Origin of the sequence: Lysobacter daejeonensis GH1-9 (genome assembly GCF_000768355.1) — a bacterium.
Classification (GTDB): Bacteria; Pseudomonadota; Gammaproteobacteria; order Xanthomonadales; family Xanthomonadaceae; genus Aerolutibacter; species Aerolutibacter daejeonensis.
The window spans coordinates 1-114593 of record NZ_AVPU01000006.1 but is presented as its reverse complement, the minus strand read 5'-3'; the positions used below and the strand labels follow the sequence as shown (position 1 = coordinate 114593).

General features: G+C 67.7%; 97 protein-coding genes, 1 tRNA gene, 1 pseudogene and 4 riboswitches. Of the genes and pseudogenes, 53 read left to right on the top strand and 46 right to left on the bottom strand.

Going from position 1 to position 114593, the window contains the following annotated elements; all coding sequences use genetic code 11:
• Positions 1-109: 109 nt before the first annotated feature.
• Positions 110-1576, bottom strand: coding sequence for an amidohydrolase family protein (locus N800_RS05385; RefSeq protein ID WP_052107944.1), 1467 nt, complete (start codon positions 1574-1576; stop codon positions 110-112).
• Between the two features lie 204 nt (positions 1577-1780).
• On the opposite strand from N800_RS05385, the gene N800_RS05380 reads away from it, so the two are divergent.
• The 3 genes from N800_RS05380 (at position 1781) to N800_RS15230 (ending at position 4753) form a co-directional block, all read left to right on the top strand.
• Entirely contained in the window at positions 1781-2635 is an 855-nt protein-coding gene (locus N800_RS05380; RefSeq protein ID WP_198032474.1) for a LysR family transcriptional regulator, read from the top strand.
• 83 nt (positions 2636-2718) lie between these two features.
• Positions 2719-3090 (top strand): BlaI/MecI/CopY family transcriptional regulator, encoded by a 372-nt coding sequence (locus N800_RS05375; RefSeq protein ID WP_036135611.1) that lies wholly within the window; start codon positions 2719-2721, stop codon positions 3088-3090.
• A complete protein-coding gene (locus tag N800_RS15230) occupies positions 3077-4753 on the top strand; it encodes a M56 family metallopeptidase (RefSeq protein ID WP_052107943.1) in 1677 nt (558 codons plus the stop codon). The genes N800_RS05375 and N800_RS15230 overlap by 14 nt, the downstream gene beginning before the upstream one ends.
• Before the next feature lie 74 nt (positions 4754-4827).
• Here N800_RS15230 and N800_RS05365 read toward each other — a convergent pair whose 3' ends face one another.
• The 3 genes from N800_RS05365 to N800_RS05355 are packed head-to-tail and all read right to left on the bottom strand — an operon-like array spanning position 4828 to position 6454.
• Positions 4828-5706 (bottom strand): MBL fold metallo-hydrolase, encoded by an 879-nt coding sequence (locus N800_RS05365; protein WP_036135609.1) that lies wholly within the window; start codon positions 5704-5706, stop codon positions 4828-4830.
• Complete coding sequence (locus tag N800_RS05360; RefSeq protein WP_036135748.1) at positions 5706-6059, bottom strand: ArsR/SmtB family transcription factor; 354 nt, start codon at positions 6057-6059, stop codon at positions 5706-5708. The genes N800_RS05365 and N800_RS05360 overlap by 1 nt, the downstream gene beginning before the upstream one ends.
• A gap of 8 nt (positions 6060-6067) precedes the next feature.
• On the bottom strand, positions 6068-6454 hold the full coding sequence (locus N800_RS05355) for a rhodanese-like domain-containing protein (protein WP_036135606.1): 387 nt from the start codon (positions 6452-6454) through the stop codon (positions 6068-6070).
• A gap of 124 nt (positions 6455-6578) precedes the next feature.
• Between N800_RS05355 and N800_RS05350 the strand changes: the two genes are divergently transcribed.
• The 7 genes from N800_RS05350 to N800_RS05320 all read left to right on the top strand — a co-directional run bounded on the left by N800_RS05350 (position 6579) and on the right by N800_RS05320 (position 14123).
• Positions 6579-7862: an NAD(P)/FAD-dependent oxidoreductase gene (locus N800_RS05350; protein WP_036135603.1), complete on the top strand. Its 1284-nt coding sequence runs from the start codon at positions 6579-6581 to the stop codon at positions 7860-7862.
• 49 nt (positions 7863-7911) lie between these two features.
• Positions 7912-8124, top strand: coding sequence for a YgaP family membrane protein (locus tag N800_RS05345; protein ID WP_036135601.1), 213 nt, complete (start codon positions 7912-7914; stop codon positions 8122-8124).
• Positions 8125-8193: 69 nt separating this feature from the next.
• Entirely contained in the window at positions 8194-9276 is a 1083-nt protein-coding gene (locus N800_RS05340) for an efflux RND transporter periplasmic adaptor subunit (RefSeq protein ID WP_036135599.1), read from the top strand.
• Complete coding sequence (locus tag N800_RS05335; protein ID WP_036135597.1) at positions 9269-12520, top strand: efflux RND transporter permease subunit; 3252 nt, start codon at positions 9269-9271, stop codon at positions 12518-12520. Before N800_RS05340 ends, N800_RS05335 begins: the two co-directional genes overlap by 8 nt.
• The gene (locus N800_RS05330) at positions 12517-12996 is read left to right on the top strand and encodes an OsmC family protein (RefSeq protein WP_036135595.1); all 480 of its coding nucleotides are present in this window, start codon (positions 12517-12519) and stop codon (positions 12994-12996) included. Before N800_RS05335 ends, N800_RS05330 begins: the two co-directional genes overlap by 4 nt.
• Positions 12993-13439: a thioredoxin TrxC gene (gene trxC, locus N800_RS05325; RefSeq protein ID WP_036135593.1), complete on the top strand. Its 447-nt coding sequence runs from the start codon at positions 12993-12995 to the stop codon at positions 13437-13439. The genes N800_RS05330 and trxC overlap by 4 nt, the downstream gene beginning before the upstream one ends.
• An 87-nt stretch (positions 13440-13526) precedes the next feature.
• Positions 13527-14123: a protein tyrosine phosphatase family protein gene (locus N800_RS05320; RefSeq protein WP_084087234.1), complete on the top strand. Its 597-nt coding sequence runs from the start codon at positions 13527-13529 to the stop codon at positions 14121-14123.
• A gap of 7 nt (positions 14124-14130) precedes the next feature.
• On the opposite strand, the gene N800_RS05315 is transcribed toward N800_RS05320, so the two are convergent.
• Together N800_RS05315 and N800_RS05310 are read right to left on the bottom strand one after the other, a co-directional pair.
• Positions 14131-14979 carry a S1/P1 nuclease gene (locus tag N800_RS05315; protein WP_198032473.1) on the bottom strand — a complete coding sequence of 283 codons (849 nt, stop codon included), beginning with the start codon at positions 14977-14979 and terminating at the stop codon, positions 14131-14133.
• A gap of 41 nt (positions 14980-15020) precedes the next feature.
• A complete protein-coding gene (locus tag N800_RS05310) occupies positions 15021-15641 on the bottom strand; it encodes an OmpW/AlkL family protein (RefSeq protein ID WP_036135591.1) in 621 nt (206 codons plus the stop codon).
• 225 nt (positions 15642-15866) lie between these two features.
• Here N800_RS05310 and gap point away from each other — a divergent pair, with 225 nt between their 5' ends.
• Both gap and N800_RS05300 read left to right on the top strand, forming a co-directional pair.
• Positions 15867-16871, top strand: coding sequence for a type I glyceraldehyde-3-phosphate dehydrogenase (gap, locus tag N800_RS05305; RefSeq protein WP_036135589.1), 1005 nt, complete (start codon positions 15867-15869; stop codon positions 16869-16871).
• 165 nt (positions 16872-17036) lie between these two features.
• Positions 17037-17462, top strand: a complete 426-nt coding sequence (locus N800_RS05300; protein WP_036135587.1) for a group III truncated hemoglobin — start codon at positions 17037-17039, stop codon at positions 17460-17462.
• Positions 17463-17905: 443 nt separating this feature from the next.
• On the opposite strand, the gene N800_RS05295 is transcribed toward N800_RS05300, so the two are convergent.
• Complete coding sequence (locus tag N800_RS05295) at positions 17906-18928, bottom strand: ribonucleotide-diphosphate reductase subunit beta (protein WP_036135742.1); 1023 nt, start codon at positions 18926-18928, stop codon at positions 17906-17908.
• A gap of 186 nt (positions 18929-19114) precedes the next feature.
• Positions 19115-21505 carry a ribonucleoside-diphosphate reductase subunit alpha gene (locus N800_RS05290; RefSeq protein WP_084087252.1) on the bottom strand — a complete coding sequence of 797 codons (2391 nt, stop codon included), beginning with the start codon at positions 21503-21505 and terminating at the stop codon, positions 19115-19117.
• 575 nt (positions 21506-22080) lie between these two features.
• A riboswitch (cobalamin riboswitch) is annotated at positions 22081-22279 on the bottom strand.
• 152 nt (positions 22280-22431) lie between these two features.
• Here N800_RS05290 and N800_RS05285 point away from each other — a divergent pair.
• Positions 22432-23604: a phosphoglycerate kinase gene (locus tag N800_RS05285; protein WP_036135585.1), complete on the top strand. Its 1173-nt coding sequence runs from the start codon at positions 22432-22434 to the stop codon at positions 23602-23604.
• Between the two features lie 91 nt (positions 23605-23695).
• Positions 23696-24346: an HAD-IIIA family hydrolase gene (locus tag N800_RS05280; protein WP_036135583.1), complete on the top strand. Its 651-nt coding sequence runs from the start codon at positions 23696-23698 to the stop codon at positions 24344-24346.
• 7 nt (positions 24347-24353) lie between these two features.
• Here the strand turns inward: N800_RS05280 and N800_RS05275 are convergent, their stop codons facing one another.
• Positions 24354-24944 (bottom strand): GNAT family N-acetyltransferase, encoded by a 591-nt coding sequence (locus N800_RS05275; protein ID WP_052107941.1) that lies wholly within the window; start codon positions 24942-24944, stop codon positions 24354-24356.
• Between the two features lie 68 nt (positions 24945-25012).
• Here N800_RS05275 and pyk point away from each other — a divergent pair, with 68 nt between their 5' ends.
• The 3 genes from pyk (at position 25013) to N800_RS05260 (ending at position 28496) form a co-directional block, all read left to right on the top strand.
• Positions 25013-26473 carry a pyruvate kinase gene (gene pyk, locus N800_RS05270; protein WP_036135581.1) on the top strand — a complete coding sequence of 487 codons (1461 nt, stop codon included), beginning with the start codon at positions 25013-25015 and terminating at the stop codon, positions 26471-26473.
• A gap of 177 nt (positions 26474-26650) precedes the next feature.
• Positions 26651-27298 carry a hypothetical protein gene (locus N800_RS15225; RefSeq protein ID WP_198032472.1) on the top strand — a complete coding sequence of 216 codons (648 nt, stop codon included), beginning with the start codon at positions 26651-26653 and terminating at the stop codon, positions 27296-27298.
• Between the two features lie 190 nt (positions 27299-27488).
• On the top strand, positions 27489-28496 hold the full coding sequence (locus N800_RS05260; protein WP_036135579.1) for a class I fructose-bisphosphate aldolase: 1008 nt from the start codon (positions 27489-27491) through the stop codon (positions 28494-28496).
• Between the two features lie 67 nt (positions 28497-28563).
• Here the strand turns inward: N800_RS05260 and cysK are convergent, their stop codons facing one another.
• Positions 28564-29520, bottom strand: coding sequence for a cysteine synthase A (cysK, locus tag N800_RS05255; protein ID WP_036135577.1), 957 nt, complete (start codon positions 29518-29520; stop codon positions 28564-28566).
• 249 nt (positions 29521-29769) lie between these two features.
• On the opposite strand from cysK, the gene N800_RS05250 reads away from it, so the two are divergent.
• From N800_RS05250 to N800_RS05235, 4 genes are all read left to right on the top strand, one after another.
• Positions 29770-30936 (top strand): efflux RND transporter periplasmic adaptor subunit, encoded by a 1167-nt coding sequence (locus N800_RS05250; RefSeq protein WP_052107939.1) that lies wholly within the window; start codon positions 29770-29772, stop codon positions 30934-30936.
• 6 nt (positions 30937-30942) lie between these two features.
• On the top strand, positions 30943-34068 hold the full coding sequence (locus N800_RS05245) for an efflux RND transporter permease subunit (protein ID WP_036135575.1): 3126 nt from the start codon (positions 30943-30945) through the stop codon (positions 34066-34068).
• Between the two features lie 276 nt (positions 34069-34344).
• Positions 34345-35853, top strand: a complete 1509-nt coding sequence (locus tag N800_RS05240) for an alanine/glycine:cation symporter family protein (protein ID WP_036135573.1) — start codon at positions 34345-34347, stop codon at positions 35851-35853.
• 13 nt (positions 35854-35866) lie between these two features.
• Positions 35867-36922: a TrmH family RNA methyltransferase gene (locus tag N800_RS05235; protein ID WP_084087230.1), complete on the top strand. Its 1056-nt coding sequence runs from the start codon at positions 35867-35869 to the stop codon at positions 36920-36922.
• A 98-nt stretch (positions 36923-37020) separates the two neighbouring features.
• Here N800_RS05235 and N800_RS05230 read toward each other — a convergent pair whose 3' ends face one another.
• The 4 genes from N800_RS05230 to N800_RS05215 all read right to left on the bottom strand — a co-directional run bounded on the left by N800_RS05230 (position 37021) and on the right by N800_RS05215 (position 40106).
• Entirely contained in the window at positions 37021-38439 is a 1419-nt protein-coding gene (locus tag N800_RS05230) for a M28 family peptidase (protein ID WP_036135570.1), read from the bottom strand.
• A 107-nt stretch (positions 38440-38546) separates the two neighbouring features.
• Complete coding sequence (mscL, locus tag N800_RS05225) at positions 38547-38954, bottom strand: large-conductance mechanosensitive channel protein MscL (RefSeq protein WP_036135568.1); 408 nt, start codon at positions 38952-38954, stop codon at positions 38547-38549.
• A gap of 45 nt (positions 38955-38999) precedes the next feature.
• On the bottom strand, positions 39000-39731 hold the full coding sequence (locus N800_RS05220) for a fumarylacetoacetate hydrolase family protein (protein ID WP_036135566.1): 732 nt from the start codon (positions 39729-39731) through the stop codon (positions 39000-39002).
• Between the two features lie 81 nt (positions 39732-39812).
• Positions 39813-40106 carry a hypothetical protein gene (locus tag N800_RS05215; RefSeq protein ID WP_036135564.1) on the bottom strand — a complete coding sequence of 98 codons (294 nt, stop codon included), beginning with the start codon at positions 40104-40106 and terminating at the stop codon, positions 39813-39815.
• A 73-nt stretch (positions 40107-40179) separates the two neighbouring features.
• Here N800_RS05215 and N800_RS05210 point away from each other — a divergent pair, with 73 nt between their 5' ends.
• The gene (locus N800_RS05210) at positions 40180-40533 is read left to right on the top strand and encodes a Rieske (2Fe-2S) protein (protein WP_036135562.1); all 354 of its coding nucleotides are present in this window, start codon (positions 40180-40182) and stop codon (positions 40531-40533) included.
• Positions 40534-40545: 12 nt separating this feature from the next.
• On the opposite strand, the gene N800_RS05205 is transcribed toward N800_RS05210, so the two are convergent.
• From N800_RS05205 to thiS, 4 genes are all read right to left on the bottom strand, one after another.
• Positions 40546-42387, bottom strand: coding sequence for an SLC13 family permease (locus N800_RS05205; protein ID WP_036135560.1), 1842 nt, complete (start codon positions 42385-42387; stop codon positions 40546-40548).
• Positions 42388-42410: 23 nt separating this feature from the next.
• A complete protein-coding gene (gene trmB / locus N800_RS05200) occupies positions 42411-43154 on the bottom strand; it encodes a tRNA (guanosine(46)-N7)-methyltransferase TrmB (protein ID WP_036135558.1) in 744 nt (247 codons plus the stop codon).
• Positions 43155-43182: 28 nt separating this feature from the next.
• Entirely contained in the window at positions 43183-43989 is an 807-nt protein-coding gene (locus N800_RS05195) for a thiazole synthase (protein WP_036135556.1), read from the bottom strand.
• 183 nt (positions 43990-44172) lie between these two features.
• Positions 44173-44261: riboswitch (cyclic di-GMP riboswitch) on the top strand.
• Positions 44262-44340: 79 nt separating this feature from the next.
• Positions 44341-44541 carry a sulfur carrier protein ThiS gene (gene thiS / locus N800_RS05190; protein WP_036135554.1) on the bottom strand — a complete coding sequence of 67 codons (201 nt, stop codon included), beginning with the start codon at positions 44539-44541 and terminating at the stop codon, positions 44341-44343.
• A gap of 229 nt (positions 44542-44770) precedes the next feature.
• On the opposite strand from thiS, the gene N800_RS05185 reads away from it, so the two are divergent.
• The 6 genes and pseudogenes from N800_RS05185 to N800_RS05160 all read left to right on the top strand — a co-directional run bounded on the left by N800_RS05185 (position 44771) and on the right by N800_RS05160 (position 50718).
• Complete coding sequence (locus tag N800_RS05185) at positions 44771-46567, top strand: autotransporter domain-containing protein (protein ID WP_198032475.1); 1797 nt, start codon at positions 44771-44773, stop codon at positions 46565-46567.
• A 73-nt stretch (positions 46568-46640) separates the two neighbouring features.
• Positions 46641-46714: transfer RNA gene (locus N800_RS05180), tRNA-Gly, on the top strand.
• A 161-nt stretch (positions 46715-46875) separates the two neighbouring features.
• Positions 46876-47352 (top strand): ATP-dependent zinc protease family protein, encoded by a 477-nt coding sequence (locus N800_RS05175; RefSeq protein WP_036135728.1) that lies wholly within the window; start codon positions 46876-46878, stop codon positions 47350-47352.
• A pseudogene (gene rimK, locus N800_RS05170) lies at positions 47349-48218 on the top strand (30S ribosomal protein S6--L-glutamate ligase); the annotation flags it as partial. The gene N800_RS05175 and the pseudogene rimK, both read left to right, overlap by 4 nt.
• 498 nt (positions 48219-48716) lie before the next feature.
• Positions 48717-49400 carry a response regulator transcription factor gene (locus N800_RS05165; RefSeq protein ID WP_036135723.1) on the top strand — a complete coding sequence of 228 codons (684 nt, stop codon included), beginning with the start codon at positions 48717-48719 and terminating at the stop codon, positions 49398-49400.
• On the top strand, positions 49387-50718 hold the full coding sequence (locus tag N800_RS05160) for a sensor histidine kinase (protein WP_036135550.1): 1332 nt from the start codon (positions 49387-49389) through the stop codon (positions 50716-50718). The genes N800_RS05165 and N800_RS05160 overlap by 14 nt, the downstream gene beginning before the upstream one ends.
• 111 nt (positions 50719-50829) lie before the next feature.
• On the opposite strand, the gene N800_RS05155 is transcribed toward N800_RS05160, so the two are convergent.
• From N800_RS05155 to metF, 5 genes are all read right to left on the bottom strand, one after another.
• Positions 50830-51750 carry a branched-chain amino acid transaminase gene (locus N800_RS05155; protein ID WP_036135548.1) on the bottom strand — a complete coding sequence of 307 codons (921 nt, stop codon included), beginning with the start codon at positions 51748-51750 and terminating at the stop codon, positions 50830-50832.
• Between the two features lie 150 nt (positions 51751-51900).
• Entirely contained in the window at positions 51901-53172 is a 1272-nt protein-coding gene (locus N800_RS05150; RefSeq protein ID WP_036135546.1) for a M12 family metallo-peptidase, read from the bottom strand.
• Between the two features lie 103 nt (positions 53173-53275).
• Positions 53276-53839 (bottom strand): DUF4124 domain-containing protein, encoded by a 564-nt coding sequence (locus N800_RS05145; RefSeq protein WP_052107938.1) that lies wholly within the window; start codon positions 53837-53839, stop codon positions 53276-53278.
• A gap of 120 nt (positions 53840-53959) precedes the next feature.
• Positions 53960-54601: a hypothetical protein gene (locus N800_RS05140; RefSeq protein WP_036135545.1), complete on the bottom strand. Its 642-nt coding sequence runs from the start codon at positions 54599-54601 to the stop codon at positions 53960-53962.
• 93 nt (positions 54602-54694) lie between these two features.
• Positions 54695-55528, bottom strand: a complete 834-nt coding sequence (metF, locus tag N800_RS05135) for a methylenetetrahydrofolate reductase [NAD(P)H] (RefSeq protein WP_036135543.1) — start codon at positions 55526-55528, stop codon at positions 54695-54697.
• Positions 55529-55693: 165 nt separating this feature from the next.
• Here metF and N800_RS05130 point away from each other — a divergent pair, with 165 nt between their 5' ends.
• Complete coding sequence (locus N800_RS05130; RefSeq protein WP_036135541.1) at positions 55694-56089, top strand: DUF3224 domain-containing protein; 396 nt, start codon at positions 55694-55696, stop codon at positions 56087-56089.
• 112 nt (positions 56090-56201) lie between these two features.
• On the opposite strand, the gene ahcY is transcribed toward N800_RS05130, so the two are convergent.
• Positions 56202-57644 carry an adenosylhomocysteinase gene (gene ahcY, locus N800_RS05125; RefSeq protein ID WP_036135540.1) on the bottom strand — a complete coding sequence of 481 codons (1443 nt, stop codon included), beginning with the start codon at positions 57642-57644 and terminating at the stop codon, positions 56202-56204.
• A 79-nt stretch (positions 57645-57723) separates the two neighbouring features.
• Positions 57724-57819, bottom strand: a riboswitch (S-adenosyl-L-homocysteine riboswitch).
• A gap of 153 nt (positions 57820-57972) precedes the next feature.
• Here ahcY and N800_RS05120 point away from each other — a divergent pair.
• On the top strand, positions 57973-60498 hold the full coding sequence (locus N800_RS05120) for a S9 family peptidase (protein WP_052107937.1): 2526 nt from the start codon (positions 57973-57975) through the stop codon (positions 60496-60498).
• 166 nt (positions 60499-60664) lie between these two features.
• On the opposite strand, the gene metK is transcribed toward N800_RS05120, so the two are convergent.
• Positions 60665-61900 carry a methionine adenosyltransferase gene (gene metK / locus N800_RS05115; RefSeq protein ID WP_036135538.1) on the bottom strand — a complete coding sequence of 412 codons (1236 nt, stop codon included), beginning with the start codon at positions 61898-61900 and terminating at the stop codon, positions 60665-60667.
• 227 nt (positions 61901-62127) lie between these two features.
• Here metK and olsF point away from each other — a divergent pair, with 227 nt between their 5' ends.
• The gene (olsF, locus tag N800_RS05110) at positions 62128-63915 is read left to right on the top strand and encodes a bifunctional ornithine lipid synthase OlsF (protein WP_084087226.1); all 1788 of its coding nucleotides are present in this window, start codon (positions 62128-62130) and stop codon (positions 63913-63915) included.
• Positions 63912-64733, top strand: a complete 822-nt coding sequence (locus N800_RS05105; RefSeq protein ID WP_036135536.1) for a UDP-2,3-diacylglucosamine diphosphatase — start codon at positions 63912-63914, stop codon at positions 64731-64733. The genes olsF and N800_RS05105 overlap by 4 nt, the downstream gene beginning before the upstream one ends.
• 7 nt (positions 64734-64740) lie before the next feature.
• Here N800_RS05105 and N800_RS15220 read toward each other — a convergent pair whose 3' ends face one another.
• From N800_RS15220 to N800_RS05065, 8 genes are all read right to left on the bottom strand, one after another.
• On the bottom strand, positions 64741-68991 hold the full coding sequence (locus N800_RS15220) for a WD40 repeat domain-containing serine/threonine protein kinase (protein WP_052107936.1): 4251 nt from the start codon (positions 68989-68991) through the stop codon (positions 64741-64743).
• Between the two features lie 6 nt (positions 68992-68997).
• A complete protein-coding gene (locus N800_RS05095) occupies positions 68998-69699 on the bottom strand; it encodes an RNA polymerase sigma factor (protein ID WP_052107935.1) in 702 nt (233 codons plus the stop codon).
• A gap of 95 nt (positions 69700-69794) precedes the next feature.
• Entirely contained in the window at positions 69795-70448 is a 654-nt protein-coding gene (locus N800_RS16060; RefSeq protein ID WP_036135534.1) for a YkvA family protein, read from the bottom strand.
• A gap of 126 nt (positions 70449-70574) precedes the next feature.
• Positions 70575-71588 (bottom strand): tRNA dihydrouridine synthase DusB, encoded by a 1014-nt coding sequence (gene dusB, locus N800_RS05085; protein ID WP_036135533.1) that lies wholly within the window; start codon positions 71586-71588, stop codon positions 70575-70577.
• Positions 71589-71620: 32 nt separating this feature from the next.
• Positions 71621-72598 (bottom strand): ribokinase, encoded by a 978-nt coding sequence (locus tag N800_RS05080; protein WP_036135531.1) that lies wholly within the window; start codon positions 72596-72598, stop codon positions 71621-71623.
• 4 nt (positions 72599-72602) lie between these two features.
• On the bottom strand, positions 72603-73898 hold the full coding sequence (locus N800_RS05075) for a NupC/NupG family nucleoside CNT transporter (protein ID WP_036135529.1): 1296 nt from the start codon (positions 73896-73898) through the stop codon (positions 72603-72605).
• A 93-nt stretch (positions 73899-73991) separates the two neighbouring features.
• Positions 73992-75128, bottom strand: a complete 1137-nt coding sequence (locus tag N800_RS15215) for a GGDEF domain-containing protein (protein ID WP_052107934.1) — start codon at positions 75126-75128, stop codon at positions 73992-73994.
• Positions 75129-75186: 58 nt separating this feature from the next.
• Positions 75187-75753, bottom strand: coding sequence for a TMEM165/GDT1 family protein (locus N800_RS05065; RefSeq protein ID WP_036135527.1), 567 nt, complete (start codon positions 75751-75753; stop codon positions 75187-75189).
• 282 nt (positions 75754-76035) lie between these two features.
• Here N800_RS05065 and N800_RS05060 point away from each other — a divergent pair, with 282 nt between their 5' ends.
• From N800_RS05060 to N800_RS05030, 7 genes are all read left to right on the top strand, one after another.
• A complete protein-coding gene (locus tag N800_RS05060) occupies positions 76036-77004 on the top strand; it encodes a potassium channel beta subunit family protein (RefSeq protein WP_036135526.1) in 969 nt (322 codons plus the stop codon).
• An 88-nt stretch (positions 77005-77092) separates the two neighbouring features.
• Positions 77093-77302 carry a hemin uptake protein HemP gene (locus N800_RS16580; protein ID WP_036135524.1) on the top strand — a complete coding sequence of 70 codons (210 nt, stop codon included), beginning with the start codon at positions 77093-77095 and terminating at the stop codon, positions 77300-77302.
• 104 nt (positions 77303-77406) lie between these two features.
• Entirely contained in the window at positions 77407-78339 is a 933-nt protein-coding gene (locus N800_RS05050; protein ID WP_036135523.1) for an SPFH domain-containing protein, read from the top strand.
• Positions 78340-78342: 3 nt separating this feature from the next.
• Positions 78343-78783, top strand: coding sequence for an NfeD family protein (locus N800_RS05045; protein ID WP_036135521.1), 441 nt, complete (start codon positions 78343-78345; stop codon positions 78781-78783).
• A 141-nt stretch (positions 78784-78924) separates the two neighbouring features.
• The gene (gene gcvT / locus N800_RS05040; protein WP_036135520.1) at positions 78925-80046 is read left to right on the top strand and encodes a glycine cleavage system aminomethyltransferase GcvT; all 1122 of its coding nucleotides are present in this window, start codon (positions 78925-78927) and stop codon (positions 80044-80046) included.
• Between the two features lie 142 nt (positions 80047-80188).
• Positions 80189-80584 (top strand): glycine cleavage system protein GcvH, encoded by a 396-nt coding sequence (gcvH, locus tag N800_RS05035; protein ID WP_036135518.1) that lies wholly within the window; start codon positions 80189-80191, stop codon positions 80582-80584.
• 820 nt (positions 80585-81404) lie between these two features.
• Positions 81405-81857 (top strand): hypothetical protein, encoded by a 453-nt coding sequence (locus N800_RS05030; protein ID WP_036135516.1) that lies wholly within the window; start codon positions 81405-81407, stop codon positions 81855-81857.
• Between the two features lie 102 nt (positions 81858-81959).
• Here N800_RS05030 and N800_RS05025 read toward each other — a convergent pair whose 3' ends face one another.
• Positions 81960-83357, bottom strand: coding sequence for a serine hydrolase domain-containing protein (locus N800_RS05025; RefSeq protein WP_036135515.1), 1398 nt, complete (start codon positions 83355-83357; stop codon positions 81960-81962).
• A gap of 86 nt (positions 83358-83443) precedes the next feature.
• Between N800_RS05025 and N800_RS05020 the strand changes: the two genes are divergently transcribed.
• Positions 83444-84025 carry a LemA family protein gene (locus N800_RS05020; RefSeq protein ID WP_232227545.1) on the top strand — a complete coding sequence of 194 codons (582 nt, stop codon included), beginning with the start codon at positions 83444-83446 and terminating at the stop codon, positions 84023-84025.
• 6 nt (positions 84026-84031) lie between these two features.
• Positions 84032-85945, top strand: a complete 1914-nt coding sequence (locus tag N800_RS05015) for a M48 family metallopeptidase (RefSeq protein ID WP_036135512.1) — start codon at positions 84032-84034, stop codon at positions 85943-85945.
• Positions 85946-85979: 34 nt separating this feature from the next.
• Here the strand turns inward: N800_RS05015 and N800_RS05010 are convergent, their stop codons facing one another.
• Positions 85980-87572, bottom strand: a complete 1593-nt coding sequence (locus tag N800_RS05010) for a GMC family oxidoreductase (RefSeq protein WP_036135510.1) — start codon at positions 87570-87572, stop codon at positions 85980-85982.
• A gap of 130 nt (positions 87573-87702) precedes the next feature.
• On the opposite strand from N800_RS05010, the gene N800_RS05005 reads away from it, so the two are divergent.
• Entirely contained in the window at positions 87703-89040 is a 1338-nt protein-coding gene (locus tag N800_RS05005) for an NTP/NDP exchange transporter (protein WP_052107933.1), read from the top strand.
• A gap of 8 nt (positions 89041-89048) precedes the next feature.
• On the opposite strand, the gene N800_RS05000 is transcribed toward N800_RS05005, so the two are convergent.
• Positions 89049-89540 carry a hotdog fold domain-containing protein gene (locus N800_RS05000; RefSeq protein WP_036135508.1) on the bottom strand — a complete coding sequence of 164 codons (492 nt, stop codon included), beginning with the start codon at positions 89538-89540 and terminating at the stop codon, positions 89049-89051.
• Between the two features lie 15 nt (positions 89541-89555).
• On the opposite strand from N800_RS05000, the gene N800_RS15575 reads away from it, so the two are divergent.
• Positions 89556-90245: a DUF922 domain-containing protein gene (locus N800_RS15575; RefSeq protein ID WP_084087222.1), complete on the top strand. Its 690-nt coding sequence runs from the start codon at positions 89556-89558 to the stop codon at positions 90243-90245.
• A 45-nt stretch (positions 90246-90290) separates the two neighbouring features.
• On the opposite strand, the gene N800_RS04990 is transcribed toward N800_RS15575, so the two are convergent.
• On the bottom strand, positions 90291-92759 hold the full coding sequence (locus N800_RS04990; protein WP_036135505.1) for an acyl-CoA dehydrogenase: 2469 nt from the start codon (positions 92757-92759) through the stop codon (positions 90291-90293).
• A 245-nt stretch (positions 92760-93004) separates the two neighbouring features.
• Between N800_RS04990 and N800_RS04985 the strand changes: the two genes are divergently transcribed.
• From N800_RS04985 to N800_RS04965, 5 genes are all read left to right on the top strand, one after another.
• On the top strand, positions 93005-93595 hold the full coding sequence (locus tag N800_RS04985) for a TetR/AcrR family transcriptional regulator (protein WP_036135503.1): 591 nt from the start codon (positions 93005-93007) through the stop codon (positions 93593-93595).
• Positions 93596-93639: 44 nt separating this feature from the next.
• The gene (locus tag N800_RS04980; RefSeq protein WP_052107956.1) at positions 93640-95445 is read left to right on the top strand and encodes a phosphoenolpyruvate carboxykinase (GTP); all 1806 of its coding nucleotides are present in this window, start codon (positions 93640-93642) and stop codon (positions 95443-95445) included.
• Between the two features lie 3 nt (positions 95446-95448).
• Positions 95449-96036 (top strand): 2OG-Fe(II) oxygenase, encoded by a 588-nt coding sequence (locus tag N800_RS04975; RefSeq protein WP_052107932.1) that lies wholly within the window; start codon positions 95449-95451, stop codon positions 96034-96036.
• Between the two features lie 89 nt (positions 96037-96125).
• Positions 96126-97091, top strand: a complete 966-nt coding sequence (locus N800_RS04970) for a hypothetical protein (protein WP_156962877.1) — start codon at positions 96126-96128, stop codon at positions 97089-97091.
• Positions 97081-98643: a tetratricopeptide repeat-containing sulfotransferase family protein gene (locus N800_RS04965; protein ID WP_052107931.1), complete on the top strand. Its 1563-nt coding sequence runs from the start codon at positions 97081-97083 to the stop codon at positions 98641-98643. Before N800_RS04970 ends, N800_RS04965 begins: the two co-directional genes overlap by 11 nt.
• A 17-nt stretch (positions 98644-98660) precedes the next feature.
• On the opposite strand, the gene N800_RS15210 is transcribed toward N800_RS04965, so the two are convergent.
• From N800_RS15210 to hslO, 4 genes are all read right to left on the bottom strand, one after another.
• Positions 98661-99320: a TIGR02466 family protein gene (locus tag N800_RS15210; RefSeq protein ID WP_052107930.1), complete on the bottom strand. Its 660-nt coding sequence runs from the start codon at positions 99318-99320 to the stop codon at positions 98661-98663.
• 82 nt (positions 99321-99402) lie between these two features.
• Positions 99403-102423, bottom strand: coding sequence for a TonB-dependent receptor plug domain-containing protein (locus N800_RS04955; protein WP_036135499.1), 3021 nt, complete (start codon positions 102421-102423; stop codon positions 99403-99405).
• A 245-nt stretch (positions 102424-102668) separates the two neighbouring features.
• Positions 102669-103508 carry an XOO1806 family protein gene (locus N800_RS04950; protein WP_036135697.1) on the bottom strand — a complete coding sequence of 280 codons (840 nt, stop codon included), beginning with the start codon at positions 103506-103508 and terminating at the stop codon, positions 102669-102671.
• 160 nt (positions 103509-103668) lie between these two features.
• Complete coding sequence (gene hslO / locus N800_RS04945) at positions 103669-104607, bottom strand: Hsp33 family molecular chaperone HslO (RefSeq protein WP_036135498.1); 939 nt, start codon at positions 104605-104607, stop codon at positions 103669-103671.
• A gap of 105 nt (positions 104608-104712) precedes the next feature.
• Between hslO and mtgA the strand changes: the two genes are divergently transcribed.
• The 3 genes from mtgA (at position 104713) to N800_RS04930 (ending at position 106956) form a co-directional block, all read left to right on the top strand.
• Positions 104713-105453: a monofunctional biosynthetic peptidoglycan transglycosylase gene (gene mtgA, locus N800_RS04940; protein WP_036135497.1), complete on the top strand. Its 741-nt coding sequence runs from the start codon at positions 104713-104715 to the stop codon at positions 105451-105453.
• 89 nt (positions 105454-105542) lie between these two features.
• A complete protein-coding gene (locus N800_RS04935) occupies positions 105543-106568 on the top strand; it encodes a glycosyltransferase family 2 protein (RefSeq protein ID WP_036135496.1) in 1026 nt (341 codons plus the stop codon).
• Positions 106528-106956 carry a CBS domain-containing protein gene (locus N800_RS04930; protein WP_036135495.1) on the top strand — a complete coding sequence of 143 codons (429 nt, stop codon included), beginning with the start codon at positions 106528-106530 and terminating at the stop codon, positions 106954-106956. Before N800_RS04935 ends, N800_RS04930 begins: the two co-directional genes overlap by 41 nt.
• A gap of 14 nt (positions 106957-106970) precedes the next feature.
• Here N800_RS04930 and N800_RS04925 read toward each other — a convergent pair whose 3' ends face one another.
• The 5 genes from N800_RS04925 to N800_RS04905 all read right to left on the bottom strand — a co-directional run bounded on the left by N800_RS04925 (position 106971) and on the right by N800_RS04905 (position 112020).
• Entirely contained in the window at positions 106971-107339 is a 369-nt protein-coding gene (locus N800_RS04925) for a hypothetical protein (RefSeq protein WP_036135494.1), read from the bottom strand.
• 77 nt (positions 107340-107416) lie between these two features.
• Positions 107417-108118 carry a PAQR family membrane homeostasis protein TrhA gene (gene trhA / locus N800_RS04920; protein WP_084087220.1) on the bottom strand — a complete coding sequence of 234 codons (702 nt, stop codon included), beginning with the start codon at positions 108116-108118 and terminating at the stop codon, positions 107417-107419.
• A 132-nt stretch (positions 108119-108250) separates the two neighbouring features.
• Positions 108251-109855 carry a peptide chain release factor 3 gene (locus N800_RS04915; RefSeq protein ID WP_036135493.1) on the bottom strand — a complete coding sequence of 535 codons (1605 nt, stop codon included), beginning with the start codon at positions 109853-109855 and terminating at the stop codon, positions 108251-108253.
• Between the two features lie 114 nt (positions 109856-109969).
• Entirely contained in the window at positions 109970-110908 is a 939-nt protein-coding gene (locus N800_RS04910) for a peptidoglycan DD-metalloendopeptidase family protein (protein WP_084087218.1), read from the bottom strand.
• Positions 110909-110910: 2 nt separating this feature from the next.
• Positions 110911-112020, bottom strand: coding sequence for an NHL repeat-containing protein (locus N800_RS04905; protein ID WP_036135492.1), 1110 nt, complete (start codon positions 112018-112020; stop codon positions 110911-110913).
• A gap of 117 nt (positions 112021-112137) precedes the next feature.
• A riboswitch (SAM riboswitch) is annotated at positions 112138-112253 on the top strand.
• Positions 112254-112331: 78 nt separating this feature from the next.
• Between N800_RS04905 and metX the strand changes: the two genes are divergently transcribed.
• Both metX and N800_RS04895 read left to right on the top strand, forming a co-directional pair.
• Positions 112332-113366 (top strand): homoserine O-succinyltransferase MetX, encoded by a 1035-nt coding sequence (metX, locus tag N800_RS04900; protein WP_052107929.1) that lies wholly within the window; start codon positions 112332-112334, stop codon positions 113364-113366.
• On the top strand, positions 113363-114553 hold the full coding sequence (locus N800_RS04895) for an O-succinylhomoserine (thiol)-lyase (protein ID WP_036135491.1): 1191 nt from the start codon (positions 113363-113365) through the stop codon (positions 114551-114553). Before metX ends, N800_RS04895 begins: the two co-directional genes overlap by 4 nt.
• Positions 114554-114593 lie beyond the last annotated feature (40 nt).

Below are 114593 nucleotides of genomic sequence, written 5' to 3'. Positions count from 1 at the left end.
TGCCGGCTCAGGGCAGCCCAGTGTCGAAAGGCACGGTGACCAACGTCGCCGCGGCCGGCGACGCGGGGTGTGGCCGCGTGCGGGTGGCAGGGTACCGTGACCGGGCCGCTCAGTGCGGCGGCGCGGCGACATCGCGTTGCCGTGACACGGCGATGCGCGCCTGTTCAAGCATCGCGTCCAGCGCCGCGCGCTCGTACACGCGGCCCTCCAGCACCACGGCGCGGATGCGACGGGTGGCGGCAATGTCCTGCAGCGGGTTGGCGTCCAGCAGCACGAGGTTGGCGCGCTTGCCTGCCGCAACGCTGCCGTTCTCCGCGTCCTGCTTGAGGAAGCGCGCGCCGTTGACCGTGGCCGCCTGCAGCGCCTGCAATGGCGTCAGCCCGTGGTGCACGAACAGCGCCAGCTCATCGTGCAGGCCGATGCCCGGGTAGTTGAACGAGTTGAGGAAGCCGGCGTCGGTCCCGGCCAACACGGTCACGCCGGCCTGCTGCAGCAGTGGCAGGATGGCGGCACTGCGTTCGTAGCGGGCGTGGCGCCGGGCGATGGCCGCGGCGTCGTCCTTGCCGGCGCGCTCCACGCGCCATGCATAGGTAGCCTGCAGGCCGGGGCCGATGTACTGCAGGTAGGAGTCGCGCTTGTGGTCGTCCCGATCGAGGTAGGCGACCACGCGGCTGCCGTTGAGGGTGGGAGTGACGGCGGTGCCATGGGCCGCGAGCCTGCGGTAGGCGGGCAGGGCGCCAGCCGGGTCGAAGCTCGCCTGCACCGTATCCCAGGCCTGGGCGGCGGTCAGTGCACCGCTGGCCACCTTGGCCGACAGCCCGGCTTCGTCGGGTGCGCCGGCTTTCCACGCGTAGGCGATGTGTTCGATGGACCCGAGCCCGGCCGCGCTGGCCTCCAGTACCGGCACCACCATGGGGATGTGTGCGGAGGTCGTCATCCCGCGCGCCTTCGCCTTCGCCAGTGCGTGCATGAACAGCGGCGGGCTGAGCGCGTTGTCGGTGATTTTGACGAAGTCCACGTTCCACGCCTGCAGCCGGTCGAGCGCGGCATCGATTCCCGCGTCGTCCGCCACTTCCTGGTCACCGGGCCAGATCGAGCCGATGCCTTCGATCTTCGGCCCCGAGGTGAAGATGCGCGGACCAAGGCGGGTGCCCGCCGCCACGTCGTCGCGCCACTGGAACACGCTGGCGCTGAGGTCGCCAGCGGCGTCGCGCACCGCGGTAATGCCGTGCGCCACGTACAGGGGCAGCAGGTTGGCGTTCTCCTCGATCAGCGCGTCGCCGCCGCCGAAGTGCACGTGCATGTCCCACAGGCCGGGAATCACGTAGCGGTCATTGCCGTCCACGGTGGTGGCGGCGCGGTAGCCGGGGCGCGTGCGGTGCGCCTCGATGGCGAGGATGCGGCCGTCGCGGACGGCGATGTCGCGGTCGGGCAGCAGCCGGCCGTCGACCACGTCCACCACCGTGACGTCACGCAGCAGCAGGTCGACGCGCTCGCGGGCCTGGGCGTTCGGGGCCGCGACGCCGAGGGCCAGCAACGCGGTGAACGGCAAGGCGCGGGGGCGGGAGCGGGGCAAGGGGGCGGCGGCTCGGAGGATGCGGTGGGTGGCGGGTGGCGTGGACACGTGGAGGCCTGTGGGGTGCATCGGGCTTAGTGCGCGTCGGCGGTGAGGGTGGTGAGCAACATGATCCAGGCTCCGGGACGCATCGGAGCCCGACCATAGGCGTTGCCACCGAGATGGGGAAATTAAATAATCACATCGTCGCCAGTGGAGTTTGTGATGGCCATGTACGAGCCGGGGTTGCTGCGCGCCTTTGTCGCGGTGGTGGAACACGGCAGCTTCACCCGCGCGGCGCAGGTGCTGCACCTCACCCAGTCCACCGTCAGCCAGCAGGTGCGCCGGTTGGAGGAGGACGTGGGCCAGCCCCTGCTGGAGCGCGAGGGGGGCGTGCGGCCCACGGCGGCGGGCGAGCGCCTGCTCGGTTATGCGCGGCGGTTGCTGGCCCTGGGCGCCGAGGCGCGTGCCGCCATGGCCGGCGAGGCCCCGCAGAAAATCCTCCGCCTGGGCCTACCCGAAGACCTGGCCGGCGCGCTGCTGACCCCGGTGCTGGCAGCGTTTGCCCGCGCCCAGGGCGATGGGCTGCGACTGGAGGTGAGCAGCGGACTGAGTGCCGAGCTGCTGGCCGGCTACCGGCGCGGCGAATTCGACGTGGTGCTGGCCAAGCAGCGGCAGGGCGACGGCGCGTTCAGCTGGCCGGAACGCGTGGTTTGGGTGGACAGCCGCGCGCACCCCTGTTGGGGTCGCGATCCGCTGCCATTGGCGGTGTTTCCCGAGGGCGGCCTGTACCGCGAGGAGATGTTCGAGGCACTGGACGCGCGCCACCTGCGCTGGCGCATCGCCTACAGCAGCCGCAGCCTGGCCAGCCTGCGGGCCGCCGTGGCGGAAGGGTTGGGCGTCAGCCTGTTGCCGGAGCGGGCGGTGCGCGCCGGCCACCGCGTGCTAGGGCGCGCGGAGGGCCTGCCGACGGGGCACCCGATGCGGCTGGTGCTGCACCATCGGGGCGAGGCCTCGGCCAGCACTCGCGCACTGGTGGCGCGGCTGGTGCGGCGTTGCGAGGCCTTGGTGCAGGGGTGACGCACACGGCCGCGGGGCGGGCTTGACATCGTCGTTTACGCGCGTAATCTCAATTCCGATTACACATGTAAACGGAGTGCGGTGTGCAGATCAGCGAAGCCGAATCGGTTGTCATGGATGTGCTCTGGCAGCGCCACCCGCTGGCCGCTGACGAGGTGGTCGCCGCGTTGGGCGACGCCCAGCAGTGGCAGGAGGCCACGATCAAGACCCTGCTCAATCGCCTGCTGAACAAGGGCGCGATCACCGCCGCGAAGGACGGTCGCCGCTACCTGTATGCGCCGGTGCTGCGTCGCGAGGACTGGGTGCTGGACGAGAGCGAGAGCCTGCTCGACCGCCTCTTCGGTGGACGGGTCGCGCCGCTGGTCGCGCACTTCAGCCAGCACCGCAAGCTGAGCCGCAAGGACATCGCGGAACTGCGCCAACTCCTGGAGGAGATCGACGATGGCAAGCGCTGAACTTTTGGGCACGCTGGTCGAGGCCACGCTGGCCGTGAGCGCGGCGGTGGTGTTGGTGTTGCTGCTGCGCCGACGGCTGCGTGATTCGTTCGGCACGCGGGTCGCCTATGCCGTGTGGTGGCTAGTGCCGGCGGCGCTGGCCGCGGTGTTGTTGCCGGCAGCGGTGCAGCCGGTGGCGCCGATGGTGTTCACCCCCGTTGCCGCCATGGCCGCGGCGGCCGCTGCACCGGTGGCCGTAGCTGGACCGATGGACACCTCGCCGTGGTGGCTGGCGGCGTGGGGTCTGGGTGCAACGCTGGTACTGGTGTGGATGGCTCGGCTGCAGCGTCGCTTCCACCGCGCGATGGGGCCGGTGCACGTGCGCCCGGACGGGCTGCACGAAGCAACGGCCGTGGTGGGCCTTCCGGCGGCAATGGGCCTGGTTCGGCCGCGGGTGGTGGTGCCCGCCGACTTCGAGCAGCGCTACGACGCCGGCGAGCGCGAACTGATGCAGGCCCACGAACGCCTGCACATCCGCGCCGGTGACCTGCACAGCAACGCGCTCGCGTCGGCATTGCGCTGCGCGTTCTGGTTCAACCCGCTGGTCCACGTGGCGTGGTTCACCTTCCGCCACGACCAGGAGCTGGCCTGCGACCAGCGCGTGATCGCCCGTTATCCGCATGCCCGCCGTCGCTACGGCGAGGCGATGTTCAAGATCCAACTGGCCGCGCAACCGCTGCCGCTGGCCTGCCATTGGGGCTTCGGCCACCCGCTCAAGGAGAGAATCGCCATGCTGACCCGACCCGTTCCCTCGCGCACCCGCCGCTTGGGTGGCGCGCTGCTGATGACCGCGCTGGCGCTGGGCGTGGGCTTTGCCGCCTGGTCGGCGCAGCCGGCCCGTACCGCCGAGACACCCCTGGCCACCTCGACGCGCCCGCTGCCAAAGGGCCACTTGATGGCCAGGATCGAAGCGACCGGGGCACCGGGACGCGAGGAGTCCTTCGTCATCGCCAACCCCGCGGGGCAGCCATTTGCCATCTCGTTGGGCGAGGGCGCGGACGCCTTCCACATGGACGCCTCGATGAAGCCGGTCGGCGGTGACCGCATCCAGCTGGACGGCGTGGTGACCCAGGGCGGCAAAGTGGTCGGCAAGCCCAAGCTGGTGGTCACCGACGGCACACCGGCAGTCATCCAGATCGGCGAGGAGTTCGGTGGTGCGTTCAAGGGGCTGAAGCTGGCGATGACGCTCACCGCGCACGGCGAACTGCCGGTGCCCCCGGCACCGCCCGCGCCGCCGTTGCCGCCGTTGCCGTCGGTCGGGTCCGTTGCGCCACCTGCGCCGCCGGCGTTGGCCGACGCCCCTGGGCTACCGGCGCCGCCTGCACCGCCCGCGCCACCGGCGCCCACCTCGCAACTCGCGCCGGTGCCCCCGGTACCGCCCGCTCCGCCCGAGCGCGTCGTGGCCAAGCGGGTGATCGTCCGCGATGTCGACCAAACCACAACCGCTCCTCACGCACAGCGACAGTCCCGCGTCCGCATAGAAGGCGCCGAGGCCACCTTTGAAGGTGACTGGGAGCCGGCACAGGCCGACGGCACCCGCGTGTGCAATGGGACCGTGCAGGCGGACAACCTCGGCCGTCATTTCACCTGCGTAGCCGATCCGAAAGCGCCAGCAACCCCGTGAAGGCCGGCAGGCGCAGGTCAGCGTCGCAATGACGCCTCTGCCGAGCGAACTGAAGTAAACCGTTGAGCAGCGGGCTACAGGCCCTCGGCCGGCGCCTCGATGCGCAACGGCGTGCTCAGATGACGCCTGCCGTGGGCATCTTCCTGCGGCAGGCGTCCACCGCGGATGTTCACCTGCAGGGACGGGTACAGCAGGTTGGGGGCGGGCAGCCCCGCATCGCGCGCGTGGCGCGCCTCGGCGAACGCCTCCAGCGACGTGTCGCCGTCGAGCATGCGGTTGTCGCGCTTCTGCTCGCCCACGCTGACGCTGGCGCGGCGCTCGCGTCCGGCCGGCGGGTAGTCGTGGCACAGCCACAGCGTGGTTTCGTCGGGCATCGCGTAGAAGCGCTGGACCGACGCGTACAGCTGTTCCACGCTGCCGCCCGGGAAGTCGCACCGCGCGGTGCCTATGTCCGGGGCGAAGATGGTGTCGCCAATGAACACATTGCCGTCGATGCGGTAGCTGAGGCTGTCGGCGGTGTGGCCCGGCGTGGCCAATACTTCGATGCGCAGCGCGCCCGCCTCGATCACGTCGCCATCGTGCAACAGCGCATCGAACGCGTCGTGCAGTGCCGGGTCATCGCTGGCCAGCTGGAACATGTCGGCGAAATGCGCCTGCACCGAGCGGATCCCGTGGCCGATTGCCACCGGTGCACCAGTGTGTGCGCGCACGAACGCGGCCGACGTCAGGTGGTCGGCGTGCGCGTGGGTCTCGAGGATGCGGTGCACGGTCAGCCCGCGCTCGACCGCATAGGCCAGGAGGTGTCGCGCGCTTTCGGTGCTGACGCGACCGGAACGTGCGTCGTAATCCAGCACCGGGTCGATGACGACCGCATCGATGCCGCGATGCACGACATAGCTCCACGTGCCGGTGGCGTCATGGAAGAACGGTTCGATGTGCAACGCCTCGTTCATCACGTTCCCTCGCACAGCGGGCGATCGCCCGCGCAATAGATGCCATGCAGCGTATCGATGATGCGCTGGGCCGGGCCTTCGACCAGTGAATAGTAGATCGTCTGCGCCTCGCGACGCGTCTGCACCAGTCCGTCCTCGCGCAGCACCGCGAGGTGTTGCGACAGTGCGGACTGGCTGAGCGCCAACCGTGCGTTGAGTTCGCCCACCGAGCGCTCGCCCTCCACCAGCAGGCACAGCAGCATCAGCCGGTTCTCGTTGCCCAGCGCCTTGAGCAGCCGCGCGGCGTCGGACGCATGTACGCGCATCGACTCGGGGTCGATCGGCGGAGGAGGGGGCTTTCGGGAGACGGCCATGGTGCGAATCAGCGTTGGGTCACGGGCAGGCCGGCGCTCGCCCATTCGGTGATGCCGCCGGCAATGGAGCGCACGTCGGTGAAGCCCATGCGCTGCAGGTTCAGGGCGGCCAGTGCGGAACGGCCGCCCGTGCGGCAGTACACCACGATCGGCTGCGTCTTGTGCGACAGCGCGGGGTCGCTGACGTTGGCGACGGCGGGATGCGCGTCGACCTGGAACTCAAGCACGCCACGCGGAATGTTGATGGCGCTGGCGATGTGGCCGGTCTCGAACTCGGCGGGCTCGCGAACGTCGATCAGTACGCAGGCCAACGGGTCGGCCGCGTACTGGGACGGGCTGATTTCGCGGATCTGGCGTCGGGCATCGGCAACAAGGTCGGCGGCGGTCAGGGTCATGGTGGCTCTCCGGCGGGGTGGGGTAGAGGGAATATATCAGTTGACACTAATATAAGGAAGATCTAATGTAGTGATCGTGAACCGTCGCGCCGCGACGGAAGCGAACTCCTGACGGAGGCAAGTCATGGCCAGGATCGTGGTTTTGGGCGCAGGGCTCGGCGGCATGGCCGCGGGCTATGAGCTGCGGGAAACGCTGGGCCATGGGCACGCGATCAGCGTGGTTGGGCTGGGTGATCGGTTCAGTTTCACACCCTCCAACCCGTGGCTGGCCGTGGGCTGGCGTACGCCCGAGGCCATCACGCTGCCGGCAGCCGAATACCTGGCGCGCAAGGACATCGCCTTCCATGCTTCCGGCGCACAGCGCATCGATGCCGATGCGCGCCAGGTACATACCGGTGCGGGCGAAGTCCTCGACTACGACTACCTGCTCATCTGCACCGGGCCCAAGCTGGCCTTCGATGAAGTGCCCGGTACCGGGCCGGACGCGGGGCACACCCAGTCGGTGTGCACCACACCACATGCGCAGCATGCGTGGGAGGCTTACCAGGCCTTCGTGCAGAACCCGGGCCCGATCGTCATCGGTGCCGTGCAGGGGGCCAGTTGCTTCGGCCCGGCGTACGAGTTCGCGATGATCCTGGACGCGGACCTGCGCAAGCGGAAGATTCGCGACAAGGTGCCGATGACCTTCGTCACCAGCGAGCCGTACATCGGCCACATGGGCCTGGGTGGCGTGGGCGACTCCAAGGGCTTGATGGAATCCGAGATGCGCCAGCGCCACATCCGCTGGATCACCAACGCCAAGGTGCAGGAAGTGCGCCCGGGTGAAGTGGTGGCTGTCGAGCATGACGAGCAGGGCCAGCCGCTCAAGGAACACGTGCTGCCGTTCAAGTACTCGATGCTGCTGCCGGCCTTCAAGGGCGTGGATGCGGTGGCAGCGGTGGAGGGGCTGTGCAACCCGCGCGGTTTCGTCATCGTCGACAAGCACCAGCGCAGCCCGAAATTCCCGCAGATCTTCGCGGCAGGCGTGTGCGTGGCCATCCCGCCCGTCGAGCCCACGCCGATTGCCACCGGTGCGCCAAAAACCGGCTTCATGATCGAGTCGATGGTCACCACCATCGTGCGCAACATCCAGGCCGAGTTGCAGGGCAAGCCCGCGACCTACGAGGGCACATGGAACGCCGTGTGCCTCGCCGACATGGGCGACACCGGCGCGGCCTTCGTCGCGTTGCCGCAGATCCCACCGCGCAACGTGACGTGGACCCGTATCGGCAAATGGGTGCACGTGGCCAAGGTCGCTTTCGAAAAATACTTCCTGTTCAAGATGCGCAACGGCACCTCCGAGCCGGTCTACGAGAAGTACCTGTTGGGCCTGCTCGGCATCGAGCGTCTCAAGCACAACGGCAAGTGAGTCCGCCCCGTTTCCCTGTCATAAACCCACCGATCCAGGAGAACTTCAAATGACCCTCGACCGCGCCATCATGGCTTTTGCCGGCGTCATGATCCTCGTCAGCATCGTGTTGACCAAGTTCGTGCACCCGAATTTCTGGTGGTTCACCGCTTTCATCGGCGCCAACCTGTTCCAGTCGGCCTTTACCGGCTTTTGCCCGGCCGGCATGGTGATGAAGAAGCTTGGCATTGGCCGCAACGCCACCGGCAGTTGCTGCAACTGACCGCTCCCCGCGTGCCCCGCCGTTCCGCAAGAAGCGGGCGGCCTTTTTCCCCACGGACTTTGGATTGCGATGAAGCGCCTGCGTACCTCCCTGATTGCCTCCGCACTGCTGGCCCTTGCGGCATGCGGCCATGAGCCTGCAGCACCCAAACTGCCGGCCCTGCCCGAGTTGCAGACCCTGACCGTGGGCGCCGGTGCCGACACCACCGGGCGCAGCTGGGACGGCGTGGTTGAAGCCGTGCAACAGGCGGATCTGACGGCGCAGACGGCTGGTCGCGTGACCGTGGTGAACGTGGACGTCAATGATCGCGTGGCCAAGGGCGACGTATTGCTGCGGCTCACCGCCGTGGAACAACAGGCTGGCGTCAACACCGCGCGCGCGCAGTTGCGCGCCGCCGACGCCGCCGCATCGGAGGCGGAGGCGAACTACCGCCGCTATGCTGCATTGGCCGGCGGACAGTACGTCTCCCGCGCACAGATCGACCAGGCGCGCGCCGCGCGCGACAGCGCCGTCGCCGCGCGCGACGCGGCACGTGCGCAGGTCGCGCAGGCGGGCCAGCAGACCGAGTACACGGTGGTGCGCGCGCCGTTTGCCGGCTTGGTCAGTGCGCGCCGCGTGGAGCCGGGTGAAAGCGTGGCACCCGGACAACCGTTGATGGCGGTGTACGCACCGGGGGCGCTGCGCATCGAAGTCCAGGTGCCGCAATCCGAAGCCGACGCCATCCGCGTCGCCAACCGCGCACGCGTGGCCTTGGCGGATGGGCGTACGGTGGATGCGGCGGAAGTCGTGGTGTTCCCGGCCGCTGATCCGTCCACGCACAGCGTCGGCGTGCGGGTCACGCTGCCGGTCATGGCCAAGGCCCCGGCGCCGGGTGTTACCGCCAAGGTGCTGTTCCCCATCTCTGGCGTGTCGCCTGCTGCGGCTGTCAGCGTTCCTGTCGGTGCGTTGGTCCAGCGCGGAGAAGTGAGTGGCGTCTATGTCATTGCCGGTAATCGCATCGGGCTGCGACAGGTGCGGTTGGGCCAGCGCAGCGACGAGCGTGTCGAAGTCCTGGCCGGATTGAAGGCTGGCGATGTCGTGGCCGCCGATCCGGTGGCCGCGGTGCAGGCGCTGGCGGCGCAACGCAAGGCCGTGGAGGCCGGCAATGACTGAGCCGCGCCAGCGCTTCGGGCTATCCGGCCGGTTGGCCGCGGCGTTCCAAGCCAACCCGCTGACCCCGATCCTCGCGATCATGGGGCTGTTGCTGGGCCTCGTGGCCGTGCTCATCACCCCGCGCGAGGAAGAACCGCAGATCGACGTGACCATGGCCAACGTGTTCGTGCCGTTCGCCGGCGCGAGTGCGCGCGACGTCGAGCAACTCGTGAGCACGCCGTTGGAACAGAAGCTCTCGGAGATCGAGGGCGTCAAGCACGTGTATTCGATCAGCCGACCGGGCATGGCGGTGCTGACCGTGGAATACACGGTGGGCGTGGAGCGCCAGCCGGCCATCGTGCGCCTGTACAACCAGGTCTATTCCAACCAGGACTGGCTGCCGCCCGGCATGGGCGTGGGCCAACCGTTGATCAAGCCCAAGGGCATCGACGACGTGCCGGTGATGGCACTGACGCTGTGGACTGACGACGCGCAGCGTGGCGCCACCGAACTGGCCGAAGTCGCGCATTCGCTGGAAACCGAACTCAAGCGTATTCCGGGCAGCCGTGACGTCTACACCATCGGCGCGCCCGACCGCGTGGTGGCGGTGACGCTGGACCCGACCAGGCTCGCCAGCTATGGCCTCACCGTGGCCGACCTCGGCCAGGCCCTGCGCGCGGCCAACGCGGTCCAACAAGTCGGTGAGCGCGTGGGCGGCGGTGCCGCCGTGCCGGTCACGGCCGGCACCTTCCTCGCCAGTGGCGACGAAGTGCGTGATCTGGTCATTGGCCTGTCCGGCGGGCAACCGCTGCGCCTGTCCGACGTCGCCGACATCCGCGCCGGTGGTGATATCGCCAGCCGCTACGCATGGCACGGTGCCCCTGCCGGCAAGGCCGGGCCTGCGCACGGCATCGCGCCCGCCGTGACCATTGCCGTTGCCAAGAAGCCGGGCAGTAATGCCGCTGACATCACCACCGCCGCCACGCGGCGCGTGGAGCAGCTAAAGGGTGAACTGATCCCCGATGGTGTCAACGTCACCGTCACCCGCGACTACGGCCAGACCGCCACCGACAAGGCGCAGAAGCTGATCCAGAAGCTGGTGTTCGCCACCGGCTCGGTGGTGTTGCTGGTGCTGTTCGCGCTGGGCTGGCGCGAGGCCATCGTGGTCGGCAGCGCGGTGGTGCTGACCCTGGCACTGACCCTGTTCGCCTCGTGGGCGATGGGGTTCACCCTCAACCGCGTGTCGCTGTTCGCGCTGATCTTCTCCATCGGCATCCTGGTCGACGACGCCATCGTGGTGGTGGAGAACATCCACCGGCACATGACCCAGGGCGGAAAGACCCTGCGCGAGGCGATTCCGCCGGCGGTGGACGAAGTGGGCGGGCCCACCATCCTCGCCACCTTCACCGTCATCGCCGCGCTGATGCCGATGGCGTTCGTGTCGGGGCTGATGGGGCCGTACATGCGCCCGATTCCGATCAACGCGTCGGTGGGCATGCTGCTGTCGCTGGCGATCGCGCTGATCGTCACGCCGTGGCTGTCGCTGAAGCTTCTCGGCCGCCACATGCCCGGCCATGGCGACGGCGGCCACGAGCCCGAGAGCCACGACACCTGGCTGCACCGCGTGTTCGGCAAAGTCATGCGTCCGTTCCTGGACCCGAAGACCGGTGGCCGCCGGCGCCTGGCGCTGTTCGGTGGCATGGTCGCGCTGGTGGTGCTGGCCGCGTCGCTGGCGGTGTTCCAGCTGGTGGTGCTGAAGATGCTGCCGTTCGACAACAAGTCCGAACTGCAGGTGGTGGTGGATCTGCCCGAAGGCCGCACGCTGGAAGACACCAATGCGCTGCTGACCGATCTGGCCGCCGTGGTCGATACCGTGCCCGAAGTGCTGGACTACCAGGGCTACGCCGGCACCGCCGCACCGATCAACTTCAACGGCTTGGTGCGCCAATACTTCCTGCGCAGCGGTAGCAATGTCGGTGACTTGCAGGTCAACCTGGTGGACAAGCATGCGCGCGACCGCCAGAGCCACGCCATCGCCCGCGACCTGCGGCCGAAGCTTGCCGAGATCGGTCGTCGCCACGGCGCCTCGGTGAAGGTGGTGGAAGTGCCACCTGGCCCGCCGGTGCTGTCGCCACTGGTGGCCGAGATCTACGGCCCCGACTACGCCACCAGTCGCAAGCTGGCCAAGGGTCTTGAGCAGCGGTTCCTCAAGACCGAAGGCATCGTTGACGTCGACACCAGCGTGGAGGCCGATGCGCCGCGTGAAGTGATGGTCGTCGACCGCGTCCGCGCCGCCCGCCTGGGCGTGCCGCAATCCGCGATCAGCGATGCGCTCGCCGCCGCAGTGGCCGGCCTTGATGCCACCTACGTGCACGATGGCACCTCCAAGTACCCGCGTCCGGTGCGCCTGCGACTGCCGCCGGGCGAGCAGGCCAGCGCCGAGCGCCTGCTCGCGGTGAAGGTGCGCGGTGGCCAGGGGCAACTGGTGCCGTTGTCCGAACTGGTAACCGTGCGCAAGGCGACGTGGGATGGCGCGATCCACCACAAGGACCTGCTGCCCGTGGTGTACGTGATGGGCGATGAGGCCGGCGCGCTGGACAGCCCGCTGTACGGCATGTTCGACCTCGTCGGCCAGGTGTCGGACAACGCCATTGGTGGGCAGACGGTCGCGCAGACCTTCATCGCCCAGCCGGAAGACACCAGCGGCTTTGCCATCAAGTGGGATGGCGAATGGCAGATCACCTACGAAACGTTCCGCGACATGGGCATCGCCTACGCCGCCGGCATGGTACTGATCTACCTGCTGGTGGTGGCCCAGTTCCGCAGCTACGTGGTGCCGCTGGTGATCATGGCGCCGATCCCGCTGACCGTGATTGGCGTGATGCCTGGCCACGCGTTGCTGGGCGCGCAGTTCACCGCCACCAGCATGATCGGCATGATCGCGCTCGCCGGCATCATCGTGCGCAACTCGATCCTGCTGGTGGACTTCATCAACCAGGAAACCGCGCGCGGCGTGCCCCTGGCCGAGGCGGTGGTGGATGCCTGCGCGGTGCGCGCCAAGCCGATCGTGCTCACCGGCGTGGCGGCGATGATGGGTGCGTTCTTCATCCTCGATGACCCTATTTTCAACGGTCTGGCGGTATCGTTGATCTTTGGCATCCTCGTCAGCACCGTGTTGACGCTGGTTGTGATCCCATTGCTGTATTACGCGCTGCTGTCGGGCCGCGACCGTCCGGCGGATGCCCCCAAGGAGACCCGTACATGAGCGCCGAGAAAGCCATCCGCCTGACCCTGGAACAGGACCGCGACTATGCCTTCCGCATCCAGTTCGAAGAGACGTCGTTGGAGCCGTTGCTGGCCGATGAGGCCTCGCCGCTGGGCGGCGACCGCGGCCCCACGCCATCCCAGCTGCTATTGGCAAGCATCGCCAACTGCCTGTGCGCCAGCCTGCTGTTCGCGCTGCGCAAGTACAAGAACCAGGCGGGCACGTTGCGCGCGGAGATCAGCGCCACGCCGTCGCGCAACGCCGATGGCCGCCTGCGCATTCCCAAGGCCTTCGTGACCTTGCAACTGCCCGAGGGCAACGAGGACTACCAGCACCTGGAGCGCATCCTCGACCAGTTCGAGAACTTCTGCACCGTCACCCAGAGCGTGCGCCACGGCATTGAGGTGGAGGTGACGGTGAAGGACGCGCACGGTCGCACGCTGCTGGGCGACAAGAGTTTCGAGGCCGGCTCGTGAGCGAGGCGCTGCACATCGCCTGCCCGCATTGCCACGCGCTCAACCGCGTGCCGCCGGAGCGCCTGGGCGAAGCGCCTGCCTGCGGGCGATGCCACCGAGCGCTGTTCGACGCCCACCCGGTGGAGCTGGGCGTGGACCATTTCGCCATCCACTACACCCGCAGTGACCTGCCGCTGCTGGTGGACTTCTGGGCGCCGTGGTGCGGCCCGTGCCAGGTGATGGCCCCGCACTTCGCGCAGGCGGCGGCCCTGCTGGAGCCGCGCGTGCGGCTGGCCAAGGTCAACACCCAGAACGAGCCGACGCTGGGCCAGCAGTTCGGCATACGCAGCATTCCGACCCTCGCCCTGTTTCACCACGGGCGGGAGCTGGCGCGGCAGGCGGGCGCGATGGCGACGGCCGACATCGTGCGCTGGACGCAGCAGCATCTGGTGGCGCGGGCGTAGAATCGTGCCATCACCGGACGCCGTGGCTTGGCAGAGTGCGCCGGCGCCGTCCGATCACCAAGCGCAACACCCGCAGGAGGCTGCGCCATGAATCACCGTAACGATATCCGCCTCGTCGCAGCGGGGTTGTTGGCCGCTACATTGGCCGTGGCCTGTGCCTCGGCGCCGGAAGCAACTTCATCGGCGTCGACGACCCCGACCAGCGTGGTCGAGCGCCAGGCCGTTGCCGGCCCGGACATCGCCGGCCTGCGCCAGCCGCGTCCGGGCCTTTACACCGGCGGCCAACCCGCCGCCGAAACGTGGGCCGCCATGGCCGCCGCCGGCGTGGGCACCGTGATCAACCTGCGCCCGGATGCGGAACTCGCCGGCCGCGACGAAGCCGCCGAAGTGCGTGCCGCCGGCATGGCCTACCACCAGATTCCGGTCGCGGGCGCCGATGGCATCACCGCCGAGAACGCCGACCGCCTGTGGGCACTGCTCAAGGATGCGAAGGGCCCGGTGGTGGTGCATTGCGCCTCGGGCAACCGCGTGGGTGGGCTGCTGTCCGTCGCGCTGGTGCGCCATGGTGCGCTGCAGCCCGAAGCGGCGCTGGCCCTCGGCCGTGAGGCCGGCATGGTCAGCACCGAGGCCAAGGCCAAGGCCGTGCTTTCGTCCGACGAAGGACGTTGCGTCTCGGACTGCTGAGTCGCGCTCAGGGCGCCAAGGTGGCGTTGAGCAGCAGCGCGAGCTGGGTACCGGCGCGGCGCAGCTGTTCCTCCGCCACCGGACGCCAGGTGGCGGCATAGCCTTCGGGCAGTTTCGTCGAGGCCGGGTACACGCCTGGTTGGGTGGCGATGGCGCACGATTGCCGCGCCCAGCCCGCGCTGTCCGGCGGCAACACGTACACGGGCATCGGCACCGCCAAGGGCAGTGCACGCAGGTGCTGCAGGTAGGCCGCTTCTTCCAGCCCGGCGCTGGACAGCAGTTTGCTGTCCCAGAGCGAGTGCAGGTTGGTGCCACGGCCATCGATGCTGACCTGCACGGTGTTGCCGCCCTTGTCGTGGGCGTAGCCGGCGTGCAGCGGCTGGTGGATGTCGCCGACGAAATGGACCACGAACTTCAACGCCTGCGCGCGCTCGGCGCGGCTGCGCGTGCGGTCGCCCAATGCCGAAACCTGGGCTGCGATCGCCTCCACCACGCAGTTGCCGCCCTTGCAGTCGCGCGCCACGTCGTAGGTGCACTGCTCCTCGCCGAGGTTGACGTAATGCCATGTGCTGCTGCGCCGGCCCAGATCGGGATCGTGTCCCCGCAGCTCATCGGCCCAGGTGGCAACGCCCGGCAGGGTGGGGTCGCTTTCGCCTTCCAGCAGGCGGGTGACTTCGGTACGGGCAGCGGGGCTCAGTTCGTCGGCCGCGAGCGCGGCGACCAGGCGGTGTCCCATCGCACCCCAGGCCAGCGCCGGAGCGGGTAGGGCGGTCAGGCTGGCGAGGGTCAGTGCGGCAAGCGTCAGGGTGCCGGGAGCAGAAAGAATACGGGCCATGTCCGGAAGGGTATCGGACATGGCCCGCAATGGCAGCCCTGACCTTGGTCAGGGCCGGTGCATCAGAACGAGAACACGTAGGCGGCGCCGTACACCAGCGGGTCGATGTTGACCGTGCCCAGGTCCTGTCCGTCCACGCTCACGTCGGTGTCGATGTCGATCCAGCGCGCGTCGATGCGGATCGCACCGTTCTCGCCGACCTTGAAATCAACGCCGGCATGCGCGGCCAAGCCCCAGGAAGCGCTCAGCTCCAGGTCCGCGCCTTCCAGCGCGCCCGAGGTGTCTTCGCTGAAGAACTTGGTGTAGTTCACGCCTGCGCCCACGAACGGCTTCACCTTGCCCTGGCCGAAGTGGTACTGCAGCGACACGGTCGGCGGCAGGTGCTTGGCCTCGCCCACGGTGCCGAGACCGTCGATGGCGATGTCGTGCTTGAACGGCAGCGAGGCCAGCACCTCGATGCCAAGGTTGTCGGCGATGAAGTACTCGCCGGTGATGGTCGGGCGGACATTGCTTTCGACTTCGACCGGCAGCGCGCCACCGGCGAGGGAGCCGTTGTCGGACTTCGGATTGACCTGATGGACGCCGACGCCGAGGGTCCAGGTGCCGGCGGACTGGGCCAGGGCCGGGGTGGCGGCGCCGCCGAGGACGAGGGCGAGGGCAAGGGCGGATGTGCGGAACTTCATGTGCAAACCTCTGTGGGAGATGACGTTGGAAATCGGTTGCCGTCATTGTCCGCAGCGGTCCAAACGCGCGCTTGATCATCGTCAAGTGCTTGTTTGACGTGGATCAAGCCGGCGCCGAGGCAAGGCTGCTACGCGCGCCAAGGCGCTCCCGGCCGCGGGGCAGGGGCCGCCGGGATGGGGTAAAATGGCGGTTTCTCAAGCTCGCCCCACTCAGGAGCCCCGGTAATGGCGATCAAGGTTGGTATCAACGGTTTCGGCCGCATTGGCCGTAACGTGCTGCGCTCGGCCGTGCAGAATTTCGGCAACGACATCGAGATCGTGGCCATCAACGACCTGCTGGAGCCGGACTACCTGGCCTACATGCTGAAGTACGACTCGGTGCATGGCCGCTTTGACGGCGACGTGTCGGTCGAGGGCAACACGCTGATCGTAAACGGCAAGAAGATCCGCCTGACCCAGGAGCGCGACCCGGCCAACCTGAAGTGGGACGAGGTCGGCGCCGACGTGGTCATCGAGTCCACCGGCCTGTTCCTGGACAAGACCACCGCGCAGAAGCACCTGGATGCGGGCGCGAAGAAGGTCGTGCTGTCGGCGCCGTCGAAGGACGACACGCCGATGTTCGTGTACGGCGTGAACCACGCCAAGTACAACGGCGAGGCCATCATCTCCAACGCTTCGTGCACCACCAACTGCCTGGCCCCGGTCGCCAAGGTGCTGAACGACAAGTGGGGCATCAAGCGCGGCCTGATGACCACCGTGCACGCCGCCACCGCCACGCAGAAGACCGTGGACGGCCCGTCCAACAAGGACTGGCGCGGCGGCCGCGGCATCCTCGAGAACATCATCCCGTCGTCCACCGGTGCCGCCAAGGCCGTGGGCGTGGTGATCCCGGAGCTCAACAAGAAGCTCACCGGCATGTCGTTCCGCGTGCCGACCTCGGACGTTTCGGTCGTTGACCTGACCGTCGAGCTGGAGAACCCGGCCACCTACGCCGAGATCTGCGCCGAGATGAAGGCCCAGTCGGAAGGCGCGCTGAAGGGCATCCTGGGCTACACCGAGGACAAGGTGGTCGCCACCGACTTCCGTGGCGACACCCGCACCTCGATCTTCGACGCCGAAGCCGGTATCGCCCTGGACGGCACCTTCGTCAAGCTGGTGAGCTGGTACGACAACGAGTGGGGTTACTCCAACAAGTGCCTGGAGATGGTCAAGGTCGTCGCCGGCAAGTAAGCCGCAACGCCCGCTGACCGTGGTACCCCGGAAGCCCCGCGCATGCGGGGCTTCTTCGTAGAATGGACATGGCGGTGCCGGTGGCCTGTGCCGCATGTCTGCGGACATTGGTCCGCACCGCGGCGCATTGCGCCGGATGCTCCGCCTTTGCAGGACCACTCCACGATGACATCCGACACCCAAGACACCGTCGCGCTGGACGAGGCACGGATCGCGCAACTCGTGGACCGCTTCTACGCCAAGGTGCGTGCACACCCCGAATTGGGGCCGGTGTTCAATGCCGCCGTGCACGACTGGGACGACCACCAGCGCACGCTGACCTCGTTCTGGGCGTCGGTGGCGCTCAAGCACGGCACGTATCGCGGTAATCCCATGGCGAAGCACCACGGCCACCCGATCCGTCATGAGCATTTCGACCAGTGGCTGGCGCTGTGGCGCGAGACCACGGCCGAGGTGCTGTCGCCCGAGGATGCGACGCAGTTCAACCACTACGCTGAGCGCATCGGCCAGAGCCTGCGTTACGGGCTGGGGCTCAACGGCGGGGTGGGTGCGCGTTCGCTGGGTTTGCCGGTGGTCGGCTCCGGGCGCTGAGTCGGCATCGTGCCGCGGGCCCATGCTGGCCCGCCGTTGCGGTGTGACGCGATGCCAGCACGCTGGAATGGGGCAGCGGCATCCTTGCCGCCCTCCCGCCGGCGTCCCGCCGGTTCCCCGCCTTCCTGGCCCTGCGACGCCGGGCTCCTTCCGGCGCGGGCGAGCCTCCTGCCGCCCTGGACCCCCACGGCCGTGTGGGGGCGTCCTGCCGGACCGCCGCATCCTGCGGTGTCCGACGACGGCGTTTCCGCCGTGCTGCGCCAGCCTCCCCGAAGTAACCAGGCCGGCGCGGATTCCTCGGATCCCGAGGGGGCGTGCCGCCCGGGGTCCTGCATACCGATACAACGCGACGGGCTGCCCCTCCCCCTACCTTCTGTCCCTCCCGTGCAAGCCAATCCCGGGGCCCGTCGGCCTTGGCGGAGCGCGGCGCCGGCGGGGCGGGTTCAGAACGCGGCGTCGAACGCCACTTCGCCCTCCACCCCCACCTGGTAGGCCGAGACCCGGCGCTCGAAGAAGTTGGTCACCTCCTGCACGTCCTGCAGGTCCATGAACGCGAACGGGTTGCTGGCACCGAAGTGCCGGGGCAGGCCCAACTGCGCCAGGCGCTGGTCGGCGCAGTACTGCAGGTACTGGCGCATGTCGCGCGGAGACAGGCCGGCCACGCCGCCGGACAGCACGTCCTCGGCGAACTGCATCTCGCACTCCACCGCCTCTTCCAGCATGCGCACCACCTGGCGTTGCAGGTCCTCGTCGAACAGCCCCGGCTCCTCGGTGCGTGCGGTGCGGATCACCTCGAACGCGAAGGCCATGTGGCAGCTCTCGTCGCGGAACACCCAGTTGGTGCCCGAGGCCAGCCCGTGCAGCAGCCCGCGCGAACGCAGGTAGTACACGTAGGCAAAGGCGGCGAAGAAGAACAGGCCTTCGATGCAGCAGGCGAAGCAGATCAGGTTGAGCAGGAACTGGCGGCGCTGCTCGCGGGTCCCGATGCGCTTGAGATCCTGCACCGAATCCATCCACTTGAAGCAGAACTCGGCCTTGGCGCGGATCGACGGGATGTTCTCCACCGCGGCAAAGGCTTTGGCGCGCGCCACCGGGTCGGGCAGGTAGGTGTCGAGCAGGGTGAGGTAGAACTGCACGTGCAGTGCCTCCTCGTACAGCTGCCGCGACAGGTACATGCGCGCCTCGGGCGCGTTGATGTGCTGGTACAGGTTCAGCACCAGGTTGTTGGCGACGATGCTGTCGCCGGTGGCGAAGAACGCCACCAGCCGTTCGATCAGGTGGCGCTCGGCCGGGCCCAGCTTGTGCTTGAGGTCGTTGACGTCGAGCGAGAAGTCGACTTCCTCCACGGTCCAGGTGTTGCGGATCGCGTCGCGGTACATCTCGTAGAACTGCGGGTAGCGCATCGGACGCAGGGTAAGGTCGAAGCCGGGGTCGAGCAGGCGCGGAGCGGCGGGTTGGGCGGACATGGGCGTTCCTTGGCGTTCGGTGTGCGGACCAGGGGCAGTGCGGGCCGCGATCGCTTGCGTCCATGCGGCCACGCGTCCGTGCGCGGCAACGATCGCGGCCTGCACTGCCCCCGGCCCCGGGGTGCGCCCGGCGCCATCGAGGCCGCCAGGCGGACGGCGGCGCCGAAGGCGCCACCACGTGGTGGGCTACTGGCAGGCCTCGCAGGCCTCCGGGTTCTCCAGCGAGCAGGCGATGGCCTCGGTCGGCGTGTACTCCGGCTTGGGTGCGCTGGCGGGGGCGCTGCTGACCGTGGTCTTGGCAATCCGCGTGGCCGGGCGTGAGCGCAGGTAGTAGGTGGTCTTCAGCCCCTGCTTCCACGCGTACATGTACATGGACGACAACTGGCCGATGTTCGGGCTCTCGATGAACAGGTTCAGCGACTGGCTCTGGTCGATGAACGCACCGCGCTCGGCGGCCATGTCGATCAACGAACGCATCGGCAGCTCCCACGCGGTGCGGTACACAGCACGCAGCGGGGCGGGAATGGCCTCCACGCCCTGGATCGAGCCTTCGGCCAGCTTGATCGCGTCGCGCAGCTCGGGCGTCCACAGACCCAGCGTCTTCAGCTCCTGCACCAGGTAGCGGTTGACCACCAAGAAGTCGCCCGACAGCGTCTCGCGCTTGAACAGGTTGGACACCTGCGGCTCGATGCACTCGTAGCAGCCGGCGATGGAAGCGATCGTGGCGGTGGGCGCGATGGCAATCAGCAGCGAGTTGCGCAGGCCGTGCTCGCGGATGCGCTCACGCAATGCATCCCAGCGTGCGGGCTCCGAAGGTGCCACGCCCCAGGCATCGAACTGCAGTTCGCCCTGTGCGGCGCGGGTGTCGGCAAAGCCCGGATGCCGGCCCAGCTCCAGCGCCAGCTCGTTGGAGGCCGACAGTGCGTGGAAGTAGATGGCCTCGGCGATCCGCCGCGACAACGCGCGCGCCGGTTCGGAGTCGAACGGCAGCCGCAGCTTGAAGAACACGTCCTGCTGGCCCATCACCCCCAGGCCCACCGGACGCCACTTCAGGTTGGCGTTGCGCGCGGTGTCGATGGGGTAGAAGTTGAGGTCGATGACCCGATCGAGCTGGCGCACGGCCAGGCGCACGGTCTCGGCCAGCTTGTCGAAGTCGAACGTGCCGGACAGGCGTTGGCCGGACGCGGCATCCACCGGGCCCTCCGTGTCGTCATCGGCGAACAGCGTCACGTGGTGCGACAGGTTGATCGAGCCGAGGTTGCACACCGCGGTCTCGTCCTGCGAGGTGATCTCCAGGATCTCGGTGCACAGGTTGGACAGATGCACGACATTGCCTTCGCGCAGGGTCTGGTTGCAGGCGCGGTTGGACTTGTCCTTGAAGTTCATCCAGCCATTGCCGGTCTGCGCCAGCGTGCGCATCATCCGTGCGTACAGCTCGCGCGCCTGCACCTGCTTCGTGGCCAGGCCCGCGGTCTCGGCGGCGCGGTAGGCGCGGTCGAACGCCTCGCCCCACAAGTCGGTCAGCTGCGGCACCTTGTGCGGGTCGAACAGCGACCAGGCGCCATCGGCCTCGACCCGGCGCATGAACTCGTCCGGGATCCAGTTGGCCAGGTTGAGATTGTGCGTGCGCCGCGCCTCGTCGCCGGTGTTATCGCGCAACTCCAGGAACTCCTCGACGTCGGCGTGCCACGGCTCCAGGTACACGCAGGCCGCGCCCTTGCGCTTGCCGCCCTGGTTGACCGCCGCGACCGAGGCATCCAGGGTCTTCAGCCACGGCACGATGCCGTTGCTCAGGCCGTTGGTGCTGCGGATCAGCGAGCCGCGCGAGCGGATGCGGGTGTAGCTCAGGCCGATGCCGCCGCTGAACTTGCTCAGCTTGGCCACGTCCATGTAGCGCTTGTAGATGGACTCCAGCGAGTCCTCCGGCGAGTCGAGCAGGAAGCAGCTGGAGAGCTGCTCGTGCGTGGTGCCGGCGTTGAACAGCGTGGGCGAGCTGGGGATGTAATCCAGCTGCGCCATGCGCCGGTACAGCGCCAGCGCGTCGCCCACGTCGCCGCTGAGCGCGCAGGCGATGCGCAGGAAGAACTGCTGCGGCGTCTCGAGCACCGTGCGCGCGGTGGGGTGGCGCAGCAGGTAGCGGTCGTACAGCGTGCGCAGGCCAAAGTAGTCGAAGCGCTGGTTCAGCGCCGGGTCGATGGCGTCGTTGAGCTTGCGCGCATGCGCCTGCACGAAGCCGAGCAGGCGATCGTTGATCAGGCCCAGCTCATGCCCGCGCTGGATCGACTGCGAGAACGCGTGGATTTCCAGACCCGCGACTTCCTTTTCGATCACTTGCGCTAGCAGGCGCGCGGCCAGACGGCCGTACTCGGGCTCCTCGGCGGTGAGCAGGGCGGCGGTGCGGATCGACAATTCGTCCAGCTCGCGGGTGGTGGCGCCGTCATACAGCCCGCTGATGGTGCGGGTGGCCACGCGCATCGGATCAACCGCGTACAGGCCGTCGCAGTTGCGGGTCACCGCACGCACGATCTTGTTGAGGTCCACCGGCTCGCGGCCGCCGCTGCGCTTGGTCACCGCCATGCTGAAGGCGGTGGTGGGCGGGGTCAGGGCGAAGTCTTTGCCGGGAATGTCGTCCTTTCCACGGTGTGGCACGCCGGCGACGACAATCGCACCGGCTTCGTGCCTGGCGATTTCATCGATGGAGTAGGACGCGGTCGGCTCGTTGACGTTGGTCGCCTCGTTGGCCGCTCCGTGGCCGTGGTCATTCTCCGCGCCGTCGGTCTGGTCGGCGGTGCGGGTGTCATTGGACGTGGATGCAGTCATGGCGTGGCTCCGGTGCATGGGCGCACGGTGCCGTCCTCTCCCTCGGAGGGCGGCGCACGGAGGTGCGGACGGCCATCGACGAGCACCGCGATGCGGCGCCGACAGCGCGACCACGCCCCCGCGGGCGCGGAATCCACAGGCTGCAACGGAGGTGTCGCGTGGATCGAGACTGGGCTCGTCCAAGGGCGCGCGCCGTGCCGGGAGGCAACGGGCAGGGCCAACACCGTGCACCGCGCCATGGGCGGCGACGCACGGCGGCCGCAGCGGCAAGCCGCGCGGCGCGACACCGACCGCCCTCCCCCGAGGACTCCCTGGCCGGTCACCGCGCGGTGTGCTTCGCGCGGCTGTCGGCAGGTCTTCGGGCTCGGGACACGACGCCGTGCGTCTCCTACTGGCGGTCGCTTCCCAGGCCTTCGCCCAGTGCCATGACCGCGGTCGTTTCCCATACCGCTGCGGGGCAGCGCCGGCATCTCACCGGCTTCCCTTTTCAGCCGACCCGCGAAGGTCGGCACCGACGCCCACAACATATCCTGTTTCTGGGTGGCGTCAACACCAAATGTTGGGCTTTTGCCGCAACGGCCCGCCACGCAAGGATTTGCCGCGAAGGCGCGGGGGCGGGACAATGGGCGGCTTCGCGCCGCCTTTCGCGCTGCGCCCCCCATCCCTGCCCACCGGAATCGCCCATGTCCATCGTCCGCATGACCGACCTCGACCTCGCCGGCAAGCGAGTGCTGATCCGCGAAGACCTCAACGTGCCGATCGAGGACGGCCGTATCACCTCCGAGCAGCGCATCACCGCATCGCTGCCGACGATGAAGCTGGCGCTGGAGAAGGGCGCGGCCGTGATGGTCACCTCGCACCTGGGCCGTCCGAAGGAGGGCGTGTGGTCCGAGGCCGATTCGCTGGCGCCGGTGGCCAAGCGCCTGTCCGAACTGCTGGGCATCGACGTGCCGCTGGTCAAGGACTGGGTCGACGGCGTGGACGTGCAGCCCGGCCAGCTGGTGCTGCTGGAGAACTGCCGCATGAACGTCGGCGAGGGCAAGGATGACGAAGCCCTGTCGAAGAAGTACGCGGCGCTGTGCGACGTATACGTCATGGACGCCTTCGGCACGGCGCATCGCGCGCAGGCGTCCACCCACGGCGCGATCCGTTTCGCCAAGGTCGCCGCTGGCGGCCCGCTGTTGATGGCGGAGCTGGATGCGCTGGCCAAGGCGCTGGAGCATCCGGCGCGCCCGCTGCTGGCGATCGTTGCCGGCAGCAAGGTCAGCACCAAGCTGGAACTGCTGTCGTCGCTGGTGGGCAAGGTCGACCAGCTGATCGTCGGTGGCGGCATCGCCAACACCTTCATCGCCGCGATGGGCCACTCGGTCGGCAAGTCGCTGGTCGAGATGGACCTGATCGATACGGCCAAGCAGATCATGGCCGATGCCAAGGCGCGTGGTGCCGACATCCCGGTGCCGACGGACGTGGTGGTGGCCCCGGCCTTCGCCGCCGACGCACCGGCCACGGTCAAGGCCGTCGACGCCGTCGGTGCCGACGACATGATCCTCGACATCGGTCCGGACACGGCCGCTGCCTACGCCGCGCTGATCGCCAAGGCGGGCACCGTGGTGTGGAACGGCCCGGTCGGTGTGTTCGAGTTCGACGCGTTCGGCAAGGGCACCGAAGCTCTGGCGCGCGCGATCGCGGCGTCGAACGCGTTCTCCATCGCCGGTGGCGGCGACACGCTGGCGGCCGTGGACAAGTACGGCATCGAGCAGGACGTGTCCTACATCTCCACCGGCGGCGGTGCGTTCCTGGAATTCCTGGAAGGCAAGGAGCTGCCGGCGGTTACTGCGCTCAAGGCGCGCGGCTGATCCGGGGCGGCGCCAGGCCGGCGTCGATCCCCAACCAAGCGGCGGGCCGGTGCGAACCGGCCCGTTGCGTTTCCAACCCTGCAGGTTCCCGATGCCTCACTCCAAGCCCACGCTGTTCTTCGACATGGACGGCACGCTGATCGACTCTGCCGTCGGGATCACCCGATGCGTCGCGCACGCGCTGTTGCGCATGGGCCTGAAGGTTCCGCCGGATGCGGAGCTGCGACGCTGGATCGGACCTTCGTTGCGCACCAGCTTTGCGCCCTTGCTGCATGACGCGGCGCGGGTGGAGCAGGCGGTGGAGCACTACCGCGATCGGTTCGAGACCCACGGCTGGGCCGAGCACGAGTTGTACGACGGCATCGATGCGGCCGTGCGCACGCTGCACGCCGCGGGTCATCGACTGGCTGTCGTCACCGCGAAGAACGAGCCGCATGCGCGCAAGATCGCGGCGCACCTGCCGTTCGGCCACCTGTTCGAAGATGTCATCGGCGCAACGCCCGACGGCAGTCGCAGCCACAAGCCAGAACTGATCGAAGAGGCGTTGCGCCGGCTGGCGTTGCCCCCGGAGCGTTGCGTGATGATCGGTGACCGCCACATGGACATCGAGGGCGCGCGCCACCATGGCATGCGCAACATCGGCGTGCTGTGGGGGTTTGGTGGCGAGGTGGAGTTGCGCGCGGCGGGTGCGGTGCAACTGGCGTCATTGCCCGCGCAGTTGCCCGAGCTGCTGGCGGCCTAGTCGCGGCTCATCGCGGCGCGGCGAGCCAGTCCCGCGCCAGCAGGCCATACATCGCCGAATCCTGCAGGTCGCCGCCGACGCACCAGCGCTCGCGCAGCAGACCCTCCCGCGCGAAGCCCAGTCGCTCGACCAATCGGCACGATGCGGCGTTGCGCGGATCGATGTCGGCCTCGACCCGCCGCAGCCCCAGCGGGCCGAACGCATGCTCCAGCACCTTGCCCAGCGCGCCGCGCGCATGGCCGCGTCCCCACTGCGAGGAGTGCAGGGCATAGCCGATTTCGGCACGGCCCTGTTCGACGTTGATGGCGAACAGGGTGACGCCGCCGATGAGGCGGTCGCTGTCCGCGTCGGCCATCGCCCAGCACAGTAGTCGAGACGGATCGTGGCCGGCCAGCGCGCCCGTGAACCGCTCCCGTGCCTGGTCGACGTGCGTCCACGCTGGGAAGCTCCAGTAGCGCATCACCTGCGGGTCGGAATACAGCGCGAAGAAATCCTGGAGGTCGTTCTCGCGGTGCGGACGCAGGCGTACGGAGCCGGCGTCGAGCACGGGCAATGCGGGCGGATTGCACTGCGATTCCGGTTGGGTTGCGTCAGGCATACGTATTCAATCCAGTCGGTAGCGGGGCTGTGCTAGCGTGAGTCCATTCAGGAAAGTCTGACACGCCCATGACGCTTCGCCGCACCAAGATCCTCGCCACCCTCGGCCCGGCCACCGACGCGCCGGGCGTTCTCGACGCGCTCCTCGCTGCCGGCGTGGACTGCGTCCGCCTCAATTTCTCGCACGGTGATCCGGCTGGCCAGGTCGCCCGCGCGCATGCGCTGCGCGAGGCCGCCGGCCGCGCCGGGCGCGAGGTCGGCATCCTGGCGGACCTGCCGGGCCCGAAGATCCGCATCGAACGCTTCGCCGAAGGCAAGGTGCAGCTCAAGGCCGGTGATCGCTTCGACCTGGTGGCGCGCGCCGATGCGCCGGCTGGCAGTACGCAGGAAGTGGGCGTCAGTTACCTCGGCCTGCCGGGCGATGTGAAGCCCGGCGACGTGCTGCTGCTGGACGACGGCATGATGCAGTTGCGCGTGGATGCGGTGGAGGGCGACCGCATCGTCAACACGGTGCTCAATGACGGCGCGTTGTCGGACCGCAAGGGCCTGAACAAGCAGGGCGGTGGCCTGTCGCTGGGCGCGCTGACCGAGCGCGACCGCGAACTGATCGCGGTGGCCGCCGAACTGGGCGCTGACTTCATCGCGGTGTCGTTCTGCCGCACCGCCGAGGACATGCACGAGGCGCGCCGCGTGGCGCGTGCGGCCGGTAGCAATGCCGCGCTGGTATCCAAGATCGAGCGCGCCGAGGCGATCGAGAACCTCGCCGAGATCGTCGAGGCCAGTGACGTGGTGATGGTCGCGCGCGGCGACTTGGGCGTGGAGATCGGTGACGCCGAGCTGCCCGGCCTGCAGAAGAAGATCATCCGTGAGGCCCTGGAGCGCAACCGCGTGGTGATCACCGCCACGCAGATGCTGCAGTCGATGGTCGACAGCCCGATCCCGACCCGCGCCGAAGTGCTGGACGTGGCCAATGCGGTCATCGATGGCACCGACGCGGTGATGCTGTCGCAGGAGTCGGCGGCCGGTCGCTACCCGGTCAAGGCGGTGGAGGCGATGGCCCGCATCTGCCTGGGTGCCGAGCGCCAGTTCAACCACGACACCGACTTCGAGGAAGCCCCGCGTGGGCTGGAGCGCGCCGACCACGCCATCGCCATGGCGGCGATGTTCCTGTCAGAGCACATCGGCGTGCGCGCCATCGTGGCGATGACCGAATCCGGCGGCACCGCGCGCTTCCTGTCGCGGTTCCGCGCGCCGTCGCCGGTGTTCGCGCTGTCGCGCCACGCCGACGCGCGCCGGCGCATGGCCCTGATGCGCGACGTGACCCCGATCGCGTTCGACAGTCGCGGCATGGCCTCGCGCGACGCGGCCCGCGGTGCCATCCGCCAGTTGTTCGATGCCGGCCACCTGGTGCCGGACGACCGGGTCATCTTCACCAGCGGCGACACCATGGAGCAGCACGGCGCGACCAACACCCTGCGCCTGCTGCAGGTGGGCGCCGACGGCTGCGCGCAGGGTCTGGGCGAGCTGTAAACACCGTTCGTCGGCCGCCGGCCACGCCGGTGGCCGATCGGCACCAACCCGGCCGTTGGCGTGGGCATGTCCCGGAGTGGGGAGAGTGCCGTGGCCCGTGCAGCAGCCGTGGGTGCGTCAGAAGGGGCTGGCGGGTGCCAGCGTGCCGGCCAGAAGGCGTGGCGAGGATTGGCTGATTTGGCCGGAATTGCGGCGCTACTGCTGTCCGGTTGCACCACCGTTGGCATGCACACGCGGGAACGGGCCGCGGTGGACTACGGCGCCCCGGTCACGATGCGGGTTTGCATCCTGAAAGCGCCCAGGGTCTCCGACGACCGCGTCGACGAGCTGATCGGGGCGGTCAACCGCGAGTTCGTGCCCTACGGCATCCGCGTGACCGTGCCGTGGGTGCGGCCTTGGGTGCGGCCGGCGCAATCGTTCAAGCACATGTTCGACGACGTGATGCGCCGGGACCTGGAGCCGCCGTGCGACCGCCTCGTGGTCTTCGCCGACCGCAACGCCGGCGACGCCCTGCGCGGCATGCTGATGCCCGAGATCCTCGGGGCAGTGGATGACACCACCCACACCCGCGGCCTGGTCATCGCCAACCGGGCCACGCTCAACCAGCTGCTGCAGTCGCCCGAGGGCACGGCCGTCCACGAGTTCTACCACCTGCTGGGCTGCCCGCACGCGATGTCGCTGTCCAAGTGCTACATACGGATCGCCCTGGTGAAGCGTCAGTTTGCCCGCGACCCGCAGTTCTTCCCCGGGGTGCGGGCCGACGGGCGGCTGTTGGTCACCCGCGATGCGGCCAATTCGATGCTGCGGCGCGCGCTGGATCGCTGAGCCGCGCCGACGGGCAGTCAGCCCAGCCCCGTAGCGGAACGGGCCGGGAAACCCGACAACCAGAGCCGGCGCGACCCGGGAAGGCGAACTTTTCGCTTTTTTCCCAACGACTTGCGCGGGGCGGGCAGGCACGCCCGTGCCGGGCCGGGCTATAATCCCGATTCTTTCCCAGCCGCTTCTTCAGGATCCCATGAGCATCGAACAGCTTGCAGAAACCGCCCTGGCCATGGTCGCCCCGGGCAAGGGCATCATCGCCATCGACGAGTCCAACGCCACCTGCAAGAAGCGCTTCGACGGCGTGGGCATCGAGTGCACCGAGGAGACGCGCCGCGCTTACCGCGAGCTGCTGCTGACCACGCCGAAGCTGGGTGAGCACATCTCGGGCGCGATCCTGTTCGACGAAACCATCCGCCAGTCGACCAAGGACGGCGTGCCGTTCACCAAGGTCATGATGGACAACGGCATCATCCCGGGCATCAAGGTCGACAAGGGCACCTTCCCGCTGGCCGGCTTCCCGGGCGAAGTGGTGACCGAGGGCCTGGACGGCCTGCGCGCCCGCCTGGAGGAGTACTACAAGCTCGGCGCCCGCTTCGCCAAGTGGCGCGCGGTGATCAACATCAGCGACGAGACCCCGTCGGGCACCTGCATCGACGCCAACACCCATGCGCTGGCCCGCTACGCCGCGCTCTGCCAGGAGCAGGGCCTGGTGCCGATGGTCGAGCCGGAAGTGATCATGGACGGCAGCCACGACCTCGACACCTGCTACGACGTCACCGAAGTGACCCTGCGCTCGCTGTTCGCCTCGCTGCACGAGCACAACGTGATGCTCGAGGGCACCATCCTGAAGGCCTCGATGGTCATCTCGGGCACCACCTGCGCCGAGCAGGCTGGCGTCGAGGAAGTGGCCGCCGCCACCCTGCACTGCCTGAAGGCCACCGTGCCGGCCACCCTGCCGGGCGTGGTGTTCCTGTCGGGTGGCCAGTCCGACACCGCCGCCACCGCGCACCTCAACGCGATGAACCAGATGGGCCCGAAGCCGTGGCCGCTGTCGTTCTCGTACGGCCGCGCCATGCAGCAGGCCGCGCTCAAGCTGTGGGCGCAGGACATGGTCGGCAACTACGCCGCCGCGCAGCAGACCGTGTACGAGCGTGCCCGCGACAACGGCCTGGCCGCGCTGGGCGAGTGGAAGGCCGCGTAAGCGACCTCGCCACCGTGGCTCGATGAAGAACGCCGGTCTTGCGACCGGCGTTCTTTTTTTCAGGGGATCACGGCAGGCTCGCCAGCCACTCGTCGTCCGAGCCCTCGTTCACGCCTTCGAACAGGAAGGTGCTGAGGTAGCGCTCGCCGGTGTCGGGCAGCATCGCCAGGACCGCGGCGCCGGGTTCGGCGGTGCGGGCCACCTCCAGCGCCGCGGCCATGGTCGCGCCTGCAGAGATGCCGACGAACAGGCCTTCTTCCATGGCCAGGCGCCGTGCGGTGTCGCGGGCCAGCACGTCGTCGATCGGCAGGATCGCATCGGCCACGTTGCGGTTGAGCACCTCGGGCACGAAGTCCGGCGTCCAGCCCTGGATCTTGTGCGGCTGCCATTCCTTGCCCGACAGCAACGCTGCGCCGGCCGGCTCGCAGGTAGTGATGCGCACTTCCGGCCGCGCGGCCTTCAGCACCTCGCCCACGCCGGTCAGGGTGCCGCCGGTGCCCCAGCCGGTGACGAAGTGATCCAGCCGGCGCCCGGCGAAGTCGCGCAGGATCTCCGCCGCCGTGGTCTGGCGGTGGTACGCCGGATTGGCCGGGTTGGTGAATTGGCGGGCGAGGAACCAGCCGTGTTCATCGGCAAGCGCCTCGGCGCGCCGGACCATGCCGCTGCCGCGCTCCGCGGCCGGGGTCAGGATCACCTTGGCCCCATAAGCGCGCATCAGCTTGCGGCGCTCGATCGAGAACGTCTCGGTCATCACCGCCACGAACTTGTAGCCCCGCGCCGCGCAGACCATGGCCAACGCCACGCCAGTGTTGCCGGAGGTAGCTTCGACCACGGTGTCGCCCGGCTTCAGCAGGCCCTTGGCCTCGGCATCGAGGATGATCGCGATGGCCAGGCGGTCCTTGACCGAGCCACCGGGGTTGAACGACTCAACCTTGGCGTAGAGGTCGATGCCCTGAGGGCCGATGCGATGCAGGCGCACGACCGGAGTCCGGCCGATGGTGTCGAGGATGCTGTCGTGGATCATGGGGACCTCGGTACGAAAGGGAAGCCGGCGCCGCTGGACCGGTGTTCTGGAATACGTGGCAAGGGGCGCCAAGGGGCCTTGCACGCGGTTTCGGCCAGCCTACGCCCGCCACCGTTCAGTGCCCGTCACAGGGCGCGTCCCGCACCTGCCCGAATCTGGCGGGAGCGCCCACGGTCAACCTTTGGCCTACGCAGGCGTTTACGCCGTGCCACTAGAATCGGGGTCCCCTGCCCGAAACCGGCCCGCCGAATGCGTATTCGCTCCCTGTCCCGTGCCGCCTGCGTCCTCGCGCTGGGCCTGACCCTCAGTGCCTGTGGCGGTGACAAGAAGGGGGCGGGCAAGGGCGGCGGTGACCGACCGACCACCGTCACCACCACGGTGTTGCAGCCCCGCGCGTGGAGCGACACCGTACAGGCACTGGGGACGGTGAAGGCGCACGAATCGGTGACCGTCACCGCCAAGGTCAGCGAGACCGTGGAGGCGGTGCACTTCGACAGTGGTGACGTGGTGCCCAAGGGCGCCGCGCTGGTGACGCTGAGCGGGCGCCAGCAGCAGGCCGCGTTGAGCGAAGCACAGGCCAACGCCAACGAAGCGCAGCGTCTGTTCAAGCGCCAGGAGGAACTCGCAGCGCAGCAGTTGATCGCACGCGCCTCGCTCGACAGCCAGCGCGCCACCCGCGATGCGGCCAATGCCCGCGTCGCGCAGATCCGCGCCAACCTCGGCGACCGCGTCATCCGCGCGCCATTCTCCGGTGTGCTGGGCCTGCGCCAGGTGAGTCCGGGTGCTCTGGTCACGCCGGGCACGGTCATCACCACCCTGGACGACACCTCGCGCGTATTCGTCGACTTCCCGGTGCCGGAGGCGGTGCTGGGCCAGGTCGCGCCGGGCCAGCGCGTCAGCGGCACCAGCGTGGCGTGGCCGGGCCGCACCTTCGACGGCACCGTGGCCACGGTCGATTCGCGGCTGGACGAAGCCACCCGCGCCGTCATCGTACGCGGTGACTTTCCCAACACAGACCGCGCATTGCGCCCGGGCATGCTGCTGCAGGTGACCCTGAGCCGCCCCGAACGCCAAGCGCTGCTGCTGCCGGAAATCGCGGTGGTGCAGGTGGGCAACGCCAGTTACGTGTTCCGCGTGGGCGCCGATGGCACCGCCCAGCGCGCGGACGTGAAGGTGGGTGTGCGCCGTGATGGCCTGGCCGAGATTCTCGACGGACTCATGCCCGGCGACCGCGTGGTCGTGGACGGTACCGGCAAGCTGCGCCCGGGCGCGAAAATCGTGGAGGCCGAGGCCGCTCCGGGTGAAGGCGGCGTGACGCCCAAAACACAGCCCGCGGCCGAAGGTGCAAAGGCACCGGCCCCACGGGCGGATGCCGGCGCGAAGTCGTCATCTCCGCCCGCCGGTTCCAAGGGCTGACCGCCAATGCTGCTCTCCGACATCTCCATCCGCCGCCCCGTCTTCGCGACGGTGATGAGTCTGCTGCTGATCGTGCTGGGCGTGATGGCGTTCTCGCGCCTGACCCTGCGCGAACTGCCCGCCATCGACCCGCCGGTGGTATCGGTGTCGGTCAGCTACCCCGGTGCCTCGGCCGCGGTGGTCGAAACCCGCATCACCCAGGTGCTGGAGGATGCGCTGGCCGGCACGGAAGGCATCGAGACCATCGAGTCGCGCAGCGTCAACGGCCGCTCCGGCATCACCATCGAATTCAGCCTGGAGCGCGAGATCGAAGCCGCGGCCAACGACGTGCGCGACGCAGTCAGCCGCGTCGTCGACCGCCTGCCCGAGGAGGCCGACGCGCCGGAGATCGAGAAGGTCGAAAGCGATGCCGAGACCATCATGTGGCTCAACATGAACTCGGAAAAGATGGACACCATGGAGCTCAGCGACTACGCCGAGCGCTATGTGGTGGACCGCCTTTCCAGCATCGACGGTGTCGCGCAGGTGCGCCTGGGCGGTGGCCAGCGCTACGCGATGCGCGTCTGGCTGGACCGCGACGCGCTGGCCGCGCGCGGCATCACCGTTGGCGACGTGGAAAGCGCCCTGCGTGCCGAGAACGTGGAACTGCCCGCCGGCCGCATCGAGTCGGCCAACCGTGACTTCACCCTGCGCGTGGCCCGGGGCTACGAGCGCGCCGAGGAATTCGCGCAGATGCCGCTGCGCAAGGGCAACGACGGCTACGTCGTGCGCCTGGGCGACGTGGCGAAGGTGGAGCTGGCTTCGGCCGAGCGCCGCGCCTACTTCCGCAGCAACGGTGCGCCCAACGTTGGTCTGGGCATCATCAAGACATCCACGTCCAACGCGCTGGACGTGGCCAAGGCGGTGCGCGCCGAAGCCGAACGCATCCAGCCGAGCCTGCCGCAGGGCACCAAGATCTTCGTCGCCTTCGACAGCACGGTGTTCATCGAGGCCTCGGTGGAGCGCGTGTACCACACGCTGTTCGAAGCCATCGCGCTGGTGTTGATCGTGATCTGGCTGTTCCTCGGCAGCGTGCGTGCGGCGCTGATCCCGGCGGTGACGGTGCCGGTGTGCCTGGTGGCGGCGTTCATCCCGCTGTACCTGTTCGGTTTCTCCATCAACCTGCTGACACTGCTCGCGCTGGTGCTGTGCATCGGTCTGGTCGTGGACGATGCCATCGTGGTGCTGGAGAACATCCAGCGCCGCGCCGACCTCGGCGAGCCCCGGCTGGTGGCGTCCGCGCGTGGCACGCGGCAGGTGGCGTTCGCGGTGATCGCGACCACGGCGGTGCTGGTGGCGGTGTTCCTGCCGGTGGGCTTTATGGAAGGCAACACCGGCCGCCTGTTCCGTGAGTTGTCGGTGGCGCTGGCCGGTGCGGTGGCGATCTCGGCCTTCGTGGCGCTGACGCTGACGCCGATGATGTCGTCCAAACTGGTGCGGCCGCATAAAGAAGAAAAATCGCTCGCGCTCAACCGCTGGGTCAACGCGCGGCTGGACGCGGTTGGCGTGAGCTATCGACGCTTCCTCGACCGCAGCGTCGAGCGTCCGTGGTTCTTCGGCGGGTTGATGCTCGCCGCGCTGGCGGTCAGTGCGCTGCTGTTCAAGCTGGTGCCGTCGGAACTGGCACCGCCGGAGGACCGGGGCGCGTTCTTCGTCTCCGTGGTCGGCCCTGAAGGCGCCGGCTTTGACTACACCGTGGACCAGGTCCAGCAGGTGGAGACGGTGCTGGCCGCACACACCGGCGACGATCAGCCGATCCAGCGTGCGAATACACGGGTGCCGGGCGGCTTCGGCGCCAGCGAGGAAATGCACACCGGCCAGGTGATCGTGTTCCTGCAGGACTGGGACAAGCGCGACGTCAGCACCAACGACGTGGTCGACAGCCTGCGCGGCGAGTTGGGCAAGCTGCCCGGCGTGCGCGCCAACCCGTCGGTACGCACCGGCCTGGTGCGCAGCCGTGGCCAACCGGTGCAGATCGTGCTGGGCGGCCCGGACTATGCCGAGCTGGCGCAGTGGCGCGACCGCCTGCTGGCGCGCATGGAGCGGAACCCGGGCCTGTTCTCGGTCGACTCCGATTACAAGGAAACGCGTCCGCAGATGCGCGTCGACATCGACCGTCAGCGTGCCGCCGACCTGGGCGTCAGCGTGACCGCCATCGGCAGCGCGCTGGAGTCGATGATGGGCAGCCGCCGCGTCACCACGTTCGTGCAGGACGGCGAGGAGTATGACGTGGTGGTGCAGGCCGGCAAGGAAGGCCGCGCTTCGCCGGCCGACCTGGCCGCAATCCAGGTGCGTGCGCGCGATGGCAGCCTGGTGCCGTTGTCGAACCTGGTCACGCTGCGCGAACTGGCCGAGCCGGGCAGCCTGAACCGCTTCAACCGCCTGCGCGCCATCACCATCAGCGCGGGCCTGTCGCCGGGCTACCGCATGGGCGACGCGATCGAGTGGCTGCAAGGCGTGGTTCGCGAGGAACTGCCCGAGCACGCGCAGATCGACTGGAAGGGCGAGTCGCGCGAGTACCAGCAGGCCGGTGGCGCGGTGCTGCTGACCTTCGCGTTGGCGCTGCTGATCGTGTTCCTGGTGCTGGCGGCGCAGTTCGAGAGCTTCATCCACCCGCTGGTGATCATGCTGACCGTGCCGCTGGGCGTGCTGGGCGCGTTGCTGGGCCTGTGGCTTACCGGCGGCACGCTCAACCTGTTCAGCCAGATCGGCATCGTGATGCTGGTGGGCCTGGCGGCCAAGAACGGCATCCTCATCGTCGAGTTCGCCAACCAGCTGCGCGACGAAGGCCGTCGCATCCACGACGCCATCGTCGAAGCCTCGGCCGTGCGCCTGCGCCCGATCCTCATGACCTCGATTGCCACCGTGGCCGGCGCGCTGCCGCTGGTGCTGGCCGGCGGCCCGGGCTCGGCCAGCCGCGCCACCATCGGCGTGGTGGTGATCTTCGGCGTGTCGTTCTCCACGCTGCTGTCGCTGGTGGTGGTGCCGGTGTTCTACGTGCTGCTGGCGCGTTATACCCGCTCGCCGGAGGCGGTGACGCGTGAACTGGAGCAACTGGAGGCGACCACGCCTCAGGCCGGCGGGCACGCCTGACAACCGGAGCCGACCGGCGCGGCTGAATGTCGCGCTTTGACTGTAGGCCTGAATGGCGGGCCGGGGCGCCTTTCGGTGCCCTGAGCCCATGCGCCGGGCATCTGGCGCCGTTGAAAGCCGAGCCATGGGTACGAATCGGCGACGGCCGCGCCGGCAAATGCTGGCCTTTGGGGCTGATCCACATCCCAAACCGTACCGTCCGCACCCCCAATGCGGGTATCTTGGGCGCCTTGACCGCGCGTCCGGGGGCGCGCGCCACTTTTCGGGGAGTCATCGGTGGAATCACTGCTCGCGGCAATCAACAACATCATCTGGAGCAAGGCGCTGATCTTCATGTGCCTGGGTGCCGGCATCTTCTTCACCATCCGCACGCGCTTCATGCAGGTACGCGGCTTCGTGGAGATGTTCCGGCTCACCGTCACCGGGCAGAGCTCCGCGGCGGGCGTCTCCTCGTTCCAGGCGCTGGCCATGTCGATGGCTGGCCGCATCGGCATCGGCAACATCGCCGGTGTCGCCACCGCGATTGCCTTTGGCGGACCCGGTGCGGTGTTCTGGATGTGGGTGATGGGCTTCCTGGGAGCGTCCACCTCGTACGTGGAATGCACCCTGGCGCAGATCTACAAGGTCAAGGACGCCGAAGGGCGCTACCGCGGCGGCCCGGCGTACTACATCGAGAAGGCCATGGGCCTGAAGTGGTACGCGTTGCTGTTCGCGTTCGCCACCATCATCGCCACCGGCTTCCTGATGCCGGGCGTGCAGGCCAACGCCATCGCCGACAGCGCGGCCAATGCCTGCCAGGGCACGGCGCTGTGCGGCGCGATGGACGGACAGTGGATGGGCATGCCGGCGCGTGAGGCGCTGAAGCTGGGCATCGGCCTGGGCGTCGCGCTGATGCTGGCCGTCATCATCTTCGGTGGCGTCAAGCGCATCGCCAACTTCGCCGAAGTGGTCGTGCCGTTCATGGCCGCCGGTTTCATCCTGATGGCGCTTACGGTGATGGTGCTCAACGCCGAGCAGGTGCCGAAGATGTTCGGCCTGATTTTCAGCAGCGCCTTCGGTACGCATGCCGCATTCGGCGCGCTGTTGGGCCTGGCGGTGGAGTGGGGCGTGAAGCGTGGCGTGTATGCCAACGAGGCAGGCCAGGGCACCGGCCCGCACGCGGCTGCCGCGGCCGAGGTCTCGCACCCGGCCAAGCAGGGTTATGTCCAGGCCTTCGCCATCTATATCGACACCATGCTGGTGTGCACCTCCACGGCGTTCCTGGTGCTGGCCTCGGGCATGTACAACGTGCATGCGCCCGATGGCGCGGCGATGCTGCATAACGCCCTGCCCGGCGTGGAGCCGGGCCCGGGCTTTGCCCAGGCGGCGGTGGAATCCATTCTCCCGGGGTGGGGCGCCGGCTTCGTGGCGGTCGCGCTGTTCTTCTTCGCCTTCACCACGATCATGGCCTACTACTACATGGCCGAGACCAACCTGACTTACGTGGCCGGCACCGGTCGCACGCATCCGCTGGCGATCCTGCTGCTGCGCCTGGGCATCATGGCGATGGTGGTGTTTGGCGCCTTCCACAACGCCACCCAGGCATGGGCGCTGGGCGACATCGGCGTGGGCCTGATGGCGTGGCTGAACATCATCGCGATCCTGATCCTGCACAAGCCAGCAATGCTGGCGCTGCGCGACTACGAGATGCAGAAGAAGGCGGGCAAGGAACCGGTGTTTGATCCGGACGCGCTGGGCATCCGCAATGCGGAGTTCTGGCGTCGTCCGGGTGGTGGCAACGCGTGATCGGACAGCAACGATGAGCGAGCGTCGCCCCCCTCGCCCCGGCCAGGGCCGCGGCCAACCACCGCGGCAGGACGGGCCCTCACGCCCGTGGGGTGACCGCGCGGAACGCCCGCGTTCGGCCGGGCAGTCGGACCGGTCGCAATCGGGTGAGCGGCCTGCACGACCGCGTTCCGCCGAACCTGCGGATCGCGGTGACCGGCCGTGGGCGGAACGCGCCCCGCGTGGCGCCACCCCGACGCGTGCCCGTGACCTGCCGCCACGCGGGCGCCCCGCCGCCGAATCGCCGGAGTGGCCAGCGTCCGAGCCGGGTGTCGAAACCGCCGCCCCTCGCGGCCCGCGCGAGCTGCGGCTGTACGGCCTCAATGCCGTGCACGCCGTGTTCGCCAAACGCCCCGATGCCATCCGCAAGCTGTACCTGACCGAGTCGCGCATCCCCGCGCTCAAGCCGCTGCTGGCGTGGTGCGTGGCGCATCGCGTCGGCTACCGGGTGGTCGAGGACGCCGACCTGGAGAAGCTGTCGGCCAGCGCCCACCATGAAGGCGTGGTCGCGGACGTGTTGCGCGCCGAGCCCGAATCCCTGTCCACCTGGCTGCGCGACCTGCCGGCCGGCCCGCAACTGGCGATCTGGCTGGACGGCGTGGGCAACCCGCACAACCTGGGCGCGATCCTGCGCTCGGCCGCACATTTCGGCGTGTCCGCGGTGCTGTTGCCCAAGCACTCGCCGCTGGCGCTGTCGGGGGCTGCCGCCCGAGTGGCCGAAGGTGGCGCCGAGCACGTGCCGATGGTGCGGCTGGGCCGCACGGACAACGCCCTCGCGCAGTTGCGCGGCGCTGGCTTCACCCTGGCTGCGACGGTCGTCAAAGGCGGCCGCGACGTGTTCGCCACTGAACTGCCGCAGCGCGTGGTGTACGTGGTGGGCGCCGAGGGCGAGGGCATGGACCGCGAACTGGCCGCTGCCTGTGACCTGCAGGTCTCCATCCCCGGGACCGGCGCCGTGGAGAGCCTCAACGTCGCCTCGGCGACGGCGGTGCTGCTGGCGGCATGGCGCGCACGCCAGCGCGAACCCTGATGCTCCCCTGATCGCTGGAGCCGCCCTCGTTTGCAGGCTCCGCCAACGACAACGCCCGGCTTGAAGCCGGGCGTTTTTCATTGGTGCATGCAGGCCGTTCAGTCCGTCGTCTTGGCCTCTTTTGGCGCACTGCCAAAGTCGCCTTCGGCCTGCGCGGCCAGGTAGGCGAACACCGCGTACGCCGCCACGTTCTGCGCCAACGCCTGCGGGTCGATCTTGTCGAAGGTGTCGTCGGGCGTGTGGTGCAGGTCGAAGTAGTCGCTGCCGTCCTGTGCCAGTCGTGCCCACGCCAAGCCGTCCGCGGCGAACGGACTGATGTCCGGACCAGGGCCGCCTTCGCCGGGCACATGCGCGATGCCCAGCGGCGCCAGTACTTCGGCGATCTGCCGGTCAGCGCGCTGCGCATACGCCGGTGCCGAGCTGGAGTAGGCGTAGATGCGGCCCGCGCCGAAATCGCTTTCGGCCGCGAGCTGATGCTGGCGCAACGCCTTGGCATGCTGCTGCGCATAGGCCTTGCCGCCGTACAGGCCCTGTTCCTCGTTGGCAAAGGCCACCACGCGGACCGTCCGCGCCGGAGCCTTGGGTAGTTGCCCGATGAGCGCACCGGCGGCCATGGTCAGGCCCACGCCCGCGCCATCGTCCACCGCCCCGGTGCCAAGGTCCCACGAATCCAGATGGCCACCGATCAGCACCACCTCATTCGGGCGCTTGCTGCCGCGGATCTCGCCGATCACGTTGTAGGACGTGGCGGTACCGGTCCAGCCGCAATCCAGGCTCATGCGCACCTGCTGCGGGCCACGCTGCAGCAGGCGCGTCAGCTGCGCGGCATCGGGCACGGACAGGGCGGCCGACGGGATCGGCGTCAGGCCATCGTCGAAGCGGGTGATACCGGTATGGGGCTGGCGATGGGAATCGGTGCCCGCCGAACGCATCAGGAAACCGATCGCGCCCTTGGTGATCGCCACCGATGGCGCGCGGCTGCGCACGCGCGAGCCGGGGCCGTAGCCGCTGCCATCGCGCGCGCGCTCCATGCGGTAGTCGACGAAGGCGATCTTGCCCGCGAGCGAGCCGGGCGGCGCCGCCTCCAGCGCGGCGAGGTCGGCGAAACGCACCACCTCGGCCTCCACCGTGCCGCCCGGGCTGCCGCCCAGCGCGGTCAGCGCCAGCGGTTGCGCATGCGCCCCCAGCACCTGCGCATGTTCAGCGCGGCGCTCCCACTTGGGGAAGGTCACCGGCTCGACCCACACCTTGTCGTAGCCCAGCTCGCGAAACTTGGCCTGTGCCCACGCCACCGCGCGGGCGTCACCGTCGCTGCCGGCCATGCGCGGCCCCACCTCGGTGGTCAGCGATTCGGTCACGCGGTAGCCCAGGTCGCTGGCCAACGCGGCCTCGCGCAGCTGGCTCGCGGTGGCGATGGCGGATTCGGGGATGCGGGTCTCGCGTTGGGCGGCAGCGGACGGGGCGAGCAGGGTGGCCGTGGCCAAGACGGCGCCGATGGCCGCTGACAGGACGCGCATTAAGGATGCCTCAGGCAAGAACGACGAAGCCACGAGCGTAGCAACCCGTGGCTTCAGCGTGCTGTGCCACCGGTCATGCCACTTTGGTGGCATGCGGGGCGGGAGGCTTACTTCTTCAGCGCATCGCGGATGTCGCGCAGCAGCAGCACTTCCTCGCTCGGGCCGGCGGGAGCGGCCTCGGCGGGCTTGCGCATGCGGTTGTAGGCCTTCAGGAACAGGAAGATCACGAGGGCGATCAGCACGAAGTCGATCGCCGTCTGCAGGAACATGCCGTACTTCACCGCCACTTCGGCCGCGACTTCCTTGCCCGCGGCATCCAGTTGCGCCGGGTTGACCACGTATTTCCAGTCGCTGACGCTGACCCCGCCGGTCGTCGCGCCGACGATCGGCATGACGATGCCATCGACCAGGGCGGTGACGATCTTGCCGAAGGCGGCGCCGATGACCACGCCGACCGCCAGATCGACGACGTTGCCGCGTGCGATGAATTCCTTGAACTCGCTGATCATGCCCATGGGCGGGTGCTCTCCTTGGAGTGGGATGTTGGGTGACGCGGCCGACTATACCGTGCCGGACGGTGGGGTCACGTGGCCCTCGAGCGCCACCACGCCGTCCAGCGAGGCCGCGAACGCATCGCCCACCTGCAGCGGGCCGACGCCCGCCGGCGTGCCCATGAACACCAGGTCACCGGCCTTGAGCGCGAACAGCTTGGACAGCTCGTGCAGGATCTCCGGCACGGTCCAGATCAGGTCGCTCAACGCGCCGTGCTGGCGCTGCGTGCCGTTGATGACCAACGTGAGCGAACGGCCGGCCAGCGCACCGACTTCGGCCGCAGGCACGATCGCACTGATCGGCGCGGACTGGTCGAAGGCCTTGCCGGTGTCCCATGGCAGCCCCTTGGCCTTGGCAGCACCCTGCAGGTCGCGGCGGGTCAGGTCCAGGCCGACCGCATAGCCATAGACCAGCGATTCGGCGCGCGCGGGGTCGAGGATGCCATCGGGTGCATCGGCTCCCAGTGCCACCACCAACTCCACCTCGTGGTGCAGGTCATGCGTGCCGCGGGCGTAGGGCACCTGGCCATCCAGCACCAGCGCATCGGCCGGTTTGCAGAAGAACACCGGCTGCCCGCGCGCGGCGGCGGAGGCCGGGACCGCCGCGCCCATCTCGCGAGCATGGTCGGCGAAATTGCGGCCCACGCAGAATATGCGGCGGACCGGGAAGGAGGCGGAGACCTGCCCGCCGAGGCGGACGGGAACGCGCGGCGTGCTGGCCGCCGGGATGACGTCGCTCATGGAGACTCGAACTGGGGGCGAAGCGGCTAGTGTGCTACGCCGCGCGCCGATCGTCAGCGACTTTGTCGCTGCCCGTGTGCGTCAATGGCTCTGCGGCAGCGCCTGCGGCGTGACCACGCGGTACTCGCCTTCGACCACGTTGGCGGGGCGTGCGACGCGCTTGCCGCGACGTGCCCACAGGCGATAGAGCAGACCGCCGCCGATCATGACCGCGCCAATCACCAGGCTGAAGGCCAGCAGCACCAGAACCAGGCCCAGCCCGACGAGACCCAAGGCAAAGCGCAGCAGGCGGTGGCGCGGCTTGCGCGGCTCGAACGCGGAGCGCACGCGGGACTGGAAGGCGAAGCTGTCGAAACGGAAGGCTTGGGCGGACATTCGGTACGTCGTGACACAATGGCGCAATGCGCCGGTCACCGAAGTATCGTCCACCCCTTCCGGCAGAGGTGTGATGGAATTGTTAAACACGACCCCCGACCCCCGCCCATTGCTGGCACTGGATCACATTTCCGAGGGTGGCTTTGCCGAGATCGAGGTCGTACTCGACGGTGACGCGGAGTCGCTGATCCTCTACCGGGAGGGCGGTGCGGTGCGCGCCTGGCTCAACATCTGCCCGCATGCCGGGCGCCGCCTGGATTGGGCGCCGGGTGAGTTCCTGCGCAGCAAGGACGGGCTACTGGTGTGCGCCGCACACGGGGCCAGTTTCGAGCTGGGTGGTGGCGAGTGCGTCGCGGGCCCCTGCCGCGGCGAGGCGTTGCGCGCGGTGCCGGTCGTGGTTCGCGATGGGGCGGTATTCCTGGCGTAGTCCTGCGGGAAATCAAAACATCAGGTTGACCATCACCACCGCGATCACCGTGTAGATCAGCGACAACGGCCCGCCCACCTGCCACAGTTCCTTGCCGGTGTAACCGGCCGGGCCGGTGACCATCGAGATCACCGGGTTTGACGCGGTCATGAAGTTGTTGGACGCCGACAGCGCCACGATCAGCGCATAGGCGGTGGGGTTGCCCCCGGCCGCCAGGGCCAGGTTGATCGCCAGCGGCACCATCACGATGGTCGCGCCCACGTGGCTGATCACCAGCGAGAACGCCGTCGTCAGCAATGCCAGCGCCAACTGCATGACCCACGCCGGCGTGCCAGAGGGGAACTGCTCGATGCTGTGTCCCGCGACCCATGCGGCCGCGCCGCTGGAGTCCATCGCCCAGCCCAGAGGGATCAGGCAGGCCATCAGGAACACCGTTTTCCAGTTGATCGACGCGTAGGCCTCGTCGATGTTGATCACGCCGGTGATCAGCATGCCGGCCACGCCCGTCATCAGTGCGATCGACACCGGCAGGCGTGACGACAACGCCAGCAGCATCGCCACCGCAAAGATGCCCAGCGCGATCTTCAGCTTGTGCGGACGCTGCTCACCCTTGGGGTAGTCGGTGACCACCACCAGGTCCTTGGACTTGGCCGTCTCGGCCAGGTCGGTCCAGATGCCGTGGACGACCATCATGTCGCCGGCGCGCAGTGGCACATCGCGCACGTTCTCGCGCAGCACGGTCTTGTCGCGGTTCACCGCCAGCAGGTCCAGGCCCATCTGTCGACGCAGCGCCAGCGCGCGCGCGGTCTTGCCGATGAACTTGGACGTGGCCGGGATCACCGCCTCGGCGATGCCGGCACGGCTGGGATTGAACAGGTCGCCAAAGTTGCGCAGCCTGGCGCTCAGGCGCAGGAACTGGTTCTGCGCGAAGTCACTGACCTGCTCCTTCGGCCCCATCGCCCCCAGCACGCTGCCCACCCACAGCCGGGTGTCGGCCGGCGGGGCCAGGCGCGCGTCGTCGCCGGTCTTCAGTGCCAGCAGCAGCGGGGCGTTGTGCAATGCCTCGGCCTCGCCCAGCGACATGCCCACCAGCGGGCTTTCGGCGGTGACGGTCAGCTCGTAGACGTCGCCCTCGATGCCGTAGGCCTTGGCGAAATAGCTCTGGGTGCGCGCGGGCGTGGCGCCGGTGCCATCGTCCTCGCGTTCCAGCTTGCCACCGCGGAAGTGGAAGTAGGCCAGCGAGCCGGCCAGCAGGGCCAGGCCGATCGGCAACGGCGCGAACATCTTCAGCGGTTCGATGGTCGCCGCGCCGGACGGCAGGTTGCCGTTGGCGGCCAGCAGCAGGTCGTTGAGCAGGATCAGCGGCGAATTGCCGACCATGGTCAGGCCGCCGCCCATCACGATCGCGGCCGCGATCGGCAGCAGCAGGCGGGGCAGGGTCAGGCCGGTGCGGGAGGACAGCCGCGAGGCGACGGGCAGGTACAGCGCCATCACCGACGGGTTCTGCATGATCGAGGAGTTGATGCCGGCCACGGCGCCGGTCAGCAGCATCAGCCGCGCCTCCACCCCGTGCGCGCGCCGTAGCAGCCAGCCGGCCAGGCGGTTGAGCGCGCCGGTGCGGTCCAGCCCCGCGCCCAGGATCATCGTGGCGATGATGCTCATCACCGCGTTGGAGGAGAAGCCGTTGAAGATTTCCTCCGGCGCCACCAGCCCGGCCAGGCCGAGCATCACCAATACCACCAGCGCCACCACGTCGGCGCGGATGCGCTCGAACAGGAACATCACCATCGTGAAGCCCACCAGCCCGAGCACGAGCATCATGTCGGTGGTGAGCGTCAGCGCGGTGTCGTCCATGCCGTTCGGGTCAGGCTCTCAGGTCAGGTGTCCGCGACACGGTCGTAGACAAGATCCCACACGCCGTGCCCGAGCTTCTGGCCGCGCGTCTCGAAATGGGTCTGCGGACGCCATTCCGGACGCGGCACCGAGCCACGCGGGCCGGCACGGTTGCTGATGCCGGGCGTCGCGTCGAGCACGTCCCACATCTGTTCCGCATAGTCGTGCCAATCGGTGGCGAGGTGCAAGCGGCCCGTGGGCGCGAGTTTACGCACCAGCAGGGCGGCGAACGCCGGGTTCACCAGTCGGCGCTTGTTATGGCGCTTCTTGTGCCACGGGTCCGGGAAGTAGATGCGGATCTCGTCGAGGCTGCCGTCGGCGATCTCGTTCTCCAGCACCTCCACCGCGTCGTGGTGGTACACGCGCACGTTGTCCGAGGCATCCTCGGCCAGCGCGTTGAGCACGCGGCCCACGCCAGGGGCGTGCACTTCCAGACCGATGAAGTCGCGGGCCTTGTCGTTGGCGCCGGCAAACCGCAGCGCCTCGCCGTTGCCGAAACCAATTTCCACCACGCGCGGCGCCTGGCGGCCGAACACGGCGCCGAAGTCCTTCGGCGTGCCGGCGTAGTCCAGGCCGAAGCGCGGCCACAGCGCGTCGAACGCACGCTGCTGCGCTGGCGTGAAGCGGCCCTGGCGCAGCACGAAGCTGCGGATGCGGCGGTGCCCTTCCTCGACGGTAAAGGGCTTGGGCGGCACTTTGGCGCCGTCGCTGTTGAACGGATCAGTCATGGTTCAAGGGGTGGCGGGCAATGCCGCCTCAGCCGATGAGGCCGTCGATGGGCGAGGAGGCGCTGGCGAAGCGCTTGCGCGGGATGCGGCCGGCCTTGAACGCGGCGCGGCCGGCTTCCACCGCCAGCTTCATCGCATGCGCCATCAGCACCGGGTCCTTGGCACCGGCAATGGCGGTGTTCATCAGTACGCCGTCGCAGCCCAGCTCCATTGCGATGGCCGCATCGGACGCGGTGCCGACGCCGGCATCGACGATGATCGGCACGTTGGCGTTCTCGATGATCTCGATGAGGTTGTACTTGTTCTGCACGCCCAGGCCCGAGCCGATCGGCGCGGCCAGCGGCATCACCGCCACGCAGCCGATCTCCTCGAGGCGCTTGGCCAGGATCGGGTCGTCGGAGGTGTAGACCATCACGTCGAAGCCGTCCTTCACCAGCAACTCGGCGGCGGCCAGGGTCGCCACCACGTCGGGGTACAGCGTCTTCTGGTCGCCCAGCACTTCCAGCTTGACCAGCTTGTGACCGTCCAGCAGCTCGCGCGCCAGGCGGCAGGTGCGCACCGCGTCATCGGCGGTGTAGCAGCCGGCGGTGTTGGGCAGGATGGTGTAGCGGTCCGGCGGCAGCACGTCGAGCAGGTTGGGCTGCCCCGGGTCCTGGCCGATGTTGGTGCGGCGGATGGCAACAGTCACGATCTCCGCGCCCGCGGCCTCGGTGGCCAGGCGGGTCTGCTCCAGGCCGGTGAACTTGCCGGTGCCGGTCAGCAGGCGGGAACGGTAGGGCTTGCCGGCAATGACGAGCGTATCGTCGGCCAGCGGGAGGGGGGCGTGCAGGGTCATGCCAGTATGTTACCAGTGCCGCCCGTCGGCCGAAGTGCTCCGGTGGTCGCGCACGCGCGGTCCCGCCAGTGCCGATGGCCGGATCGTTGGGGCTAACCCGTATTGGTAAGTGGGCAGCGCATCCACATCGCCGGCGTTCCCCCCTGTACCCGGCGCAGATCGCGGCCCGCGGCAGGTCCGCGAGGTACGAAATGGCACGGCTGGCGTAGCCAGCTTCGCAAAGCTTCGGGTCCGGACGCTCAGGAGGAGTGGCGGGCGGCCGGGTTACCTCACCTCGCGGCGCCTGTCCGCATTGAGCTTGATGCCCTTGGGCTCAAAGCCTCTTGGGGGAGCATTCCCCGGCGTGGGGCCTCAGCCGCCGCCGAGTGCGTGCACGATCTCCACGCGATCACCCGTAGCCAGCGTCCACTCGGCGTGGCGGCTGCGCGGCACGATCTCGCCATTCACTTCGACCGCCACGCGGCGGTTTTCCAGCCCTTCGGCCTGCAACAGCTGCAGCACCGAGGCGGGCGCCGTCAGCGCGCGCGGCTCACCGTTCAAGAGGATATCCATCCGCGCATTGTCGTCGCTTGTCCGTGGCAGGGCCAGTGAAGGTCCGTCGGGCCGATGGAGGTGCGGAATGTTAAGGAAATGTCGCGGTGCACCTTGTTCCGTGACCGGGGACATGTTTCGATGCGCCATCCGCGCGGGTACGGTGGGGATTCCGTCGCGTGGCAACGATCGTCAGTTACACCTCAACACCAATTCGGGGAATTGAATGAAGAAGCCTGTCCGTACCGCCCTGGCTGCCGCGCTCCTGCTGGCCGCCGCTCCTGCTTTCGCCCAGACCTTCACCCAGACCGTGTTTTTCGGTGACAGCCTGACCGATGCAGGCTATTTCCGCCCGCTGTTGCCCGCCAGCGTGCGCGCCGTGACCGGCCAGTTCACCACCAACCCGGGTTACGTGTGGGCGCAGCATGTGGCGGACTACTACGGCACGACCGCCTCCGCCAACGGCAATGGCCAGACCGGCACCAATTACGCCGCCGGCGGCGCGCGCGTGGGCGTCAATTCCACCGGTGCGCTGGGCCCGATTCCCTCGCTGGCGACGCAGGTCAACAATTACCTCACCGCCACCGGCGGTCGCGCCGATGCCGGCGCGCTGTACACGGTGTGGGGTGGCGCCAACGACCTGTTCGCCATCACCAATGCCGGCGCGGATCCGCAGACCACCATCGCCGCGGCCGTGGGCGCGGAGATCGGCATCGTCGCCCGTCTGACCGGCGCTGGCGCGCAGTACATCCTGGTGCCGACCGTGCCCGACCTGGGTGCGACCCCGGCCTTCCGCGCCCAGGGCCCGGGCGCGCAGGCCAGCGGTACTGCGCTGTCCACCTCGTACAACAACGCACTGTTTGGCGGCCTCGCCAGCAATGGTCTGCGCGTGATCCCGATCGACACCTTCAACCTGCTGCGCGAGATCATGGCGTCGCCGGGCACCTATGGTTTCACCAACATCACGGGCACCGCCTGCCAGCCGCAGATCACCGCGAACTCGCTGACCTGCAACCCCACCAGCCTGGTCACGCCGGATGCGCCCAACACCTACCTGTTCGCCGACGGCGTGCACCCGACCACCCGCACCCACCAGATGCTGTCGCAGTACGTGGTGTCGGTGATCGAAGGCCCCCGCCAGATGGCGCTGCTGCCCAACGCCGCCTCGGTGGTCGGCCGTGCGCGCGCCGAGCGCGTCGCCGCGCAGCTGGTGCCGGCTGAAGCCGACGGCATGCGCTGGTGGGCCGACGTGCGCGGTGACTTCCAGCGATACGGCGAAGGCGACACCTACGACGGTGCCGGCCCGACCCTGAGCGTGGGCGCCAACTGGACCCGCGGCAACGTGGTGTTCGGCGCGTTCGGTGGCTACGGCCAGCAGGCGCAGGATTGGGGCCGTAGTGGCGGTAGCTTCGACCAGTCCGACGCCAGCCTCGGCGGCTTCATCGGCTGGAAGGCCGACGGCGGCCTGTGGGCCAACGCGCAGGCCAGCTACACCCAGCTGGGCTTCGACACCGACCGCGACGTGGTCCTCGGTCCGGTGACCCGCACCCATTCGGCCTCGGTCGACGGCAGCAACATCAGCTTCGGCGCCAGCGCCGGTTGGGAGTTCGGCGAAGGTTCGCTGCGCCACGGTCCGGTGATCGCGGTGCTGTCGCAGAAGATCGAGATCGACGCATTCGCGGAAAACGACGCGGCGCTGTCGACCTCGCTCGCCTATCCGGAGCAGAGCTTCGACTCGCTGATCGGCTCGGCCGGCTGGCAGGTCAGCGGCACCATCCACGAGCACCTGAAGCCCTACGCGCGCGTCACTTGGGACAAGGAGTTCGAGGACGCGCCGGCGCAGGCCTTCGCGCAGTTGCAGTCGATGCCGAACACGCTGCCGTACGCGGTGCCGGGCCACAGCTTTGACCAGTCCTACGGCACGCTGACCTTCGGTGCGCGCACGCAGCTGCTGGGCATGGATGCCAACGTCGGTACCAGCCTCACCGTGGGTCAGGAAGGCGGCAACCACGCCACCGTGTTCGCTTCGGTGGGCATGGGCTTCTAAGCCCTTGCGCGGCGCCCGCGAGCTGGGCGCCGCGTTGCCAAGCGCGTGGCCCGCGGCATAGACTTGTCGTGTCGCGGGTGTAGTTCAATGGTAGAACTGCAGCTTCCCAAGCTGCTAGCGTGGGTTCGATTCCCATCACCCGCTCCAGATCCAACGGCGGTCAGCTCCTTCGGGGTTGACCGCCGTTTTTGGTTTGCAGGCAGCGGCGCGCCGCGCCTGGCGATGCGGGCCGGACGCATTGGATTCATCGCAGTGTATTCATGCGGCGGGATGCTGGATGGCGTGGTCGGACGATGCTGGGAGGCGCCATGGGAACGACGGTCGTGCTGGGGTGGCGGGAATGGGTGTCGCTGCCGGGGCTGGGCATCGACGCGGTGCGGGCCAAGGTGGACTCGGGCGCGCGCACCTCGGCGTTGCACGTGGATGCGCAATGGCGGTTCCGTGAGCAGGGCGTGCCGTGGGTGGGTTTCCGGGTAAGTCCCGGGGCGCCGGGGCAGGCGGCGGTCGAAGTCGCCGCGCCGATCTGGGACGAGCGGCCGGTCACTGATTCCGGTGGGCATCGCACCTTGCGGGCCTTCCTGCGTACGACACTGGTGCTGGGCGGCATCGAGCGCGAGATCGAGATGAACCTCGCCGACCGCCACGGCATGCTGTTCCCAATGCTGCTCGGCCGGACCGCGATGGCGCGCGCGTTCACCGTCGATCCGGCGCGTTCTTTCCTCCACGGGCGGGCGCGCCCTGTCGCTGCGCCGTCTTCAATGTTCCCCGGGATGCCGTTGTCATGAAGCTCGCGATCCTCTCGCGCAACACCAAGCTCTACTCCACCCGGCGGCTGGTCGAGGCGGCGCGCGATCGCGGCCACACCGTGCGAGTGCTGGATCCGCTGCGCTGCTATATGCGCATCGCCAGCGACGGTTTCCACATGCATTACAAGGGCCGCGAGCTGCGTGGCATCGACGCGGTGATCCCGCGCGTGGGCGCGTCCGTGACCCGCTATGGCTCGGCCGTGCTGCGTCAGTTCGAGCTGATGGGCACCTGGACGCCCAACCCGTCCGACGCCGTGCTGCGCGCGCGCGACAAGCTGCGCAGCCACCAGTTGCTGGCGGCGCAGGGCATCGGCCTGCCGGCGACCGTGTTTGGCGACAACCCGGACGACACCGTTGACCTGCTGTCGATGCTCGGGCCGCCGCCGCACGTGATCAAGCTCAACGAGGGCAGCCAGGGGGCAGGGGTGATGCTGACCGAGAAGCTCTCGGCCTCGCGCGGGGTGATCGAGGCGTTGCGCGGGCTATACGCGCAGTTCGTGGTGCAGGAGTTCATCGCCGAGGCGAAGGGCGCGGACCTGCGCTGCTTCGTGGTCGGCGACCGGGTGGTGGCGGCGATGAAGCGCCAGGCGCCCAAGGGCGACTTCCGCTCCAACCTGCATCGCGGCGGCCAGGCCAAGGGCGTCAAGCCGACCGCCATGGAGCAGGAGACCGCAATTCGTGCCGCCCAGTCGTTGGGGTTGGGCGTCGCCGGCGTCGACCTGATCCGCTCCGCGCGTGGTCCGCTGGTGCTGGAGGTCAACGCCTCGCCGGGCTTGGAGGGCATCGAGGAGGCGTCCGGGGTGGATGTGGCCGGGGCGGTAGTGGATTACGTCTCGCAGTCCGTTGCGACAATAATGCGGTCGACGCGAACCAAGGCGCAGAAGTCTAAGTTATCAGTCGAAGACAGCATTTTAGAAGAAAATGGGCGATTATCGACGCCTGGTGCGTCCAAGCGCGCCAGGCGGGCCCGGCGCGCCTGACGGCCTTGCAGCGAAGGCGGTCATGCCGTTTTAACGGCGCTTTAATCGCTTCCTGAGTACGCTCATCCCTGCCGCAGCTTTGCCTCTCCGCGTCAGGTATGACCCGGGACAGCGCGCTTCGGTATCGGGGCAACACCTTTTGGCCCAGGCGTGGCGATCCCACGTCTGGGTCTTTGTTTTCCTGCGCACACCGCTTGCCGATTGCACCATTTCCACTGCAACGTATACCGGTGCAGCGCGCATGAAGCGGATACTGACGGACACTCTGGCAGAATCGTGTCGCACGATGGCGACATTGCCATCGCGGTGATCGGAACCCGGGCGCGGCAACGCGGTCGAATGACCCACCTACAGGACGACTCGATGCGCATCCTAGTCATTGAAGACAACCAGGACATTGCCGCCAACCTTGGCGACTTCCTCGAGGACCGCGGGCACACCGTGGACTTTGCGGCCGACGGCATCACCGGACTGCACCTGGCCGTGGTGCACGAGTTCGACGCCATCGTGCTCGACCTCAACCTGCCGGGCCTCGATGGCCTGGAGGTGTGCCGCAAGCTGCGCAACGAGGCGCGCAAGCAGACGCCGGTGCTGATGCTGACCGCGCGCGACAGCCTGGACAACAAGCTGGCAGGCTTCGATTCCGGCGCGGACGATTACCTGATCAAGCCCTTCGCGCTGCAGGAGGTGGAAGTCCGCCTCAACGCGCTGGCGCGCCGCGGGCGCGGCGTGCAGACCCGCGTGCTGAACGTGGGCGACCTGGAATACAACCTGGACACGCTGGAAGTGCGGCGCCAGGGCAAGCTGCTGCAGCTCAACCCGACGGCGCTGAAGATCCTGCAGGCGCTGATGGAGGCGTCGCCGGCGGTGGTCACCCGGCAGGAGCTGGAGACGCGGGTGTGGGGCGAGGAGCTGCCCGACTCGGACAGCCTGCGCGTGCACATCCACGGCCTGCGCGCGGTGCTGGACAAGCCCTTCGGCGAGCACATGATCCAGACCCGCCACGGTATCGGCTACCGCATCGCCCCACCCGATGGCGCCAGCTGACCCGGCTCCCGCGCCGCGTCGCCATCGGCGGCGCTACCGCAGGCGGCTGCGCAGCCGCATCATCCTCGGCTTCGTCCTGCTCGGCTTCGGGCTGACGATGCTGTTCGCGTTCGCGACCAACTGGACCCGCACGAGGGTCGAGAACACGCTGGTCGAAGACGTGATGAACCGCAACATCGACGAGTACGCGCGCCAGTACTTTGCCAAGCCCGACCAGAAGCCCGAGTTTGGCGTGCAGCAGATGCTGGGCCGCGTGGTGAAGCGCGAGAACTTCGAGGCGCTGCGCCTGGAGCAGCCCGACTGGTACGAACTGGGCGACGGCATCCACAGCATCACCGGCATCAACCCGGACGGCAGCCCGTTTGCCTACAAGCTGGCAGTGCGCAAGACGCCGGACGAATGGTTCTTCCTCGCCTACGACATGACCCAGTCGATGCGCGGCGAGATGCAGTTCAATCGGGCCATCTACAGTTCGGTCGTGGTGTTCACCCTGCTGTCGCTGCTGGTGGGCTGGTGGTCGGCCTCGCGGGTGATGAGCCCGGTATCGGAGTTGGCGACGCGGCTGAAGCGTTCCGGCCGCACCGCGCAGGCCGAAGCGCTGGCCAGCCACTTCCCCGACGACGAGGTGGGCCAGCTGGCCGCCGCGCTGGACGACTACGCCGAGCGGCTGACCGAGGTGGTGCAGCGCGACCGCGAGTTCAACGCCGACGTCAGCCATGAACTGCGCACGCCGCTCGCCGTGATCCGTGGCGCGGTGGAACTGCTGCTGTCCAAGCCGGAGCTGGATGACAAGACCCGCGGCCGCCTGCAGCGCATCCAGCGCGCCGAGCAGCAGTGCACCGACCTGATCAGCGCACTGTTGCTGTTGTCGCGCAACGAGCGTGGCCACGGCGCCACCGATGTGGCGCGCCAGGCGGAGCAGTTGCTGGATGTGCATCGCACGCAGTTGGGCGGCAAGGCGCTGGAACTGCGGCTTGAGGGCGAGCGCGGTTTGGTGGTGGATGCGCCCGAGGCGGCAGTCGCCGTGGCCTTGGGCAACCTCATCGGCAATGCGGTGAAGTACACGCCCAGTGGCGAGGTCGTGGTGCGGTTCCATGGCCACGCGGTGGAGGTGGCCGACTCCGGGCCGGGGCTGAGCGCGGAGGATGCCGCCAAGCTGTTCCAACGCGGCTACCGCGGCACCCATGCCGGGCACTCGCAGGGCGGCGGCATCGGCCTGTCGATCGTGCGTCGGCTCTGCGACCTGTACGGCTGGAACGTCAGCGTGCGCCCGGGCGAAGAGCGGGGTGTGGTCGCGACCCTGACCTTCGTGCGCTGAGGGGCGGAAACGGCAACGCCGCCGGGGTCACCGGCGGCGTTGCGGGTCGAGCGCGTCCTTCGATGTGACCGACCAGCCGGGAGGTGCCGTGCGGGCGACCTCCCGGGTGCCTCAGTCCAGCATTTCCAGCCAGCCGTGCTTGTCGGCCGTGCGGCCGTCGAACAGGCCGAAGAACAGTTCCTGGATGCGACGGGTGACCGGGCCGGCGTGGCCGGCGCCGACCTGGCGGCCGTCGACCGAGCGGATCGGGGTGATCTCGGCGGCGGTGCCGCACATGAACAGCTCGTCGCACAGGTACAGGTACTCGCGCGGCATGTCGCGCTCCACCACCTCGATGCCGGCATCCTTGGCCAGGGTGATGATGGTATTGCGGGTGATGCCGTTGAGCAGCGCGGCGCTGACCGGCGTGGTGTGCAGCGCGCCATCGAACACCAGGAACAGGTTCTCGCCGGCGCCTTCGCTCAGCAGGCCGGTGGAGGCCAGCGCGATGCCTTCGCCGAAGCCCAGGCGACGCGCCTCACGCGCGATCAGCTGGCCCGACAGGTAGTTGCCGCCGGCCTTGGCGCCGGCCGGGATGGTGTTGGGCGCGAAGCGCTGCCAGCTGGACACGCAGGCGTCGATGCCGGCTTCCAGTGCGCCGTCGCCCAGGTACGGGCCCATGAACCACGAAGCCACCGACATCTCCACCGGGGTGTCGGCCGAGAGGCCAAAACCACCGAGGCCGCGGTAGGCGAACGGACGCAGGTAGGCCTTGGTCAGGTCGTTTTTCTTGATGACCTCGCGGCAGGCCGCGTTGAGCGTGGCCAGGTCGTAGGGCATCGGCATGTCATAGATGCGGGCCGAGGCGTACAGGCGCTTGTTGTGGTCGGTCAGGCGGAAGATCGCCGGGCCGTTGGGCGTCTCGTAGCAGCGGATGCCTTCGAATACCGAGGAGCCGTAGTGCAGGGCATGCGCCATCACGTGGGTGGTGGCATCGGCCCAACGCTTGATCTCGCCGTTGTGCCAGATCCATTCAGGGTATTGCATGCTCATGCCAGCGTCTCGGTGGGCGAAAAGCGGCATTTTACTGCTTGGCGGACGCGCTGGCTGGGCGATTGCACCAGAAAAGGCGTTCACCGCGGCGGAAACAGAAGCGCCGCGCGGGTAAGCCGCGCGGCGCCAGGACAGCGGATGGTGGTTGGATCAGCGGAAGCCGGCGACGGTTGCCTTGGTCTCCACCAGCACGCGCTGGTTGTGGCTCTTGTCGTAGGTGCCCATCGGCACGCCGCCGTAGGTCACCGCCGGGTTGGACCAGTAGTTCAGGCGCGGGCAGCCGGCGCCGGTGCAGTTGTAGGCCATGACGGTCCGCCAGCCGTTGTCCGGGGCGCGATAGCCGTGGCCATACGCGTACGGCGAGGTGGTCGGATCAGCGGCCGGGTCATGGCGGGCCGACTGCAGGTGGCCCACCTCGTGCGCGAAGCTGTAGTAGCCGGTGATGCAGTCCCAATAGGCGACGGCGAACGCGGTGGAGGCGGTGGAGCCGATGCCCGATGCCAAGCCGCACGACGAGGCATCGTTATTGACCAGAACGCCCACATCAGCGGCATTCGCGTCACGGGTGGCATGGATGCCGTCCATGTAGCCGTCGGTGGTGCTGCGGAAACGGCTGAGGTCGGTGCTCATGCCCGCCGTGGCATACGTGGTGGTCGAATAGTTGGCCAGCACCATGTTGATGCCCACGTTGGAGTTCACGTAGCCCTGGTTGGACTCGGCCACGGCCAGCTCCACCAGCGCTTGCATGTCGCCGCCGTAGGCGGTGATCGCATCGTTGGTTGCCACCACCATCACGCGGATGGTCTGGGTCGGGCCCGGGTCGACCGGCGTACCGCCGCCGCCGCAATTGGTGCGGCACGGCTTGCCACTGGCGGTGACCTTCTTCGCTGCGGCGTCGAAAATCTGCTGGTAGGCATTGGCCGGATGGTCGGCCGGCATGCGCGATTCATCAACCTCGATCACCGCCGTCTCGCCGCTGGGCAGCGGGCGGATGCGGTACAGCTGGCCGGCGACGCGCGCGGTGCCGGTGATCGCGTCGCCGTGGCGAACCAGCACCACGTCATTGAGCGGATCGGCGGTCGTGTCGCGCGGGGCATAGCCGCGCTGGGTGGCCGTGTCGCGGACGTGGCCCACCCAAACGGTGCTGCCTCGTGCCGTGCGCTCACTGCGGGCGCGGTCGACGGTCAGTCGACGGCCGCCAAGCTGCAGTTCGATCTGGCTGCTGTCGCTGGCGCTGGCATCCACGGAGACGATGCGCAGGTCGCGGGTGCTGGGGTTGGCCAGCAGCGTCTCGAGCACGCGCTCGTTGCGGGCGTCGGCGTGGTTGGACTGGGCGACGAACAGCGGCTTGCCGGCCGCGACCGCCGAGCCGGCGAGCACGAAGCCGGCCAGCCCCGCGGCAATGCGAAGGGTGTGGTTCATGGTTTGGATTTCCCGAATGGTGACGCACGAATCCGTCGTGCGCCGCCAAGGGTCGTTCAGGAGGGGCTGGCCGACAAGTTGCGCTGCAACATGCCCGTGCCGGTCAGAAGCTGATCCACAGGCAGTCGAGGTGGCGGCGCAGGCCGAAGTACGTGCGCGCCGGGGTGCTGCCATTGTCCAGCGTCTGCTCCACGCGCAACCCCACCGGTGCCTGCCGCACCGTGGTCTGTGGGTAGTACTCGCCATCCACGCCTTCGGGCGAGGATGGCATCACCGCGGATACGTCCACCAGCGGGCGATCAACGATAATGGCCAGGCGGTCCAGGATGCGGTAACCCTCGTCACTGGACAGGCCGGGCCAGTGGTACAACGCGGCGAGCCGGTTCGCGTCACGGCTGTCGATGGCGCTGGTGACTTCAAAGATGAGGTCTTGCACGTTGTGCGGGCAACGGGCGGCGCGCATGCCTTTCGACACGGCCCCCGGCGCAGCCGGTGTAGGCGGTGCGTCCGCGGCGTTGATGTCGCGACAACGCTTGTCGGTGTAGGTGGTGCGCCCATCCTCGGCGGTACAGCGGTGCACCTTTGCCACCGCGGGCGCGGGAGACGCGCCCGCGCCGATGCCGACCGCGAGCAGCGTGACCAGGAAGGCGGCGGGATGGCGTGGCATCGGCGCAGGGTAGCGCCCGCTTCCAGCGCCGAACAGTGCGCTTATCGACGATTCGGCGCCGTGGTTGCGCCCGGGTTCAGACCGGGCGCACCGAGTCTGCGCTTCGCAATGCGACGTCGGTCAGAATTCCACGAAGTAGCAGCCCTGATAACGCTTCACGTCCAGGTCGACGATGCGCTGCTCGCCGCCGTCGCCAAACCACAGCTGCATGATCCCGGCGCCCGCGTCGCCGGAGCTGGTGGAGGCGTCGGCCAACTGCAGGCCGGCCGGCCCCAGCGTGGCATCCAGGTAGCGCGCGTCCATAAGCGGTGTGTCATTGAGGCGGTCGATACGTTCCATGCCCATCTGACCCTCGCGGTGTGTCATGCCCGCCCATTGGAAACTCTCGGCGATGCGATTGATGTCACCCAGTGCGAATGCGCCGCGAAGGTCCATCGCCAGCTGCGTGGCGGAGCGTGCGCAACCGGCAGCGGCCGAGCGGCGGCCCGGTGCGACGGCGGGGGCGAGGAGCTGGCTGGCATCGGCGAGATCGTAATGCGCTTCGGCCATCGCCTCTTCGCGCGCGATGCGCGTCATCAGCTCACCGGACATCGGCGTCGCCGTGGCGCCGTGAACCGAGCAGGGCTTGTCGGTGTAGATGGTGGTGCCGTCAGTTGCCTGGCAACGCTGGATGCCGGTGCCGGCGTTGACCGGCGTTGCGACAGGCATCGATGCGGCCAGCAGGGTGAGGGCAGCGGCAGCAGTGGCGTGAAGCGTTTTCATGGCAAGTGCGACTAACAACGTGGGGGTACGTGCATGCTCCCCGCGTAGTCGTCAACGTGCCGTGTGAAAAGTGCCTCCGGGGCTGAACCCTGCTCAAACCGCGCCGATTCGCGCCAATACGTTCAGTGTCGGTTTCGACAGATTAAGCGTGTAGAAATGCAGGCCGGGTGCCCCGCCGTCGACCAAGCGCCTGCACAACTGCGCGACGACTTCCGCACCGAACTCACGCACGCTGTCCACGTCATCGGCGTACGCCTGCATGCGCTGTGCCACCCAACGCGGGATCTCGGCGCCGCACAGCTCCGAGAAACGGCGGATCTGGCTGAAATTGGAGATCGGCATGATGCCCGGCACGATCGGTACGTCCACGCCGGCCTTGCGGGCGTCGTCGACAAAGCGGAAGTACGCATCCGCGTTGTAGAAGTACTGGGTGATGGCACCGTTGGCGCCGGCCTTGACCTTGGTGACGAAGGCCTTGATGTCGGCGTGCGCATCGCGTGCCTGCGGATGCGTTTCCGGGTAGGCCGCCACTTCTATGTGGAAGTGATCGCCGGTTTCGTTGCGGATGAACTCGACGAGTTCGCTGGCGTAGCGCAGGTCGCCGGGGCTGACCATGCCCGAGGGCAGGTCGCCGCGCAGCGTGACCAGGCGGCGCGCACCCAGTGCCTTGTACAGCTTGAGCAACCCGCGGATTTCCTCGCGCGAGCCGCCCATGCAGGTGATGTGCGGGGCCGCGTCGTAGCCGTGGCGGCCGCGCAGGTGCTGGATGGCCTCGGGCGTGTGGCTGAGCGTGGAGCCGCCCGCGCCAAAGGTGACGCTGACGTAATCCGGCGACTGGGCCTTCAGCTTGGCGGCGGTCTTGTCGAGCTGCGCGCGCTGCTCGTCGGTCTTCGGCGGATAGAACTCGAAGCTGATGGGGAAAGACATGCGGGGGCCCAGGGCAGGATTGGCCGTAATTATATCGCTTCATCGCGATGAAGCAATATTAATTTGACGGCAACTGAACGACTGCGTTGGCAGATTGGTGCGCGGTGGGCGACACGGGTCGCCCCGACTGCATGACGGGAGCCAGCGTATGAGGCAGGTAAGCGTATGAGTCAGGTAAACGGGACATTCGAGGTTGCGCTGACGCCGCTGGCCGATGCGGCCGAGACCGCGGTCATCAGCCGGATGGCCATCGACAAGCGCTTTCACGGGCCACTGGACGGGCGCAGCGAAGGGCAGATGCTGGCTACCCGCACGCCGGTGGATGGCTCGGCAGGCTACGTGGCGCTGGAGCGGGTGACGGCCACGCTGGAGGGGCGAACCGGCGGCTTCACCTTGCAGCACAGTGGGACGATGAACCGGGGCGCGGCGACGCTGCAGCTGACGGTGGTGCCGGACTCGGGCACCGAAGGGCTGGCGGGGATCGACGGCCGCATGGCCATCACCATTGCCGATGGCACGCACTTCTACGAGTTCGACTACACCTTCGACGACGGCGATTGAGCCTACGCGCCGCGGTGGTGCGCGGAAGCCGCGCAAACAAAACGGGCGCCGAGGCGCCCGTTTTGTTGCCCATCCCACCGTCGTTGCCGACGGGGCTGGAGATCGCCGCGGATCAGTAGCGGTAGTGGTCCGGCTTGTATGGGCCGTCCACCGGCACGCCCAGGTAGGCGGCCTGCTCGGCGGTGAGCGTGGTCAGCTTCACGCCGATCTTCTCCAGGTGCAGGCGCGCGACTTCCTCGTCCAGCTTCTTCGGCAGGATGTAGACCTTGGGGTCGTAGAAGTCCTTGTTGGCCCACAGGTCGATCTGCGCCAGCGTCTGGTTGGAGAAGCTGTTGCTCATCACGAAGCTGGGGTGGCCGGTGGCGCAGCCCAGGTTCACCAGGCGGCCTTCGGCCAGCAGGAAGATGCTGTTGCCATTGGCGAAGGTGTACTTGTCGACCTGCGGCTTGATGTTGGTGCGCACCGCACCCGAGGCATTGAGCGCGTCGACCTGGATCTCGTTGTCGAAGTGGCCGATGTTGCAGACGATGGCCTGGTCCTTCATGCCCTGCATGTGCGCCAGGGTCAGCACGTCCTTGTTGCCGGTGGTGGTGACGTAGATGTCGCCGCGGCCGAGGGTGCTCTCGACGGTATTGACCTCGAAGCCTTCCATCGCGGCCTGCAGGGCGTTGATCGGGTCGATCTCGGTGACCACCACGCGCGCGCCGTAGGCCCGCAGCGAGTGCGCCGAGCCCTTGCCCACGTCGCCGTAGCCGCAGACGACGGCGACCTTGCCGGCCAGCATCACGTCCATCGCGCGCTTGAGGCCGTCGGCCAGCGACTCGCGGCAGCCGTACAGGTTGTCGAACTTGCTCTTGGTGACCGAGTCGTTGACGTTGATCGCCGGGACCAGCAGCTGGCCTTCCTGCGCGAGCTGGTACAGGCGGTGCACGCCGGTGGTGGTCTCTTCGGAGACGCCCTTCCAGTCGCGCACGACGGTGTGCCAATAGCCCGGGCGCTCGGCGGCGACGCGCTTGAGCAGGTTCTTGATCACCTGCACTTCGTGGTTGTCGGACGGGGTGTTGACCCAGTCGCTGCCGTTCTCGAGCTCGTAGCCCTTGTGGATCAGCAGGGTGACGTCACCACCGTCGTCCACCACCAGCTGCGGGCCGAGGAAGCCGCCGTTGCCGTCGGGGAAGCTCAGCGCGTCGAGGGTGCAGTCCCAGTATTCCTCCAGCGTCTCGCCCTTCCACGCGAACACCGGGGTGCCGGTGACGGCGATGGCGGCGGCGGCGTGGTCCTGGGTGCTGAAGATGTTGCACGAGGCCCAGCGCACGTCGGCGCCGATGTCCTTGAGCGTCTCGATCAGCACCGCGGTCTGGATGGTCATGTGCAGCGAGCCGGTCACGCGCACGCCCTTGAGCGGGGTGGTGGCGGCGTACTTCTTGCGGATCGACATCAGGCCCGGCATCTCGTGCTCGGCGATGTCGAGTTCCTTGCGGCCCCAGTCGGCCAGCGAGATGTCGGCAACCTTGTAGTCGCCTTCCATGGAGAAGGTCTTGGCAACAGCGTTCATGTAAAGCTCCGAATGTTGGAAGTCCGCGCGGGGCGGGCTCTGCGGGGCACGACCGGTAGGGCTGGGCGGTGCGGTCCGCGGACATCGGGCGCCGTTGGTGCGCGGCAGGGGCCTGCCGCCGGTTCGTCGAGCCTGGCCGTGCCCTTGCGTCACGGTCGCAGCGCCCCTCGGCGAAGGGCGACATTGTACTGCGGTTGGGGCTTGGCCGGAGGGTGGCCGGGAGGTGCCTTCAGGTTGCCGGGCAGGGCCCGCGATCAGGACTTTCGTCATTTCCCGGTCGGTGCAGGGCGTGCGACCCTCGGGCGGTTATCCATCCAGGGGTTGATGCATGAAGAGTCTGGCGCGGCGTGCGTACGCCGCAGGGTTGATCGTTGCGTTGTTGCCGCTGGGCACCTATGCGCAGGCGTTGCCGGCACGTTCGCTGCCCGCAGCCAACGAGGACATGGCGTCTGGTTACCGGCTACCACCGGCTGCATTGCAGGCCATCGTGGATGCGCCGCGCGCGCCGCAACTGCTGCTGAGTCCCAAGCGCGACAGGGCCGTGCTGCAGCGGATTCCCCCGCTGGCCGGCATCGACGTCGTGGCCCAGCCGGAGTTGAAGCTGGGCGGGCTGCGCATCAACCCGCGCGCGTACGCGGCCAGCCGCTTCGCGTTTGGAACCGAACTTTGGCTGTTGGACGTCGCCACCGGCGCCGAGACGCGCCTCCAGGGGCTGCCCAAGCCGCTCGCGGTGGCGAGCGTGGCCTGGTCGCCGGACCAGCGTCATCTGGCGTTCAACCATGTCGACACGCGTACCGGTGCCAATGAGCTGTGGGTGGTGGACGTGGCCACGCGTTCCGCCCGCCGTCTGCTGGCACAGCCACTGAACACCGTCGCGGGACGCGGTTATACGTGGATGCCGGACAGTCAGCGCCTGCTGGTGCAGTTGCGGCCGGCAGGGCAGGGTGCGGCGCCGGCGGCCAGCGTGATCCCGACAGGGCCGAACACCCAGCAGACCGAGGTCGGTGCGGGGGTGCGCCAGTTGCGCACCTACCAGGACCTGCTGAAGAACGAGGATGATGCGCGCCTGCTGGAGCACTACCTGCGCTCGCAACTGGCGTTGGTGGACCTGCAGGGCACGGCCCGCAACGTGGCCGCGCCGGCATTGTACCTGGGCGCGGTGCCTTCACCGGGTGGGCGCCATCTGCTGGTGCAGCGCGTGGCGCGGCCGTTCTCGTACCAGGTGACAGTGGGCAGCTTCCCGCGCCGCATCGAGGTGTTGGATGCCGAGGGCAAGCTCGTGCACGAAGTGGCCCGCCTGCCGCTGGTGGAAGGCTTGCCGCCGGGCAATGATGCGGTGCCCACCGGCGTGCGCAACGTCAGTTGGCGCAGCGATGCGCCGGCTACGCTGGTGTGGGCCGAGGCGCAGGACGGTGGCGATCCCGGCCGTGAGGCCGCGGTGCGCGATGCGGTGTACCTGCAAGCGGCACCGTTCAAGGCCAAGCCGACGCTGTTGGCCAAGCTGTCCTCGCGCTATGCCGGCGCGACGTGGGGCCGCGGTGATCTCGCCCTGCTCAACGAATACTGGTGGAAGACGCGCCGGCAGAAGCAGTGGCGCGTGGCCCCGGATCGCCCAACGAGAGCGCCGGAGTTGATCCATGAGGGCTCCAGCGAGGACCGCTACAACGACCCGGGCGAGCCTGCCACGGTGCGCGATGCCAACGGCTTCGAGCGGCTGCAGATCGCGGGCGACGGGCGGAGCATCTTCCTGCGCGGGGAGGGCGCGTCTCCGGAAGGTGACCGTCCGTTCGTGGACCGTTTCAACCTCGCCAGCAAGCAGAAGACGCGCCTGTTCCATTCGCAGGCGCCGTACTACGAGGTGCCGGCCGCGATCCTCGACGATGAAGCGACGCGGCTGCTGATCACCCGTGAGTCACCGACCGAGCCGACGAACTTCTACCTGCAGGACCTGGCCACCAAGGGGGGCTCTGCACCGTTGGCACTGACCCGCTTCCCGCACCCGACGCCGCAGCTGAAGGACGTGAAGAAGGAGCAGATCCGTTACAAGCGCGGGGATGGCGTGGAGCTGACCGGCACCCTGTACCTGCCGCCAGGCTACGACGCCAAGCGTGATGGTGCGCTGCCGGTGCTGATGTGGGCCTACCCCGCGGAGTTCAAATCCGCCGCCGCGGCCAGCCAGGTGACCGACTCGCCGTACCGCTTCAACACCATCAGCTACTGGGGGCCGTTGCCGTTCCTGGCGCGCGGTTTCGCGGTGCTGGACGATCCGTCGATGCCGATCGTGGGCGAAGGCACGGCCGAACCCAACGACACCTACGTGTCGCAACTGGTGGCCAACGCCGAGGCCGCGGTGGATGAACTGGAGCGCCGCGGCGTGGGCGACCGTAATCGCATGGCCATCGGCGGCCATTCCTATGGCGCGTTCATGACCGCCAACCTGCTCGCGCACACCCGCCTGTACAAGGCGGGCATCGCCCGCAGCGGCGCCTATAACCGCACGCTGACGCCGTTCGGGTTCCAGGCCGAGGAGCGCAACTACTGGCAGGCCAAGGACGTGTACCGCGAGATGTCGCCGTTCAACTACGCCGAGCAGATCAAGGATGCGTTGTTGATCATCCACGGCGAGCAGGACAACAACTCCGGCACGTTCCCGGTGCAGAGCGAACGGATGTTCGCCGCGGTCAAGGGCATGGGCGGCACGGCGCGCCTGGTGATGCTGCCCAATGAGTCGCACGGCTACCGTGCACGCGAGTCGATCCTGCACATGCTGGCCGAAAGCGACGCGTGGCTGGAGAAGTACGTAAAGGCGGCCGGTGCCGCTCCGACTTCGGGGGCTGCTGCAGCCGCCAAGTGACGCCGGCGCAAGTCGGGTTGCATCCGGAACGGCGCCGACATCGGCGCCGTTCTTTTTCTCAAGAGCACTGCGCCTGCGGCCCGCCCCTGCCCCTTTACACAAGCGCGCAAAAAGAAAACGGGCCGCCAAGGCGACCCGTCTTCAAGACCACGTGACGCCGCGGTGCTTACTTCAGCTTCGCCGCTTTGCGCAGTTCCTCGGCCTTGTCCGTCTTCTCCCAGGAGAAGGCCGTGGCCGTCTGCTTCTTGCCCGCGCCGTCCACGTACGACACTTCCTTCGGCTTGCGGCCGAAGTGGCCATAAGCCGCGGTGTCCTGGTAGATCGGGTGGATCAGGTCGAGCATCTTCACGATGCCGTACGGGCGCAGGTCGAAGTGCTTGCGGATCAGCTTCTCGATCTGCTCGTCCGGGATCTTGCCGGTGCCGAAGGTCGTCACCGAGATCGAGGTCGGCTCGGCGACGCCGATCGCGTACGAGACCTGCACCTCGCACTTGTCGGCCAGGCCGGCGGCGACGATGTTCTTGGCCACGTAGCGCGCGGCGTAGGCGGCCGAGCGGTCGACCTTGGACGGATCCTTGCCCGAGAACGCGCCACCACCGTGGCGGGCCATGCCGCCGTAGGTGTCGACGATGATCTTGCGGCCGGTCAGGCCGCAGTCACCCACTGGTCCACCGATCACGAAGATACCGGTCGGGTTGATGTGGATCTTGTTCTTGGGCAGCGATTCCAGCCACTTCTTCGGCAGCACCGGGCGCAGGATGTGCTCGTACACGCCCTCGACGATGTCCTTGTGCTTCAGGCCCGGGTCGTGTTGGGTCGACAGCACCACGGCGTCGAGGCCGGCCACGTTGTGGTTGGCGTCATAGCGCAGGGTGACCTGCGACTTGGCGTCCGGGCGCAGCCACGGCAGCTTGCTGTTCTTGGCCTTGCGCACCTTGGCCTGCTGCTCGACCAGGCGGTGCGAGTAGTAGATCGGGGCCGGCATGAACTCCGGCGCCTCGTTGCAGGCGTAGCCGAACATCAGGCCCTGGTCGCCCGCGCCCTGTTCTTCCGGCTTCTTGGCCTTCTTGCTGGTGCCATCGACGCCAGCGGCGATGTCCGGCGACTGCTTGCCCAGCATGTTGATGATGGCGCAGGTGTGGCCGTCGAAGCCGACATTGGAGTTGTTGTAGCCGATGTCGTTGATGACCTTGCGGGCCAGCGACTCGATGTCCACCCAGGCCGACGTGGTCACTTCACCGGCGACGATGGCGGCACCGGTCTTGACCAGCGTCTCGCATGCCACGCGGGCGCGCGGGTCCTGGGCCAGGATGGCGTCGAGGACGGCGTCGGAGATCTGGTCGGCGATCTTGTCCGGATGGCCTTCGGACACCGATTCGGAGGTGAAGAGGTAGCTGGACATCGAGGCTATATCCTTGCATTCGGATAAAAGGATGGGCGCGCATGATACAGGTTCGGGCGCGTCCGTGCATTCTGCGCCTTCGGGCGTTGCCGTGCATTTAACTAGACGAGTCGACGTTTGCCCCGTGTGACAACACCCGGGGTGTCACGCCGCTGACGCCAAAGTGCCATGCCGTTGTATTGCCGCCGTCGCAGGCTGCGGGCCAACACGGGCGGTCGGTACGGACGATGCAGGCACTCGAGCAGCAACTGCAGCAGCGCTTCCCACACTGGTTCCGCGGGCGGCGGGCCACGTTGGCGCGACCGCTGTTGCGGACCATCGGCCGTTGGTCACGCTTCGACGAGGTGGCGGCCTTCCTGCAGGCCAACGGCCACCTGCGTGACTTCGACTTCGTGCAGGCCGCGCTGGACTACATGCAGGTGCGACACGAGGCCGATTCCGGTGAGTTGCGGCGGATCCCGGCCACTGGGAGGCTGCTGATCGTGGCCAACCACCCCTCCGGTGCGCTGGACGCGCTGGCCTTGCTGCAGCAGGTCGGGCGTGTGCGCCGCGACGTCAAGATCATCGCCAACGACCTGCTGGCGTCGCTGGATGGCTTGGGCGGGCTGCTGCTGCCGGTGCGGATCATCGGCGGGCGGCCAAGTGCGCAAAGCCTGCGCGCAGTGGAGCAGGCGTTGCACGCGGAGCAGTGCGTGATCATCTTCCCCGCCGGCGAGGTGGCGCGGCTCGGCCTGCGCGGTGTGACCGACGGGCGTTGGCGCCGGGGCTTCCTGCGCTTCGCGCGGGCCACGGGGGCGCCGGTGTTGCCGATCCGGGTGGAGGCGCGCAACTCGGCGCTGTTCTATGGGGCGTCGGTGCTATTCAAGCCGGCGGGCACCGCGCTGCTGGCACGGGAGATGTTCGCGCGGCGCGCACGCCGCATCGTGCTGCGCATTGGCCGCCCGCTGCAGGTGCCGACCGACGGGGACCCAGCCCGCCACCTACGCGAGATCCGTCAGGTGTTGCATGCCATCGGCACGCGGCATGAGCGCGCCGGCGAGCCCGGGCCCGAACCGTTGATCGATGCCGTTCCGGTCGCGGAGGTATGCGCCGGCATCCACGCCATGCCCCTGTTGGGCCATACCTCCGATGGCCGGGAGATCCGCTGTGGGCGGCTGCTCACCGGCTCACCGCTACTGCGCGAGATCGGGCGGTTGCGTGAACTGACGTTCCGCGCGGTGGGCGAGGGCACCGGCCGCGGTCTCGACGTGGACCTCTACGACGGCTGGTACGAGCACATCGTGCTGTGGGACGCCGCCGCCATGCGCATCGCGGGCGCTTACCGGGTCGCCCGTGGTGCCTCGGTGCTGGCCGAGCGCGGGCTGGCCGGGCTGTACACCGCATCGTTGTTCCGCTACGCCGATGACGCCATCGCGCGCATCGCCGCCGGCATGGAACTGGGGCGCAGCTTCGTGGTGCCCGACTACTGGGGCAGCCGCAGCATCGACTACCTGTGGCAGGGCATTGGGGTATACCTCGCGCGGCATCGCGGCGTGCGCTACCTATTCGGACCAGTGTCGATCAGTGCGGCGCTTCCCGCGGAGGCACGCGAGCAGATCGTGGCGTACTACGACCACTTCTATGGCGCCGACGAGCGGCACGCCGAATCCAGGCAGCCGTTCATTTATCGTGCCGCACCGCCGGCCTTTGGGGAACTTGATGCGACCACCGCCTTTCGGGTGCTGAAGGCCAACCTGGATTCGCTCGGGGCGACGCTGCCGATGCTTTACAAGCAGTACACCGAACTCTGCGAGCCTGGCGGGGCCCGATTCCTGGCGTTCGGCGTGGATCCCGATTTCAGCGACGCGGTGGACGGCCTGATCGAGGTCGACCTGCACCGACTGCGACCGAAGAAGCGCGAGCGCTATCTGGGCGGCTCCGTCGATGCGTGGCAGCCCTCCGCTGGCGCGGTCGCTGGCCCGCTGTCCGCGCCAATGGCCGACAGCGCGACCCTCTCCGAGCAGGTGACCGCATGACGCCCCCGGTGGCGCCGCTGCCGCAGCGTCGCCGTGCAGTGTTCATCTCCGACGTGCACCTGGGTTCCAAGCACTGCCACGCGGCGGAGTTGGCGGTGTTCCTGGCAAGCCTGCGCTGCGATCGCCTGTATCTGGTCGGTGACGTCATCGACCTGTGGTGGATGTCGACCCGGCGGGCGGTGTGGACGCCCGCGCAGCAGCGTGTGTTCGAGAGCCTGCACGCGTTGGCGCGTTCGGGTACGGAACTGGTGTACGTGCCCGGTAACCACGATCGCTCGGCGCGGCGATTCTGCGGACTGCTGTTGCCACGCGTGCAGTTGCGCCGCCGTGCGATCCACGCCACGGTCGATGGCCGACGCCTGCTGGTGACGCATGGCGATGATTACGACGGCATCACCCACTTCGGTGGACTTCAGGAGCGCTTCGGCGACTGGCTCTATTACCGCATCCTGACGGGTAACCAGTGGCTCAACCGAGTTCGCCGCCGATTCGGGCTGCGCTACTGGTCACTGTCGGAGTTCCTGAAGCGCCAGAGCGGGGCAGCGGAGCGCTACATCGAGCGCTTCGTGCAGGCGGGACTGGACGACGCCCGCCGGCGCGGACTGGACGGCGTGATGTGCGGACATATTCATCGCGCGGCGCTGTTCGAGCGCGATGGATGCGTGTACGCCAACGACGGTGACTGGGTGGAGAGCCTGACCGCGTTGTGCGAGGACCCCGACGGGACGTTGCGGCTGCTGTCGCATACGCACGAGACGCTGGTGTCGCTGCCGCCACGTGACGCGGGGGTGGGGCGCCGGCTGCCGAGTGCGGCCTGAGCGCGTTTCAGGGCGCCATCGCGGGCGCCAGCGTGACGGCCGCCACCAGCACCCGGTGGTCGTATATCGCCGGGCTGGCGGCGTGCAGGGACAGGCCCGCGACCAAACGCTGCGGATATGGATTTGCCACTCGGGTGGTGTAGATGGTGGACCCCATCCAGGGCCCAACCTCGTCACGTGGCGTCAGGCCCTGCCAGGCCGGCGCAACCTGCGGCCAGTAAGTGGGCCGATGGTCGCCATCCACGTCCAGTTGGGTGTGCCAAGGTTGCAGGGCGCGGCTTCCGTCGACGTAATGGAATTCCAGCTGAGCCACCGGGGCGGCCAGGTTGAAGTCGTAGGGCGGGACGCCAATCGCGGACAGCACGTGTGCCGCGGCATAGCGCCCGAGCGGCACCTGCAGCTGTATCGGCCGTGCGCTCTCCGCGGGCAGGCGCACCAGGCCGCGGATGTCGTAATCCACACCCCGCAGGCGCTGCAAGCCCATGGGCACGCCACACAGATTACCCAAGGCCTTGTTGTGGATGATGAAGCTGCTGGCCAGATCCAGCGTGTCATGCAACGAATCGGTGTAGTGGCGGCTCAGGTCCAGTGCACGTGCGGGTGTGTCAGACAGGCGTGGAGGCCAGGCGCTGGACAGGCAGGACCATGCGGAGGGCTCGCGACCGCGTGCGGATCGGGGTTGCCGCGCGCCTCCCAGCCAGCTGGCGCGAAGGGCATCGCTGGGCGGTAGGTAGCGCGTGCTGGGGGGCGGGGCGAGTATCGCCGTCTCTTCTTCAATGACCCGTGTGGGACGCATATCCGGTGCCAATGTCCATGCCAGCCATCGGCCCAGTGCGGTGCGGGCCAGCAGCGAACGGCGATCGGGGGCAAAGGCCACCTGCGCGATGATGTCGTTGCCTGGCAGCGGCGCCTGCAGGGGTGGTCCCAAGGCCGCCCCGTTGGTCGCGTCGACGAGCATGACGCCATTGAACAGCGCCTGGGCCAGGATCGTGCCGTCGGCTGACAACGCCTGAGCTCGCGCCAGACGCCCTTCGTTCGCGAGCGTGACCGGCAACCGGGTGCCGTCGTGGCGGACGAGCACCGACAGGTCGCTGGTGGCGGTGCCGCCAGGGCGTCCGCTGATCGCGACGGTGCCACTGCCCAGTTCCAGTTGAAGGCTGTCGATACTGGCATTCAGGGGCGTGCTGCCGATCAGGCGGCCATCGTCGAGTGACCAGCGCTGCAGTTCCCCGCGCAGGTTGCCGTTGCGGTCCTCAACGGCCTGCACCACCTCCTGACGCACCTCGTCCAACTCGGCGGCCACCACCATCGCATCGTCAGCGACGGCGCGGAGCACGAACCGCGGTTGCCGCAGGTCGCGGATGCCGAAGACGCGAGTGGCCTCGGCGTTGGTGACGAGCAGTCGCTGTCCATCCTGGGACAGGCGGGCCGACACGAACGGCATGTCGCCCGCCGGGCCCAAGGGGTGGCCTAGGGCAAGGTCGAAGGCCTGCACGCGGCTGTCGCCTGGCGAGCGCGCATCGGCGGGCAACCAGCGCGTCAGCAGCACGCGACCGTCGTCGCTGGCCAGCAGGTCCATTGGTGCACCGTCCAGCGGGATCGGCGGATACCGGGGCGACAAACGCACCGTATCCAGTACGTGCAGCTCGCGTCCGGCGGTGGCGACCAGAGTTTGCCCGTCCGCGACCAGCGCGGCGAAGCCGATGGGCCTCTTGAACGACATCCATTTGGACGCAGGGCGGCCGTCGCGGGCATCGACCAGGCGCAGCCGCAGTCCGTCCACATCCACCAGCCTGCGTCCGTCAAAGCGCAGGGGCCACTCGCGCTGAGGGGCGGCGCGCGCGCTTTGTTCGGCCGACGACGGCAACTGCCACAAGCGCAGGAAGCCATCCTGGCTGCCGGTCGCCACGACCCCGGTTTTGCCGTCGAAACTGCTGGCAAATCGCGGGACCACCGAGTGATGGGTGATTTCCGGTGCAATGCGGACGGTCTGACCGCCTTGCCCCTGTACCGAATCGATGGACCACATCGCCACGCGGTCCCAATGCATCGCCAGCAGCAGGCAGTGGTCGCCCTTGGCATCGCACTCCAGCTGATGGCCCCACAGTTCGCGCCTCAGCACGACCCGGCTGATGGGCGTACCCTCCGGCAGCGACCACAGCGACAGATCGCCGCTGCGCATCGACACGGCCAACCGCTTCCCTTGGGCGCTGGTGGACAACCACGTGATCTCGCCGCCTGCGTCCGCCAGCAACAATCGCTTGGCGCCGGTGGCGGGATCGACCTGCAGCACGCGCCCCTCGCGGGTGCCCAACAGCAGCCAACGGCCGTCGGGTGTGGCGGACCATGCGATGAAGCTGTCACCCGCACGGTCGATGTCGATGCGATGGCGCAATGCGAGCGTGTCCGCGTCCAGGATATCCACGCGTTCCGGCTGCAGCCGGTACCCCACGAAAGGCAGCCCAGCGGGCAACAACCATCCCGGCCGGTCCGGATGGCCGGGAACGGCTACACGGCTTCGCGCGCGCGGGGCGCCTTCGGCGGTGTACAGCACCACACCGCCGTCTTTGGCCTGTGCGAGTACGTGGCGGCCATCGTCGCTCCAGCTTTCCCCGATCAGCGCATCGCCACCCGCGACACGGGTCTGCGCACCGTCGGCCAGCGCGAGCCGGAAGGTCTGGTAGCCGCTTGGGCGCATCTGCGCCATCGTCCAGTGCTCGCTGACGATCAGGTGACGTCCGTCCGGCGTGAACACCAGGCGTCTGAGTTGCCCATCCCAAGGATTGCGATGTTGCCGAAGCTGCACTCGCCAACGCTGTTTACCCGAAACGCGCTCGTACAGCGCAACGGTCAGGGGATCCAGTCCCAGCGCCACCAAGCTGCCGTCAGGACTCAGCGCGGCTACGTGGATGGGCGCGCCCGCGTCGATGATGCCCGCGAGCGTCGGCATCCGTGCGCGGGCCAGCCCCAGCCGCAGGCGTTCGCGCTGGGCCTCGCTGGCGGCCCCGGCGGCCTCCTGCTCGCGCAGGTTGGCGGCCAGCGAAGCCAGGGCGGCGTAGCCGCGCGAATCCTCGGACAGGCGCCATGCGCTTTCCTCGCGCTGTGCCCACAGGTTGCGGCTGGCGTCCAGGGAGTGCGCCTCGGCACGGCGCCACTCGCGTGCAGCCACCAGTACGCCCACCAGCAGCGCGATCAAGGCCATACCGCTGACCGCCGCCAACCTGGGTTCGCGCCGCATCCACTGCCAGGCATGTTGTGCGGCGTTGAGTGGCCGCGCGCGCACTTCCCGTTCCTCGATGAAGCGGCCCAGATCATCGGCCAAGGCGCGTGCGCTGCGGTACCGCCGCGCGGGATCCTTTTCCAGGCAGCGTAGGCAGATGGCTTCAAGATCGTGCGGCAGGGCCTCGTTGTAGCGCCGTGGTCCGCGCACGGTGCCGGCAAGTACCAGCGCCACCACCGCCTGCGGAGAATCGCCTTCGAAAGGTTGATGTCCGGTCAGTGCCTCGTAGAGGATGGCGCCCAATCCCCACACATCGGTGGCAGGGCTCAAGCGCTCGCCGTGCACTTGCACCTGTTCAGGGGCCATGTAGCCTGGGGTGCCGGACACGCGCTCGTTGTCGACAAGCCCATCGGCGCCCAGGCGCCGCGCAAGGCCGAAATCGGTGATCCGGGGTACCTGGTCGTTGCCCAGGATGAGGTTGCCCGGCTTGAGGTCCAAGTGCAGCATGCCCTGGCGGTGCGCATAGTCCACCGCTTCCGCGACCGTCCGCAACAGCACCGCGGCTTCCCGCGGGGCAAGCGGACCTTCCTGCTGCAGGCGCTCGGCCAGCGTGCGGCCTTCCACCAATTGCATCGCGTAGTAGATCTGGCCGTCGTAGTCGCCAATCTCATGCACGGTCACGATATTGGGATGCTGCAACAGGGCGGCATGCCGGGCTTCGCTGCGTAGCGTTGCGACGAACTCCGGCGCCGCCCAGACACCCCCTGACAACAGCTTCAGCGCCACTTCCCGGTCCAGCGAACGCTGGAATGCGCGGTACACCACGCCCATGCCGCCGCGGCCAAGCACCGCACGCAGTTCGTAATCACCGAACTCGCGTTGTGCAGGATCGTCAGGGTCCAACTCGGAGGCCCGTGTGCCATCTCCCGCTACGGCCCCGTCGGCGAGCGTCTCCTGGCCGAACGCCAGTCGGACCACCGCGGAATTCATCCACCAGCGCGTGTCACGTGTTCCGGGCTGGTCGCGCTCGTTGGGCATAACGGCTTACTCACCGTGGTCCACGTCGGCCAGTTCGCGCAGGGCGCTGAATTCGGCGTCAAGGGACCGGGCGTCGCAAACCGTCTCGGTCAACTCGTCGCGGATCAATTCGCGCAGTCGCTGGCGCAGGCGATGGACGTGTACGGCTACGGTGTTGGGCTTCAGGTCCAGCGCCTGCGCCACCGCTGCATAGTCATGGGCATCGGGCGCTTCGGTCAGGAATGCGGACAGGGCGCTGAACAACGCCTCGCGACCGCCACGCCGCACCTCCTCCTCCAACCTGCGGCGCGCGCGGTCGACCACGGTCAGCATCCACAGTCGATTGAATTCGCGCTCCGGCGAAGCGGTCGCCGCCGCCACCACGGTGGCCTCGTCAAACTCCACCCGTTTCAACCGACCGCCGCGTTTCCCCGCTGATCGGCTGGCCCACTCGTTGGCCAGGAAATGCCGCAGCACCGACAACATGAAGGTGCGGAAGCGGCCGCGCTGCGGGTCGGCGTGTGCATCCCAGCGCTGCTCAAGCAATCGGGCAAAGAACTCCTGGGTCAGATCCTCGGCGTCGGCGGTGCCGAACCCGTGTTCGCGGATATAGCCCAGCACTGGCTGGCGGTAACGCGTGCAGATCGACTCCAGCGCGGCGCGCGCCTCCGCCTGGCTACCTTGGCCACGGAGGATCACGCTCCATTGCGTGGTTTCGAAACGGGACAACTGCGGCTCCGGAAGGGCGGCGCGCGGGTGCCCCGGAGGTGGGGCGCCCACGTCGTATCCAACGGTGCGCGAGGCGCCGGTTCGGCCAACCGCCGTTACATGACGTGGAACAGTGTTGCCCGCGCATCCACCGGCGCGAAGCGTGCCGATGCCGGGGCATCCCAGTCGTGGTGTGAGCGTTGCGCCTGCCGCAGTGCTTCCAGCCACTCGTCGCGGCCCAAGCCGGTCTCGCGCACATCGATCCCGGCGAAATCCGCCGCCACCTGCCGGAAGTGGCAGAAACTCTCGTAGTCGGCGATTTCTCCGCGCAGGTTCTGCAGCGCGACGTCGATCAACAGCGCATCATCGAGCAGGCCGATGCTGGGCAGGTGGTCGGGCAGCACATCGTCCGGGTTTTCGATGTAGTCGCGCAGCGCGTCGGTGCGCATAAGCACGTCCGCGTCGGCCCGCCAGTCGCGGTCTTCCGCCAGTTGTTGCAGGTGATCCCACGCGCGCATGCGCGACTCGACGAACGCCGGCGTGACCCCAGTCGGGTAGCGCTCCAGCACCCGCCGTGCCGCGGTGACGAACTGATCGGTGCTCAATGGCGCCGCATCCGGGTCCATGCGCCGCATGGCATCGTTGAACAGCGGCAGGCGCGCACTATCCACTTCATAGCCGCCCGCGTTGTGGCGACGACCGAACTGGCTTCCGATCACATCGCCCAAACCATTGGGAAAAGTATCGGTGATCCGCTTGGACACGTTCATGACAGCCTCCGGAAGGAAGGGGCTGTGGCCACCGGTCAGGTAGCTCCAACCATCACACCTTGATTACGCATTCTTGAGCCGCAATGACAGGGCGGCGATGCCCCGATCGGGGGATGACGCAATGCGTCACGCCGCCGTCCGCAGGTCCGGCGCAACGCCGGCGACCAGCGCGTCGAAATACTGCCGCGTCAGCTGCAGTTGCGACGTCGCGTCCTCGGCGCGATTGACCACGGCGCGGAAGGCGGCGCGCTGTTCATCGGAGTGCTCGGGGCGATCCTTGGCATACCAGCCCAGGTGCTTGCGCGCGATGCGCACGCCTGAGGATTCGCCGTAGAAGGCGTGCAGGTGTTCCAGGTGGCCCAGCAGCACGTCGCGCACCTCCGCCAGCGTGGGTGCGGCGAGGTTCTCACCCGTGGCCAGGTAATGGGCGATCTCGCGGAAGATCCACGGCCGTCCCTGCGCCGCGCGGCCCACCATCACCGCGTCGCAACCGGTGTACGCGAGCACCCGTGCGGCCTTCCCCGGCGAGTCGATGTCGCCGTTGGCGATCACGGGAATGGCCAGCGATGACTTGATGGCCGCGATGGTGTCGTACTCCGCCACCCCGGTGTACTGCTGGTCGCGGGTGCGGCCATGCACCGTCAACGCCGCGATCCCGGCCGCCTCGGCAATGCGGGCGATGGTCAGCGCATTGCGCTGGTCGGCCGCCCAGCCGGTGCGGATCTTGAGTGTGACGGGCACGTCCACCGCGTCCACCACCGCTTCCAGGATGCGCGCCACGAGCGCCTCGTCGCGCATCAGCGCGGAGCCCGCCCAGGCGTTGCACACCTTCTTGGCGGGACAGCCCATGTTGATGTCGATGATCTGCGCGCCGTGGTCGACGTTGTAGCGCGCGGCTTCGGCCATCACCTCGGGCACGGTGCCGGCGATCTGAACACTGATGGGGGCAGGCTCACCGTCATGGTCCATGCGGTGGCGCGACTTGGCCGTGTGCCAGAAGCGCGGATCGCTGGTGGTCATTTCCGACACGCACAGGCCCGCGCCGAGCTGTTTGCACAGCACGCGGAAGGGCTTGTCGGTGACCCCGGCCATCGGCGCGAGGATGACCCGGGGCGCGATCTCGTACGGTCCGATGCGCATGCCGCGCATTGTACGGGCCCCGGCCCGGTGCGTCAGAACGGGCCGAAGCGGCGTTCGACCTCGTCCCGATGCGGCATGGACATGGCGGCACCGGCGCGTTCGGTGGACACGCCCGCGTAGGCACCCGCAAAGCGCACATGGGCCTGGAACGGACGCCCCGGTGCGCACGCCAGCGACGCAGCGAGGGCGCCGTTGAACGCATCCCCGGCGCCGGTGGTGTCCACCGGTGCCACCGCCGTGGCCGGCACGCGATAGTGCACGGCCGTGTCGCCCCGCAGGTTGCCGGCCGGGTGCGAAATGAAACAGCCGGCGGCGCCCAGGGTCACCACCACGGTGGCGGGCGGTCGCCAGCGGCGACACAGGGCATGCAGGGCCGCATCGTCGCGCGTCGCAAGCGTATCCGGGTCCACCTCCTCACCGCAGTCCCGTGCCAGGTGTGCGCAGAACTCGGTCTCATTGGGGGTGACGACGTCCACGTCCTCCCAGAGCTGGGGCGGGACCGCCACATTGGCCGGTGCCGGATTCAGCAATGTCAGTCCACCCGCTGCCCGCACGAGGCGAAGCGCCGCCGCCACCGCGTCGATCGGTGACTCCAGTTGCGCCAGGACCACGGCCGAGGCCTCGATCTGCGCTCGCTGGGCCTCCACGAACGCTTGCGACAGCGCCGCATTGGCCCCGGGCCCGATCACGATGCTGTTGCGTCCGGCATGGTCGACGTAGATGCCGGCGGTGCCGGTCGGCAGCGTGCTGCACTGGTCATGCAAGCCAATGTCGTCCGCCGCCGCCAACGCGCGCGCCCATTGCGCGCCCACGTCTTCGCCCAGCGCGCACACGAACGACGTGGAGGCGCCAGCGCGCGCGGCGGCGGTGGCCTGGTTGAAACCCTTGCCACCCGGGCCCGAGCTGTACTCCCCGCTGAGGGTCTGCCCGGGTACCGGGAGCTCGGCGCAACGCCACACATGGTCGACGTTGAACGACCCGACCACCGTCACCCGGCTCGTGGCGCCCATGCGATCAGCCAAATTGGGTCAGCACGCCGGCGATGGTCGCGGTCATCAGCGTGGCGATGGTGCCGCCCAGGACCGCGCGCAGGCCGAACCGTGCCAAGTCCTGGCGACGGTCAGGCGCCAGCCCGCCGATGCCACCGATCTGGATCGCGATCGAACTGAAATTGGCGAAACCGCACAGCGCATACGTCGCGATCAGCTTGCCCTGGTCGGTCAGCGCTACGCCGGCCACCTTGCCGTTCACGATGTCCGCCAGCTGCAGGTAGGCCACGAACTCGTTGATCACGATCTTCTGCCCGATCAGTCCGCCGACCAGAGTCGCATCCTGCCACGGCACGCCGATCAGCCATGCCACGGGTGCCAGCACGTAGCCCAGCAGCGTCGCCATGTCCGTCGGCTTGCCCAGCATGGCCTGCAGGCCCGTGACCTCGCCGATCCACGTCAGCGGCCAGTTGAGGAGTGCGATCAGCGCGATGAAGGCCAGCAGCATCGCGCCAATGTTGAGCGCCAGGCGCAGGCCATCGCCGGCACCGGCCGCCGCAGCGTCAATGATGTTGCTGGTGGTCTTCTCCACTTCCATCTTGACCGTGCCGCGGGTCAGCGGCGTGCCGGTTTCCGGAATCAGCAGCTTGGCCACCACCATCGTCGCCGGCGCAGCCATGATCGATGCCGCCAGCAGGTGCTTGGCGTAGAAGGCCTGTTGCTCCGGGTCGCTGCCGCCCAGCATGCCCACATACGCCGCCAGCACGCCGCCCGCGATGTGCGCCATGCCGCCGATCATCATCGTGATCAGCTCCGATTCGGTCATCCGGCTGATGTAGGGCCGCACGGTCAGCGGCGCCTCGGTCTGGCCGATGAACACGCTGGCGCACACGCTGGTGGTCTCCGCGCCGGAGACGCGCATCACCTTGGTGATGGCCCACGCCATGCCGCGCACCACCGCCTGCATCACGCCCAGGTGATACAGCACGCTCATCAGCGCGGCGAAGAAGATGATGGTGGGCAGCACCTGGAAGGCAAAGATGAACCCGTACTTGGACGTGTCCATCAACCCGCCAAAGATGAAGCTGGAGCCCGCGTTGACGAAGCTCAGCACCTTGACGAAACCATGGCCCAGCGCGTCGAACACGTCACGACCGCCGGGGACGAGCAGAACCAGCGCCGCGAAGGCCACCTGCAGGCTGACGCCGGTGGCGACCAGGCGCCAGTCCACCGACCTGCGGTTGTTCGAGAAAAGCCAGGCCAGCCCGATCAGGACGACGAGACCGAACAGGCCAAAGGCCACTCGGGTGATTGCTTCCACGTGATGGTTTCCCCGCGGCCGGACGCGGCCGTATGTCGGCGCAGCCTAGTGCAGGCGCCGCGTGAACGGCAAGCCGCAGCGCGGCGCGCGGGGTCAGGCGTCGCGCGCCACGACCCGGTTGCGCCCTTCCAGCTTGGCCGTCTGCAGGCGCTGGTCGGCCCGGCGCAGCAGGCGCGACAGGTCCTGTCCGTCCTGCGGGAACCCCGCGATGCCCGCGCTGAAGGTGATGCGTCGCGGCGTTCCGCCACGCTCGGCCTCGAACGGCCGCTCGCCCAGCATGCGACGGATGGCGTCCACCCGCTCCCATGCGTTGCCCACCGGCTTGCGCAGCACCATCACGAACTCCGCGCCGCTGACGCGGACCAACTGCTCGCCGGCTTCCATTTGCCCGCGCAGTGAGGACACGACGTGGCGGAGCGCGCGATCGCCCGCATGCTGGCCCAGTTCGTCGTTGATTCGCTTGAAGTGGTCCAGGTCCAGCATCGCCACGCTCAGGCTGCCACCCTCGCGCTTCACCAAGTCCAGCAACTGCGGCACCCGGTGCATCAGCCAGGTGCGGTTGGGCAGGCGGGTCAGGCCGTCGGTGCCGGACATTTCCACCAGCCGTTGCATTCGGTACACCACCATCAAGGTCACGCCGGTGACGATGGCGAGCAGGATCAGGCGCTGGACCTGGTTGTTGGCGGTGACCGCGCCGTACTCGGCCGACATCAACTGCTCCGGCGAACCGGCAATCGCGAACACCGCCGCAACCAGCAGGCCGTACTGCAGCACGGCCAGCGCACCGGCCAGCAGCGTCGTGCGGCCGTCATTGCGCAGCGCGGTGACCAGGATCGCCAACACGTAGCCGCACCACACCACCATGCTGTTGAGGCCCGAGGGCAGGTGGTTGTCGGCCAATGCCATCAGCACCAGCGTGGTGGTGGTCACGTCGAAGGTGGTGGTGGCGAAGGGCAGCCAGCGGTAGCGCCGCCGTCGCCGCGCCAGCGCCAGCCAGACCTGGGCGACGAGGTTGACGAACACCGCGCCCGCCAGGCCGATCAGGGTTTCGGCGACGGTGCCGCCGGTGAGGTTGTTGACCAGCGGAAGCAGCAACAGCAGCCCGGCGACGACCACGCGGATGCGCGCCACCAGCAATTCGCCGGCGGCGCCCACTTCCAGCATCATTTCATCCGGTCGCGCCAGCAGCGCGGCGCCAAATTCGCGGATGGTTCTTGTCGCGTCCGGCATGCATGGCTTCCCGTGGCCCCGCGTGGAGCATAGCGCTCCCGCTGGTGGCGGTGGCGCCTCAGGTGCCCATGCCGCGGATCGCCACCCACAACGCCAGGCCCAAAAACAGCGCCGCGGCCGCGTAACGGGCTGCCTTCAGCGGCAGGCGATCGGAGAAGCGGCTGCCCAGCGCCACCACCGGCACGTTGGCCAGCAGCATGCCCACCGTGGTGCCGGCCACCACTGACCACAGCGGCTCGTAGTTCGCCGCCAGCAGCACCGTGGCCACCTGTGTCTTGTCGCCCACCTCGGCCACGAAGAACGCCAGCGTGGTGGCGATGAACGCGCCGCGCGCCGGCAGCGCGGCGTCATCGTCGTCCAGGGTATCGGGCTTCAGGGTCCATAGCGCCACGGCCAGGAAGCTGCCGGCCACCACCCAGCGCAGCACGTCCGGCCGCAGCCAGTCGGCCGCCAGCGCGCCAAGCCACGCAGCGAGCGCATGGTTGAGCAGGGTGGCTACCAGGATGCCAGCCACGATGGGCCAGGGCTTGCGGAAGCGGGCTGCCAGCAGCAGGGCCAGCAACTGGGTCTTGTCGCCGATCTCGGCCACCGCCACGGTGCCGGTGGAAAGAAAGAGTGCGTCCATCAGGTCTCCGGGGCCGGGCGATCGCGATTGGCGCGAAGGCGGACGCCGCGCGGCCCGGCCGGGTACGCGCAACGCCTGCCTTCGGTCTTGCCCGAAGCCGCGCGTCGCCGCACCGGCCCCTCGCGCGCCATGGCCTGCCGGCCAAGTGTGTTGACGCGCGCCCCCGCCAAGCGGGTGGGCTACTCCCCGGAGGAGGAAGAGTGCGTGCATTGTAGCCGGTCGCCCGCTCGCTCGCAGCTACACTGGCTGGCCTTCGTGTTCCGGATTCATCGGGAGTTGTCCATGCAATACCGTCGCCTTGGTTCCTCCGGCCTGCAGGTCTCCGCGCTGTCCTTTGGCGCTTGGGTGACCTTTGGCTCGCAGATCGGTCGCGGTACCGCGCGCGAGCTGATCGCCACCGCCTGGGACCATGGCATCAACTTCTTCGACAACGCCGAGAGCTATGCCAAGGGCGAGGCCGAGCAGGTCATGGGCGACGTCATAGCCGACCTGCGACTGCCTCGCGACGGCTACAGCGTGTCCAGCAAGGTGTTCTTCGGCAGCGCCAAGGATCCGCGGCCCACGCAGAAGGGGCTGTCGCGCAAGCACGTGACGGACGCCTGTCATGCCGCCCTGCGCCGCCTGCGCGTGGACTACCTGGACCTTTATTACTGCCACCGCCCCGATCCGGAGACCCCCATCGCCGAGACCGTGTGGGCGATGGACGCGCTGGTGCGCCAGGGCAAGGTGCTGTATTGGGGCACATCGGAGTGGTCGGCGACGCAGATCCGCGACGCGCACGACGTGGCGCACGCGCACCATCTGCACGCCCCGACGATGGAGCAGCCGCAGTACAACCTGCTGCACCGCGAGCGGGTGGAGGTGGAATACGCACCGCTGTACGCCGAGTACGGCATGGGCACCACCACCTTCTCGCCGCTGGCCTCGGGCGTGCTCACCGGCAAGTACAACGCGGGGTTCCCTGCCGACGCGCGCTTGGGCCTGGACGGCATGGAATGGCTGCAGCCGATCGTGCTGGGGCAGGACGACGGACGCATCGGACGCGCGCGACGCTTCACCGCGCTGGCTGCGGAAATGGGGTTTGCGCCCGCCACGCTCGCCATCGCCTGGTGCCTGCGCAACCCGCACGTGTCGTCGGTGATCCTGGGCGCGAGCCGTCCCGAGCAGCTTTTGCAGAACCTTGCGGCGCTGGAGTTGCATCGCGACCTGGGCGAGGACACATGGGCGCGCGTGGAGGCGGCCGTCGCGTAACCCCGCATGGACTGAACTCTGCGGGATCGCTTGACATGCAAATGAGAATCGTTATCGTTAAATCTCATTCCAGCAATGAGTCACGACGATGCCACTCCAGCCGACGAACCCCGTGGTGATCCGCCGCCCGCGCCTGCATCTGGTCGCCGGTCGGCCCGCAACCTCCGCGATGGCTGATACGGGCCAAGTGGAGAGCCACGCCCTGCTCAACGGTGCCCGTGAATTGCTCATCCGCCACGGCGGTGAGCTCTACCGCCTGCGCCACACCCGCAACGACAAACTGATCCTCACCAAGTAAGGACTCGCGGCAGTCAATGCCGCGGGTCCCTGCCACCGTCGACTGCAGGACTGCGATCACCGTCACGCCCTATACTCGAACCTTCATTGGATGAGGGGGCATTGATGGAAATCCTGGCAGTCGTATTGCTGGTCGCGGGCGTGGTGGTGCTGTTCAAGACCGTGCGGATGGTGCCGCAGGGTTACGAATGGACGGTGGAGCGCTTCGGCAAGTACACCCACACCATGACCCCGGGCCTGCACTTCCTGATCCCGGTGGTGTACGGGGTGGGGCGCAAGATCAACATGATGGAACAGGTGATGGACGTGCCGAGCCAGGACGTGATCACCAAGGACAACGCCGTGGTCAAGGTCGACGGCGTGGTGTACTTCCAGGTACTGGACGCGGCCAAGGCTGCCTACGAGGTCGCGACCTTGGAGATCGCCATCCTCAACCTGGTGATGACCAACATCCGTACCGCGATCGGCTCGATGGACCTGGACGAGTCGCTGTCCAAGCGCGACGAGATCAACGCCAAGGTGTTGGTCGCCGTGGACCAGGCGACCCATCCGTGGGGCCTGAAGGTCAACCGCATCGAGCTCAAGGACATCCAGCCGCCGCGCGACCTGGTCGACTCGATGGCGCGGCAGATGAAGGCCGAGCGCGAGAAGCGCGCCAACATTCTCGAGGCCGAGGGTTTCCGCCAGGCCGCCATCCTCAAGGCCGAGGGCGACAAGCAGGCCGTGATCCTCGAGGCCGAGGGCGAAAAGGAAGCCGCGTTCCGCGAGGCCGAGGCGCGCGAGCGCCTGGCCGAGGCGGAAGCGAAGGCCACGGAGATGGTGTCCAACGCGATCGCCTCGGGCAACGTGCAGGCCATCAACTACTTCGTCGCGCAGAAGTACATCGAGGCGTTCAAGGCACTGGCCGAGGCGCCCAACCAGAAGTTCGTGATGATGCCCATGGAGTCGGCCGGCGTGATCGGGTCGCTGGGTGGCATCGCCGAGCTGGCCAAGCAGGCGCTGGAGCAGCCGGGCCGCGTCGGCACCAAGGGAGGCTGACCGATGCAATGGAGTTGGCCGATCGTGTTGTGGGGCGCGGTTGCGCTTGCGTTGTTCGCCGCGGAGGCGCTCGCGCCGGGCGCCTTCATGTTGTGGCTCGGGTTCGCCGCCACGGCGGTGTTCTTGATGGTGTTCGCCATGCCCGGCATGTCGGTGCTGGCGCAGGTGGCCGCCTTCATCGTGCTGGCTTTCGTATCCATCCAGGTCTATCGCACCTGGTTCCGCAACCGCGGGCGCGAGAGCGACCAGCCCATGCTCAACCGGCGCGCCGAACAACTGGTGGGTCGCGTGGTGCCGCTGGAGCGGGCAATCGTCAACGGCGAGGGCCGGGTGCAGATCGCTGACGCGTTCTGGGACGTCGTCGGCCCCGATGCGCCCGCGGGCACGGCCGTTCGCGTGATCGCCGTGGACGGCATGACGCTGAGGGTGCGGCCAGCGGAGTGAGTGCGCGAGGGGCGCCAGCATCCGCTGGCGTATGCGCAAAGCCAGCGCTGACAGGGCGGCCTCCGGGCCGCCCTTCGTCTTGTGGCGGCCCGATCTGGGATAATCCCCATCCCCACGTCACTTTTCCCAGGCCCACCCTCGATGACCCAGAAGACCATCCTCAACGACACCCACCGCGCTCTCGGCGCCAAGATGGTCGACTTCGGCGGCTGGGACATGCCCATCCACTACGGCTCGCAGATCGACGAACACCATCTGGTGCGCAAGGACGCCGGCATGTTCGACGTCTCGCACATGACCGTGGTCGACCTGCGCGGCGAGCAGGTGCGTCCGTTCCTGCGCAAGCTGGTCGCCAACTCGGTGGACAAGCTGAAGGTGCCGGGCAAGGCGCTGTACACGGGCATGCTCAATGAGCAGGGCGGCGTCATCGACGACCTGATCATCTATTACCGCGACGAGCAGTTCTTCCGTCTCGTGGTCAACGCGGCCACCCGCGACAAGGACCTGGCGTGGATCACCGAACAGGCCAAGCCGTTCGGCGTCACCGTCACCGAACGCCCGGAGTTCGGCATGATCGCGGTGCAGGGCCCGACCGCCCGTGAGCGCGTGCTCGGCCTGCTGCGCGAGGAAGACCGCGCCGCCATCGGCAAGATGGGCAAATTCGTGGCCGGCGAAGCCAGGACGGTGGATGGCATCGACGTGTTCGTCGCCCGCACCGGCTATACCGGCGAGGACGGCTTCGAGATCGTCGTGCCGGAGGGCCGTACCGTTGCCTTCTGGAATGCGTTGCTCGCCGCCGGCGTCAAGCCGGCAGGCCTGGGCGCGCGTGACACCCTGCGCCTGGAGGCCGGCATGAACCTCTACGGCCAGGACATGGATGACACCGTGTCTCCGTACGAGGCCGCCATGGGCTGGACTGTGTCGCTCGACGAGGGCCGTGACTTCACCGGTCGCGCCGTACTCGAGCAGCAGAAGGCGGGCGGCGCCCCGCGCCAGATGATCGGCCTGGTGATGGACGAGAAGGGCGTGCTGCGCCACGGCCAGAAGGTGCTGACCGCGCACGGCGAGGGCGAAATTCTCTCGGGCACCTTCTCGCCGACGCTGGGCAAGGCTATCGCGTTCGCGCGCGTGCCGGCGGGGGATATCCCGCTGGGTAGCGCTGGCAATGTCCGCGTCGACATCCGTGGCAAGGAGATTCCCGTGCGCGTGGTCAAGTTCCCGTTCGTGCGCGACGGCCAGCCGCAGGACGGCATCCTCGGCTGATCCACTCGTCCGGCGTCGGCACCTGCCTCCGCCGGATTGCTTCACTGCAACACAAGTGGTCGGCCACGCCGCGGTTGCGCGGCCCGGCGCTTGGTTAAACTACGCTTCCCTCAACCCACACACGTACCACCGGAGCACCCCCATGAGTGAGATTCCCGGCGACCTCAAGTTCCTCAAGTCCCACGAGTGGGCCCGCGTCGAAGGCGACGGCAAGGTGACGGTCGGTATTTCCGACCACGCCCAGGGCCTGTTGGGTGACCTGGTCTACGTCGAACTGCCGAATGTCGGCGACCGCGTCGAAGCCGGCACTGCCTGCGCCGTGGTCGAGTCGGTCAAGGCCGCCTCCGACGTCTACGCGCCGGTCAGCGGCACGGTCACCGCCGTCAACAGCGCGCTGGCCGACAAGCCGGAAACCATCAACGAAGATGCCTACGGCGAAGGTTGGTTGTTTACCCTCGCGCTGGAAGATGCCGAGCAGCTCAACGAACTGTTGGCTCCGGACGACTATGCCGAACTGCTGGAAGACGAAGACCACTGAGTCGGACCACGCATCGTTTCTCCACCGGCCGCCTCGTGCGGCCGGTGTCGTTTTGGGACCGGGTCAAGCGCGGCGAGCTTCGGTTTCCGTCGTCGCAACGGCCGCGCAATTTCGCGCAAATCGACGTGCTGCGTCGCGAAATGGGCAGGCGCCCCAAAAAAAAATTGGGCTGCTGGCGATCGCGTCCGGCGTCCTCGCACGGCGGGCGCGTGGCCTTGATGCGGACGGTGCCCATGGCCGCGATGCGAAAGAGGAAGGTCGAAAAACACCTAGAAAAAAGCACTTTTCAAAAAACGCATTCGCGTGTGCGTCAGGCCTGCTTCATCCATTGGCGTGCCAGCGGGGCCATGCATGGGTGGGCACAGCGGCATCCGGGCAGTGCCCGGACGAAAAATTTTTCTGCTTGGGTTGTTGACACTATGAAAAAGCGTGATTAGGTTTCGCCCAGCAGACGCTTCCTGCAAAAAGCGAGTGACGAGAACCAACGCGACAATGCGAAGTGCAAAACGAACCTCCGCCCGTGCATTCAAGACGGTGGACGCAGGATTCGTTTCCCTCGCGCGAACGCGGCCGGTTCAAGAAGCACAGCCCGTTTCGTCGCCGACGGATCGGGTTTTTGTTTGCCGCGATTCCGGCAGGGGGGCGGTCCGGGACGAGGGTGGTTTCAATTTCATGGCCACGCGCAGCCGCATGCGCGCGTGCCGACAGAATCCGTTTCCGTGCATACATGGCACGGACGGTGGGCTGCGGGTTCCATTTCCGCGGCATTGTTTAGTGCTGGGCGTTACACCCCGATAGACCACTGACGAGGAGCCATACCATGGCCGTTAAGAAAGCTGCCAAGAAGTCCGCCGCCAAGAAAGCGGTGAAGAAGGTCGCCAAGAAGGCTGCCGCCAAGAAGACCGTGAAGAAGGCCGCCGCCAAGAAGGCGGTGAAGAAGGTCGCCAAGAAGGCCGCCAAGAAGACCGTGAAGAAGGCTGCTGCCAAGAAGACGGTGAAGAAGGCCGCCAAGAAGGTTGCCAAGAAGACCGCCAAGAAGACCGTGAAGAAGGCTGCTGCCAAGAAGACGGTGAAGAAGGCTGCCAAGAAGGCCGCCAAGAAGCCGGCCGCCAAGAAGGCTGCGAAGAAGGTTGCCAAGAAGGCCGCCAAGAAGACCGCGAAGAAGGCCGCCAAGAAGGCTGCCAAGAAGCCGGCGGCGAAGAAGGTTGCCAAGAAGCGCGCCAAGAAGGCCGCTCCGGCTGCCATGCCGGTGACCCCGGCGCCGATGATCTAAGAAAGTCCCGATACCAGAAGTACGCGGTACCCAACACTCCCTTCCCGCAGCCCAGGCGGGAAGGGAGTTTTTTATTGCGAGGTGTCCGCCAAGGGGCGGGAATCAGCGCGGTGCAGCGCTGGCCTTGGTGGCGGTACTGCCCGCCGGCGTGGTTGCCGGCAACTGGGCACTGTCGACGTAGAGCGGCGTTTCGTCGGTGTCGACGTCCAGCCAACGCTGCGGGGCCAGGCCCAGTGCGCGGTCGAGGATCGTCGGCAACATCCCCGAAGGGATCGAGCTTTCGCTGTTCCACATCAGGGCAACGCCGAAATCGCGGTCTGGCAGCATGGCGATCAGGCCGCGGTAGCCCTGCACCGCGCCACCATGGAATACCACCCGCTCGCCGGCGTAGTCGTAGACACGCCATCCCAGCGCATAGCTGGCTGAGTTGAGACGCGTGCGGCGCCAGGAGGAGCCACGGATCTCGGTGGGCGTCGACACCAGCGGCTCATGCAGGGTCGCCAGCAGTGGCGCGGGCAACACGTCGGGGCGGTAGCCGGTATGGGCCAGCAGGTACTGCGCCATGTCGCTGGCGCTGGCATTGACACCCGCAGCCGGTGCCACCTGGTAATAGGTCGACTTGGGCTTCACCGAAACCCAGCCACCGCGTCCGCGTACATGGGGCCGGGCCCAACGCGCGCTCGACTCGATGCCTTCAAGTCCAAGACTGGCGTCATTCATGCCCAGCGGCTTGAGGATGCGGCGCTGCACTTCCTGGCTGTAGAAATCGCCAGTGGCCGCGAACACCACGTCACCTACCAGGCTGAAGGCGATGTTCTGGTAGCTGTAGCAAGTGCCTGGCTGGCACTTCAACGGCGCGTTGGCCAGCTTGTGGGTCAGCGTGCGGTAGTCGGCGTAGGCCTCAAGCTCGCGATCGTAGGCATTGTGCGGCAGCCCCACGCGGTGGCTGAGCAGGTCGGCCACGGTCAGGTTGCGGGCGGCATTGGGATCGCTCAGGCGAAAGTCGGGCAGGTAGCTGACCAGCTTGCTGTCCCAGCGCAATGCACCGTCGTTGACCAGCATGCCGGTCAAGGTGCCGGCAAAGCTCTTCGACAGCGACGCCAGGCGGAATACGGTGTGGGCATCCACCGGCTCGGCCGCCTTGACGTCGGTGATGCCATAGCCACGTGCGCTGAGCACGCGGCCGTTGTGGACCACTGCCATGGCCAGGCCGGGTACGCGCTGGTTGGCGACCAACTGCTGTGCCATCGCTTCGAACTGGTGCACGTCGAAGCCGCTGGCGATCGGCTTGAGCGCTTGCCGCGCGAACGCGCTGCGGTGCTGTTGGCGGGCGAGGTCGTGATTGGACCCATCGGCGCGCGCCGCGGAGGCGGCGTTCGGCTGCGACGGACGCCAATGCATCGGCGTCTGTGCGGTCGAGCCCAGCGTCAGGGTGAGGAGGAGGGCCGAGGCGCCGATGCGCCAGGTCGTCCGTGACCGCCGGGGTGCGTGTTCTTTCATCGGTCGCATCGCCTGCGTATGCTCAAGCTTCGGCCGATAATAGCGCCGATCTCAAGGACTTGGGGGAAGGAACGATGGTCGGCTTCATGATTCTGTTGGGTTTGGTGATCGTTATCGCGCTCTGGGCAGTTGGCCAGTACAACGGGCTGGTGGCGGCCCGAAACGCGTTCAGGAACGCCTTCGCCCAGATCGATGTGCAGTTGCAGCGCCGTTTCGAGCTGATTCCCAACCTGGTGGAAACCGCCAAGGGCTACCTGACCCATGAGCGTGAAACCCTGGAGGCGGTGATCGCGGCCCGTGGCGCGGCGATGGCTGGGCTATCCGCCGCGCACGCCAGCCCCGGTGATCCGGCGGCCATGGCCCAGCTATCGGCGGCGCAGGGCCAGCTGAATGGGGCACTGGGACGGCTGCTTGTGGTCGCCGAGGCCTACCCCGACCTGAAGGCCAACCAGAACATGATGCAGCTGACCGAGGAGTTGACCAGCACCGAGAACAAGGTCGCCTTCGCCCGGCAGGCCTACAACGACTCGGTGATGGCCTACAACAACCGCCGCGAAGTATTCCCGGCCAGCCTCATCGCCAACAATTTCCGTTTCCTGCCGGCGGCGCTGCTCGACATCCCGGCCGACAAGGCACAGATGCGCGAGGCACCCCAGGTCAGGTTCTGACGGGCCATGAACTTCTTCGAGCGCCAAGACCAGGCCCGGCGCCTGTCGGCACGCCTGCTGTTGCTGTTCGGTGCCGCGGTCGTGGGCATCATTGTCGCGGTCGTCGCGGTTATGGTCGTGTTTGCTGGCCCGCGGCCGGGGCCAATGCTGGCCGCGGCCATCGGCACGCTGGTGGTGATCAGCCTCGGCTCGTTGTACCGGATCAGCAGCCTGGGCAGCGGCGGTGATGTCATCGCCCGGGAGATGGGTGGGGTCCTGGTGCCGGAGGACACGCGGGATCCGAGCCTGCGCCGGCTGCGCAACGTCGTGGAAGAGATCGCCATCGCGTCGGGCGTGGCGGTCCCCAAGGTCTTCGTCATGGAGCACGAAGGGGCCATCAACGCCTTCGCTGCGGGATACGCCCCTTCGGACGCAGCGGTTGCGGTGACCCGCGGCGCCCTCGAGCGACTGAACCGCGACGAGTTGCAGGGTGTCATCGCGCACGAGTTCAGCCACATCCTCAACGGCGACATGCGGCTCAACATCCGCCTCATCGGCGTGCTGTTCGGCATCCTGATGGTCGGGCTGGTGGGGCGGAAAGTGCTGGAGCACGGCCGCTTCAGCGGAGGCCGCCGCAACAGTGGGGCCGGTGCCATCCTGATTGCCGCGTTGGCCGCCATGGTGGTGGGCTACGTGGGCCTGTTCTTCGCGCGCATGATCAAGGCCGGTGTCAGCCGCAGCCGCGAGCGTCTGGCCGACGCCTCGGCGGTGCAGTTCACCCGCCAGACCGCGGGCTTGGCCGGTGCGCTGAAGAAGATCGCAGGCCTGCACGAAGGCTCGCGGCTGGCCGAGCGCGGGGATGCGGAAGAGGTGAGCCACATGCTGTTCGGTGATGGCGTGGGGTTCAGGGGCTGGTTTGCCACCCACCCGCCATTGATGGAGCGGATCCAGGCGCTGGAGCCTTCCTTCGATGCATCGCAGCTCGAGCATCTGTCCAACGAGTGGGCATTGCATCCGCCGCAAGGGTTGGAGGAGGACGTCCGGCTCGGCCTGGTAACCCCCGAGGATGCGCACGCCCTGCCTGCCGCCGACGCTGAGCATCTCCTTGCGCCAGCGCGGGTGGTGGCCGAGGTGGCCACGCCGCGCGCCGAGGACTTCGCGCTGGCGGGTGCCATTGTCGAAAGCCTGCCGCCGGACGTGCACGCCCTCGCCACGCGCCGGGAAACGGTCATGCCGCTGCTGGTCGCGCTGCTGCTGGACGACGAGGTGCAACTGCGCGAGCGGCAGTTGTTCGAGGTGGCGGCACGGCTGGGCGCGATCCTGGCGCAGGAGGCGCGTCTCCTGCGCGACCAGCAGCTGGCGGGGCTGCATCCAATGCATCGGTTGCCGCTGGCGTCGATCGCCTTCCCCGTTTTGCGCCTGCGGCCGCGGCCGGAGCTGGACGTGTTCGTCGACGCAATCAATGCGCTGGTCCACGCTGACGGCAAGGTGTCGCTGTTCGAGTACTGCCTGGCACGGCTGCTGACGGTGCAGGTGCGCGAGTCGCTGGACCCCTCGCGCTACGCCCGGTTTGGCCGAAGCACATTGGATCGCGTGCGACGCGAGATCGCCACCCTGCTGGCCGTGGTGGTCCAGCACGGTCATGTCGATGCCGACACGGCGCGCCACGCCTATCTGCGCGGCATCCAGTGCGTGCTACCGACGGATGCGCTGCCCTATCTGCCGCGTCCGCAGGGGGTGGTCGCGTTGGACGAGGTGTGGGTGCCTCTCGACGCCCTCGACCCACTGGCCAAGCAGATGCTGGTGGAGGCGCTGACCGTGGCCATCAGCCACGACGGGCGCACCACCGTGGCCGAAGCCGAACTGCTGCGCACGATCTGCGCGATGCTGCATTGCCCGCTGCCGCCGATGTTGCAGCCAGCGTTGCCCTCGGGAGCCTAGGTACTAGCGGGCGAGCAACCGTCCGCCGTTTGGGTCATGCCTCCCGGATCAGGTCGGCTGCGCGCTCGGCAATCATGATGGTTGGCGCATTGGTGTTGCCGCCGATCAGGGTGGGCATCACCGAAGCATCGACCACGCGCAGACCGTCCACGCCACGCACGCGCAGAGACGGATCGACTACCGCCGCGTCGTCGTTGCCCATCCGGCAGGTGCCGATCGGGTGGTAGATCGACTCCGCCTTCGCACGCACGAACGCCGCCAGCTCCACGTCCGACAAGTCGTTGCGCGCCGGGTAGATCGGTGCGCCGCGATAGGGTGCGAACGCTTTCTGCGCGAGTACGTCCCGGGCGATCTTCGCGCCTTCCACCATCACCTTCAGGTCGAAACCTTCCGCGTCACCCAGGTAGTTGGCCTGGATCCGCGGCTTGTCGGCGGCGCGTCCGCTCACCAGGGACAGCCGCCCGCGGCTCCGCGGGCGGAGCATGGTGGCGTGCACGGTATAGCCATCGCCGGGGAGGCGGGTGCGGCCGTGGTTGTCCAGCAGCGCCGGCAGGAAGTGCAGCTGGATGTCCGGGCGCGCGTCCGGTGCCAGCCGCGAACGGACAAAGGCGCCTGCCTCGGCGATGTTGCTGGTGCCCGGGCCGCGGTGGTCGCGCAGGTAATAGTCGAAGGCGACCTTGGCGTCGCTCAGCCGGTCGTAGGTCACCCGCCGGTTTGAATGCTGCAGGGTGCAAATGTCGAGGTGGTCCTGGAGGTTGTCGCCGACGCCAGCAGCATCGTGGACAATCTCGATGCCGTGCTGGCGCAAGTGGCTGGCCGGGCCGATGCCCGACAGCATCAACAACTGTGGCGAGTTGACCGCGCCGCCGCTGAGGATCACCTCACGCGAGGCTTGGAAGTGGAAGGCCTTGCCTTGGTGCATGCACGTCACGCCATTGGCTCGCGGCGGCCCGCTGGCACGGTCGAAGGTGATCCGGCTCACCATCGCGCCGGTGCGGATGGTCAGGTTAGGCCGCGAGCGCGCGGGATTGAGGTAGGCGACAGCCGCCGAGCAGCGCGCGCCGTTGCGCTGCGTCACCTGATACAGGCCGAAGCCTTCCTGCGTAGGCCCGTTGAAGTCATCGTTGGCCGGATATCCTGCCTGCTGCCCAGCCTCGATGAAGGCCGCCGACAGCACATTGCTGTGGCGAAGGTCGGAGACGGTCAGCGGCCCATTGCCGCCATGCAGCGCGTCGGCGCCATGGGCGTTGCCTTCGCTGCGCTTGAAATAGGGCAGCACGCTGCCCCAATGCCAGCCGGTCGCGCCCAGTGCCGCCCACTCGTCGTAGTCGCTGGCCAAGCCGCGGCAGTAGATCATGGCGTTGATCGAACTGGAGCCGCCCAATACCTTGCCACGTGGCCACCAAAGCGTGCGGTTGTCCAGATTCGGCTCGGGGGCGGTGTCGTAGTCCCAGTTGATGCGCTTGTTGAGCGCCAACTTGGCCAACCCGGCTGGCATGTGGATGAAAGGGTGCCAGTCGCGTGGCCCCGCCTCCAGCAGCAGGACCTTCACGGCCGGGTCCTCGCTCAGGCGGTTGGCGAGCACGCAGCCGGCGGAACCGGCGCCAATGATGATGTAGTCGTACACGCGGATGTCCGGAGGTGCCACGCAGCGAGGCTAGGCGCGGGGGGTAGAGCAAATGCTCTGAGCGCGAAGGGGTTTTTCATGGTGCCCTGATCGGCTACCGTGGCGCCAGCCACCTCAAGGTCCCACCCGCGTGCGCCCTGCCAACCCCGAGGCACCCGGTAGATTTCGCGCGGCCCTCGCCGAATCGCCCCCGCTGTGGTGGTCGCTCCTGTACTTCTTCAGCTTGCTGTGCGGGTACTACGTGTTGCGGCCGGTCCGCGATGCAATGGGCGCCTCCGGTAACGTGTCCGACGTGTTTCCGCACTGGCTCGTCGCTTGGGCAAAGGGCGCGGGTTGGGATCTGGCCGGCCTCACCCTGCAGGTGCTGTTCACCATCACGTTCGTGGCAATGGTCGTGTTGCAACCGCTGTATGGCGCACTGGTCTCGCGCTTCCCGCGCCGGGTGTTCCTGCCAGCGGTGTACCTGTTCTTCATCGCCTGCCTGCTGGGCTTCCATTGGATGTTCAATCAGGAGTGGACCGGCCGCGGCGCCGCTTTCTTCGTCTGGACCGCGGTGTTCAACCTGTTCGCGGTCAGCGTTTTCTGGAGCTTCATGGCCGACGTGTTCGATAACACACAGGCCAAGCTTTTCTATGGCTACATCGGCGCGGGCGGCACCATCGGCGCCCTGGTGGGCCCGGTCCTGACCCGCGTGCTGGTGCAACGGATCGGCGTGGACAGCCTGCTGCTCATTTCCGCCGGGTTCCTGGCGGTATGCCTGCTGTGCATCATGAAACTGCGACCTTGGGCCTTGCGCAGCGAACTGGTGCGCGGAGAGGGGAGTGGCGAGGCGGCCATGGGCGGTTCGGTACTGGCTGGTATCCGACTGGTCCTGTCCGATCCGCTGCTGCGCGCCTTGGCGATGCTGATGTTCTTCGGCGTCGGCGTCGGAACGTTGCTCTACAACGAACAGGCGGCCATCGCGAAGGCCAGCTTCATCGCCGACGAGGCGCGCACGGCCTACTACGCCAACATCGACCTGGCGATCAATGCCTTGACCATCACCACCCAGTTGCTGGTCACCCGCTGGCTGCTGCGCCGCTACGGCATCGCGCCAGCCCTGCTGTTGCCGGCCGCCGCGATCGTGGTCGGATTTGCCATGCTGGCTGCGTCGCCGTTGCCATTGCTGGTGGCCACGGTGCAGGTCATGACCCGGTCCAGCGAGTTTTCACTGGGCAAGCCGGCGCGGGAAACGATCTACACCCGGGTGGACCGCGAATCGCGCTACAAGGCGAAGGCGGTCATTGATACCGTGGTTTACCGAGGAAGCGACCTCAGTTTCGTCTGGCTGCACAAGTTCCTCGCCGCGTTCGGTTCGGCGACCGTGTTCGCCACCGGTGTCGGCGCAGCCGCGCTGTTCCTGTTCAGTGCATGGCGGGTGGTGCGGGAGCAACCACCGGCGTCCGCAGGCGCGCCAGCGGCCACCTGATGATGGTTTCAGCCGGGCGACGTGCCAGCGCGCGCGGGGCGCGGTGACACCCACATGGCAATGCGGGCGCGGAAGACCACATCGCCCTTGTTGTCGCTGACCTCGACCAGTACGGGTGCGTCATAACCTGCCTCCGATATATCCAGGGGGCACTCTGGCGTTGCGACCGCTTTCATGGTGCCGGTGGCCTTCTTGAGGTACTCGACGCTCATGCCTTTGGGGATCCAGCGCATCGCGGGTGGCAAGGTGGCGTCGGTCATCACGCCTGCTGCCAGTTCCGCGAGGTTGCATAGAGCGATGGCGTGGACCGTGCCGAGATGGTTGTGCACACGCCTGCGATCGCGCATGCGCACCTCGCAGCGACCAGGCGCGAGCGTGACGAAGCGGGGTGCGATCGTGCCGAAGTAGGGCGCCTTGATGCACACGGCGCGGGAGAACAGCCAGTGGCCAGCAGGCCAGCGCGTGATGCGGTGGTAAAGAGAGAGTATCTCGGTCGACATCCTGTAACCTGCTTGATGGTGATTGGCGGCGGCCAACGCCTTGTGGTCCGAGGCAATAGTGGGCAGAGTCGGTCCACTTTTCGCGAGCCAGGAGGGTGTTGCGTGCCATTGCAATGGGTCAGCTTGCTTACGATCGCACTTGGACCCATCCCGGATAGGCCCGATCCTGCCCTTGTCGCCCTTTCCGAAAGGACTCCAGGGGTCATCGTTACACGTTCCGCGCGAACCTATCCAATCTCGGGCAACGACATCGGCGAGCTCCGGGACAGGCTGCGCGCCCAGTTGAACATGGATGCCGCCGCCGGAGGCCACGCGTTGACGCGGAGCGAGATCCAGGTGGGCTATGCCTTCGAACGCAGCCGGGGGGAATGTGTGCTCATCGAGGCGCAGGTTGCCGTGGATGTCACGACGGTCCTGCCTTCATGGGAACCCGACAAGCCCGTGCCTGCGGCTCTACGCCATCAGTGGCAGCAGGTCCGCAAGGCGCTCGACACCCACGAACAGGGCCATGCCGACCATGCGCTCGCGGCTTCCGAGGAGCTTCGCCAGCAGCTTGCCCAACTGCCTGCCACCGCACCTTCGTGCCGTGACATCGAGTCGGCGGCACAGCGCATCCTGTTCCGCGTGATGACGCGTCTGAAGTTCCGCGACCAGCGTTACGACATGCGAACCCAGTACGGTTCAGCCCAAGGGGCCGTGTTGTAGTTGCGATCGCGACGAGCCCCGCAGGGCTCGTCGCTCGCGGCCGGTTCAAGCCGCTGCGCGGCCCAACTCGCCCGACGGCCGATAGGTCGCCGACCGCAACTCCTCCGCTTCGAAGTCATCGACGCTGATGGTGTCGATGGTCAGCTCGCGCAGATCTTCCAGCAGCTTGCGCTCTTCGGTGGTGATCCAGCCTTCGCGTACGCCCTCGTCCAGCTGGGTCGCGAAATCGTGGGCTTCGATGTCGCTGTTCTTGAGCGCCTTGATGAACTTGCGCTCCACCGGCTCGGCCAGGATCGCCTTCTGCAGGTAGCTGTTGATGCGGCCGGCAGGATTGTTGGCGCAAGGCGTGGTGAACACGCCAACTGCCAGGCGGTCGCGTGCCTCGTTGGGCGACATCAGCAAGGACGCAACCTTGTGGCACAGGCGGTCGCTCGGGTACTGCGCGCGGCGGCCGAGCGGAAACACCAGCGCCCACAGCAGCCAGCCGATCGGGCGGATCGGGAAGTTGCGCAGCGCGCCGGAGAATGCGTTCTCGATCTTGAACACCGCGTTGTGGATCGACCACGCCAGCAGCGGCTGGTCGGAGGCCGGGCGGCCCTCATCCTCATAGCGCTTGAGCAGCGCGCTGGCGATGTACAGGTTGCTGAGCACGTCGCCCAGGCGGCCGGACAGAGACTCCTTGAACTTCAGTTTGCCGCCAAGCAGCAGCATGGAGGTATCGGCCATCAGCGCCAGCGCCGCCGAGTAGCGGTTGAGCTTGCGGTAGTAGCGGCGGGTGTAGGTATCGCCCGGCGCCGCGCCGACCTTCGCGCTGGTCAATCCGAACCACAGCGAGCGCACGGCATTGGAGATGGCGAAGCCGATGTGGCCGAACAGCGCCGCATCGAAGTCGCGCAGGCGCGCAGACGCATCCGGGTTGGTCGCGGCCTTCATTTCCTTCAGTACCCACGGATGGCACAGGATCGCGCCCTGGCCGAAGATCATCAGCGAGCGCGTCATGATGTTCGCGCCTTCCACCGTGATCATGATCGGCGCCGCCTGCCAGTTGCGGCCGGCGAAGTTGCGCGGCCCGAGGATGATGCCCTTGCCGCCGATGATGTCCATGACATCCTTGGCGACCTCGCGGCCCATCTCGGTGCAGTGGTACTTGGAGATGGTCGACGGCACCGCCGGCAGCTCGCCACGGGCCACGGCCGCAGCCGAGGCTTCGGCCAGCGCGCTGACGGTGTAGGCATGGCCGCCGATGCGCGCCAGGGCCTCCTCCACGCCCTCGAAGCGGCCGATCGACAGGCCGAACTGCTTGCGGATGCGCGCGTACGCACCCGTGGCAATGGCGCCCATCTTGGAACCGCCGCTGGCGGTGGAGGGCAGGGTGATCGAGCGGCCGATCGACAGGCACTCCACCAGCATCTGCCAGCCCTTGCCGGCCATCGCCTCGCCACCGATCAACTGGCTCAGCGGGATGAACACGTCCTTGCCGCGCACCGGGCCGTTCTGGAACGGACTGTTGAGTGGCATCGCGCGGCGACCGACCTCGACGCCCGCGGTGTCGCGCGGCAGCAGCGCCAGCGAGATGCCGATGTCCTGCTTGTCGCCGATCAGGCCGTCCGGGTCGTACATGCGGAAGGCCATGCCAATCAGCGTCGCCACCGGCGCCAGCGTGATGTAGCGCTTGTCGAAGGTCAGCTTCACACCGACCACCCGCGCACCGTTCCAGTCGCCCATGCACACGACGCCGTAATCCGGGATCGACGTGGCGTCGGAGCCGGCCCATGGGCCGGTCAGGGCGAAGCATGGCACCTCACGGCCATCGGCCAGGCGCGGCAGGTAATAGTCCTTCTGCTCCTTGGTGCCGTAGTGCATCAACAACTCGGCCGGGCCCAGCGAGTTGGGCACGCCCACCGTCGAACTGACCACCGACGACACCGACGCCAGCTTCTGGATCACCTTGTGGTTGCCCAGCGCGGTGAAACCGAGGCCGCCGTACTCCTTCGGCACGATCATGCCGAAGAACTTGTTCTTCTTGATGTAATCCCACAGCGCCGGCGACAGGTCGGCATCCACATGCGTGATCTGCCAGTCGTTGGTCATCCGGCACAGCTCTTCCACGGGGCCGTCCAGGAACGCCTGCTCGTCCGGGCGCAGGGTCGGTTTGGGCTGGCTGGCCAGCACCTCCCAGTCCGGCTTGCCGGAGAACAGCTGGCCTTCCCAGCCCACCGTGCCGGCTTCCAGCGCCACGCGTTCGGTTTCCGACAGCGGCGGGAGGATCTTGGTGTAGAAGCCCAGCAGCGGCTTGGTGATGAAAGGCAGCCGAATCGCAGGCAACAGCAGCGGCACCGCTATCAGCGCCACCAGCACGCCGGCAACGACAGTGGCGGCGCCATTGGCGCCCAGAAGCCAGCAGGCCACCAGGACCGCGGCGGTCACCGCGGCCCACACAGCGAGGCGGAGGCGGTGGTAGGCCGCGATCGCGCCGACCAGCAGGAAGGCAAGGAAGGGAACGGCGATGCTCATGGTGGTGCTCCGGCGGGCGCCAGGCCCGCTGCTTCAGACAGGGTCGATGTGAAGGTCCGGCGGCACATGCCCAATGTCGGCCTGTTGACTGACCGCCGCAAGCCTCGGGCCGTCGGTCATTCAAACGCTGGCATTAAACATGTACCATACGACTGAGTATGGAATCGCCGATTCGGCCCTGTCAACTCGACCTATGCTGCGGTGCAATACTGCTTTGGCCCAAGGCGACCGTTTAGAATTGGCAGATGAACGAAGCTGAATTGAGCAAGCCCGAGCGCAGCGGGCGCCTGAGTGCCGATGACTGGGCACAGGCCGCGCTGGACATGATCGCCGAGCAGGGCGTGGCCGCGGTCGCCGTCGAGCCATTGGCCCGTCGCCTGGGCGTCACCAAGGGCAGCTTCTATTGGCACTTCCCCTCGCGCGACGCACTGCTGGTCGCCGCGCTGGAACGGTGGGAAAAGCTCGAGCTCGAAACCGTGTGGGGCCAGCTCGAGGCCGTACCCGATCCACGACAGCGCCTGCGTGCCCTGTTCGAGATGGTCGCGCATGAATTCAAATCGCACGTCATCTATTCCGAGTTGCTCAAGGCGCTGGACCACCCGGCCGTGCAGCCGGTGATCGGTCGTGTTTCCGAGCGCCGCATGGATTACCTGACCGCATCCTTCCGCCAGGCCGGCCTGGGGCGCACAGATGCCCAGCACCGCGCCCGCCTCGCGTATTCGGCATACGTCGGTTTCCTGCAGCTCAACCTGCAACTGCACCAGACCCGCATGCAACACGATGAGTTCGAGGCTTATGTCGAGCACATGATGGCCACGCTCATCCCATCCGTCTGAATTTTTCCCGTTTGTTCCGCCCGCAAGGGCTGGAGGAGTTTTTCGTGAACGCAGCAACCCAGGCACTTTCCCCCTCCACCGCCACCGAAGGAGGGGCCGGTAGCCGTCTGCCGGCATTGAACGACTGGGTTGCCCAGGTCGCGGCGCTCACCCGGCCGTCCGCCATCCAGTGGTGCAATGGCAGCGACGCGGAAAATGAAGCGCTCATCGCCCGCATGCTGGCCGATGGCACGCTGGAAAAACTCAACGAGCAGACCCATCCGGGCAGCTACCTGCATCGTTCGCACCCCGATGACGTGGCGCGCGTGGAGCACCTGACCTTCGTCTGCACCACGCACCACGAGGACGCCGGCCCCAACAACCACTGGATGGCCCCGGAAGAAGGCCACGCCGAGATGGATGCGCTGTTCGATGGCTGCATGCAGGGCCGCACGATGTACGTGATCCCGTACTGCATGGGCCCGATCGACTCGCCGCTGTCGCGTTGCGGCGTGGAGATCACCGACAGCCCCTACGTGGTGGCCAACATGCGCATCATGACCCGCATGGGCGCGCCAGCGCTGGCCCGCATCGAGCGTGAGGGTTCGTTCGTGAAGGGCCTGCACTCCATTGGCGAGCTGGACCCCAATCGCCGCTTCATCATGCACTTCCCCGAAGAGCTGATGATCAAGTCGTACGGTTCGGGCTACGGTGGTAACGCGCTGCTGGGCAAGAAGTGCCACGCGCTGCGTATCGCCTCGCACCAGGCGCGCAGCGAGGGCTGGCTGGCCGAACACATGCTGATCCTTGGCATCGAGAATCCGCAGGGTGAGACGCACTACGTCGCCGCCGCGTTCCCGTCCGCATGCGGCAAGACCAATCTGGCGATGCTGATTCCGCCTGAGGGGTACCGCAACGCCGGCTGGAAGGTCTGGACCATCGGTGACGACATCTGCTGGATGCGCCCCGGCGCCGACGGCCGCCTGTACGCCATCAACCCGGAGGCCGGCTTCTTCGGCGTGGCGCCGGGCACCTCGGCCAAGTCCAACGCCAACGCGCTGGCCAGCATCCAGAAGAACACCATCTTCACCAATGTCGGCGTCACCGCCGACAACCAGCCGTGGTGGGAGGGCCTGGACAACGGCCAGACCCCGGTCACCGACTGGCGCGGCAACGCCTATGACGCCACCAAGGGCCCGGCCGCGCACCCGAACTCACGCTTCACTGTGAGCGCCAAGCAGTGCCCGTCGTACTCGCCCAAGGCTGAAGACGCACAGGGCGTGCCGATCAGCGCCATCGTGTTCGGCGGCCGTCGGGCCTCGCTGGTGCCGCTGGTGTTCGAGGCGCGCGACTGGACCCACGGTGTGCTGGTCGGCGCGGCGATGGGCTCGGAGACCACTGCCGCCGCCACCGGCGCGGTGGGCGTGATGCGCCGCGATCCGATGGCGATGAAGCCATTCTGCGGCTACAACTTTGCCGACTACTTCAGCCACTGGCTGTCGTTCGACACCGACGGCGCCAAGCTGCCCAAGATCTTCCACGTCAACTGGTTCCGCAAGGGCGACGACGGCAAGTTCCTGTGGCCGGGTTTCGGCGACAACCTGCGGGTGCTGGAGTGGATGATCCAGCGCGTCAAGGGCGAAGCCGCCGCGGTCGAAACGCCGATTGGTGCACTGCCGGCCGAGGGTGCGCTCAACCTGGAGGGCATTGCCCTGGGCGACGAAGCCAAGGCCAAGCTGTTTGGCTATGACCGCGCCGGTTGGCAGGCGGAGTTCAGCAGCATTGGCGAGTACCTGGACGAGTACGGTCCGCGCATGCCGCAGGCGCTGAAGGATGAGCAGCAGCGTATTGCCGGGATGCTGGCGGGCTGATGCATGCAGCGTGCTGACGTTCCTTTTTCACCGTTGGTGCCAACGCGCGAGCTGCTGGTCGATGGCTTGTGTTTGAAGGTGTTTGACGGTCATCTGGAGAGCGTCAGCGCGCATTTTGAAGCGCTGTCCAAGGCCGCGTTCACCCGAACGGAAGTAGCCCGACCGGAAACGGTTGGGTACAAGCACTGGGTGACCGAGGTGAGGCTGGACGCGCTGGTGCGCCAGCCGATCTACGAACTCAGCCACAGGGCCGCACAATCGTTTGCCCAGCCGGGTGAAACGTTCCGGCCCTATCGGGCCTACACCAACGTTGCCAGCTACGGCGACATGCTGTTCACCCACACCGATTGCCTGCCGGGCATGGGCGACCTAACCGCCCTCTGGTATATCTGCGATGAGTGGGACATCGAGTGGGGCGGCGAAACGGTGTTCTACGACCAGCAGGGTGAGTTGGCGGCCGCGGTGCGGCCGCGCCCGGGGCGCCTGGCCGTGTTTGATGGGGCGATCCTGCATGCGGGGCGTCCTCCCAACCGGATCTGCTACAAGCCCCGCTACACCTTCGCGATCAAGTTCGAGCGCGTTGCCCAATGACGGGTGCGGGCCCGGTATCCCCCGGCATCGAATGGTCCGATCCGTCCTGGTACCCCGCGGACCTCGACATCCGCGGTGATCGGCTGGCCATGTTGCACATCGATCGGCGCGTCGTTGAGGAGTCCACGTTCATGGACACCCGGATCGCAGCGGACCTTCGGCAATCCATCGCCGTGGACGCGGCAGCCGTGCCGGGTGGCCCTGCCGGCATCCCGCCCGTCGCCTGGCTGTTTCATACGTCGTTCTGCTGTTCGACCCTGCTGGCCAAGGCCTTGCACGACCATCCCCAAACGGTCGTCTATCGTGAGCCGCTGGTGTTGCGCCGGTTGGCCGATGCCCGCCATGAGGGGCGCGCGCTCGGGCATTGGCCGGTGACCTGCACCAACCTCCTGGCCAGGCCGTGGACGCCCGGCGGGCGGGTCATCATCAAGCCCACGCACGCGTCGCTGAACATCGCGCAGGCACTGATGAACGCGACCCCCGATTCTCGGGCACTCGTGCTGACGTCATCGCTCCAGGACTTCTTGGTTTCCAACATCAAGAAAACGGCCGAGACTCAGGCGCGCATTCCGGCACTGGTCGAAATGGCGCTGACTGCGGGCGAATTCCATCGCCGGCTGCCCCCGCAGGCCCTGTCTCCACCGTCCCTGATCGCGGCGGCCGGGCTGCAGTGGGCAGCGCAGCGCGAACTGCTGCTGGACATCGCCGAGCAGAGTGGGTCCAACCGGGTCGCGGTCCTGGATGCCGAGTGGCTCCTGGCGGACATCGACGACGCGGTGAATCGCGCGCAAGCATGGTGGGGTTTGGTCGCCGATCCAAAGCGGCGGGGGGCACGGCTGGCCGAAGTGGCGCATCGCCATGCCAAACTGGGTACGCGCGAATACGGGCCGCAGGCACGCGCACATGAGGTCGCGCTGGTCAGTCGACTGCACGCGCCGACTTTGCAGGCAGCCAACGATTGGTTGCAGCAGCACGTGCTTCCGGCGATGAGGCAGGAGGCCGTTGTCCTCCCTGCAGGGCAATGGTCATTGACGAGATTGTTTGATGAGCAGTGAACAGGCACACCGACATTGGCTATCGGCGGAGGCGGCCAAGGATCGGGGCGACTGGGCAGGGGCTTCGCTGGGATACCGGCGGGCCCTGCGCGCCATGCCGCACCATACGCCGTCACTGCTGGGATTGTCGTTTGCCCTGGGAAAGGAGGGGCGCCATCGCGAGGCGCGCGACGCAACGTTGCGGGCGTGGCAGACCCAGCCCGCGCATCCCGCGCTGCGTTTCGCCTTGGCGCAACGGCTGCGGTACTTCAATGAATTCGAGCGACTGGTCGAATGCTTGTCGGCGCCGACCTTTGCTGCGCAGGCCCCGGCGGGTGCGGTGGCTAAAGCTGCGGTGATGCTCAGCTCAATCGGTGCCCATGCGGAAGCCAAGCGCTTGCTGGACGCGGCACTGGTGAGGGCTCCCAACGATGCGGCCTGCCTTCACGTGCGCGGCAACCTGCACTTGTTCGATGGCGAGCTCGACGACGCGGAGGCCTGCTACGCCCGATCGTTGGCGTTGGACCCCACCGTGGTGCAGAACGCCTGGATGCGCGCCAGTGTCCGCACGCAGACACCGGAGAGGAACCACGTGGAGGACCTGCGCGAACGCCTCGCACGGGTGCCTGCGGGCAGCGCGGGTGAACCGTATCTGGCGTACGCCCTGCACAAGGAGTTGCACGACCTGGGCGAGTACGAGGCCGCTTGGGAGGCGCTGGAGCGTGGTTGCCGAAGCAAGCGCAGGCAATTGAAGTACGCGGTCGACGACGACGAACGCCAAGCCGACGCGCTCATCGCCCAGTCCACGACGGCTTTTCTGCAGCAGCGCAGCGCCAAGCCCCAGCCGGCCGTGCCCATTTTCATCGTGGGTATGCATCGGTCGGGGACGACCCTCCTGGAGCGCATCCTGTCCGGGCATCCGGACATCGCCGATGCTGGTGAAACCTATGCCTTCGACGCGCAGATGCAACTGGCGACGGACCACGCCACACCAGGGCGCATCGACTCGGAAATGATCCGACGTGCAGCCGATGCGGATTTCGATGCGGTCGCGGACGGGTACGCCGAGGCCGCGCGATGGCTTTCGCGTGGCAAGCCCTATTTCACCGAGAAGCTGCCCATCAATTTCTGGCACGTGGGCTATATCGCCAAGGCCTTGCCACAGGCGAGGATCCTGCATTTGGTGCGGGACCCGATGGACACCTGTTTTTCCAACCTGCGCACGCTATTCGCGGGCGTGGCGCCGTATTCGTACGACCTCGCCGAGCTAGGACGATTCCATCGTGTGTACAGCCGGGTCGTCGCCCATTGGCGCGAAATGCTACCGGGCGTGTTCATGGACGTTTACTACGACGAACTGGTCCGAGACACGGAGGCTGTCGCGCGTCGCGTGGCCGACCATTGCGGTCTGCAATTCGTGCCAGAGATGGTGGACGTACAGCGCTCGAGTGGCACCGTGGCCACGGCGAGCGCGACTCTGGCGCGCCAGGGGATCCGCCGGGACCGCGCACAGGCGCGCGTCCCGTACGAACACCATCTTGGCCCCCTGCGGGAAGCGCTAGCGCTGGATTAGCCTTGCGCGGAAGACGCCTAGGGCCCGTTTGTTCCAAACCAGCAATTGAACGCAATCGTGATTCGTTCGTCGCGGCCATAGAAAGGCAACACTTCGTGCTGCAGCCACGACGGGAATAGGACCAGCTGCCCCGCCTTGAACTGGACGCTCCAGGTCCCGTGATGGAACGGGGCCCGCAGGCGCGCGTTTCCTGGGTCCAGGAAGACGTTGCTGTAGAAGTGCGGATTGTGAAACCGCAGCACGCCGGATTCCGGGTGGTCTTCGGGTGTTTCGCCGGGCGCAACACAATACACGCCTGACCATGACGCCATCGGGTGGGTGTGGGCGATGGTGAATCCCCCGTGGCGCGTCACGTGATACCACGTGTGGGAAAAGATCTGCATGCTCCGCATTTGCTCAGCGGTGTAGCCATTGAGTTCCTGGATCGTTCTGGCCAATGCCGTCCATGCAAACTCCCTGAGCTCCTGGATACACCGATCGGGCCATGAGAAAAGGTTGAAGTCGCTCTCGAAGACCCCCGGCTGCTGACGCAGCGATGGGTTGGGATTCGCGTACTTGGCCCCCTCCGTCTCGCGGGCCAGGAGCAGGGATTTCAAGCTTGCGTTCAATGCATCCGGAGCAGGGTGGAAATCCTGCGCAAAAGGCACGGCAAATACCGGTTTGATCTCAAAGGACATGCGGCTGTCTCTAGGCGGCGGGTTGCTCAAAAAACTACGGCCCCTTGCGGGGCCGTAGTCAATGCACCGTCATGCGACCAGATTAGAACTTCTGGTTGTACTGCAGGTACACGAAGCGACCCGGGACTTCATACTGCGGGTCGAAGCTGTTGGCGAACGTGGTGAACGAAACCGGCGGATCCTTGTCGCCGATGTTGTTCACGCCCAGGGTGATGCGGGCGTTCCACGGAGCCTTCCAGTAGGCGGTCACGTCGTGATAGGTCACGCCGCCGATGTGGTTCATCGAGCCCGCGGCGAGCTTGTTCGGGTCATCCGTGGTCGACGCCGTGAACACCGGATCCGAGCACAACTGGCCGAAGCCGTAATCGTTGTAGCCGAACGGGCACTCTTCTTCCTGACGCGAGTAGTAACGGGCCGACCAGGTGGCGCCGAAATCACCCTTCTCCCAACGGGTCATCAGGTTGGAGCGGATGCGCCAGTTGTTGTTGCGGTCGAAGTACTCGCCCACGACGCTGCCGCCGTCATCTTCGTCGATGTCGCCGTCGCCGTCGTTGTCCTGGGAGTATTCCGCCATGTAGGTGGTATCCCAGGTGAAGCTCAGCTTGCCCCACGACTGCTCCGGCAGGCGGTAGTTAACCGTCATGTCGTAGCCTTCAACGCGGGCAGCGCCGAGGTTCAGGCCGGACGCCAGCAGGTCGGTGATCTGACCGCTGGAGTCACGGGTGTACAACGAGCAGGCCTGCGCATTGCCGTTCTCGATGCAGTCGTCGACGATGAACTGACCCGAGAAGGTCGTGATAATGTCGGTCAGCTCGATCTTCCACCAATCCAGCGACACGTCGAAGCCTTCCAGGTAGCTCGGGCTGTAGACGAAGCCGAAGGTCGAGGTCTCGGACTTCTCCGGCATCAGGTTCGGGTTGCCGCCGACGCTGATGCGGATCTGGCCGTTGCCCTGATCATAGCCACCCACCGGCACGCCCTCGGCGTGGCAGCGGGCCTTCTGCTCGGCCGTCAGGCCGTTGTAGCCACCACCGAAGGTGGTCGAGCAGGGATCGGCGATCGGCGGGTAGGAGTCGGACACGCCCTGGTACAGCTCGTTGATCGACGGAGCGCGGAAGCCCTCGGACCAGTTACCACGGACCAGCAGGTCCTCGAACGGACGCCACTTGAAGCCGAACTTGGCATTGGTGGTGTCGCCGAAGTTGCTGTAGTCGGAGTAACGGCCAGCGACGCTGAACTCCAGTTCCTTGGCGCCCGGCAGGTCACGAAGCAGCGGGATCGCGAACTCGAGGTAGGCTTCCTCGACGCTGTACGCACCAGCGGTGGCGGTACGCGCGTTGCCGGTGGTGTTGCCCGAGTTGATCAGGGCGTCCGGCGAGTCATAGCCGTTCTCGGTGCGGCGCTCAACGCCCGCAGCGAAGCCCAGCATGCCGCCCGGCAGCTCGACGATCTCGCCGCTGATGTTGGCGAAGTACTGCTTCATCTTGTAGCCGAACTCGTCGTGCGCGGTGAACGAGTTGAAGGCGATCATTTCCGGAGTGATCGTGCCCACGCCACCCAGCAGGTTCATCGGCACGCAGCCATCGATGACGGTGCTGGCATCGCCGGCGACGGTCACGCACTGCGGCTTGCCATCGATCAGCATCGACGGGCCGAGCGACTGGCGCAGGGCCAGCAGGTTGAACAGGCCGTAGGTCGTGTCGTTCTGGTCGTTGCGACCATAGACCATGCCCGCGTCCCACGAGAAGAAGCGGTCGGCGAACTCGAACGAACCTTCCAGGCCGCCAGAGAAGCCGAAGGTGTCGACGTTCTGGTTGAACGAACGACCGCCGGTCTCGACGGCACGGCGCTGGATGCGGGTGACGTCAACCTGGTTGCCGTCGGCATCCGTGAAGTTGTTGTAGTAGTTGTCCTTGTCGATCTTGATCGTCCCGGCCTGGCCACCGGCGATGGTGCCCAGCACGATCGGCATGGCTGCCAGCAGCTGCTCGGAGCGACGGTTGTTGTACGAAGCCTGGATGAACGCCGAGGTGTTGTCGGTGATGTTCAGGGTCGCACGGCCGAAGACCGACTTGCGCTCCTGCGGGGTCAGCAGGTAGTTGTCCGGCGCAAAGTTGTAGATATCGGCAGGAATGGCGAACAGGCGGTACGGATCGGTCGCGCTGTTGCGGGTGTAGGTGCCCGGCTGGCAGTTCGTGGTGTCGATGCGCTGGTTGCCTGCGGCGACCATGGCCTTCAGTTCGTTGCCATCGGCATCGAACTGCGGGGTGGTGGTCAGGGCGCCCGTGGTGGGGTTGACCCACAGCAGCTGGCCAGTGTTGTTCTGACGCTGGCACGCGGTGTCGCCGAAACCGAAGCGGCCGTTCGGCGTGGTGCTGCTGCCGAACGCGTTGCCGGTCTTGTAGGTCGGAACGGCGGAAATCTCGCGGTCGCCGGCCATGACCGGCTCTTCCTTGACGTAGGCGGCGCCGAACATCGCGCTGAAGCGCTCGTCGGAGGTGCCGATGGTCAGGTCGTAAGACTGCTTGGTGCCGTCGCCCTTGTCGAACTGACCGAAGTAGGCGTTGGCTTCGGCACCCTGGTAGTCGTTACGCAGGATGACGTTGACCACGCCCGAGATGGCGTCCGATCCGTAGATGACCGAGGCGCCGTCCTTCAGGACTTCGATGCGCTCGACCGCGGCGGTCGGGATGGTGTTCAGGTCGACCGCGCCACCGAGACCGGTGCCGCCGACCCAACGACGGCCGTTGACCAGCACCAGGGTGCGGTTCGAGCCGAGGTTACGCAGGCTGACGCGGGTTTCGCCGTTGCCGCCGTTGTTGAAGGTGCTGTTGAGGGTCGAGCCGTTGGCCGTGATGTTCTGGATCACGTCACCGACCGAGGTCAGGCCCTGGGCCTGGATGTCGGCGCGGTCGAGGGTGAAGATCGGCTGCGAGGTCTCGACTTCGGCGCGCTTGATGCGCGAGCCGGTCACTTCGATGCGATCCAGCGTGGTGGCTTCTTCCTGCTGGGCTTCCTGCGCGAATGCCACGCCGGTGCCCGCAGTGCCGACAACGAGCGCGAAGGAAATCGCGTCGCGCAGCTTGTTGGTCTTAAAGGTCATCTCTCTCTCCAAGTAAAGGCTTGGTAATTCCCATGGGAACCTCACCAGTGGCGTCAAGAAAGACACCAAATCCGGCAAGGCCTTCCGGATAGTAGACCCCTTGAAGCGAAAATTAAAGTGTCGTTAACAAAGCAAAAGGCCACCCGGTTGGGTGGCCTTTTTTTCCTGTCAATTCAGGGGGTTGTTTTGTTAAATCGGGCGAATGCGCTGTCGAAGGGGGGACGCAATTTTCTGAATAGGCGGATTCAGAGGTCCTGTTCGTACCGCACGTACGGCACCGTGCCCTCGTTGTCGTCCTGGTCGCGGGGGGCGAACGGATTCCGTCCGCGCGTCACCACGTTTTCGGCACCCACGGTCAGCTGGCCACTCCACGGTGTGCGCCAGGTCAGGCCAACGCCCAGGCCTTCCCATTGGCCAGGCTGGCTGGGAGTCTCAACCACTCGGCCAATGATGTTCGCGCTGAACGCGCCCTTCGCGGCACCAATGCTCAGCGAACGGGTGGTCCACTGGTCTGCGAGTTGCGTGCTGGCCTCGCCGGCCGGAATCAGGGTGGCACGTGCCCAGGTGCCACCAATCGAGACGGTGGCTTCCGAGCCAATGTGCTTCTGGCCGTAAACGGTCAGGGTGTTCTGTTCGAACTTGCTCTGCCGCCCGCTGGGGCTGAGCCAGGCGGGCAGGGTGTCGCGACCGGTGCCCAACGCCACGCCGATGCGCCCGGCAGCGCGGTTGAGGCTGGCGCCAACGGCGCCTTGGCGGCTGCCGCGCCCGCCCCCCTCCTGGTCCAGTGCGGCGAGCATGCAGTGGTTGGCAAGGTTGCCGATGGCACCGACCAGGCCGGTCTTGCGGTCGCAGACGAGGCCGAGCGTATCGCCGGAATCCAGGCCGAAGGCGGCATCCAGCGAGGACTGGCCGACGCGCCAGCGGGCACCGGCGACCGGTGTCGTCGTGGGCTCCAGCAGCAGATAGGCCTCGACCTTGCCACTGACATTGTTCAGTACGGGGAGGACGGTCGCCTTGTCACCCTGCGCGGGCGTCCGCGCCTTGGACTGCGCGTGCGCACCGGCGGCCGCGCCAAGGGCGAGCATCAGGGTGAGCGAAAGTTGCAGCAGGCGCGGATACATGGCGTACGTATCGACCGGTGCCGATCGACGAAGTTCCCCTTTGTCTTGCCCAAGACTCTAGCGAATTTATACTTCCTTAACAATCACTTGGTCACAAAACGGGCATCCGGCCCGCGACCGGCCGTCATTGGGCGCGCTCGGGGGCCTCGAAGCTGGCCTTGGCCGCCTCCAGCAACTGCTCGATCTGCTCGGAACTGAACCGGTACTCCTCCCCACAGAACTCGCAACGCACCTTGGCCTCGTCATCGGCCACGGCGGCCCGGGCCTCGTCGGCGCCCAGTGAGACCAGCATGGATTCGACCCGTTCGCGCGAGCAGGAGCAGGCGAAGCGCAGGGCGCGCGACCCCAGCAGACGCACGTCCCCTTCGTGGAACAGCCGGGTGAGCAGGGTGGCGGTGTCGGTGGCCAGCAGCTCGGCCGGGCCGAGGGTGTCGAAGAGGGCGCCCACGTGGTTCCAGCCGTCCGCATCGCCGCTGTCGCCGGGAAGCTTCTGCAGCATCAGGCCCGCGGCGCGCGTGTCATCCACCGCAAGCAGCAGGCGGGTGGGCAGCTGCTCGGACTGGCGGAAGTAGCCTTCGAAGGCGCCGGCCAGCGTGTCCGAATCCAGTGCCACCAGCCCTTGGTAGCGGACGGGCTCGCGGTTGCCAAGGGCCGGATTCTCGATGGTGATGGCCAGGAGGGCGTCATCGCCGAGTTCGCGCAGGTCGCGGGAAACCGGGCCATCGCCGGACAACTGGGCGATGCCGCGCAGGGTGCCCGCGGCCGTGCATTCGGCGAACAATGTGCGGAGCACGGCGCTGCTGCGCAGTTGCACCGACAGGCGCCCCTCGACCTTGGCGTGGCCGGTGAACAACGCCGAGGCGGCGACGGCCTCGCCCAGCAGTTCCACCACCGAGGCGGGCGGGGTCACGCCGTCATGCGGGGTGCCGGTGGCGCGGCGGCGGATCTGTTGCCAGGTGTCGTCCAGGTGCACCAGCACGCCGCGAACGCCAGCGTCTTCGAGAAGGAACCGGGTGAGCTGGTCGCGGTCATCGGGGATGGTGGTGGGGGTGGCGTCGGTCATGGCAACGGAACTCATGCGGGAGGGCGCGCTTCGCGGATAATGCCGTCTGGCGCGGGGGCATCGCGCGTACATGGGGGCGGGACCTTGGTTGCGCAAGACGGTGAGATGGCGGTGACAGGCTCGGCGACGCGGCCCAGGCGCCTGCGCTGGCGGCGATGGTTGATGGCGTTGCCCTTGCTGTTCCTGCTGGCGACGGTGCTGCAGGTGCTGGTGCTCCGCTTCGTCGATCCGCCGCTCAGTGCGTTCATGGTGGCCCGGCAGATGGAGGCCTGGGGCGAAAGGGATTGGCGTTTCCGCATCGCTTACGACTGGCGTGACCTGGATGAGGTCTCCCGTCAGTTGCCGGTGGCGTTGGTGGCGGCGGAAGACCAGAACTTCTCCGAGCATTTCGGTTTCGACCTGAAGGCCATCGCAAAGGCGCGCAAGAGCAATGCCCGCGGGCGCAAGGTGCGCGGCGGCAGCACCATCAGCCAGCAGACGGCCAAGAACCTGTTTCTCTGGCAGGGCAGCAGCCGGCCTTCGCGCTGGGTGCGCAAGGGCATCGAGGCCTGGTACACGCTGCTGATTGAGGCGCTGTGGCCCAAGCGGCGGATCATGGAGGTCTACGTCAACATCGTCGAGTTCGGCGATGGCGTATACGGCGCGCAGGCGGCGGCACGCAGTTACTTCCACAAGGATGCGGCGCGCCTGGGGCCGGCGGAGGCGGCGCGCATGGCCGCGGTGCTGCCCAGCCCACGGCGTTACAGCATCGTGCGGCCGGGACCGTATGTGCAGCGGCGCAGCCGGGCGATCCAGCGGCAGATGCGTTATATCGGCGGCACGGAGTACCTGCAGCAGTTGGACTGATTCGATGAAACGGGGCGAGTGACCTTTGCCGTGAGGTGCACGGGCGTCCCCCGGTAGGCCTTTGCAGGGCAGACGGTTACCATCCCCGCATGACCCGGGATCACCTGACCATCGTCGTCGCGGCCTACAACGAGGCCGAAAGCCTGCCATTGCTTCAGCCGCGGGTGCAGGCCGTGATGGATGCGCTGGAGGCGCCGGGCAATCTGATCTGTCGCGTGCTGTACGTGGATGACGGCAGCCGCGATGCAACGTGGACGGTGATGCAGCAACTGGCTGCCGCCGATGGCCGGGTGGCGCTACTGCGTCTGTCGCGCAACTTCGGCAAGGAACTCGCGCTGACTGCCGGGCTGGACCGGGTTGAGCGCGGCGCGGCGCTGATCCTGGATGCGGACGGGCAGGACCCGCCGGAACTGATTCCGGAATTCGTGGCCAAATGGCGCGAAGGCTATGACGACGTGCACGGCACGCGCCTGGAGCGGGACGGCGAAGGCTGGCTGAAGCGCGGCACCGCGCACCTGTTCTATCGCGTGATCGGACAGCTATCGCACACGCCGATTCCGCCCGACACCGGTGACTTCCGCCTGTTGTCGCAGCGGTCGCTGGCGGCACTGCGGCAGTTGCGCGAGCGCCACCGCTTCATGAAGGGCTTGTTCGGTTGGGTGGGCTACAGCCGTGTCGCGTTGCCGTACCACCGCGAGGCGCGCAACGCCGGCAGCAGCAAGTTCAATTTCTGGCGGCTGTGGAACCTGGCGCTGGAAGGCATCACCAGTTTCACCACCGCGCCGCTGCGGCTGGCCACCTATCTGGGGCTGCTGACCGCGCTGCTGGCATTCGTCTATGGCCTGTGGATCGTGGGCAAGGCGTTGCTATGGGGTGATCCGGTTGCCGGCTGGCCGACGATGATGGCGGTCATCCTGTTCCTGGGCGGGGTGCAGCTGATCGCGCTGGGCGTGATCGGCGAATACCTCGGGCGCCTGTATGACGAGTCCAAGCAGCGGCCTCTGTACCTCGTCGACAGCTGGCGGCCGGAGACAGGAGTATCCTCGGAACCAAGCCCTGTCGGAGAAACCGGTCATGCGCACCGTTCGGCACCTGCTGGAAGCGAAGTCGGCTGACATCTATTCGATTGGTCCTGACGCCCCCGTGATTAATGCGGTGCGCTTGATGGCCGAGCGCAGTATCGGTGCCTTGCTGGTGATGGAAGGCCCGCGCTTGGTGGGCATCGTGTCCGAGCGCGATTACGCGCGCAAAGTCGTGCTGCAGGGGCGCGCTTCGGCCGACACGCCGGTATCGGCGATCATGACGGCGGAGCTGGTGACGGTGCGACCGGAGGACACCGTCGACCGTTGCATGACCATCGTCACCGAGCGGCGCATCCGTCATTTGCCGGTGCTGCGCGGCCAGGAACTGGTGGGGCTGGTCTCGATCGGTGACCTGGTCAAGGCCGTGATCGAGGACCAGCAGGTCGAGCTGGACCAATTGCAGCGCTACATCACGTCCTGACGCGGGCTATCTGATCATTCCGGCCGGCAGGCGAAGCTGCCCACGCCGGCATGGCCCAGCTCGGCGCCCCTGGTGCCGATGCTGAATGACAAGGTGTCGTTAGCGAACTGTGGCGGCGCACTGTCGGCCACGCGAGGCAGCTCTGTGGTGCCGTCCGCCGTGGTGACGGTTGCGGACGTTTCGCCATGCACGGCGACGGTGTGGTCGCCGTTGCACGTGTAGCGCATGGTCACGTCGGCGCCCACGGTCGATGCCTGGGATTCAGGCGCGGCGGCCGGCGTTGGGCTGTTGGCCGTGGCGGGGGCCTCCGGGCGATCGGCGGAGCAGGCGGCCAGGGCCATGGCGAGCAGGGTGGGGGCGATGAGCAGGGGCGTGCGGTGCATGATGGCTCCGGACGGGGGAAGGTGTCCCCACCTTTCCGTTCCCGTGGTCAAGCACCGGTGAAGGTGTTGTGCGGCGTTCAGCCGTGCGGCAGCACCTGGGCCGTGACCGCCACGAAATGGCACACGCTGCCGGCGATGACGAACATGTGCCAGATCGCGTGTGAATAGCGCAGATTGGGCCGGTGGTAGAACACCGTGCCCAGGGTGTAGGCGAGGCCGCCGGCAAGCAGCCAGCCGAGGGTCCAGCCATCCAGGGCCGTCAGCAACGGCTTGATCGCCACGATGATCAGCCAGCCCATCGCGATGTAGATCGCGGTGGACAGCAGCTTGAAACGGCCGGTGTAGAACAGTTTGAAGATCACGCCGGCGACAGCCAGCCCCCAGATGGCCGTGAACAGGCCCCAGCCCCACGGACCGCGCAGGCCGATCAGGGTGAACGGGGTATAGGTGCCGGCGATGAGCAGGTAGATCGCGCAGTGGTCGAAGACCTTGAGCCGGCCCTTGGCCACCGGATGCTGGATCGCGTGGTACAGGGTGGAGGCCGTATAGAGCAGCAGCAGCGCGACGCCGAATACGATGGCGCTGGCCAACTGCCAGCCGTCGCCGCGCAGCGCGGCCAAGGTGATCAGGATGCCGCCGCCGGCGAGCGAGGCCGCGGCGCCAACGCCATGGGTCCAGGCGTTGGCCAACTCCTCACGCAGGTAGCGCTGGCGGGCCAACAATTCATCAATGGCCGACACGTGTGTCGGCGAGGTGGGATGGGCGTGGCTGGACGGCATGGGGGCAGCGTTCCTGAAAGCGTTGGAGCCGTGGCTCCAATCGCGACGCCTACGGCGCCGACGTGGGGGTCAGGGCAGCATACCGCCGAAGGCGCCCGTCGCGTGGGCCGGGCGCCCCTTCCTTGGTCGAAGTCAGTCGATGCCGACCGCGTGCGCGTGCTCGCGCGTGGCCATGAAGGTCACCGCGGGCGCACGCTCCTGCGCCAGTTGAAGGTTTACGCGGGTCGGCGCCAGGTAGACCAGCTGGCCGGCGGCATCGACGGCGAGGTTGAGTGCGTTCTTGTCGCGGAACTCCTCCAGCTTCTTGGCGTCGTCGCAGCGGATCCAGCGCGCCGTCGCCACCTGCACCTGCTCGAAGCTGGCGTCCACGCCGTATTCGTCCTTCAGCCGGTAGGCCACCACGTCGAACTGCAGCACGCCGACCGCGCCCAGGATCAGGTCGTTGCTCATGATCGGCTTGAAGAACTGGGTCGCGCCTTCCTCGCTGAGCTGGGCCAGGCCCTTCTGCAACTGCTTGAGCTTGAGCGGGTCGCGCAGGCGTGCGCGGCGGAACAGTTCCGGGGCGAAGTTGGGGATGCCGGTGAAGGCGATGTTCTCGCCCTCGGTGAAGGTGTCGCCGATGGATATGGTGCCGTGGTTGTGGATGCCGATCACGTCACCCGGGAACGCGCTCTCGGCGATCTCGCGGTCGCTGGCCATGAAGGTCAGCGCGTTGGCCAGCTTCACTTCCTTGCCGCTGCGCGGGTGGAAGGCCTTCATGCCGGCGCTGAACTTGCCCGAGCAGATGCGCATGAACGCCACGCGGTCGCGGTGCTGCGGGTCCATGTTGGCCTGGATCTTGAAGACGAAGCCGGTGAGCTTGTCCTCGGTGGGCTGCACGTCGCGGGTGGTGGTGGCGCGCGGCTTGGGCGCCGGCGCATGCTCGACGAAGAAGTCGAGCAACAGCTGCACGCCGAAGTTGTTCACCGCCGAGCCGAAGAACACAGGGGTCTGCTCGCCGCGCAGGTAGGCGGCCATGTCGAACGGATGCGAGGCGCCTTCGACCAGTTCCAGCTGCTCCCGCAGTTCGGCCATGGCCGGCGCGCCGATCGCCGCCTCCACGCGTGGGTCGTCGACGGACGGGAAGATGGTCGAGTCCTGGCGGGTGAAATTGCGGCCCTGCTCGTACAGGTGCACTTCGCCGGTGACCAGGTGCACCACGCCCTTCAGGCGCTGGCCCATGCCGATCGGCCAGGTGATGGGCGCGCACTGGATCTTCAGCACGCTTTCCACTTCATCCAGCAGCTCGATCGGGTCCTTGCCCTCGCGGTCGAGCTTGTTGATGAAGGTCATGATCGGCGTGTCGCGCAGGCGGCACACCTCCATCAGCTTGATGGTGCGCTCCTCGACGCCCTTGGCCACGTCGATGACCATCAGCGCGCTGTCCACCGCGGTGAGCACGCGGTAGGTGTCCTCGCCGAAGTCGGCGTGGCCGGGGGTGTCGAGCAGGTTGACGATGCGGCCCTCGTACGGGAACTGCATCACCGACGACGTCACCGAGATGCCACGCTCCTTTTCCAGCGCCATCCAGTCCGATGTGGCGTGGCGCGCGGCCTTGCGGCCCTTGACCGAGCCGGCCATCTGGATCGCACCGCCGAACAGCAGCAGCTTTTCGGTCAGGGTGGTCTTGCCGGCGTCGGGGTGCGAGATGATCGCGAAGGTGCGACGACGCAGGGCTTCGAGGGAAACTTCGGACATGGCGAAGGCGCGCCGCGGCGCACCGGGGAAACGGGGAAGATGGCCATTATACCGGCATGGGGCCCGGGTCCCGGGCGCCGGTTGGTAGTGGCGCCGGGGAGGGGGCGGCGACCGTCAGCGGCTTCCGCTGGCGATGCGCAGCGGCCCGTTCGGCCCGGTCATGCGGAACGGGATGGACTCCAGCCGCATGCCGCGGTTGACCTGGATGGCGAAGTGCAGGTGCGGCCCGGTGGTGAAGCCGGTGTTGCCGGACAGGCCGATCTGTTGACCCGCAGCCACGCGCTGGCCCACGCGGACCAGTACGCCTTCGCTCTTGAGGTGCGCATACAGGCTCATGGCGCCGTCGTCGTGCAGGATGCGCACGAAGTTGGCGCGGCCGCCGTACTTCTCCTGGTTCAGCCCGGCCTTTTCGAAGTCCGACTCCACCTGCATCACGGTGCCGGCGCGCGCGGCCAGCACCGGGGTTCCCACGGCAGCGGCGAAATCGACGGCAAACCGGTTCTGCGAATCGCCGTGGCTGAAGCTGCCGCCAAAGCCCTGGTCGATGCGGAACTGGCTCTGGCGTAGCGGAAGCAGGTACTCGACGTTCAGCGGGCGCGCCGCGGGGTCGCCGGGCACGCTCTCCATGGCCAGCTCGAAATCGCCGCCGCGGCTGGGGTCGGCGACGCTCAGCGTGCTGACCAGGGCACTGCCGCGCGCCGGCACCACCTTGCGCGCGGGCAGGTACGGATTGCCGGCGACGTTGTTGGCGCGGTTGAAGTCGAGCGCCACTTCGATCGGGCCGCCCAGCGAGTTGTCGGCCCACGCTAGGTAGCGTTCGCCCGAGCGCTCGACGCGCAAGCGGGCGATCGCGGACGGCTCGGCCTGCACCGGGATCACGGTGATGCGCGAGGGCGCCCCGGCGGCGGTGGCGCCTTGGGGCGCGCGGTCGCCGTAGTGGGTGACACCATTGCGGTCGGTCCACTTGTAGACCTTGGCCGCGTGCGCGAGGCAGGTGGCGCCGACGAGCACCACGCCCAGAGCCAGCAGCAATGGACGGCGCAGGCGGCTCATGGTCAGTGGGTGCAGTCGGCGGACAGGTTGAACACGCGGGCGACTTCCTGCAGGTCGAAGGCGGTGATTGCCTTGTCATCATGCACCGCAAACAGGGCGCCTGCCGGGAACGCTGCGGTGGTCGCCGCGTGCAATGCGATGCCGTCGGTGTAGGCGGTCACGTCGCCGCGGAAGCTGCCCACCGGCTTGAGTGTGTTGCGGTCGAACAGGTGGAAGATGGCGCGCGGTGCCAGCTGGTCCACGGCGATCCAGTAGCCATCCCCATCCTGGCACTGCCACAGCGCGATGCCCTCGGCCTCGGCGCCGAAGCTGGCTTCCGGCAGCTGGCGACCCGTGTACTGGCCGTCGAAGGTGTACTCGCGCAGCGTCGACATGTGGCGACGGTCTTCGTCGGCGACCAGCAGGCGTCGGGTGGCCGCGTCGCCCGCGATCGACTCGACCATGCGCAATGCGGTATCCGGGTGGGTGTCGCCAAACGAGCCGGCGTAGCGCGCCCGGACCGGGCCATTGTCGGGCACGGTGACGCGGAAGCGGCGCACGCGCTGGTCCAGCTCCTCGAAGGGCGGCACCACGTCGAACTGCTCGCCGTACATGAAGCTGTCGGTGATGTAGACGTCCAGTTCGCCCGGCGCGACGTCGTCCACCCACAGCCCGTAGGGGCTGCGCAGCTGGTCGGCGCCAAACACGCCCGCAGGGACGAAGTCGGGCAGGGTGAAGGCCTGCACGCGGTGGTTGTCGCGCTCCACGACGAACAACAGGTCGCCGTGGACGGCCACGCCGTTGGGGCGACGGAACAGGCCCGCTGTCTTGCCCGGGCCGCCCACGGTGCGCAGCAGTGCACCGGTGTCGGCGTCCAGTACCAGCAGGCGGTGCGAGGTCTTGGCGCTGGCAATCAGCCAGGTGCGGCCGTCCTCGGCGGGCCAGGTGGTTACCGAGTCCAGTTCCTCTCCCGAGGTCTCGGGGGACACGAAGGTCTCCGGAATCACTCGTGCTTCCGGCGTGGCGACGTGCCGCGCCTGATCGCTGGTGGCGGAGGAGTTGCGGACCGGGGTGGTCGAACAGGCGGTGAGGGTGGCTGCCAGCAGGGCAACCAGGGCAATACGTGGGTGCATGGCGCGAGTGTAGCGGCGCGCTGGCCGCATGGGTGGCCCGGCGTCACGTCCTTATGACAAATCGCTCTATGCGGATAAAGCGATTGACATACGAAAATGCGGTCGGCAGAATGGCGCCATCCATCGAGACCGGCTGAGGGACAGGCCCTTTGAAGCCGGGGCAACCCACCACTGTGCGAGCAGTGCGAAGGTGCCAAATCCTGCGGTGACCCCGTGTCGCCGGAAGATGGTTGCGTCCAGTCCCTGCGATTCTTCGCCGGTGGCCGGCAGCACTGTCAGCACTCGATGGCCCTGTTTCCCTGGATGCCACGATGAGCCTGACGACCGCCGCCACGACCGCCGCCCGCTCCGACAGCGCGCTCGCGTTCCCCCACCCCCCGATTGACTTTCCGGCCGTGCGCGGCGAGCTGCGCGTGCGTCTGGCGATGCGGCACGCCGGCCAGCGCGAGGTGGCGGTGCGCTATGAGCTGCTGGGCGAGGCCGGATTGCCGGTGGTGTTCGTGGCCGGTGGCATCTCCGCGCATCGCCATGTCGCGGCTAGCGCGGCGTTTCCCGAGGCGGGCTGGTGGCAGGAGCAGGTCGGCACCGGTCGCGCCATCGACCCGGCCCAGCAGCGCGTGCTGTCCTTCGACTGGATCGGTGCCGCCGGCGATCTCGACGTGGTCATCGACCCGGCCGACCAGGCCGACGCCATCGCCGCGCTGCTGGATGCGTTGAAGCTGGAGCGTCTGGACGCATTCGTCGGGGCGTCCTACGGGGCGATGGTGGGACTGCAGTTTGCCGAGCGTCATGGCCGGCGGCTTGGCCAATTGGTGGCGATCAGTGGCGTGCACCGCGCGCACCCGTTCTCCAGCGCGTGGCGCGCCCTGCAGCGCCAGGCGGTGGCGCTGGGCGCGCTGCAGTGCGATGAGGCGCATGGCCTCGCACTGGCTCGGCAACTGGCCGTGCTCAGCTACCGCAGCCCGGAAGAGTTTGATGCGCGGTTCGAAGCGCCGCAGGTGGTGGACGGCCGCGTACGCGTCGGCGCAGAGACCTACCTCGCGCATTGCGGACACAAGTATGTCGAGCGCACGCCCCCGACGGCGTTCCTGCGCTTGTCGGAATCCATTGACCTGCAAGCCGTCGACCCGCGCCGCATCGCCCTGCCGGTGACGCTGGTGGCCGTGGCGGAAGATCGCCTGGTGCCGCTGCAGGATGCCTATGCCCTTGCCGAGCACCTGCGTGGCGAGACCCGTCTTTGCGTGCTGCGTTCGGTGTACGGCCACGACGCATTCCTGAAGGAGGAAGGCGAGATCGCGCGCATCCTCCGCACCACGCTGGCCGAACAACTGGAGCAAGCAGCATGAGCAACCGCAACGTGTGTACCTCGGCCGTGCGCGCCGGCATCGACCGTGACGTGGCCTTCGGCGCGGTGACGCCGCCGATCGTGCTGTCGTCCAACTTCAGCTTCGCCGGCTTCAACGAGAAGCGCACCTACGATTACACCCGCAGCGGCAATCCGACGCGCGACCTGCTCGGCGAGGCCTTGGCCGAACTGGAAGGCGGCGCGGGCGGCGTGATCACGTCCACCGGCATGGCCGCCATCACCTTGGTGCTGCACGCGTGCCTGAAGCCGGGCGACAAGCTGGTCGTGCCGCACGACGCGTACGGTGGCAGCTGGCGCCTGTTCAACGCGCTGGCGCAGAAGGGCCTGTTCGAACTGCTGACCGTGGACCTGACCAATGCGCGCGCGCTTAGCGATGCGTTGGCCACGGGCCCGGCAGTGGTGTGGATCGAGACGCCGTCCAACCCGCTGCTGCGCGTCACCGACCTGCGCTTCGTGATCGAGGCCGCGCACGCGGCCGGCGCGATCGCAGTGGTGGACAACACCTTCCTCTCGCCTGCGCTGCAGCGTCCCATCGAGTTCGGCGCGGACCTGGTGGTGCACTCCACCACCAAGTACATCAACGGCCACAGTGACGTGGTGGGCGGTGCGGTGGTCGCGCGCGAGGCCGCGCTGCACCAGCAACTGGTGTGGTGGGCCAATGCCCTGGGCATCACCGGCTCGCCGTTCGACAGCTTCCTCACCCTGCGCGGCCTGCGCACGCTGGACGCGCGCCTGCGCGTGCACCAGGAGAACACCCAGGCGCTGGTAGCGCTGCTCGACGCCCACCCCGCCGTGCGCACCGTGCACTACCCGGGCCTGGCCTCGCATCCGGGCCACGCGCTGGCGGCGCGCCAACAGCACGGCTTCGGCGCCATGCTGAGCGTGGAGATCGAAGGCGGCGAGCCAGCGGTGCGCGCCTTCATCGACGGATTGCAGTGCTTCACGCTGGCCGAATCGCTGGGCGGCGTGGAGAGCCTCATCGCGCACCCGGCCACCATGACCCACGCGGCGATGACGGCCGAAGCGCGCGCGGCCGCCGGCATCGGCGATGGCCTGCTGCGCCTGTCGGTGGGCATCGAGCATGCCGATGACCTGGTGGCCGACATCGCCGCGGCGCTCGACCGCGCGTTGGCCGTGGCCGACACCGCCAAACGCGTGTCGCGATGAGCGCCGTCGTCGCGGAGGTGGCGGCCGGCGTGCCGCAGGC

Bases quoted from the DNA above. Each gene is read 5' to 3' on its own strand.
- N800_RS16060 (WP_036135534.1), bottom strand. From the start codon at position 70,448: ATGAACGTGTCCAAGCGGATCACCGATACTTTTCCCAATGGTTTGGGC.
- N800_RS05275 (WP_052107941.1), bottom strand. From the start codon at position 24,944: ATGCCTGACGCAACCCAACCGGAATCGCAGTGCAATCCGCCCGCATTG.
- N800_RS05145 (WP_052107938.1), bottom strand. From the start codon at position 53,839: ATGCCACGCCATCCCGCCGCCTTCCTGGTCACGCTGCTCGCGGTCGGC.
- N800_RS05050 (WP_036135523.1), top strand. From the start codon at position 77,407: ATGGAAATCCTGGCAGTCGTATTGCTGGTCGCGGGCGTGGTGGTGCTG.
- N800_RS04910 (WP_084087218.1), bottom strand. From the start codon at position 110,908: ATGAGCCGCCTGCGCCGTCCATTGCTGCTGGCTCTGGGCGTGGTGCTC.
- metX (WP_052107929.1), top strand. From the start codon at position 112,332: ATGAGCCTGACGACCGCCGCCACGACCGCCGCCCGCTCCGACAGCGCG.
- N800_RS05210 (WP_036135562.1), top strand. From the start codon at position 40,180: ATGGAATTGTTAAACACGACCCCCGACCCCCGCCCATTGCTGGCACTG.
- dusB (WP_036135533.1), bottom strand. From the start codon at position 71,588: ATGCGCATCGGACCGTACGAGATCGCGCCCCGGGTCATCCTCGCGCCG.
- N800_RS05315 (WP_198032473.1), bottom strand. From the start codon at position 14,979: ATGTCCGATACCCTTCCGGACATGGCCCGTATTCTTTCTGCTCCCGGC.
- N800_RS05235 (WP_084087230.1), top strand. From the start codon at position 35,867: ATGAGCGAGCGTCGCCCCCCTCGCCCCGGCCAGGGCCGCGGCCAACCA.
- N800_RS05025 (WP_036135515.1), bottom strand. From the start codon at position 83,357: ATGAAAGAACACGCACCCCGGCGGTCACGGACGACCTGGCGCATCGGC.
- N800_RS05045 (WP_036135521.1), top strand. From the start codon at position 78,343: ATGCAATGGAGTTGGCCGATCGTGTTGTGGGGCGCGGTTGCGCTTGCG.
- N800_RS15215 (WP_052107934.1), bottom strand. From the start codon at position 75,128: ATGCCGGACGCGACAAGAACCATCCGCGAATTTGGCGCCGCGCTGCTG.
- N800_RS04925 (WP_036135494.1), bottom strand. From the start codon at position 107,339: ATGCACCGCACGCCCCTGCTCATCGCCCCCACCCTGCTCGCCATGGCC.
- mscL (WP_036135568.1), bottom strand. From the start codon at position 38,954: ATGGGCATGATCAGCGAGTTCAAGGAATTCATCGCACGCGGCAACGTC.
- N800_RS05160 (WP_036135550.1), top strand. From the start codon at position 49,387: ATGGCGCCAGCTGACCCGGCTCCCGCGCCGCGTCGCCATCGGCGGCGC.
- cysK (WP_036135577.1), bottom strand. From the start codon at position 29,520: ATGATCCACGACAGCATCCTCGACACCATCGGCCGGACTCCGGTCGTG.
- N800_RS05340 (WP_036135599.1), top strand. From the start codon at position 8,194: ATGAAGCGCCTGCGTACCTCCCTGATTGCCTCCGCACTGCTGGCCCTT.
- N800_RS05245 (WP_036135575.1), top strand. From the start codon at position 30,943: ATGCTGCTCTCCGACATCTCCATCCGCCGCCCCGTCTTCGCGACGGTG.
- N800_RS05330 (WP_036135595.1), top strand. From the start codon at position 12,517: ATGAGCGCCGAGAAAGCCATCCGCCTGACCCTGGAACAGGACCGCGAC.
- N800_RS05120 (WP_052107937.1), top strand. From the start codon at position 57,973: ATGAAGAGTCTGGCGCGGCGTGCGTACGCCGCAGGGTTGATCGTTGCG.
- N800_RS16580 (WP_036135524.1), top strand. From the start codon at position 77,093: ATGCCACTCCAGCCGACGAACCCCGTGGTGATCCGCCGCCCGCGCCTG.
- metK (WP_036135538.1), bottom strand. From the start codon at position 61,900: ATGTCCAGCTACCTCTTCACCTCCGAATCGGTGTCCGAAGGCCATCCG.
- N800_RS05020 (WP_232227545.1), top strand. From the start codon at position 83,444: ATGATTCTGTTGGGTTTGGTGATCGTTATCGCGCTCTGGGCAGTTGGC.
- gcvT (WP_036135520.1), top strand. From the start codon at position 78,925: ATGACCCAGAAGACCATCCTCAACGACACCCACCGCGCTCTCGGCGCC.
- N800_RS04975 (WP_052107932.1), top strand. From the start codon at position 95,449: ATGCAGCGTGCTGACGTTCCTTTTTCACCGTTGGTGCCAACGCGCGAG.
- N800_RS05335 (WP_036135597.1), top strand. From the start codon at position 9,269: ATGACTGAGCCGCGCCAGCGCTTCGGGCTATCCGGCCGGTTGGCCGCG.
- N800_RS04905 (WP_036135492.1), bottom strand. From the start codon at position 112,020: ATGCACCCACGTATTGCCCTGGTTGCCCTGCTGGCAGCCACCCTCACC.
- N800_RS04950 (WP_036135697.1), bottom strand. From the start codon at position 103,508: ATGCTCGCCCTTGGCGCGGCCGCCGGTGCGCACGCGCAGTCCAAGGCG.
- N800_RS04990 (WP_036135505.1), bottom strand. From the start codon at position 92,759: ATGAGCATCGCCGTTCCCTTCCTTGCCTTCCTGCTGGTCGGCGCGATC.
- N800_RS04955 (WP_036135499.1), bottom strand. From the start codon at position 102,423: ATGACCTTTAAGACCAACAAGCTGCGCGACGCGATTTCCTTCGCGCTC.
- N800_RS05295 (WP_036135742.1), bottom strand. From the start codon at position 18,928: ATGTCCGCCCAACCCGCCGCTCCGCGCCTGCTCGACCCCGGCTTCGAC.
- N800_RS04985 (WP_036135503.1), top strand. From the start codon at position 93,005: ATGAACGAAGCTGAATTGAGCAAGCCCGAGCGCAGCGGGCGCCTGAGT.
- trhA (WP_084087220.1), bottom strand. From the start codon at position 108,118: ATGCCGTCCAGCCACGCCCATCCCACCTCGCCGACACACGTGTCGGCC.
- N800_RS05060 (WP_036135526.1), top strand. From the start codon at position 76,036: ATGCAATACCGTCGCCTTGGTTCCTCCGGCCTGCAGGTCTCCGCGCTG.
- gap (WP_036135589.1), top strand. From the start codon at position 15,867: ATGGCGATCAAGGTTGGTATCAACGGTTTCGGCCGCATTGGCCGTAAC.
- N800_RS04935 (WP_036135496.1), top strand. From the start codon at position 105,543: ATGACCCGGGATCACCTGACCATCGTCGTCGCGGCCTACAACGAGGCC.
- N800_RS04965 (WP_052107931.1), top strand. From the start codon at position 97,081: ATGAGCAGTGAACAGGCACACCGACATTGGCTATCGGCGGAGGCGGCC.
- N800_RS05310 (WP_036135591.1), bottom strand. From the start codon at position 15,641: ATGAAGTTCCGCACATCCGCCCTTGCCCTCGCCCTCGTCCTCGGCGGC.
- N800_RS05215 (WP_036135564.1), bottom strand. From the start codon at position 40,106: ATGTCCGCCCAAGCCTTCCGTTTCGACAGCTTCGCCTTCCAGTCCCGC.
- N800_RS04895 (WP_036135491.1), top strand. From the start codon at position 113,363: ATGAGCAACCGCAACGTGTGTACCTCGGCCGTGCGCGCCGGCATCGAC.
- N800_RS04930 (WP_036135495.1), top strand. From the start codon at position 106,528: ATGCGCACCGTTCGGCACCTGCTGGAAGCGAAGTCGGCTGACATCTAT.
- N800_RS05140 (WP_036135545.1), bottom strand. From the start codon at position 54,601: ATGAAAACGCTTCACGCCACTGCTGCCGCTGCCCTCACCCTGCTGGCC.
- N800_RS05260 (WP_036135579.1), top strand. From the start codon at position 27,489: ATGAGCATCGAACAGCTTGCAGAAACCGCCCTGGCCATGGTCGCCCCG.
- thiS (WP_036135554.1), bottom strand. From the start codon at position 44,541: ATGGATATCCTCTTGAACGGTGAGCCGCGCGCGCTGACGGCGCCCGCC.
- N800_RS05290 (WP_084087252.1), bottom strand. From the start codon at position 21,505: ATGGCGGTGACCAAGCGCAGCGGCGGCCGCGAGCCGGTGGACCTCAAC.
- N800_RS05300 (WP_036135587.1), top strand. From the start codon at position 17,037: ATGACATCCGACACCCAAGACACCGTCGCGCTGGACGAGGCACGGATC.
- N800_RS05150 (WP_036135546.1), bottom strand. From the start codon at position 53,172: ATGAACCACACCCTTCGCATTGCCGCGGGGCTGGCCGGCTTCGTGCTC.
- N800_RS05000 (WP_036135508.1), bottom strand. From the start codon at position 89,540: ATGTCGACCGAGATACTCTCTCTTTACCACCGCATCACGCGCTGGCCT.
- N800_RS05320 (WP_084087234.1), top strand. From the start codon at position 13,527: ATGAATCACCGTAACGATATCCGCCTCGTCGCAGCGGGGTTGTTGGCC.
- N800_RS05220 (WP_036135566.1), bottom strand. From the start codon at position 39,731: ATGAGCGACGTCATCCCGGCGGCCAGCACGCCGCGCGTTCCCGTCCGC.
- N800_RS05280 (WP_036135583.1), top strand. From the start codon at position 23,696: ATGCCTCACTCCAAGCCCACGCTGTTCTTCGACATGGACGGCACGCTG.
- N800_RS05030 (WP_036135516.1), top strand. From the start codon at position 81,405: ATGGCCGTTAAGAAAGCTGCCAAGAAGTCCGCCGCCAAGAAAGCGGTG.
- N800_RS05015 (WP_036135512.1), top strand. From the start codon at position 84,032: ATGAACTTCTTCGAGCGCCAAGACCAGGCCCGGCGCCTGTCGGCACGC.
- N800_RS05105 (WP_036135536.1), top strand. From the start codon at position 63,912: ATGACGCCCCCGGTGGCGCCGCTGCCGCAGCGTCGCCGTGCAGTGTTC.
- metF (WP_036135543.1), bottom strand. From the start codon at position 55,528: ATGTCTTTCCCCATCAGCTTCGAGTTCTATCCGCCGAAGACCGACGAG.
- N800_RS05065 (WP_036135527.1), bottom strand. From the start codon at position 75,753: ATGGACGCACTCTTTCTTTCCACCGGCACCGTGGCGGTGGCCGAGATC.
- N800_RS15230 (WP_052107943.1), top strand. From the start codon at position 3,077: ATGGCAAGCGCTGAACTTTTGGGCACGCTGGTCGAGGCCACGCTGGCC.
- trmB (WP_036135558.1), bottom strand. From the start codon at position 43,154: ATGACTGATCCGTTCAACAGCGACGGCGCCAAAGTGCCGCCCAAGCCC.
- N800_RS04915 (WP_036135493.1), bottom strand. From the start codon at position 109,855: ATGTCCGAAGTTTCCCTCGAAGCCCTGCGTCGTCGCACCTTCGCGATC.
- mtgA (WP_036135497.1), top strand. From the start codon at position 104,713: ATGGCGGTGACAGGCTCGGCGACGCGGCCCAGGCGCCTGCGCTGGCGG.
- N800_RS05345 (WP_036135601.1), top strand. From the start codon at position 7,912: ATGACCCTCGACCGCGCCATCATGGCTTTTGCCGGCGTCATGATCCTC.
- N800_RS15220 (WP_052107936.1), bottom strand. From the start codon at position 68,991: ATGCCCAACGAGCGCGACCAGCCCGGAACACGTGACACGCGCTGGTGG.
- N800_RS15210 (WP_052107930.1), bottom strand. From the start codon at position 99,320: ATGTCCTTTGAGATCAAACCGGTATTTGCCGTGCCTTTTGCGCAGGAT.
- olsF (WP_084087226.1), top strand. From the start codon at position 62,128: ATGCAGGCACTCGAGCAGCAACTGCAGCAGCGCTTCCCACACTGGTTC.
- N800_RS05230 (WP_036135570.1), bottom strand. From the start codon at position 38,439: ATGCGCGTCCTGTCAGCGGCCATCGGCGCCGTCTTGGCCACGGCCACC.
- N800_RS05350 (WP_036135603.1), top strand. From the start codon at position 6,579: ATGGCCAGGATCGTGGTTTTGGGCGCAGGGCTCGGCGGCATGGCCGCG.
- N800_RS05250 (WP_052107939.1), top strand. From the start codon at position 29,770: ATGCGTATTCGCTCCCTGTCCCGTGCCGCCTGCGTCCTCGCGCTGGGC.
- N800_RS05080 (WP_036135531.1), bottom strand. From the start codon at position 72,598: ATGGGCGCCACGAGCCGGGTGACGGTGGTCGGGTCGTTCAACGTCGAC.
- hslO (WP_036135498.1), bottom strand. From the start codon at position 104,607: ATGACCGACGCCACCCCCACCACCATCCCCGATGACCGCGACCAGCTC.
- N800_RS04970 (WP_156962877.1), top strand. From the start codon at position 96,126: ATGTTGCACATCGATCGGCGCGTCGTTGAGGAGTCCACGTTCATGGAC.
- N800_RS05165 (WP_036135723.1), top strand. From the start codon at position 48,717: ATGCGCATCCTAGTCATTGAAGACAACCAGGACATTGCCGCCAACCTT.
- gcvH (WP_036135518.1), top strand. From the start codon at position 80,189: ATGAGTGAGATTCCCGGCGACCTCAAGTTCCTCAAGTCCCACGAGTGG.
- N800_RS05205 (WP_036135560.1), bottom strand. From the start codon at position 42,387: ATGGACGACACCGCGCTGACGCTCACCACCGACATGATGCTCGTGCTC.
- N800_RS05360 (WP_036135748.1), bottom strand. From the start codon at position 6,059: ATGGCCGTCTCCCGAAAGCCCCCTCCTCCGCCGATCGACCCCGAGTCG.
- N800_RS05195 (WP_036135556.1), bottom strand. From the start codon at position 43,989: ATGACCCTGCACGCCCCCCTCCCGCTGGCCGACGATACGCTCGTCATT.
- ahcY (WP_036135540.1), bottom strand. From the start codon at position 57,644: ATGAACGCTGTTGCCAAGACCTTCTCCATGGAAGGCGACTACAAGGTT.
- N800_RS05355 (WP_036135606.1), bottom strand. From the start codon at position 6,454: ATGACCCTGACCGCCGCCGACCTTGTTGCCGATGCCCGACGCCAGATC.
- N800_RS05155 (WP_036135548.1), bottom strand. From the start codon at position 51,750: ATGAGCATGCAATACCCTGAATGGATCTGGCACAACGGCGAGATCAAG.
- N800_RS05365 (WP_036135609.1), bottom strand. From the start codon at position 5,706: ATGAACGAGGCGTTGCACATCGAACCGTTCTTCCATGACGCCACCGGC.
- N800_RS05130 (WP_036135541.1), top strand. From the start codon at position 55,694: ATGAGTCAGGTAAACGGGACATTCGAGGTTGCGCTGACGCCGCTGGCC.
- N800_RS05175 (WP_036135728.1), top strand. From the start codon at position 46,876: ATGGGAACGACGGTCGTGCTGGGGTGGCGGGAATGGGTGTCGCTGCCG.
- N800_RS05380 (WP_198032474.1), top strand. From the start codon at position 1,781: ATGGCCATGTACGAGCCGGGGTTGCTGCGCGCCTTTGTCGCGGTGGTG.
- N800_RS05285 (WP_036135585.1), top strand. From the start codon at position 22,432: ATGTCCATCGTCCGCATGACCGACCTCGACCTCGCCGGCAAGCGAGTG.
- pyk (WP_036135581.1), top strand. From the start codon at position 25,013: ATGACGCTTCGCCGCACCAAGATCCTCGCCACCCTCGGCCCGGCCACC.
- N800_RS15575 (WP_084087222.1), top strand. From the start codon at position 89,556: ATGGTGATTGGCGGCGGCCAACGCCTTGTGGTCCGAGGCAATAGTGGG.